The following is a 109,577-nucleotide window of genomic DNA, read 5'->3' on the forward strand; positions in this document are numbered from 1 at the left end:
GTATCCCAAGTTGCTGCTGCGTCTGGAGGGCTTTCAGCCGGGTCGAGGCTTCGTCCATATCGGCGTCGACAAGACGGCCGATGCCCTTGTCGATCGTGTCCATGAGGGTCTGCACGAAACTTTCCTGCATATCGACCCGCGTCTTGACGGCACCGAGCGTGCTTGCGCCTGAAATGACCTTTTGCAGCATGATATCGACGCCGGTCAGATAGTTGTCGAGATCATTGGCTGGGTCGGTGATATCCACGTCGAGGATGTCGAAATCCGGTACAGGACCGATATTGTCGGCAACGTTGCCGATGCTCATGAACGAGCGGGTACCGGCATTCGGATAAAGGGTCTTGTCGATGTCGAAGGTCACGGCCGTTCCGGTAGAACTGACATTCAACCCTCTCCCTGCAAGCTCCAGGCCAAGAAGCGTTGCCATGTCGGCGGCGGATGTGATTTTACCGTCCGATGTACCAAGCGCCAAATCCACCTTGTCGCGGGTGATGGTGAGGGTTATCGCCGGATCGCTTCCGACCTGAATGTCGAAGCTGAACTCCACGTCGCGATGGACCGACACAGGACCGGAAAAGCTAAAACTCCATTGCGGATACATGTTGGCCTGCTCGGCGACCGGTGGCAACTCCAGCCCGGCTCCAAAGTTCCCAGGGGCAACACTCGACGTGACGCCGGAAACGGCGATGCTGGAGCCGGGATGACCGGTCGTTTCATTGCTCCGAATAGAAAATGCGCTGCCGCCAGCCCATTGCGCTGTCGCTGGAACGCCGCCGGCGGCGAGAACATGCTGCAGCACTGCGGCATAAGCCTGGGCAGTCGAAACAAGGCCATCAGTCGTACCGAGAGCGGCATCTACCGCCGCCCTGTTGATGGTGATGGGGTAACTCGTGCCGGCCGCAAGCGGGCTGTCATCGACCAGAACGTCAAAGCTGATCGTGTCAGCAGCGTCCCATGTAAATGGACCGGAGAAACCATACTGCTGATAGCCAGCGCCCCCCGCCGCATCAATGTCTGTTGGCCTGAACCCGCCGATGTTTCCAAGCGCACGGATATCCTTCTGCAAGGCGGCACCGCCACCGGCATTGAACAGGCTGATATCGGCGGTATCGACTTCCGTTGTGCCGACGTGAACAGTGCCATCCGCAGAGCGCGTGAAGGCGGAGACGATGTTCGTGGGAAGCGAGGATAGATCCCAAAGATTTTGCGGTGCATCCGTCTTGAGCCAGTTGACGCCGTTAAAGCTCGCAGACGTGGCGATGGAGACGAATTGCTCCTTGAACTGTTCAAGTTCCTTCTGGATTTTGGCCTTGTCCACGCCTGGTTCTTTTGCGGCCACCAGCTTTGCCCGGAATTCGCTGAGAACATCTTTGGCGGCATCAAGGCCGGTATAGGTCGTATCGACCTTCGCCGCACCAAGCCCGATCGCATCAGCCACGGTGGAAATCGCCATATTGTCGGAGCGCATGGTGGTCGAAATCGACCAATAGGCTGCATTGTCTGCTGCGGTTTGAACGCTCAGGCCCGAGCTGATCTGAGACTGCGTTTCAGCCAGGCGGGAGCCTATGCCGCGCAATGTCTGGAGGGCAGCCATAGCGGCGGTGTTCGTCAGGATACTGGTCATGTTAAAAGCTCCTTGAGCATAGGCTAGCGCCCGGCGGTCAGAACCAGTCCGGTAAAAAGCTAGCAATGATGGGAACACTTTTAACGGTTAACCACGAGGGTGCCCGCCGTCATGGCGAGACCGTCACCCTAAAAAACGAGAACACTTGATATTTAGAGTTGCCCGACGAGAATCGAGCATATTTCATTAACCTTACTGCATTAAGATAGGTTAACAAAAAGTTAACGCCGCGCGAGCGCCTCTCTGACACGCAAGAACTGCGGTATGACGCGTGCGACCAATTCGAACTCCGGTTCGAAGTCAGCCATAAGCTGCACGATTTTACTCTCCACACCGTCCGTGTCGCTCATATCTTTCACAGCGGCGGAGTTTTTCCGCAGGAAACGTGAATAAAGTCCCCGTTCGTCAACGGCACCCGGCGGGAACTGGATGCGTTCCAGCCCTTCGGCAGATGCTGCCATCCGGATCGCCTCGATAATCCCCTTGCGGGTCTTATGGTCTGAAATGGGACCGACTTCCGCATTCAGCTTGAGGACCCCTGTGATTCCATCATCGCCAGCCCGTATCTCCACCCAGGCAATAAACGGATAGCCGGCCCACCAGTTCTCGCAGCCAGGCCACCTGCCCTTCGTCTTGTCCAACTCCTCGTGCCATCGTGCAGGCAGAAAACTTACGAGGTTTTTCTGAATCCCAGGACATACGACCGTGCTGTTGCCTATCCTGACGGGCTTCTCCCGCTCAGGTTTGTCACCAAACAACCGCTGGGCGGCGAGCTCAAAGCCCGTACCGGAACTGCGCTCCGCAAGCAGGCCCAGCACCTTTTTATGGTCGCGGTAAAGCTGACGTGCCAGGTTTTCCATCTCGGAGCGTTCTTTACCCATACCGGTCATTTCCTCAACAATTTGGAGGTGTTGGACAAGGCACGTAGCCGCATGGAGGGAAAAAAGAAAGATGCCTTGTCATTCCGCCGACACGCAGACGAAAAGTTCAACATCGAAGGCCTAGATTGTCGAAACCAAGGTATCGAGAATGGCAATCGGCTCTGCGCTCATGAAAAACCTCGGAATTCTAAAGGCGTAGTCTTGCAATCTTTGCAGGCTGCTCCTGCTCGCCATCGTGGCCTGCCGTTGAAGCTGCCTGATGCGCAGCAGCCTCAACGAAGCGACGTCGCTGGAATCACTCGAAGCAATTTTCACCACGGAGGCCGCAGCTTTCACTGCATCCTTCAACCGATCGGCATGCACCAAATAGTCTCGCTTCCTCCGATAGAGCTCAACGCTGTTTGGGAGTGAAGAAATGCCGTTGTCCAAGGTCGATATCGCGGCGGGCAAATCGCGAACCCGCATATTGAGGTGTGCAAGGTGAAGGATGTCTGCGGTATTGCGCGGAGCAAGGGAGACCACGCGCGCGGCAGCTTCGCGAGCCTCATAATTGCGCGCCAGAGCGTCGAGGCAATCCCGCCGGCGCCGCAACGCAAGAAGGCTTGCATTGTTGTCGATTGCGGCATCGATATGCTGAAGTGCACCAGAATAATTCTTTAGCGCGCCCTGCCGCAAAACTGCGTAACAACGTCCGCAAAATCTTGGAGACTTAGGTCACGGTACCAGTTATCGGCGCGCTTCTTGACGGCGATAACGCTGCAACCGCTTTTTTCAAGAAATTGCTGGCCAAAACCAGGCAACAATGGATCGTTTTCTCCAAACGACGAAAAGGTAATCACGAGCCTCTGGGCCGAGATAGGCGCATGACCGGCTTCGATGACAGTCATGCCATTGTCAAATAGAACAGCCCTCATTATTAGAACTCACTACAATAGTATAATCTAAAATTAAATAAAAATGTCCAGAATTCGCGAAATCAACACCTCGGATTCAGAAGCTCAATGCACTTGAATCGATCGGCTTTGGCAGTATTTAATGTTTGATCAACCTAAAAAGCCAGAGAATTTTGCTCCGGAGTCCTGCCGAAACAGCTCATAATAGTCAACTCAATATTGCAAGGACCCGACTAGCAGCTCTTGCTATGCTGAAAGCCAGCGTTCAGCCTGGACGATTTCTCGTTCCGGGCGGCTGTAAAAGTGCAGATGGATTGTTTTAGCCGCTGCGAGCTCAAACCTCGACGGCGTTACGCTGCAACAATGCCAGCGTTAAAACTGCGCGAATAGGTTCGAGCGAGCCTAACGCGGCCAATGAATGAAGGGGTGTACAAATGTACCGGAATGGCACCAGCAAGATTTTTTCAATAGTAGAGGTGGATTCTTCAATACTACTCTTGTTGAAGAGCAGTGGTAGCGGGAGAGGGACTCGAACCCCCGACACGCGGATTATGATTCCGCTGCTCTAACCACCTGAGCTACCCCGCCATCAGGCTGCGACTTGGGCTCTTGGCCGCTGTCGTCGCCGTCAGTGGGGCGGCTTATAAGGTGCGGTTCATGCTGGTGTCAAGCCGAGGTGTTTCAAAAAACGGGAAGTTTTTCAAGGGACGGTGGACAACGGCCGGAGACGGCATGTTATGGACCGTCCCCTGCCCTCAATCAGGCCGCAACCACGCCCTGCAGCAGATCCTTGAGCGCGGCCTCGGCCGCTGCCTCACGTTCGGAACGCAGGATGAAGCCGCCGCCGTAGACGCGGGCATCTTCGCCGATACCGGAATAGAGCGCGCAAGCCTGGCCGGGGGCAACGCCCGCCTCACCTTCCAGAAGCTCGACCGAGACGCCATTCTCGTCGGCACGCAGGATCGCAGGTGCCGGTTGGCGGGTGGATCGAACCTTGGCGAAACAGGCAAAACCATCGGCCGCCACATCGAAAACATCGCCGTCGCCCAGCCAGTTGATGTCGCGCAGATAGACGCGGCGTGTTTCCAGCGCCTCCTTCGGGCCGACGATGACGCGGCGCGAACGGGCATCGAGATGCACGACATAAAGCGGCTCGCCGGTAGCGACGCCGATGCCGCGGCGCTGGCCGATCGTATAGTGCAGGATACCATCGTGGCTACCGAGCACGCGGCCGTCGAGGTGGACGATATCACCCGCCAGCGACGCATTCGGCTTCAGCTTGTTGATGATATCGGCATATTTGCCCTGCGGCACGAAACAGATGTCCTGGCTGTCGGCCTTCTTGGCAACGACGAGGCCCATCTCTTCGGCAAGCTGCCGTGTTTCAGCCTTGGTGAGATTGCCGAGCGGGAACCGCAGATAATCGATCTGCTCCTGCGTGGTGGCAAAGAGGAAATAGCTCTGGTCGCGATCAGCATCCGTCGGACGAAACAGCGCGCGACGGCCCGGCGCACCCGGCTGCGGATTGGCCTTGGAGCGAATGTAGTGGCCGGTCGCCAGCGCATCGGCGCCGAGATCGCGCGCGGTTGCCAGAAGGTCGGCGAATTTGACGGTCTGGTTGCAGGCAACGCAAGGGATCGGCGTTTCGCCGGCAACATAGCTCTCGGCGAAAGGATTGATCACCGTTTCGCGAAAACGCTGCTCGTAATCGAGCACATAATGCGGAATGCCCAGCACCTCGCAGACACGGCGGGCATCGTCGATATCCTGTCCGGCACAGCAGGAGCCGGCGCGGTGGACGGCAGCGCCATGATCGTAGAGTTGCAGCGTGATGCCGAGGACGTCGTAACCTTGCCGTTTCAGGATGCCGGCCACCACGGAACTGTCGACGCCGCCGGACATGGCAACGACGACGCGCGTATCTTCGGGCTTGCGATCAAAATCGAGACTGTTCACGGCATCCAATCCGGCATTCCGGTCCATCGGCGGGTTGTTCGGCATTTTCGCGCGACCATACCCTGTTTCCTGCAAACGGCCAACGCCGCAGCGAAGCGGTCGCCGGGCAGACCGGCCATACCGCAAGCCGCTATATAGAAAGTCGGGAAGAATTGAACAAGGGCAAGGGCTCTGCCGCGTTCAGATCAGCTTCATTCGCATGGCGCGCGCGATCGCCTGCATGCGATTGACGGAATCGAGCTTGCGGGTAGCGGTCTTGAAATAACTGGAGACCGTATAGGCGGAAATGCCGAGAATGATCGCGATCTCATCGCTGCTCTTGCCGGCTGCAGCCCAGCGAAGACATTCAATCTCGCGCGTCGACAGCTTGTCGCGCGCCGAGGCGCCGACCTCGAAGGTGCGCTCGAGAGTTTCGAACAGTTGCAGCAATGTCAGATAGAGGTCAGCCGTCTCGGCCCTGTCAGGTTCACCACGCGGCCCGCAGAGCAGGACGGCAAACGCTTCCCCGTGGGTGGTGTGCAGCGTAACGGCAAATGTGTTGCTCATCGCCTGCCCGCCAAACAGCGCATCGACATGTTCACGTGCCGCAGGTCCTTGCGCATTGAGCAGGGATTGTGTTGCGCCGAAAACTGGCAGCTTCGTATGGCGCAGCTGCTCGATCAGCGCACTGGCCTGGAAAACCGTAGCGGCGTCATATTCCCGCACAAGCTCCGATGGCCAGCTGCTCAAAACGAGACGCTCGGCGAAGCGCTGCTGCTCGCCGAACGGAACGCGCGCGATCATGAAATGGCTAAAACCGAACTGCGCCGTACACTGGCGCATCAGGTGGAGCACTTCATACTCCGTCTGGACTGCGGAACTGTTCATACCGGAAAGGAAATCAGCATAAGCCTCGCTTCGCAAGGTCAGCTTGTCAGGGTCTCTCATATTTTTAATCACCAAACTGCCGGCCATACCACCAGCTCTCCAAAAAATTCTCGTTCCGGAATTTTTTCGGCAGCACGCTATAAATCCAACACCGACAAAACCCCGAGAGGCCCCAAGGGACACAATCGAAGCGAAAGGAACGGTATTTTGAAATAAAATGGTGCATCGAGAGCATTCCAGAGCAACAAAATGCTGCATATGCTCAATTACTGGCCGTTACTATCAACAATTTTATGCAAATTGAACCATTATATTTGCATAGCTCCCATGCAGACCTTGAAGACACGAATACAAAACTTCAACACCTTATAATAGAGCCACGCACCCGGGAAAACTCATGATGTATGTGCACGGGGTTTTCGAGATCTGCAATTGGTCGAAGAGCACGCTGGAAGTCTCTAAAATTATTAGCAAATTGTTACCACTCGCTTAGGCAAATGTTAAATGTGGCAGGGTAAGTTGAGCCTATATGGTCTTGAGTATGTGTAGAGAGTCCAATGACCGAAATGATACGACCCCGCGTGAAATATGTCATCGGACCCGATGGCAGCCCTTTGACAATTGCTGACCTTCCTCCGGCCAATACGCGCCGTTGGGTGATCCGCAGAAAGGCAGAAGTCGTCGCCGCCGTGCGTGGCGGACTGCTGAGCCTGGAAGAAGCCTGCGACCGCTATACCCTGACCGTTGAAGAATTCCTGTCCTGGCAGTCCTCGATCAGCGACCACGGCCTTGCCGGCCTGCGTACGACGCGAATCCAGCAGTATCGCCACTAGCCAGATACTTAATTTGCAAGAGCTCAAGCGGCCGCATTCAGTGCGGCCGCAGCCGCATTTGAACGAGCCCCGTCAGCACCGCCGATCCGGCATAGAACCATAGACCGGGTTGAGTGAAAGCCTCGGCCATTCCACTGGTCTTGGCTGCAAAGATGACGAGCGCCACAAGCATCACATCCATCATCGACCATTTGCCGAGGATCGGCAGAAGGCGGGCAACCACGCCCGCAGCCTTGCCGTCCGCCGACGCTGTCGCCTCGAAAGTCATGCCGACCAGCTTCGCCAACGGGAACACGACGGAAAAAAGCGCCACAATGACGGCAAGCATCTGATTGCCCTCATCCCAGAGTGACGACACGATTCCGAGAAGCGACGGCGTTTCGTTGAAAATACCAGTTTTTCAAACCTGACCAGCGGCAACACAAGCCCGAGAGCCAGAAAAAAGGCTGAAAGGACAAGGAAAAGCGGTGTGATAAGACGCATGATTCTTGTCTTCTGTTGCGCGGACAGGATTACATATCATCTTTGGCGATGCTGAACAGCGAGGTCCTTGGTGGTGCGCCGGGGACCTTGGCCTGAACATGTGCGGCAATGAACCAACCACGCAACGGAAACGGTCCCGGCTCAGCCGGAAAAAAGGGAGAGATGTCATGGATATCATCAGTGAGGAAACCGGCTCGCATGGCCGCTACAGCACAACGGTCGAGGGCCATACCGGAGAAATGACCTATTCCCGGTCATCGTCGCATCTGATCATCATCGATCATACCGCCGTTCCGGACGCGTTGCGCGGCAAAGGCGTCGGCCAGGCGCTGGCGGCGCACGCAATCGCCGAGGCGCGAAAAGGTGGCTGGAAGATCATTCCGCTCTGCCCTTTCATGCGTGCCCAGACGCAACGCCATCCCGAATGGCAGGATGTGATCCAGGCTTAGGAAGTGCTGCTAAAAACAGCTGGGAAATACACAAGGCCCTTCTCACGAACTTGAGACAAGTCCGTGAGAAGGGCCTTTTGGCCTTGAGCAAAAGCTCGAGCGCGCCTTAAGCGCGCATGCGAGCACCGCTATCACGTTCTTCAAGCGCTGCGGCCTTGGCGAATTCCGCCTGAACCTCTTCCAGCGCGAGTTCCGCCGCATCCTGCTGCACCTTCAGCTCCCGAACCGAGACCTGGAGATTGTCTGCCCGCTGCCGCGCAGCCTTGGCAAATGTCGGATAGGCGAAATGGGTGGGATCAGTGATCCCGGACTTCTTTTCCTCGAACGTGATCTGGTTTTCCAATTCCTTGGTCATCCGCTCAAATTCGGACATCATCAGCTGCAACTGGCTCAACTGACGCTGTTTCTCCTTCACCTGAAATTCCTTCAGGCGAACAAGGCTCTCACGTGACTTCATACGCAATACTCCCGTGATGCGAGACCCCGGTTACTGGATTTGACCCGTCCAACCGACCTTACGGTGTCGGAAACAAAAAAAATTACAGCGATCTTAACAAAATCCTACCGCTGGTAACCTTTCGTTTACGGGCATCGTTAATCATAGGGACGATCATTTAAGGGTCAGTAAATGCTAAGCGCAAAATTTGGTGTTTGGCATAGATTGAGTCAGATGAGTCAGATAGCCGATTTCCTTAATGTTACGCATTAAGGATGTCATTCTAGATTCACATGCAAAATCAGGGGACTGCAAAAAATATTTAACATTTTCGGTACACCTTGCCAGAGTGAATCAGAATTTGTTAACCATTTGCTGGCAGCCTCCAAATCAGGCAACGACTGGATCCGTATCGCGTAAGGGGGCCATCAACACCTTTCGGCGGCGGAAAAGGGGACAATTATGCGGGTTCTACTCATCGAAGACGACAGCGCGACAGCGCAGAGCATCGAACTGATGCTCAAGTCGGAAAGTTTTAACGTTTACACCACCGATCTTGGTGAAGAGGGTGTCGATCTCGGCAAGCTCTATGATTACGACATCATTCTGCTCGATCTTAACCTGCCGGACATGTCCGGTTACGAGGTTTTGAGAACGCTGCGCCTATCCAAGGTCAAGACACCTATTCTTATCCTGTCCGGCATGGCCGGCATCGAAGACAAGGTTCGCGGTCTCGGCTTTGGTGCCGACGACTACATGACCAAGCCGTTCCACAAGGACGAACTGGTCGCACGCATCCATGCGATCGTGCGCCGTTCCAAGGGGCATGCACAGTCGGTCATCTCGACCGGCGAACTGATCGTCAACCTGGATGCCAAGACTGTTGAAGTCGGCGGCCAGCGCGTTCACCTGACGGGCAAGGAATACCAGATGCTGGAGCTGCTTTCGCTCCGCAAGGGTACGACGCTGACCAAGGAAATGTTCCTCAACCACCTTTATGGCGGTATGGACGAGCCTGAACTGAAGATCATCGACGTGTTCATCTGCAAGCTGCGCAAGAAGCTCGCAAATGCTGCCGGCGGCGCAAACTACATCGAAACCGTCTGGGGCCGCGGCTATGTGCTGCGCGAGCCTGAAGGCGAACTCGCAGAAAGCGCCTGATCGGCGCTTGAAAGACAATACGGGCAGCCGGTTGGCGCTCAGCATCCCGCATATGCGCGGGCGCCATGACGGCATATGCCCCGAAGTTTCAGAAACCCGCCAGAAATGGCGGGTTTTTCGTTGCCACCTGCCAGGATAACCGGCACAGGGACTGAAAACAGAGACGAAAAAGCCGCGACCAAAGGGGCGCGGCTTCAAAGAAACTGGAAACTTGGCGAAGGGATCAGGCGGCGATCGACAGGCTGCCGAAGACGCTCGTCAGGATCTTCCGGTCGAATGGCTTGAGAAGAAAATCATCGGCACCGGCGCGTTTGCCAGCCATCATCTTCTTCAGGTCCGCCTCGACGACGCAGTAATAGATGCGCACGGTCTTGCCTTCAGGCAGATTGCGGATGTTGGCAATCAGATCCAGCGCGCCATCAAGACCGGCATCGACGATGATGATGTTGGGCAGTTCCGCTTCGCAGCGCACGAGTGCTTCGAGACCATTGGCAGCTTCGGAGACGAGGAAATTCAGGCCGGAGAGAATGCGCTTTCCGACCTTGCGTACGACGTCCGAATCATCGGCAATCATCAAGCGTTGCATCTCAAGCTCCCTCTCTGCGCTACAGCGGGAATTTAATCCCTATCAACAACCGTAGGCCGCTTTGGCAAAGAATCAGTTACCGCGACGCCTAAAAGCAGATTTATCTCCGCCTCAGGCTGCAACCATCTTCGCGGAAAACACGATTTCTTCCGCGTTCGAGTTGACCTCGATTTCCATGCCGGCCTCCTCGGCAAGCAGAACCGTGTAATAGGGCTGGATCGTATGGGCATCGACGGCTTCTTCGAGTGTGCCCGAAAGAAGCTCGACCAGTTTTGGCGGTACACGCATCATCCGCCCCTTGCAGATCAGCTTGAAAGCCGCGTCATATTCAGGGTTTTCCAGGATGACATCGATCGAACCACCGCGCGGAATGGCGCCGTAAGCGATCAGGAACAGGTTGAGCAGCAGCTTGACGCGGTTCTTGGCGATGATCACGCGCGGGCCGGTCCAGGTGACTTCCGTCTTCTTTTCGACGGAAGCGAAATCCTTGGCTGCTTTTTCCGCTTCACCGGTATCGATCGATGCGCCGACCGAGCCCGAGGCGCCGAACGCCAGCCGGGCGAATTTCAACCGGACGGAAGCATTGAGCGCGCTGGTGCGGATCAGGTCCATGGCATCGGCATCCGCCCCGCCCTCGTCGAGCAGTTCAAGGCCGTTGTTGATCGCGCCGACCGGCGAGATGATGTCGTGGCAGACACGGCTGCACAGAAGCGCTGCGAGATCGGGACCGGTCAAGGTCAGGTTCGGGTTCTTTCCCATGGTCGTATCCTCAATAGCCTTCGAGCGGCTCACAAGCGAGATCAGGCGGCCTTCCGCGATCCTTTTGCCCCATCGTCTAACCCACGAACATTGTGCGGGCATAGCCTCGGGACGAAGATCATAAAGACACCACATTTGGTAAACCGATTGTTAAGATCATCGGTTCAAATTGCTGACGATCAGCCCGAAGCCCGTCACCAAGTGAGACGGGACAGGACAGCGGCCCGCGCATGACGTCGCAGGCAGGCCTGAGTTTACGGAGAAGAACATGCAGCGGATCGTCAATGCCGTGAAATTCCCACTCTTGCGCACATTCGTGGCGTTGATGGCTGCGTTCAGCCTCATGCCGGCGGCGTTTGCGCAGAGCAACAACGGCGGCCAGTATACGATGCAGGAAATCGTCGATGCCGGCCACGGCTTCTTCGGCTCCACCTCTGGCGGACTTGCCAAGGTGGTCGAGAACGCATTTTCGAAATACGGCCTGCCGAATGGTTATATTCTCGGCCAGGAGGGATCCGGCGCATTCGTGGCTGGCCTGACCTATGGCGAAGGCGACCTCTATACCAAGAACGCCGGCCAACATAACGTGTTCTGGCAGGGGCCGTCCCTTGGCCTCGACTGGGGTGGCCAGGGCAGCCGGACGATGATGCTGGTCTACAACCTGCCGGCCGTTCCTTCACTCTACAAGCGCTTCGGCGGCGTCTCCGGCTCGGCCTATGTGGTTGCCGGGGTTGGCATGACCGTGCTGACGGACGAAAACATCGTCCTGGTTCCCATCCGCACCGGCCTTGGTGCACGCCTCGGCATCAATGTCGGCTATCTGAAGCTGACCCAACAGCCGACCTGGAACCCCTTCTAAACGCTCCGCCTTTTCCAAAAGTCTTTCCAGTCGCCGAGGCGGCTGGAAAAAAATGCGCGTTCGCGAACACTTGAAGTGATATTGTCGTTCGTCTTTAGTGCGAATGAAACGAAAACCATGGATTATGGCGTATCGCCGCGTGTTCAGAACTGAAATGGCCAGCCCGTGATTGAATTCGCACTCCTGTTTGCCCTGGGTTTTCTGACCGCGGCTCTCCTCGGCCTGCTGGCGGCACCGGTCGTTCACAGGCGTATCGTGCGCTTTGCAGAAGACCGGCTGACAGCAACGATGCCGCTATCGCCACAGGAAGTTCGCGCCCAGAAAGACGCGGCCCGCGCCGGTTATGCAGCCGAAAATGCCCGGACAAGCCAGATGCTGAAACGCGAGCGCGACAAGAACGTCGCGCTGCTGCTCCAGAATGGAGCGACGCTAAAAGAAACCCAGCGCCTCGCTGGTGAAAATGCCGACCTGCATGCGCAACTTGCCGACATGAATGTGGAAGCCGCGGACCTGCGCTCGGCAGCCCGCCAGCTCGAGCAGAACATCGAGCGGCTGAAAGCGACGCTTGCCAATGTCGAACGGGACAGTGTCAAAAAGAACGTCGATATCAAAACCCTGAACAGACAGGTGGACCATCTGACCGGCGACATGGACAGCCTGAAGATCGACGTCGCCGCCCATGATGCAGAGGCCGAGAACCTGAAAAGCCGTATTGCCGGCCTGAAGGATGAGCGCGAGATCATGCGCAACGAGTTGAAAGCCGAAAGCACCAAGGCGCGGGAACTGGAAGTACGGCTTGCCCGCGACGAAACCCGCCTGAAGCAGTTCGAAGTCAAGCTCGCCCGGGAAATGGCCGCCAATGCCGATAAGGACAATTTTCTTGAACGCAGGGGCAGTGAGATCGAACGCTTGAAGGCCAAGGTCAGGGATACGGGCACGGACCTGCGCGATGCCTCCAAGGCGCTGCGGGCCGCCGGCCTGACCATGCCCGTGCGCCGCGAAAAGAAAACCACAGCAGCCGGCCCGGCAACAGGCGGCACTTTGGAAACACAGGACAACACCGATGCACAGAACACCATGTCACCCGTAGCAGCCATCGATCTGACCGTACCGGCCGACTATGCCCGCAACCGGGCTGCAGCACTTTCGGAGCAGCTGACACACTCGACGTCTTCAGCGCATGACGATGCCTTGCGCGAGGAGATTGCCGATATCGCGGCAACTATGGTGGCTTTGACAGCGGCCAAGGAAGGTCCGGCGTCACCGATCCCTTCCCTCCTCTCGACAGCAAGCACGCAACCCAACGCCCCAGACAAGAGCCTCGCTGCCCGCGCCCGCGACATGCTACCGCCGGAACAGAACTAATCTTTGCCGTCAGATAAAGCCGTTGATCATCGCCACCTGATGCAGAGCGATGCCGGTGGCGGTAGCGACATTCAGACTGTCCAGTCCCGGCCGCTGGCGGATACGGGCGGTCTGGATCGATGCCATGATGTTTTCAGGCAACCCCTCGCCTTCCGTCCCGGCGAGAAGCACGGTGCGCGGCGACGGAGGAATATCGTGCAGGTCGGTCTTTCCGCGCGGCGACAGACCCCAGATCGCAAAGCCTTCAGCCTGCAGACGCCCGATCAGCGCCGTCACTGATCCTTCGCGGGCGAAGGGGACACTCAGCACCGAGCCGACAGAGACCCGGATCGCCTTGCGGTACATTGGATCGCAGCTGCTTTCGTCCATCAGGATGGTATCGACGCCAAAGGCAGCGGCGTTGCGGAACATCGATCCCATATTGTCGTGGTTGGAGATTCCGCAAGCGGCAAGAACCAGGCTTTTGGCGGGAAGACCATTTACCAGCGCATCCAGACCAGGCGCCGTTTGGCGCTTACCGAGCGCCAGCACACCACGGTGCATGTTGAAACCGGCTATGGCGTCGAACACGGGAGCACTGGCGACATAGACCGGAATGTCCGCCGGGAATTCGGCGAGAATGCCGCTGACACCATCGACGCGGTTTTCGAGAAGAAGAATGGCTTCAGCCTCGATACCACGGCCCGCTTTATGCGCCACCGCCAGCATGCGCAGCACGACCGTGCCCTCGGCGATAAAGCGGCCATGCCGGCCCGTCAGGTCGCGCTCCCTAATCGAGACGAAACCGGCAATACGCGGATCGGCCGGATCATCGATGCGGAGCGGTGTCACAGCTCAGCCTTCTCAGTTGGTCTTGACGGAGACATCCGCAACGACGCGGCCAGCGGCGATATCGAAAACGATCGCCTTGCGCTCTCCACCAGCAACCGCGCCGTAGAACAGGATCTGCCCGCCCGACAAGGCAACATTCGAAACTTCAAACCCGGCGGGCAGTGCTGCGATTGCCGTGATCGGCGCATCGCCCGGCACCGAGACTGAGGCGCTTTGCTCCACATCGGCCTTGCCCGGACGCGTAAGCTTATAGACAATCGCTGCAAGCACGACCATAAGCATCACCAACATGATACCACCCGAGACCAGCTGCAGCTTGATCATCTTGCGGCGCACGTTCTCCATCACCGGATCGAGCGGCTTGTCTTCCTGTTCGACTGGTTTCTGATTGGACATGGCTGGCCTTACCTGCGGAATGGAACGAGAATGAACGACCCCTTTAAACAAGCCCCGGCAATTAGGAAAGTCCTGACGGCAAATGAAGACGCGGCTGGGCGTTTGGACGCATACCTGACGGAAGCGCTGGGCGGCGAGTTTTCCCGCAACCGCATCAAGGCCCTGATCGAACAGGGTGAGGTCTCCGTCAACGGCAAGACCGTCAAGGAAGCCAAGAAGAAGGTGCAGCCCGGCGACGTCTTCGAGATCGGCCTGCCGGAAGCGGAAGACCCCGAGCCGAAGGGCGAGGATATCCCGCTCAACGTGCTCTATGAGGACGACGATCTGATCGTGCTGGTCAAGCCCCCGGGTCTGGTCGTCCATCCCGGCGCCGGCAACTGGACCGGCACGCTGGTCAACGCCCTGATCCACCACTGCGGCGCAAGTCTTTCGGGTATTGGCGGGGTCAAGCGGCCCGGCATCGTCCATCGGCTCGACAAGGATACCAGCGGCGTCATGGTGGTCGCCAAAAACGATATCGCTCATCGCCACCTCTCAGACCAGTTTGCCGACCATGGCCGCACCGGTCCACTGGAACGCGCCTACATGGCCATCGTCTGGGGCCGCCCGCGAGGGCTGAAGGGCACGATCGATGCACCGCTCGGCCGCGCCGGCGACCGCGTGAAGCGCGCGGTCAAGCAAGAAGGGTCAGATGATGCGCGCGAGGCGATCACCCACTATGAGGTGATGGAGCGCTATCACGAAAAACCGGATGCGACCGCCCTTGCCGCGATGATCAAGTGCAATCTCGAAACCGGGCGCACCCACCAGATTCGCGTCCACATGGCCCATATCGGCCACCCACTGATCGGCGATCCCGATTACGGCGCGGCCTTCAAGACCAAGGCCAACCTTCTGCCGGATGAAGCAAAGGCGGTAGTCAACCGTTTCCCCCGGCAGGCGCTGCACGCCTTCATGCTGGCCTTCGAGCACCCCACCACCGGGGAAACCATGCATTTTGAATCGCCGGTCCCGGATGACATGCAGGAACTGGTCGAAGCCTTGCGGGGCTAACGCTGGGACTTGGCGATCCGGCCATTCGAGGCGTATAAAGACCCTTGGAACCCGGAGCGCTCATGAGCCAGTTTGCGGCCAGGAAAATTCTCGATACCGAGATGGTCAGCGTCCATGACGTGCTGTGCACCGGTGAATGCCGGCACAGGAGCGACGTGGAATGTTCGCACGTCACCAGTCTGGTGTTTCCCTATCGGGGTGTCTTCCTTCGCCATGTCGGCAGCGATGACGTTGTTGCCGAAGCCAATCAGGTCTTGTTCTTCAATCGCGACGAGGACTATCGCATCACCCATCCCGTGGAAGGCGGCGATGCATGCCTGAGCCTGGCCGTGCACGAAGCGGCGCTTGAGGAACTGGTCCCAAAAGTTCACAGTGCCGCAAGAAGTCCCTTCGCCTTCAACAAGCAGCGCCTGCGCATAGACGCCCGCGCACAGGCGCTCGTCGCCCTTTTGCGCCACAGCCTGCTCAGGGGCACGGCGGAAACCCTGGAAGCAGAAACGCTGGCAATGACGCTGGTGCGCCGCGCAGTCGGCGAACGCACGGCCCGTGCGGCGACCGCCAGCATCGGCCGGCAGAAACTGGTGGACCGGGCCAAGCTTATCCTCTCCTCCGATCTCGCCCGGCGCTGGACACTGGCGGAGATTGCAAGGGAAGCCGGTGTCTCGCCGGTCTACCTGACGCAAGTTTTCCAGCAGGTGGAAGGCACGCCGCTCTATCGCTATCATTTACGGCTGAGATTGGCCAAGGCGCTCGACTTGCTCGGCAGCTATGACGACCTGACGGGGCTTGGCCTCGATCTCGGCTTTTCGAGCCATAGCCATTTCTCGTCGTCATTCCGCCAGGCTTATGGCCGCACTCCGGCCGAATTCCAGCGCTTCGCCGGCCTGCGCTGATCGATAGGCAAGATCGCTAAAGAATCTGACAGCGCTGTCCTGGCCAAAATGGTCTTCTCTCCTGGTCGAAACACATCAACCGGAGGAATGATCATGCAGGACAATACATGCGCCGCCTGTGACTGCGAACTTGATGCCAGCCGTATCGCCGTCAAGATCGGTGGCAAGACCGTCGAAGTCTGCTGCGAGGAATGTGCGCAGGCGCTGCGCGAGGCCGACGCGGCAATCCACCCCACCCAACTATCGAAGGGATAGGACCGAAACCGGTCCCCTGCCCCGACCCGCCGGCCTGATGATGGGCCGGCATTTCCCGGAGAGATATCGATGAAAAACGAACCTCATGTGATTGGTGATCGCGTGCCGCACGAACACGCCCTGATCGCCGGATTGAAGCTTGTTGTGCAAGGGTCCGGCGATCAGGCGTCGGCGGACATCACCCACCCCGCAGGCTTTGCGCGTCTACGTGCATTTCTCGGATCGATCGGCAGGCTGGTGCGGCAGCGCCGCAACCGGCTGGCCCTATTGGAACTCAACGATGACCAGTTGAAGGATATCGGCATCTCGCGATGCCAGGCCTATGGCGACGGATACAGCCGCTATCGCCGGGCCAGAACGGGTAACGGCGGCGCTTCGATTTGACGGCCCATGGGCTGGATTGAGGGCGGGCGGATTTCTAAGGCCGGTATGCATCCTTTCCCGCCGTCGTGCGTTTTGGCATGACAATAAGGAGAAACCCGATGATTGATGCCACACAGATCAGAGAACATGCCGAAATCATCAGCGCCGACGGTCTTCATATCGGCACGGTCGATCGCGTCGAAGGCGATCGCATCAAGCTGACCAAGAAGGACAGCGGCTTCGGCCACGAAGACCACCACCACTTCATCGCCCTTGAACTGGTGGCAAGCGTCGATGACAATCGCGTCCGTCTCAGCGCCAATGGCGATGTCGCCGTCATGTTTGAGGAAGAACAGGACAACTCGCCGATCCATTGACCGGCACGCGCCGGAAATTCTACAAAATGTTACAAATGACCGGTTCCGCCCTTGATATTTCGAGGGCGGACACAATTTACAGGCTGTAACCCAACTGGAGCATGCGCTTCTCTGGCTTCACATCTCTGTGAAACCGGAGTTCTTGAATCATGCTTTCGCCGCACTTATCTATGAGCATGTGGGGTCGGATAGACCCACATGCCCGGCCTGCCAAGAGGAGGCTGGAACGCGAAAGGGGGGTGCATCATGGCCCGCAGTACGTTACCGTCCATTACCGCTGGAGAAGGCGGTCTCAACCGTTATCTCGATGAAATCCGCAAATTTCCCATGCTTGAACCGCAGGAAGAGTACATGCTCGCCAAGCGGTATCAGGAGCATGACGACCGCAAGGCTGCCCATCAGCTCGTAACCAGCCATCTGCGCCTCGTGGCGAAGATCGCCATGGGTTATCGCGGCTACGGCCTGCCAATCGGTGAAGTCGTTTCAGAAGGCAATGTCGGCCTGATGCAGGCGGTCAAGAAGTTCGATCCGGAACGCGGCTTCCGCTTGGCCACCTACGCCATGTGGTGGATCAAGGCTTCGATCCAGGAATATATCCTGCGTTCGTGGTCGCTGGTGAAAATGGGTACGACCGCCAACCAGAAGCGGCTGTTCTTCAACCTGCGCCGCCTCAAGGGCAAGATTCAGGCCCTTGACGAGGGCGACCTGAAGCCCGATCAGGTCGCGCATATCGCCACGACCCTGAAAGTGTCGGAAGCGGAAGTGATTTCGATGAACCAGCGTCTCTCCGGCGACGCTTCGCTCAACGCGCCGATCAAGGCCGGTGAAGGCGAATCCGGCCAGTGGCAGGATTGGCTTGTCGATGATCACGACAACCAGGAAGACATCCTGATCGAACAGGACGAACTGGAAAGCCGCCGTAGCCTTCTGTCGAGCGCGATGAACGTGTTGAACGACCGGGAACGCCGCATCTTCGAGGCGCGCCGCCTGACGGAAGATCCGGTGACGCTGGAAGATCTGTCGACAGAGTTCGACATCAGCCGCGAGCGCGTCCGTCAGATCGAGGTCCGCGCCTTTGAAAAGGTCCAGGACGCCGTCCGCAAGGCGGCTCAGGATCGCCAGAACGCGCTGCGGGTCGTTGAAGACGCCTGATACCGGCGCTGACTGAACAAACAAAAACCCGGCTGGATCGCTCCAGCCGGGTTTCTTTTTGTGCGTATGGACGAATTACTGACCGGCCGGATCAGGCTTTGCGGCCAGGCTCCAGGCCTGCATGGCCTTGGTGAAGGCTTCGGTGCCAGCAGCACCCTTCTCCAGCGTCAGCAGCGCGCGGCGGCCGTTGCGGTAGGTCAACGGAATATCCATCCAGCCACGCGTGCGTAGAAGTTCGGTGTTTGTCGCAACGGCTTCCGGGAAGTCGTTGAGCGCGATCATGTGGAAATCCTCGGTGATCTTGGCCGGAACCGCGATCAGCGCATCGCCACGATCCTGTTCGTTGCGCTTCATCGAAACACGCTGAACGCTATCGATGCTGCCGCCTTCGAAGTTTTCCGGCAGTGAGAAGACGAATTCGATTACATGGCTGGCGGGCAGCGACGAGTCGGCATTGCGCTTGATCGTCATCAGTGCCGTCAGACCGCGTTCCGGAACATTGATTTGCGCCTGAACGACCGGCTCCGGTTTGGCGTCGCCACCCGGGGATTCTTCCTTCACAGACCAGGCAACATTGCCCTCGATCGCCGTTGGTGCGGACTGCCCCAGCCGTTCCTCGTAAAGGAACATCTTCTGGGCTCCGGCCGGCACCTGTTGCGTCGCCGGATTGGGTGTCGTCTGCTGACCGGGCACCGGTTGGGCAGGTTGCGCGTCAGTTGCCGTCTGGCCTGCAGGCGTGGTTGCCGTTGCCTGAGCGGTATCGACCGGCTTGCCCGCTTCCGTCTGCGCAGCCACAGACTTGCCTTCCTCGGTGGCAGCAGAACCTGCAGGCGCGGGCGCCGGGCCCTCGTCGATCTCGGTGCCATCCTGCTGCAGGCGCTGCGTGAATTTGGTGCTGCCTTCGACTGCCGCGACCTCGGCATTCGGAGGCGTCTGCGTCTGGTTGTTCGTCTCCGGCGCGGTCAGATCCTTGCTGCCCTCTTCAGGCGCAGATGCTTCCGGCGTCGTCTGTCCCGGGATGCTGGCGGTGATAGAAGCCAGTACGCCGGAAACCCAGGAATTCACCGTGGTCTGATTTTGCCAATAGGCGTAACCGCCACCGCCCAGGATCAGCGCAAGCACTGCCGTGAGCCCGATCGCCTTGACATTCAATCGCGAGCGCTTCGGCTCCACCCGGTAGGAAACCGGACGCGCCGGCACTTCGACATCTTCATCGACGGCGGAGGAAGCCTTGCCGGCCTGTGACGCTGCTGCAGCGCCAACGGCTGCAGCCGTACCGCCATGCGCCAGAAGCTCATCGATATCATTCCAGCTGTCATTGGCAGCCTTGCGCTGCTCAGGCTCAGCAGCATCCGTTTTCTCGACCGGCCAAGACCAATCGGCGATGGCGGGTTCCGATGTTTCGGCGGCCGCAGCGGCCGGGGCCTGGGTAAACGGATCGTTATCGTCCCAAGCCCAGGCAGCCGCAGCTTTATCCTTGGCGCCGCTGTCGTCATTCAGCGGCGTTACCGTCTCGACAGGCTCGTATTGCGTGAGGTCGGGGATTTCATCGGCAACAGGTGCTTGCTCCGCAGCCTCTGTCCAGACCGGCTCGCTATGGGCGGTTGCCGGAACCGGATCGTTCCATTCCGGCAATTCCCATTCCGTGGAGGCCGAAGGCGCGGGTTTTTCAACGACCGGCTCTACAGCCGGCTCTGCAAAGGTGTCCGATTGGACCGCGGCTTCCAGAATATCGGCCGTTTCATCAACCGTTGCGCCGTAACGGCTCTGAGGCTCGAACGTCGCGGCGGCCGGATGCTCCGGCTCTGCGACAACCTCGTGGCGATCATCTTCCGGTTCTTCCGAATAGGCCGCCTCGACGGGGATATTTTCCTCTATAGCATCGGCTGTGTTGCCAGCCTCGACCACTTCGGGTTCCGGCTGAGCATCAACATGATCGTCCTCCACCGTCGGCTCAACGACCGCAATCGGTGCAACGTCCGCGACGGGTTCCGGCTGTTCCACCGGTTCAGGTGCGACCTGCGACTCCGCTACAGGCTCCGCGCGTTCCTCTTCCTCGACGTCAGCCTCGGGCTCACGCGCTTCCACCACCGGCGGCTCTGCAACGTGATCCTCGACTTCGGCCGCTTCCGGCACCACGTCCGCGGGCTGATCGTCCAGCGGAGGTAGCGCCTCGGCGTGATCGTCCTCGACCTCGTTGATCGCCGCCTCGAGCTTGACCATCTGGCGTTCGATCATCTCGTCCGAGGGACGAGGTTTCATGCTTTCAAGCTGACGGCGGACAGCACCGCGGGCCTTGTCATAGACCTTGGCCCGCATTTCAGGAACATTGTCCGACAGACCATCGACGGTCCTTCGAATAACTGCAACAAAATCCGCCATCAGAACTTTCTCATACCATCGGCGTATTTACGCCAAATTCTTCCCTAGCCGTCAACGTCAGACTAGTCCTCAAACGGGTCCGTCACAAGTATGGTGTCGTCACGTTCGGGGCTGGTGGAAAGCAGCGCCACCGGCGCACCGATCAATTCCTCGACCTGACGCACATATTTGATCGCCTGAGCCGGAAGCTGCGCCCAGCTGCGGGCACCGACAGTCGATTCTTTCCAGCCTTCCAGCGTGATATAGCGCGGTTTTGCCTGGGCCTGCTGTGCCTGGCTGGCTGGCAGGTGATCGATATCGACGCCATCGAGCGTATAGCCAACGCAGATCTTCAGTTCATCGAGGCCGTCGAGCACGTCGAGCTTGGTCAACGCGATGCCGGTGATGCCATTGGTGGCAACCGACTGGCGCACGAGCGCCGCATCGAACCAGCCGCAGCGGCGCTTACGGCCAGTGACAGTGCCGAACTCATGGCCTTTTTCACCGAGAAACTGGCCGATTTCATCGTGCAGTTCGGTCGGGAACGGACCTTCGCCGACGCGGGTCGTGTAGGCCTTGGTGATGCCGAGGATATAGCCGAGCGCACCCGGGCCCATGCCGGAACCGGCAGCCGCCTGACCAGAAACCGTGTTGGACGAGGTAACGAAAGGATAGGTACCGTGATCGATATCCAGCAGCGTGCCCTGCGCGCCTTCAAACAGGATGCGGGCACCCTTGCGGCGATGACGATCCAGCAGCAGCCAGACGGTTTCCATGAACGGCAGGACGCGAGCAGCAACCGAGGAAAGCTCGGTCATGATCGTCTCATGGCTCACTTCGGCTTCGCCAAGACCACGGCGCAGCGCATTGTGATGGGTGAGCAGCCGATCAACCTTGGCCGGCAGTGTGTCGAGATCAGCGAGATCCATAACGCGGATGGCGCGGCGGCCAACCTTATCTTCGTAGGCCGGGCCGATACCGCGGCGTGTCGTGCCGATCTTGGTGCCGCTGTTGGACGCCGCATCCTCGCGGATGCCGTCCAGTTCGCGATGCAGCGACAGGATCAGCGTGGCATTGTCGGCGATGCGCAGGTTTTCCGGGGTAATGGCCACGCCCTGCTTGTCGAGCTTCTCGATTTCCGCGATCAGCGCGTGCGGGTCGATGACCACGCCATTACCGATGACGGCGAGCTTGCCCGGACGAACGACGCCCGACGGCAGAAGGGAAAGCTTGTAGCTGGTACCGTCGATGACCAAGGTATGGCCGGCATTGTGCCCGCCCTGAAAGCGCACAACCACGTCGGCACGCTCGGAGAGCCAGTCGACAATCTTGCCTTTGCCTTCATCACCCCATTGCGATCCGACCACCACGACATTCGTCATTTCAGTTTTCCTGTTTCCACGCGCCTGTGATTGCGCTGTCTTCAAACCCGCGCATCTATACTGTTTTGTTTTTTGGAAAGCGACCCTGTTTAACCGGGGATTCGGGGTTTTTGCATGGCAAAGACCGCATTTCGCTTCCCTTCATCGATAACAACACCAGCGACGGCCAATAATGCGGGGTTGCCATATCCGTTCTGGATTGATTCAATACAACCGAGAATGAGGTGTTCTGCAAGATCGATACGACCGCTTCATTCTATCCGCTGCCATCGTTTGCTTCCCCGACTTGCCAGGAACACCGTGCCCGTCAATCTGCAAGCCTATATCATCCTTTGTATCACCACCTTGATCTGGGGTGGAAATTCCGTGGCCGGGAAAATGGCGGTCGGCCATGTCAGCCCGATGATGCTGACCGGCATGCGCTGGGTCATTGCCTGTATCGTGCTGTTGATTTTCGCGGCCCCGCAGGTACGCCGCGATTTTCCGGCCATCCGCAAAAACTGGCTGCTTCTTTTAGGCTATGGCACCGTCGGGTTCACCGCTTTCAACGCCTTTCTCTATTCGGCATTGCAATTCACCAGCGCCATCAATGCCGTCATCGAGCAGGCTGGCATCCCGATGGTGATCTTCGTGATGAATTACGTGCTGTTTCGCACCGCCTTTTCCATGGCGCAGATTGCCGGTTTCACATTGACCCTGTTCGGTGTTGCATTGACCGCATCGCATGGCGACCTCACCACGCTGCTCTCGCTGGATCTCAACCAGGGCGACGCCATGATGATGGCGGCGGTCCTGCTCTATGCCGGCTACACGGTGGCGTTGCGCTGGAAACCGGACATCCACTGGAAAAGCCTGATCGCGATCTCCGCCTTCGGCGCGCTGGTCAGCAGCATTCCGCTGGTCATCTGGGAATTCTCCACCGGCCGGATGATCTGGCCCGATACGCAAGGCTGGATCATCGTCGCCTATGCCGGCCTACTGCCCTCTCTCGTCTCGCAGATCCTGTACGTGCGAGGCGTCGAGTTGATCGGCCCCAACCGGGCCGGCCTGTTCATCAACACCATTCCGATCTTCGGCACCCTGCTGTCGATCGCCCTGATCGGCGAAGCCCTGCAGATGTTCCATATTATCGCGCTCGCACTGGTGTTGGGCGGCATCGCGGTGGCGGAACGCGGCCGTCCGCGCCTGCTTGAAGACACGAGAAAAAACTAACTGAAATCTGCGCTGTTGAGATCGCGCTCCATGTAGACGGCCTCGCTGCCATAGCCGGACAGCTTGGCGGCAAGCATTTCGTGCCTATGCACCGCAAAACTCTGCCGTTCCCAGAAACCTTGCGATCCGTTGACGGAGACGAGTGCGACGGTTCGGTATCCGGCCTGACGGGCCTGTTCGGCAAGCAGCCCTGCGACCTTGGCCCCTGCCCCGGAACCACGTGTCCCCGGCAGCAAGGCCAGATCGTGAAGATACCAGCTATCCGCCTCCCCCGGGATCTCGCCCAGCTTTCTATCGAGTTGCGGCGGTGAAAACCGGCGCCATGGGTGGCTGAGAAGATATCCCGAGATTGTACCGCGCTTTCCAAACACAAAGCATCCCTGCGGGCACAGTTCAAGCCGCTCGAGCAGGACATCACGCGCTTCGGGATGATCGGCATGCGCGATGCACTGGATGTCGTAGATGGCGGCAATGTCCACCAGGGCAGCCGGGCGCCAATCGGCGGAGCGGTCAATCATGTTCATTTCATTCACTTTCATCAACGGCAAACGCGCCGGAGGTCATCCGGCGCGTTTGTGTCAATCCTTCGGAGCCCAAAGTGCTCCGGCGTATCAGTCGACGTTGAAGACCAGTGGCTTGGCAGCCCGGATGGCCGGGTTGGCGCGCAGCTTGTCAAGAACGTCTTCAGACACGGCACCATCGACATAGAGCAACGCAATCGCATCGGCACCGGCATTGTGGCGGCCGAGCTGGAAGTTGGCGATATTGACGCCCGCGTCACCCAGCGTCATGCCGATGAAGCCGATCATGCCGGGAACGTCGGTGTTGGTGATGTAGACCATGTGGTTACCGACATCGGCGTCAAGGTTGATGTCCTTGATCTGGATGAAGCGCGGCTTTCCATCCGAGAACACCGTACCGGCAACCGAACGTGTCTGGTTCGCCGTCGTCACCGTCAGCTTGATATAGCCATCGAAGACACCCGACTTGTCACGCTTCACCTCGGACAGGATGATACCCTTTTCCTTGATCATGACCGGCGCCGAAACCATGTTGACGTCGGAAACCTGACTACGGATGAGACCGGCAAGGGCTGCACTCGTCAGCGCCTTGGTATTCATCCCGGCAGTCGATCCGTCAAACAGGATCTCGATTTCCTTGATGGCGCTTTCCGTCACCTGACCGACAAAAGCGCCGAGGACATCGGCGAGCCGGATGAACGGCTTCAGGATCGGTGCTTCTTCCGCGGTGATCGACGGCATGTTGATGGCGTTGGAGACGGCACCCTTGACGAGGTAGTCCGACATCTGCTCGGCAACCTGCAGGGCAACGTTCTCCTGCGCTTCCGTGGTGGACGCGCCGAGGTGCGGAGTGCAGACGACATTCGGCAGGCCGAACAGCGGGCTTTCCGTTGCAGGCTCGACCTCAAACACGTCGAAGCCGGCACCAGCGACATGACCGGACTTGATGGCATCGGCAAGCGCATGCTCATCGACCAGACCACCACGGGCGCAGTTGATAATACGCACGCCAGGCTTGGTCTTGGCCAGCGCTTCGCGGTTGAGGATGCCGCGCGTCTTGTCGGTCATCGGCACGTGCAAGGTGATGAAATCGGCCTGAGCGAGCAGTTCGTCCAGTTCCACCTTGGTGACGCCCATTTCCTCGGCCCGTTCCTTCGACAGGAATGGGTCATAGGCCAGAACATGCATCTTCAGGCCAATGGCGCGCGAGCAGACAATACCGCCGATATTGCCGGCGCCGATGACACCGAGCGTCTTGCCGGTGATTTCGACGCCCATGAACTTCGACTTTTCCCATTTGCCGGCCTGGGTGGAGCTATCGGCCTGCGGCAACTGACGGGCAACGGCAAACATCAGCGCAATGGCGTGTTCGGCCGTCGTGATCGAGTTGCCGAACGGCGTGTTCATGACGATGATACCGCGACGCGACGCGGCCGGGATATCGACATTGTCGACGCCGATACCGGCGCGCCCGATCACCTTGAGGTTGGTCGCAGCCGCAATCAGCTTTTCCGTCGCCTTGGTGGCGGAACGGATAGCGAGACCATCGTAATTGCCGATGATCGCGGCAAGCTTTTCCTTGTCCTTGCCGAGCTGCGGCTGGAAATCGACGTCTACGCCGCGATCCCGGAAAATCTGGACGGCGGTTTCCGACAGTTCATCGGATACGAGTACGCGAGGTGCCATGAGAGGCCTCCATTGGTTTCGTCAAAAAATCTGATTGGTGAGGAGGACCGCGCCCTGTTGGCGCGGTCTAAGCCGGTTAGGCGGCCGCCTGAGACAGCGTCGCCTTCTGGGTCGCAAACGCCCAGTCGAACCAGGGCATCAATGCCTTGATGTCCGAAGTCTCGATCGTCGCACCGGCCCAGATACGGAAACCGGACGGCGCATCACGGTAAGCGCCGATGTCATGGGCGACAGCCTGCTTTTCAAGCAGTGCCACCATGCCCTTGGCAAAGGCCTCCTGACCAGCGGCATCAAGTGCTGCAACGTCCTTGTCGACGATCTTCAAGCAGACCGAGGTGTTGGACTGCGTTGCAGGATCGACCGCCAGATTGGCGATCCAGTCCGTCTTCGCAACGAAGTCATGGATGGCCTGCGCATTGGCATCAGCCCGGGCGATCAGCGCCTTGAGGCCGCCGAGCGACTTTGCCCAGTTGAGCGCATCGATATAGTCCTCGACGCACAGCATCGACGGGGTGTTGATCGTCTCGCCCTGGAAGATACCCTCGATGATCTTGCCGCCCTTGGTCATGCGGAAGATCTTCGGCAGCGGCCAGGAAGGCTCATAGCTTTCCAACCGTTCGACAGCGCGCGGCGACAGGATCAGAATGCCATGCGCACCCTCACCGCCCAGCACCTTCTGCCAGGAGAAGGTGACGACATCGAGTTTGGCAAAGTCCAGATCCTGCGCAAACGCGGCAGACGTCGCGTCGCAGATCGTCAGCCCCTTGCGGTCCGCCGGGATGAAATCGGCATTGGCAACGCGGACACCCGAGGTCGTACCATTCCAGGTAAAGACGACATCACGGTCGAAATCGACCTGGGCAAAGTCGACGAGCTTGCCGTAGTCGGCAACGAATTTGCGGGTATCAGGGAGCTTCAGCTCCTTGACGACATCGGAAACCCAGCCGGAGCCGAAGCTCTCCCAGGCGACCATGTCAACGCCGCGCGGACCGAGCAGTGACCAGAGCGCCATCTCGACTGCACCGGTGTCGGAGGCAGGCACGATGCCGATGCGGTAGTCCGCCGGCACCTGAAGAATTTCACGGGTGAGATCGATCGCCTGCTTCAGCTTGCTCTTGCCAACCTTGGCACGGTGCGAACGCCCGAGGGCCGCATCAGAGAGCGCATCAAGCGACCAACCGGGGCGCTTGGAGCAGGGACCAGAAGAAAAATGAGTATTTGCCGGACGCAATTCCGGTGTCGCAGGGATCGTCATCGAAGCTATCCTTCCAGATAGAAAGCCTCTCGTTAGGGAGAGGTGGCCTGCCGCCGTGAATATGGCGGACAGGCCTGGAAGTCAAGAATGATGTGTCGTTTCCGGAAAGATTTTTGGCGCTCGAAGCATCGCTGAATGCGGATGCTCTTTCAGCTACCAGATTGACAGGCGCAAACCGGCGCGGATTTCGTGGCGGCCGAGACCGTCGTCGAGGCCGTCGATATCGCTGCCATTGAACATATCGCCGTCGGTGATCTGCGAATAGCGATAGCCGACGTCAAGCTTCAGCTGCTCGGTCATGTTGTAGGAAACGCCGGCCATCAGCGCGTAGGTCAGACGCCAGCTGCTTTCGCCGTCAAAGGTCTGGTTGACCGGCCCGGCACCGGAGCAGCCTGCCGCTCCCGGCACGCAGCTGGTGCGCAGTGCGACGTCGTTCCAACGAAGCTGCGTCACCCCGAGACCAGCACCGACATAAGGCGTCAAGCCAGCCACCGTTGCCAGATCGACATAGCCGTTCGCCATGAGGCCAATTGCCTTGTAGTCGGCATTTAGCCGGCCGCCGCAAGACGTTCCAGCGGCTTCGCCAGCGCAGGGAATGTTGGCCTGGCCGCTTCCGCGGACGTCGCCTTCGAAATAATCGCCAGTCAAATCCGCCCGAAACATGTCGTTGAACTGATAGCCAACGCCGAGGGTCCCGGAAAAGGGTTGGTCGAAATCATTGTCGAACGACGCGGAGTTGGTAGCGCCGGTGCCGGCATCGAACAGCCGCAGTGACGGGTCGCCACCGCGCGTCCATCCGGCGTAGCCAAGATCACCACGCAGGTAGAAACCCTGGCCGCTTGTCTCCAGCGGCGAGATGCTGACTTCCGGCGCTTCGAGAAGATCAGCAGCCATCGCCTGCCCCGCGGCAAACAGCAGGATCAGTGCAGATGCATTGAGGAGAGTGTGCCGCAACTTCATTTTGCTGTCCTTGGAAAATCGTAACGGCGACAGAAACGCCCGTCGCCCGTGTTAATATGTCCCCATCATCGCATCCACGGGTTAACCTCAGGTTAAGCATGCTTCTTAACCAAACAGGCCGGCAAAAACCGAAAAGGCCGCCCGGAAACCGGACGGCCTTTTGAAACGAAGAGCGCGATGCGCTTACTTGTAGACGATCGGCTCAGCCGGTGGGACGTAGGCTTCGGCGCAACCACCGAAGGAATAACGCAGACCTGCACGGGCTTCATGCAGATACATGCCCTTGTCGGATCCAGGACCGCTATTGGCGTTGTAGCCGAACATGTCGCCACCAAGCACGTGGCGGAAACGATAGCCTACGTCTGCCTTGAGGTTACAGGTCAGGTCGATCGCCGTACCGGCCATCAGGCCATAGGTGAAGCGCCACTTGCTACGGCCATCATGTTCGAAGCTCGGGTCGCAATTGGTGGGGTCGCCGATTTCGCAGCTGGTATTGCGCAAATTGTCCCACTTGACCTGCGTACCACCGATACCAGCACCCACGTAAGGCGTGAACGAACCGTAGGTGCCGATATCAACATAGGCGTTGGCCATCAGGCTCCATGCGGCAATTGCCGAAACATCGCGCGAAGTGCAGGCGACGGCGACGCCGCAACCTCCGGTCGTCGAGCCTTCAAAATCGGCGTTGCCGAGATAATCGAGCGTCACGTCCGTGCGCAGATAGTTGTTGATCTGGTAACCGACACCGACGCCGGCGGTCCAGCTGTCATCGAGATCAGCATCGTCGAAATCGCGGACAAAGCGGCCTGGGCCTTGATAGAAATTGGCGCCACGCAGATTGGTGAAGGCATAACCGACATCACCACGCAGATACCAGCCACTGGCCTCCGTGAGCTGGACCGGTTCTGCAATTGGCGGCTCGATGGGCGGCTCGTAAAGATCCGCGGCGAAGGTCGCGGTGCTGCCCAGCATAGCTGCAACAACGCCAATCAAAATAGTCTTCATGGCCACACTCCAATACTTCTCGTTGCCTGGTCAGCCGACAAACCGGCCTCCAACAAATTGTGTTGGTGTGGATCATGGATAAGAAAGGTTAAGGTCCAATTAACTACAAAAATTTACCGTAACTGTTAATGAGTTGGCTACAGCGCCAAGCAACGTGCGCAAATACTTAAATAACACACAAAAAAAGACCGGGCAAAACCCGGCCTTTTCAAGTCTCATCGCGGCAGACAGATCAGGCGACATTGCGCACACCGCCGATCACGCCTATCAGTTCATCCACGATACGCTCCACCTGGGCGCGGTCATCGCCTTCCGCCATGACGCGGATCAGCGGTTCGGTGCCGGACGGACGGATCAGCAAACGGCCGTTCTTGGCAAGCTCCGATTCCGCATCGGCGATAGCCTGGCGCACGGCAGCGTTTTCAAGCGGCATGCCGGCAGACACCCGGACGTTCTTCAAAACTTGAGGCACAGGGTCGAACCGATTGCAAACTTCGCTGACGGTTTTGCCCTGCCGCTTGACGCAGGCAAGGATCTGGAGTGCAGCAACGAGACCATCACCGGTGGTGCCGAAGTCGGAGAGAACCAGATGGCCGGACTGCTCGCCGCCGACGTTGAAACCGTGTTGGCGCATGTGCTCGACCACGTAGCGGTCACCGACCTTGGTACGGTGCAGATCCAGCCCGCGGCCGTTGAGATAGCGCTCCAGGCCGAGATTGGACATGACAGTCGCAACAATACCATTGCCCTTGAGCACGCCATCGTCCGCCCAGCTATTGGCGATAACAGCCATCAACTGATCACCATCGATAACCGTGCCGTTCTCATCGACGATCAGGACCCGGTCGGCATCGCCGTCAAGCGCAATACCGATATCGGCCCGCACTTCATGCACTTTCCGTGATAGCGCAGCAGGGTGTGTAGAGCCGCAGTCGAGGTTGATATTGACGCCGTTCGGCTCATTGCCGATGGTCACCACCTCGGCCCCAAGCTCCCAAAGGGCCAAAGGCGCGACCTTATAGGCAGCACCGTTCGCGCAATCGATAGCAACCCTCAAGCCCTGCAGTGTCACATCGCGCGGTAACGTGCGCTTGGCATGTTCGATATAACGGTAGATGTCGCCCTCGACGCGCTTGGCCCGGCCGATTTCCTGCGACTTGGCAAGCTGTGCCGTCATGTCCTTGTCGAGCAATTCCTCGATCTGGCCTTCAAGATCGTCGGACAACTTGTAGCCGTCCGGACCAAACAGCTTGATGCCGTTGTCTTCGAACGGATTGTGAGAGGCCGAGATCATCACGCCAACGTCGGCGCGAAGCGAGCGCGTCAGCATCGCCACGCCGGGGGTTGGAATAGGACCGAGCAGGAACACGTCGAGCCCCGCGGCGGTAAAGCCGGCCACCATCGCGTTCTCCAGCATATAGCCGGACAGGCGCGTGTCCTTACCGATCACCACGCGGTGGCGGTGCCCGCCGTTGCGAAAGATCGTACCGACCGCAATGCCGACCCGCATCGCCAGATCCGGCGTCATTGGAAACACATTGGACTGGCCGCGGATCCCGTCCGTGCCGAAATATTTGCGCTTCATAAAAACTCCAATTTCTATCTGGGGTGCCAGCGGCTCACCAGGAGAGCACGTCCGGCGACATCGCCCTGGATTCCATCTCAAACCCAACGGGTCACTTCAAGAAACCCGTCGCCGGGGCGCATCCTCAACGACCGCTCTCCCGCCGCGCTCAGGCTTGCAGTTATGCCTGCAGTTGCGCCAAAATCCGACGCATCCTTTTGGGCGACCTCGCTACCTCATGCCATAAATCTTCTGCAACAGCATCCCGTTGTATCATCAGAATTCATTACAGCGCGTTACCAAGCCGGAGCCAGTCGGTACAAACGAAAACCGCCGCGCATCAAGGCGCGGCGGTTTTCGGTTCGATTGCCTGCTTCACGCAAGACTATTGCGGTTGCGGCTCAAACCCGCCTTCGGCTTCATCACCCTTGCCGACCGAACCATCTTTCTTAGTGCCGGCCGACGGAACGGCCGAACCACGATGCGGCGTCGAGTCGTCGCCAAGGTCGCGAGCCGGCTTTTCGCCGCGGATCAACGCCTTGATTTCATCGCCAGTCAGGGTCTCGTATTCGAGCAGGCCTTCCGCGATGGCCACGAACTCGGCGTGCATCTCCGTGATGATACGCTTGGCTTCCTGATACGCTTCATCGATCAGGCGGCGCACCTCGTTGTCGATCTTCTGGGCTGTCGCCTCGGAAACGTTCTTTGATTGCGAAACAGAGTGACCGAGGAAGACTTCCTGCTGGTTCTCGCCATAGGCAACCTGGCCAAGCTCATCGGAAAAGCCCCATTGCGTCACCATCGCACGGGCAAGCTTGGTGGCCTGCTCGATATCGGACGACGCACCGGAGGTGATGTTTTCCTTGCCGAAGGTGATTTCCTCGGCAACACGGCCGCCCATCATGATGGCAAGGCGCGACACCATCCACTTGTAGCTCATCGAATAGCGGTCGCCTTCGGGGAGCTGCATCACCATGCCGAGTGCACGGCCGCGTGGAATGATCGTCGCCTTGTGCAACGGATCGGCGACCGGAACCTTCAGCGCCATGATGGCATGACCGGCTTCGTGATAGGCAGTCAGCTTCTTTTCGGCTTCGGTCATGGCGGACGAACGGCGTTCCGCGCCCATCATAATCTTGTCCTTGGCGTCTTCGAATTCCTGCATGGTGACAACACGCTTGTTGCGGCGTGCGGCCATTAGGGCAGCTTCGTTGACGAGGTTCATCAGGTCGGCACCGGAGAAACCAGGGGTACCACGGGCCAGAACCTTCAGATCGACATTCGGCGCCAGCGGCACATTGCGGATATGCACCTTGAGGATACGCTCGCGGCCATTGATATCCGGGTTCGGAACGACAACCTGGCGGTCGAAACGGCCTGGACGCAAAAGGGCCGGGTCGAGAACGTCGGGACGGTTGGTCGCAGCGATCAGGATAATGCCTTCATTAGCCTCAAAGCCGTCCATCTCGACCAGCAGCTGGTTGAGCGTCTGTTCGCGCTCGTCGTTGCCACCACCAAGACCGGCACCACGATGGCGGCCGACGGCGTCGATTTCGTCGATGAAGATGATACAGGGCGCGTTTTTCTTGGCCTGTTCGAACATGTCACGGACGCGGCTTGCACCGACACCGACGAACATTTCAACGAAGTCAGAACCGGAAATTGTGAAGAACGGTACATTGGCTTCACCGGCAACCGAGCGGGCAAGCAGCGTCTTACCGGTACCGGGAGGACCGACCAGCAGCACGCCGCGCGGAATGCGGCCGCCGAGGCGCTGGAATTTCTGCGGGTCGCGCAGGAATTCGACGATTTCCTCGAGGTCCTGCTTGGCTTCGTCCACACCTGCGACATCGTCAAACGTCACACGGCCATGGGCTTCGGTCAACAGCTTGGCCTTGGACTTGCCAAAACCCATCGCACCACGCGAACCACCCTGCATCTGGCGCATGAAGAACAGCCAGACACCGAGGATCAGCAGCATCGGCAGCAGCGTACCGACATAGCTGAGGAAGCCGGACGAACCATCGGTTTCGGGGCGAACCGTCACAGTTACGTTCTTGGCTTCCATACGCTCGGTCAGGGCCGTGTCGATCGCAGGCGCATAGGTCTGGAACGTCGCGCCGCTCTCGGCATACGAGCCGATCACCTTATTGCCGGTGATCACCACTTCCTTGACGCGACTTCCGTCAACATCCTTCAGGAATTGGGAAAAGGGAACTTCCTTCGAACCAGTACGCTCGGTCGGCTGCTGGAACATGCTGAACAGCGCGATCAAAAGCAGGGCAATGATTGCCCAAAGTGCAAAATTTCTGAAATTAGGGTTCATCGAACTCCCCGGAACCTCTGTCGCAACCCGCAATGATTTGTGGCTGCATTCTTGCGCCTAACATAGGGTTGCGTGACCAGCTTGCCAAGGCAAACTCAAGACTAACCTGACTTTTCCGTCAATACACCGTAAACCGGAGGAGCAGGATAGTTGTCACGGCCAAAGAGCGTGGCAATGCTGTTTGCCATCATCAGGTCGAAACACGGCAAAAAGGTGTCGTAAAGGCTGATATAGGTTTGCACACAAGGCGTTGGCACCAAAGCGACAGCAGCATCCGGACGATCTGATGCCTGCGTCGGCGCAGAAAACCCGATAGCCGATTTGACAGCGCGCTTGGCCACAGGTTCGGGCAGGCCTGCGGCAATCAGTCTCGCGCACAATCCGGCCGTTTCGCCACGGGCGTGAACCGCTACACGATGCGCCCCTTCGTTGGTGACCAGAAAGCGGCCATCCCAAAGCCCGCACTGAGCGGGGTGAAGTTCGATCTCCGGCAAGCCCCTCGCTTCGCGATAGAGATAGAGACCCGATTTGCGGCGATCGAAAACCACGCGCCCTGCAGTCATCCGCCCGCCACTTGCGTCTCCCAAAAACGCCGTAAGCCGCGCGGCCGTCTCGCGGCCAGGAAGATGAAGACGTCCGCCGATGACGGAGGCGATCGACAGAACCGCACGCATACAGTCGGGATCGGCCATACCGGCCGGAATTTCCGGATCGACCTTCGCCACAAGGCCTTCAAAACCGTGCACATACCGGTCAATCAGCCGCGCTGCACGCTCGCTTGACCCGAAACGGGCTCGCCCCGCGGCAAGTACATCCGCGGACGAAGATCCCTCGCCGGACAGCGCCTGGCGCACTCGCACGCGCTCAAAGCGGCGATTGCTGTTGCTCGGATCATCGAACCACCCCTCGCCCCGCTCCATTAGAAAAGAGCGGATATCGATCCGGCGCAGATGAAGAAACGGACGCCAGACCCAGGCTCTACCGCCGACCAGAACTCCCGCCGCCATGCCTGCCAAACCAGGCGCATCTGGCTCCGACCGGCCTAGGCGCATGGCAATCGTCTCGTTCTGGTCATCCGCAGTGTGGGCAGTGACAATGCAGATGGCAGCCATATCTCGCGCGGCATCGGCAAGCTGCCCGTAACGTGCTGCCCGCGCCGCCGCCTGAATACCGGCCACCGGCTTGTCGCCGTCCCATTGGCGAATGGTATGCGGAATGCCTTTTTCAGCGCAAAAAGCCGCGACCGCCCGCGCTTCCTCAGCGGATTCACGGCGCAGCGCATGATCGACAGTGCAGGCGGACAGGGAAAAGGCCGAAAAGCCACCAAGCGTGATCGCCTCATGCAGCGCCAGAAGCAGGCCTTTTGAATCACTGCCGCCGGAAACGGCGGCGAGGATCATGCCGGGTGTCTTGAATGAAGAGAGAAATTGTTTCGCCGCCTCTACGGCAGCAAGCGGCGCGGCGCGGTCCACCTCAGCAGGCAAGGCGGCCCTGTTCGCTGGCAACCTTGGTCTTCACCGCCTGCGAAGCCTTCGGATAGCGCTTGTTGACCTCACGCAGCGTGGCGCAGGCCGTGTCCTTGTTGTCGAGTGCAGCCAACGACATGCCGAGTTTCAAGAGCATCTCCGGCGCCTTCGGCGACTTGCTGTAGGCTTGGTGCGCATTCAGGAACGTCTTGGCGGAATCGTTGAACTTGCCTTGGGAGTATTGCGCTTCGCCCATCCAGAAGCTGGCATCCGCGGCTTTTTCGCCCTTCGGGAATGCTTCGAGATAGGAGCGGAATTCGTTTTCAGCCTTGCTGTAGTCGCCCGTCAGCACATGGCCATAGGCCGACTGATAGAGATCGCCGGGATTATCGAGAGCGGCCGTCTGCTGCTGGCTGTCCGGCGTCTGGTTGATGCCCTGATCGGTACCGGGGAGCGTTGATTCCAGACTCGATGTGTCCTGGTTTGCGGCGATAGGATTGCCGTTTTCGTCAAAGACGATCTGGCCCAGCGTCGAGGACGCCGCGCCGGTACCGGAAGCAGTATCCGATCCCAAACCTGCGTTGGGATCGGTTACAGTTGCCTGATCAGTCGGTGCAGGCGCAGTGCCAGCTGTCTGATTGGTGCGCGGTGTTTCCAGCTGGCTCTTCTTCGTCGAGCCCGACTTGCCGCCTTCCAGATCCTGGAAACGGAACTCGTTGTCTTCCTGGAATTTGCGGATCTGCTCCTGCATCTGCAGAAGCTGGAAACTCATTTCCTCGATACGCCCGTTGAGCGAGCGGATCTGTTCCTCGAGCTGCCCGATGCGTCCAACCTCGTTCGACTGGACCTTGAGCAGCGGCGCCTTGCCCGGTGACTGGGCCTCGCCGTGGATTGCGCGGTTGAACAGCGCGGATAGCGGCATGGCGGTCACTGTCTGTCCAAACCCCGCAAAGGCAGTCAGGCCGATCAATCCCGCCACGACAAAATGTTTCATGTCATGTGTCCTGTTTGTGTATCCACTCTCATCCGAACCGGTTCAAATCGGTTGATGGATGATTGCCGCACAGTTTTCCAATTGGCCTCAAAAAGCAACGGAGTTCGGTCAAAGTGTGACAAAAAAGAAAAGGCGGCCCGAATGGCCGCCTTTTCGAGAGACTGCTGAAGGTCCGGCAATTACATGCCGGCGCCACCCAGAACCGTGACAGCGCGACGGTTCTGCGACCAGCAGGAAATGTCGTCGCAGACGGCGACCGGCTTTTCCTTGCCGTAGGAGATCGTCTTGATCTTCGAGGCCGGGATACCGCGCGAGGAGAGATATTCCTTGGCCGCTGCGGCGCGGCGTGCGCCCAGTGCCAGGTTGTACTCGCGGGTGCCGCGTTCGTCGGCATGACCTTCGACCGTGATGGCATAGTTCGGATACTTGGCCAGCCACTGCGCCTGGCGATCAAGCGTTGCCTGGGCATCTGCACGGATCGAGGTGGAGTCTGTGTCGAAGAAGATGCGGTCGCCGACGTTGACCGTGAAGTCCTGGCTCGAGCCCGGGGTCGCCGCATTGGCGCCGAGGCCGAGATCACCAGCGCTGTTCATCGGCTTCTTGGCGCAAGCAGCAAGCGCCAGGCTGGCAAAGAGAGCGATCATGATCGGGTTGCGGGCGAAGGATTGCATGCGGCCTGCGGCCTGGGCGTGAATGCGGCTCATGGGCCGGTCTCCTTGGATGGTCTGTCTTAATTCAGGGTTGCCAGACTGTAACCGGAAGCGGTTAATCCCATTTCAACGGATATGGTTAGCAGACGGTTAAAATTCGCGTGGAGGCTTGCTAGATCAGTCCTTTGCGGCGAGAAAGCGGCAAATTCGCCATATTCCCCGCCGCATCGTCACAATGCTATTCAATGGGGCTATTCAAGTAGCGGCGACCATGCCGGGTCAGACGCAAAGCCCTTGGTCTGGACCAGCTGCTCGTTATAGCCGGTCAGGTCGATCGAATAGAGCTGCGGACCACCGGCACCGGAGTTCTGCCGGAAGAACATCAGGACACGGCCATTCGGAGCCCAGGTCGGGCCTTCGTTGTGGAAGCCGGTCGTCAGGATGCGTTCGCCCGAACCATCCGGCTTCATCACGCCGATCGAGAACTTGCCACCCGACTGCTTGGTAAAGGCGATCAGGTCTCCGCGTGGCGACCAGACCGGCGTGGAATAAGAGCCATCGCCGAACGAGATGCGGTTCTGTCCACCGCCGCCGGCGCTCATGACATACAGCTGCTGGCGGCCGCCGCGATCACTTTCAAACACGATCTGGCTACCATCCGGCGAATAGGACGGAGAGGTGTCGATCGCAGCGGTCGACGTCAGCCGCGTCGTGGTGCGCGAACGCAGGTCCATCGTGTAGATGTTGGCGTTGCCGTCCTGCTGCAAGCTCATGATCACCCGCTGGCCATCCGGCGAAAAGCGCGGAGCAAAGGTCATGCCGGGGAAATTGCCGACCACTTCGCGCTGTCCGGTTTCGAGCTGCAGCAGATAGACGCGCGGCTCGTTGCCTTCAAACGACATGTAGGTGATTTCCTGCTTGTTCGGCGAGAAACGCGGCGTCAGCACGATGTCGTTGGAATTGGTGATGCCACGGGCATTGAAACCATCCTGGTCCATGATGGCCAGTTGACGCTTGCGTGCCGTCTTCGGGCCGCTTTCGGCGACATAGACGATGCGGGTATCGAAATAGCCCTTTTCACCGGTGATCTGCTCATAGATAGCGTCGGCGATGATATGGGCGACACGGCGCCAGTTTTCCGGCTGGGTGAAGAACTGCTGCCCTGCCATCTGCTGGCCGGCAAAGCTATCCCACAGGCGGAATTCCGCCTTCAGGCGGCCATCGCCTTCCTGGGTGACCCGGCCGGTGACCAGCGCCTGCGCATTGATGACCTTCCAGTCTTCAAAACGCGGAGCGGCATCCGGATTGGTGATCTTCTCGATGAAGGCACTTTTGGCGATCGGCGCAAACAGGCCGGAACGCTTCAGGTCGGCTGCAACGACGTCGGAAATCTTCTGGCCCAGTTCACCTTGCAGGAAGTCGGTGACGGCGATGGGCAAAGGCTCGACATTGCCTTTGTTGATGTTGATTTCCACCCGCGCATGTGCAGGCGCGATCATCAGGGTGACCATCGTCGCGAGCGCGATCAGAAAACGGAAGGGATTGCGTTTCAACATTGTAACGGAGCCTTTCAGCCATTCATTCTATGATGTTCTAGAGCATGGAGCTTGGATCGAAATTGACGACCACTTCGCTCCAGGAATCGTATTTGTCTGCCGGCAGGTTATCGAACGGCGCCGATTTCAGGATGGCCCGCCGCACGCTGCCCTCGAAGGTTCGCCGTGCCGAATCCGTACCGCCCGAGGCGACCACTTCAGGCCGCCCGATGATCTCGCCATTCTTGTCGAGCTGCATCGTCACCGTGATCGTCAGCCCTTCGGCACCGGAAATACCGGCAACGACGGACCAATTGTTCTCGATGCGGCCCCTCAGCGCATCCATTTCGCTGGCCGACAGCGTGTTGCCGGTCGTCTTCTTTGCACCCAGCGAAGCTGTTTCGCTGGACCGCTTCTTGCCACCGCCGGAGGAATCCTGCTTGTTGAGAAGCGCCGCCACTTCATCGGCATCGAAGTCCGACTTCATGGCAGTCGATGTCTTCTTCTTCTCGGTCTTGTTTTCTTCGTTCTTGCGATCGGGCGTCTTGGCCGTCTGCGCCGGCTGTTCCACCTTGGGCTTTGTCATTGGCGTCGGAACTTTGTCCGGCAGCGCTTCTGCATCCGGATTTTCCGCAGGCTTTTCCTCGGCAGGCGTTTCCGCAGGCTTGGGGTCGGGCTGGACCTCCTGCTTCGGCTCGGGCAGAGCGGCAACTTCCGTTGCAGGCTCGGATGCCGGCTTGTCTTCCGTCACCTCGGGCTTGTCTTCCTTCACCGGCTCAGGTTTCGGCAGCGGAACGTCTTCAGACTTGATCGCGCCCGTCGATTCCTTTTCGATCGGCTTGGATTCCGGCTTTGGCGGTGTTTTCAGATCAACACTGTTGTCGCCGACGTTTTCACCATCATTGTTCTCAACTGGCTTCTTTGTCGGAACGGGCGAAGGCTTTTCGGATTTCGGAGCCTTTGCGTCCCCCATCTGCAACTGGGTCAGCTCTTCGACAGACACCATATCGACCGGGATGGACTCCATATTGGAGACCTCGAACGATTTGGGACTGCCGAGCGACACCAGCGCCCAGGTCAGAACCAGGCCATGCAGCACAGCGGATGTGATGAGACTGCTCTTCATCGTACGCGCTCTACTGGCCCTTCTGCGGCTGGGTGACGAGACCGATATTCTTGAAGCCTGCTTCCTGGATACGCGCCATGACATCGGCGATCACGCCGTAAGGCGACGTCGCATCACCCCGCACGAAAATACGCTCGCTATAGCCTGTCGTTGCGATCGCCTGCAGCTTTGCGGCAACCTCTTCGACCGGGATCGGCGTTTCCTGCAGGAAGACCTGGCCGTCGCTCTTGACCGAAATCGTGATCGGCTGGGTTTCGGCATTCAGCGCCTTCGCCTGCGTTTCCGGCAGATCGATCGGCACGCCGACCGTCATCATCGGGGCGGCAACCATGAAGATGATCAACAGCACCAGCATGACGTCGACGAACGGCGTCACGTTGATTTCGCTCATGACGCCCTTGCCGCCGCGGCCGCCACGGCCACCGCGGCGACGGCCGCCACCCTTCGATCCACCACCTGCTGCTGACATACCCATTGGTCTATCTCCGTCTTCGTGCCGCTCAGGCTTTACTGCGCGGCCTGGCGCGGCTGCAGCTTCTCATCGATCTGGCGCGAAAGAATGGCCGAGAACTCGTCGGCAAACCCTTCCATGCGCGCCGTCAGCTTGCCGGCATCGGCGGAGAACTTGTTGTAGGCGATAACCGCCGGGATAGCGGCGAGAAGGCCGATTGCGGTGGCGAGAAGTGCCTCGGCGATACCGGGCGCAACAACCGCAAGGTTTGTCGACTTCGAACCGGCGATGGCCTGGAACGAGGTCATGATACCGACAACGGTACCGAACAGACCGACGAACGGGCCGGCCGAACCGATGGTGGCGAGCGATCCGAGCCGCGATTCAAGCGCTTCGGCCTCACGGGCCAGCGTCACGTCCATCGCCCGGTCAATACGCATCTGCAGACCGATCGGCGAACGGGCGCCGCGTTCGAAGGACTTCTTCCATTCGCGCATGGCAGAGACGAAGATCGCCCCCATGCCGGAGGTCGTCCGGTCGGACAGTGTCCGGTAGAGTTCTTCCAGCGACTGGCCAGACCAGAACACCTGTTCGAACGCATCCAGCTGGCGGCGCACCTTGCCGAATTTAAGCGTCTTGTCGACGACGATCGCCCAGGTCCAGATTGAGGCGCCAATCAGTCCCAGCATGACGAGCTTCACCACGAAGCCCGCCTCCATGAATAGCGACCACAGCGTTACGTCTGTCGTCGCTGCAGCCAATCCAACCTGTTCCATCGTTCTCAAATCCCCGAATCCAAACGCCCGGCAAGAGCAATCTCATGCTCACAGCCAGGGTGCTTAAACGTCATTGTTGCAAGATTGACCCGGCAGCTGCCGATAACCGGCCTCATGCCGATCTTTAAGCTTCCTGTCTGCCTTCTTGCGTTCAATCTTGGTGAAAGGATGACGTGCAGTGCACAAAACCCTAATATGTGCATTAAGACATCATTATGGTTAAGAGAGTCTTACTTTGCCGCATTGCAATCTGATCTTTGCCATGAAGTACTGCGGGAACATTCAAGGCTTGGCCGCGTTCAGCGGACATGAGCACGATCACGCCAAAGACATCATCCAAACGTTCCTCCCGGCCGCATTTCGATCATCGCGACCGGTTGATCCTTGCGCTTTATGCGCAGCTGAGGGCGGAGCGTGAGACACGTGAAGCGCTGGAATGGGCCATCGAGAATGGCGCCGTTTCGCCTGAAGTGCTGCAGGCCATGGTGTCCGATCCGGTGCCGGTGATCACCAGCGAGGATGTGGCTGCGCTGGAGCGCCTGCTGGCCCGCGACACGAACACGGGGAATATTGCGCATTAAAACACCGGCCGACGGAGAAGGTGGAAACATGGTATCGCGTGCATTGTGGAAAGGACAGCTGCGTCTCTCCCTCGTTTCCATCCCTGTCGAAGTGTTCAGCGCCACTAAGACGGGCGCGCGCTTTGCCTTCCGCCAGATCCACGAACCATCCGGCAAGCCCGTCCACTACGACAAGGTCGTCGACGGCATCGGTCCTGTCGATACGGACGAGATCGTCAAGGGCTACGAGTATGAGAGTGGCAAGTATGTCCTGCTCGAACCGGAGGAAATAGACGCAGTCAAGCTTGAGACGAAAAAGACATTGGAACTCGTGCAGTTTGTCGATGCCTCCGAGATTTCACCGATCTACTATGACAAACCCTATTATGTCGTTCCCTCCGACGATCTGGCCGAAGACGCCTATCGGGTGGTCAGGGACGCCTTGCGCAAATCAGGCAAGGTGGGGCTTGGCCAGCTGACCCTGCGCGGACGCGAATACATCGCTGCGATCAAACCTTGCGGCGATGGTCTACTTCTCGAAACACTCCACTACGCCGACGAGTTGCGGAAAGCCGATCCGATGTTCCACGGACTTTCCGGCAAAACCTCCGACGATGATCTTCTGGAAGTGGCAACCGCGCTGATCGACAAGAAGACCGCCCCCTTCGACGCCACCACCTTCAAGGACAATTATTCGACGGCACTGAAAGAACTGGTCCAGAGAAAGCTCAAGGGCAAGAAGGCAAAGATCGAGGTCGAAGATGAGGACGACACCGGCAAGCGTGGCGACAATGTCGTCGATCTGATGTCGGCACTGAAGAAAAGTCTTGAGGGTAGCGGTGGGAAAGCTGCGCCCAAGAAAGCCGCTCCGAAGAAAAAATCCGCCTGAGGCACCGCTATGGCCGAGCATTACGATTCCCTCACCGAGTATAACCGCAAGCGCGATTTCACCAGGACCGCCGAACCCAAGGGGGCGTCGAAAAAGGGAAAGGCGGGCAAGCTCTTTCTGGTGCAGAAACATGATGCAACCCGGCTGCATTATGACTTCCGGCTGGAATGGAAAGGCGTACTCAAAAGCTGGGCGGTAACCCGCGGCCCAAGCATCAACCCGGACGACAAGCGGCTTGCCGTGCGCACCGAAGACCATCCCATGGCCTATGGCGATTTCGAAGGTACGATTCCGAAAAAGCAATATGGCGGCGGCACGGTGATGCTGTGGGACACCGGCTGGTGGGAGCCAGACAACGATCCCGACGAAGGCCTGAAGGAAGGCAAGCTGAAATTTCATCTCCACGGTCAGCGCATGCATGGCGGCTGGACCTTAGTGCGGATGAAGCCGCGCAACGGTGAAAAGCGCGAGAACTGGCTGCTGATCAAGGAGCATGACGGCGAGACCAGCGAAGACGGCGAAAGCCTGTTGACGGAAAATTTGACCAGCGTCAAAAGCGGCCGTTCGATGGGGGAGATCGCATCCGGCCAGGGGGAAAGGAAAGCCCATGTGTGGGAATCGGCGAAAAGCGCCGCCGCCAATGTCAAGGCTGGCGCCGTCGCCGAGGAAAAATCAGAGCCGCCAAAAGAACGGAAACGGTCGGGCAAGGCGCCCACCTTCGTCAAGGCGCAGCTGGCAACCCTCACCGCGGACGCGCCTGATGGCGACGACTGGCTGAACGAAGCCAAGTTTGACGGTTATCGTCTGATGGTTTCCATCGGCAAAGGTGGCGTCACCTGCTTCACGCGGACCGGACTGGACTGGACGGAAAAATTCCCCGATATCGCCAACGGATTGATGCCGCTGGATTGCGACACCGCTTTGATCGATGGCGAGGCGGTCGCCGCTTCTAACGAAGGCTCCAAGTTCTCCGCATTGCAGAAGGCAATCAAAACCGGGGGCGAAACGCGCTTCTATGCCTTCGATCTGCTGCACCTCGACGGCAAGGATTTGCGCAAAGCGCCACTGGTCGAACGCAAGGAGGCGCTGAAGGTGTTGCTGGACACGCTGGAACCTGGCCCTGCTATCCAGTACAGCGAACACGTCCGGGGCAATGGCCGAAAGGTGTTTCAGGCCATGTGTAAGGCCGGGCAGGAAGGCATCATCGCCAAAAAAGCCGATGCGTCCTATCGCGAAGGCCGCGCCGGCAACTGGCTGAAGATCAAATGCACCAAACGGCAGGAATTCGTCATCGGCGGCTATTCCCCCTCTGACAAGCGCGGGAGGGCTTTCGCCTCGCTGCTGGTCGGCGCGTATGACGGGAGGAAATTCGTCTATCAGGGCCGCGTCGGCACCGGGTTCGACGAAGAGACCATGGCAGATCTGGCCGCGCGTTTTCCCAAGCTGATACGCAAGACGTCACCATTCGATGCGGTCCCGAACCAGATCGCGCATGATGCGGTCTGGCTGACTCCGAATCTTGCGGCGGAAATTGATTTCGCCGAATTTACCGACGATGGTCACATCCGCCACGGCGCCTTTCAGGGCCTGCGCGAAGACAAGGAGGCTTCTGCCGTGACGCTAGAGACGAAGAAACCAGCACCAACGTCCAAAGCCGCCGTGGATAAACCGGAAGTGCCGGGCGCGGATAAGAAACGGCCACCGCACAAGGAAAAGGATGCAGACGGCGACGTGCTCGGTATCCGCATAACCCACGCCGACAGGCTGCTCTTTTCCGACCCCGCGATCACCAAGGTCGACCTTGCCCGATACTATGGCGTGATCGCGGTTCGCATGTTGCCCTTCGCCGCGGATCACCCTGCCTCAATCCTGCGCTGCCCGCAGGGGCCTGATCATCAGTGCTTTTACCAAAAACATGCCGGCGATGGCTTTCCCGATGAAATCCATCAGGTCCCGATCGAGGAATCCGATGGCGATACCGCCAACTATCTCTACGTCAACGATGCCAAGGGCCTCGTGGCCGCCGTGCAGATGGGCACGATCGAGTTGCACATCTGGGGCTCGACCATCGACCGGCTCGACGCTGCCGACCGGCTTGTCTTCGATCTCGATCCCGACCCGAGCGTCACCTTCGAAACCGTCAAACAGGCGGCCGTCTTGCTTCGCGACGCGTTGGAGGAGCTTGGCCTGAAATCGGTCGCCATGGTCTCTGGCGGCAAGGGCATCCATGTCATCGTGCCGCTGTCGCGCCGCGCGCCGTGGGAGGACGCCAAGACCTTCGCCAAGGGCCTTTCGGCCAAGATCGCCGACGAAGATCCCGAAAATTACATCGCCACCATGTCAAAAGCCAAGCGCAAGGGCCGCATCTTCATCGACTGGCTGCGCAATGAGCGCGGCTCCACCGCCGTCGCGCCCTATTCGGTGCGCGCCCGCTCCAATGGTCCGGTGGCAACGCCGGTCAGCTGGGATGAGCTTGGTGATCTCGGTGCTGCCAACGGTTTTCACATTCCCGATATTCTCGAGCGCCTGGAAAGCGGTATCGATCCCTGGGCGGAGGCGAAGGACTGGAAACAGAGCCTGACCAAGGCAATGCTGAAAGCGGTCGAAGCCGGGGACTGAAACTCAGCCCTGCCCGAGGAACTTCTTGCCCAGTGTCTCCGGCAATCGCCGCGGCCGCCCCTGCCCGTTGATGACGGCGATGATCACCTTGGCGGCGATCAGTAGCGTGCCCTCGCGGCGGATTTCCTGTTGCAAGACCATCTTGGCGCCACCGGCTTTTTCCGTCGCCGTGGTGATCGTCAGGATGTCGTCCATGCGTGCCGGTTGCTTGAAATCGATCTCCATCCGGTGGACGACGAAGACCAGACCTTCCGTGTCACCCTCGATCGCCAGCGTTGCCTGCTCGACGCCGAGAAGACGCAGATAATCGGTGCGTGCCCGCTCCATGAAATGCAGATAGCGGGCATGATAGACGACGCCGGAGAAATCCGTGTCCTCATAATAGACGCGCTGCACCAGCCGGTGTCCGGCATCCGTCAACTCGCCGGAAAGTGCAATCAAGGTCATGGGCATCCTCTGATTTTTGTTTTTCTGTGACGGAACAAATTGCTTTTGGCAAGCATTGTCGTCCTGTCACAATCCGCCCCTATCACCATCCATAGCGTTCCACCTGAAGGAGACGACGTGCATGAAAATTGCTGTCCTTGGCGGTGATGGTTTTGTCGGCTGGCCGACGGCCCTGCATTTGTCTGACGCCGGTCACGACATCCACATCCTCGACAACCTCTCCCGCCGCTGGATCGATACCGAACTCGGGGTTCAGTCTCTGACGCCGATGGATTCAATCCAGGAGCGCACGCGCATCTGGCACGCGGAGACCGGCCGGCGCATCCATTTCCACTTGATCGATCTGGCCCGCGATTACGAGCTCCTGAAAAATTGGCTTGCGGAAAACCGTCCGGATGCCGTGATCCATTTCGCCGAACAGCGCGCGGCGCCCTATTCGATGAAAAGTGACCGCCACAAGAATTACACGGTCAACAACAACGTCAACGCCACGCATAACCTCCTGAACGCCCTGGTTGAGATCGGCCTCGACGCGCATCTCGTCCATCTCGGCACGATGGGCGTCTACGGTTATTCGACCGTCGGCGCCGCCATTCCCGAAGGTTACCTATCGGTCGGCATCGAGGCCGAAAGCGGCGAGACGGCGAAGCAGGATATCCTCTACCCGGCCAATCCCGGCTCGATCTATCACATGACAAAATGCCTCGATCAGCTGCTGTTCCAGTTCTACGCCAAGAACGACGCGCTGCGGATCACCGACCTGCATCAGGGCATCGTCTGGGGTACACATACCGAGCAGACCCGCCGCCACGAACAGCTGATCAACCGCTTCGATTATGACGGCGATTACGGCACCGTGCTCAATCGCTTCCTGATCCAGGCGGCGATTGGCTATCCGCTGACCGTGCACAGCACCGGCGGCCAGACCCGCGCCTTCATCCATATTCAGGATTCGGTCCGCTGCATCGAACTGGCGCTGAAAAACCCGCCGCAGCGTGGCGCCCGCGTCGAGATCTTCAACCAGATGACCGAGACGCACCGGATCCGCGACCTCGCCGAAATGATCGCCGGGCTTACCGGCTCAGAGATCGCCTGGCTACCCAACCCTCGCAAGGAAGCAGCCGAAAACGATCTGATCGTCCGCAACGAAAAATTCCGCGCCCTTGGCTTGAATGCAATCACGCTGCAGGATGGCCTGCTTGCGGAAATCGTCGATGTCGGCAAGAAATACGCCTACCGCGTCGATCGCAGCCGAGTGCCCGCCGTTTCGGCCTGGACCAAGGACATCGCCGCCAAGATCAACCACGATCCGGAAGGAAGAAGGCTGAAATCGGTTTCATGATGGAGCAAGCGCTTGCTTCAAATGGTATCGCACCATCCGGCCCTGCCGGATCGCAGCACGCATTCGTGACGCTGGTGACGAATGCCGACTATGCGATGGGCGCAACCGCATTGGCGCGATCAATCCGCATAACGGGAACGAAAGCTGATATCGTCGTCCTCCACACCGGCGGCGTTGATCAATCCGCCCTGACGCCCCTCGCCGAATTTCGTTGCCGGCTTGTCCCCACCGACCTCCTGCCTCTGTCCAACGCCTTCAACGAGCGGCATGCCCGCAAGAGCATTCACAGCGCAGCCCCCTTCACCAAAGGGCGAAAACCGGACTTTCACTCGCCGCTCGACAATTTTTGCAAACTGCGGCTCTGGCAACTGACCGCGTATGATCGCTGCATCTTCATCGATGCCGATACGCTGGTCCTGAAAAACATCGACCGCTATTTCGGCTATCCCGAATTTTCGGCAGCGCCCAACGTCTATGAAAGCCTTGCCGATTTTCACCGGCTGAACTCAGGCGTCTTTGTCGCCACACCCTCCCCGCAGACATTCGAGGCCATGCTCACGCAATTGGACAGACCCGATGCTTTCTGGCCGCGCACCGACCAGACCTTTCTGCAGAATTTCTTCCCCGACTGGCATGGCCTGCCTGTCACGATGAACATGCTGCAATATGTCTGGTTCAACATGCCGGCTCTGTGGGATTGGCCATCCATCGGCGTGCTGCACTATCAATATGAAAAACCGTGGGAAAAGGACCATCCAAAAGCGGAAAGTCTGCGACCGCTGATCAATCTCTGGCATGCTTTCTTCAGCGGCGAGAACATTCCCGATATTGCCGGACTGCCAAATCCGGGCCTGGCAAACACGAACTGAAATCAGGAAGCTCATGACACGCGTTCTTGTTTCCGGCGGCACCGGCTATGCCGGCCGTTTCATCGTCGAACACCTGTTGGCCAACGGTTACAAGGTCACTGTCGGCGGCCGTGCTGCGCCGGGCCCGGGCTTTTTCTCCAAGGACGTTGCGTTCGTGCCTTTACGGCTTGATCCGGATGCCGACCAGATCGAGGCCTTCGATCACATCTATTATTTCGTCCATGCCGCCTTCGAGCACATACCCGGAAAATATCGCGGCGGCGAAGGCGATGATCCCGAGAATTTCCAGCGCGCCAATCTCGACGGCAGCGTGAGCCTTTTCGAAACTGCCCGCGATGCCGGCGTCCGCCGTTGCGTTTTTCTGTCCAGCCGCGCCGCCTATGGCCCGCAACCACCCGGCACGATCTTGCAAGAGGATATGCACGGCAAACCCGACACGCTGTATGGCGAAATCAAGTTGCAGGCAGAGCGGAGCCTGGCCGCCCTCTGCGGCCACGGCTTCGTCACCGCAAGCCTCAGAGCAACCGGCATCTACGGTGCTGCAGGACCCGGACAGCGGCATAAATGGGCGGGGCTTTTCGAGGATTATCTCGCAGGTAAGCCTATTGCCCCCCGCGCGAGCACCGAAGTGCATGGCACCAATGTCGCCCAGGCCGTGCGGCTGATGCTGGAATCGGACAGCCTGCGGATCAATGGCGAAACCTTCAACGTTTCGGATGTCCTGACCGATACCTACGACATCCTTTCCACCCTGCAGCGTGCCAGGCACTGTCCACATCCCTTGCCTGACGCCGGCGATAAAACAGGCTGCAACCCCATGAGCACCAGCAAGATCGAGGCGCTGGGCTGGAAGGCGGGCGGCTTGGAGCTACTCAGAGAGACTATAGAACACCTGGCTTAGCCTGGAAGGCTTCAGCCATGTTCGGGACGGTATGGTCTACCGGTCAAGATCGCCGTCATCCCAGATGATATGGACTGGCGTCAGCGGTAAGGTCTCGATCTGCTCGGCAATGAAATAGGGCGGGATATCGAGCGCTATCAGCGCCGCCTTGGTGGCTTTCACCCATTTGAACTCGAGATCATTCTTGCCGTCCCGCAAACGATGCACGATGTCGCTTGGATCAAACGGAAAATCCCCAGGGATTTCCATCTGGTAGTAGAAGCCGATCTCGTGATAGTCGCGCTCCTCGTAACGAAAGAAATTTTCCACGGTCCAGAGCAAGCGGCCGACGCTGACCTCGACGCCCAGTTCCTCGACCATCTCGCGCTTCAGCGTCTCCACCGATGTCTCGCCGATCTCGGCCCGCCCACCCGGAAACGTCCAGAAATCCTCGTGTGCTGCCCGGTGCACCAGAACATGCCCATCGCGAAACCCAAGGCCGGCAATACGAAAATTGAACCGCTGTCTCTGCGGCCCATCCATCCGGATCATCTTTCGTTTGGGCATGGTCTATCCAAGTTCGACAACGACGATTTCCGGCGGCGAACCGAAACGGATGGGCAGGATCGAGCAACCCAAGCCACCGGAAACGATCAGATTGCGATCATTCTCGACAATATGGCCGTAGACGTAACGATTGCTAAAGCGCGAGGGAACGAAGGGCGCATATCCAAACAGGCGGATCTGGCCGCCATGCGTATGCCCGGATAGCGTCAGGGACACCCGGTCTGGCACTTGCGGGAATACATCCGGCTCATGCGCCATCAGGATAACGGGCGCATCATCGGCGATCTGCGCCAGGGTGGCTGGCAGGTCATCGAGACCCGGCCAGGGACCGATCTGATCGGCCAGCCCGGCCAGCCAGAAGCCTTCGCCATCCTTCTCGAAACGGGTGGCATGGTTGTCATAGACGGGAACATTGATCGATGACAGCGCCGTGTGGACCAGCGTCGGCCCCTTCCCGGCCAGCATCGCACCAGGATCATCGAGCCAGTCATGGTTACCCATGACGGCATGAACGCCAAGTGGCGCGGACAGGGCGGCAAGCTCACGCACCCAGTCTTCCGGCGCCACATGCCCTGTCCTTATCCGCATGCCGGATAGAAAATCCCCCAAAAGCAGGATCATGTCACCGCCCAACACATTGGCCTGCCTGCAGATCTCGCCGATCCGCTTCGGTGACATCCAGGGATCACAGGCATGAATGTCGGCGAGGACAACAAGTTTCAGCTTCAAACCGGCGGGCCATTTGTCCGGAACGAGGCGATAGCGCTGTACGCGCGGCTGCCGGACCGGCTCGATACCGACGGCATAGGCGCCGGTCGCGATGCCCGTCAGCATCAGGCTTCCAACCGTCCTTAAAAAGCCGCGCCGGGAAATCAATCAATCATCCTCCTGAAACAGGCGGAACTGGGTGGCTTCCAGATCCTTCGGCACCTGCAATCCAAGGTGTTTCCATGCGTTTGCGGTCAAAATACGCCCGCGCGGTGTACGCTGGATGAATCCCTGCTGAATCATGTAGGGCTCGATAATGTCCTCGATCGCATCGCGAGGTTCAGACAGCCCTGCCGCAATGGTTTCAATGCCAACCGGACCGCCACCAAAATTCAGCGCAATCATGGTCAGATAACGTTTGTCGAGTTGATCGAGGCCCATATTGTCAACCAGCAACCGTGTCAGCGCCTCGTCGGCGATCTGCTTGGTCACAGCCTCAGCCTTGGCGACTTCGGCAAAATCACGCACCCGGCGCAGAAGCCGGCCCGCGATGCGCGGCGTGCCGCGCGCCCGGCGGGCGATTTCTCGGGCACCGTCATCCGTAATACCGAGACCCATCAGCCTAGCTCCACGCCTGACGATCAGTTCCAACTCCTCGACCGTATAGAAACTCAAGCGCACCGGAATACCAAACCGGTCGCGCAGCGGCGTGGTCAAAAGCCCGAGCCGCGTCGTCGCCGCCACCAGCGTGAATTTCGACAGGTCGATCTTCACCGAGCGCGCCGCCGGACCCTCGCCGATGATCAGATCGAGCTGAAAATCCTCCATCGCCGGATAGAGGATTTCCTCGACGGCTGGGTTCAGCCGGTGGATTTCGTCAATGAACAGCACGTCCCGGTCTTCGAGATTGGTCAGAAGGGCGGCAAGATCACCGGCCTTGGCGATCACGGGACCGGATGTCGAGCGGAAATTGACGCCGAGTTCCTTGGCCATGATCTGCGCCAGCGTCGTCTTGCCAAGGCCGGGCGGACCGACGAACAGAACATGGTCCAGCGCCTCGCCGCGGTTCTTTGCCGCCTCGATGAAAATTTTCAGATTGGCACGCGCTTCCGCCTGACCGGTAAACTCGTCCAGCGTCTGCGGCCGCAGCGTCGTATCGAGATCCTCGCCGCGCTTTTCCGGGGTGATCAGTCTCTGCTCTTCACTCATGTACACTCAATCTCATGCCTCGAACGCCAGGGCAACGCACTTAGCGCGCCAGCTCTTTCAGCCCCAACCGGATCAACTTGGCGCTATCCAGCCCCTCGCCACCATTCTTCAACGCAGCCGCCACCGCATTGGCTGCCTGATCGCGCGAATAGCCGAGATTGCTGAGCGCCGAGACCGCATCCGAGACCGGTGCGGAAGCAACGCCCTCCCCGAGTTCCTGCTTCAGTCCGATATTGGCGCTGGCTTCGCCGGCAAAGGCGGGCGCCTTGTTCTTCAGTTCGGTGACGATGCGCACCGCAACCTTTGGCCCGACGCCGGGCGCCCGCGAAACGGCGGTCTTGTCCTGCAACGCAATGGCATTGGCCAGTTCGCCGGGCGTCAGCACGGAAAGAACGGCAAGCGCCACCTTGGAGCCGACGCCCTGCACGCTCTGCAGCAGCCGGAACCATTCCCGCTCCAGCGCCGACAGGAAACCAAACAGCCGCAATTGGTCTTCGCGCACGTAGGTTTCGATAAACAGCACGATTGCTTCACCGGGCGAGCCGATCTTCGACAGCGTGCGCGACGAACAATGGGCGACATAGCCGACACCATGCACATCGACAACGACATGGTCGTCACCGATTTCGTCGATCGTTCCCTTCAGCTTGCCGATCATGGCGCAAAATCCTTCATGGGTGAGTGTCCGGCGTGATCAATTCGACGGAAGGGAAGTAGGAACTGTATCTGGCCCCGTCTCTCGTCAACAGACGGTGTCTGCGCCAGTCGGCATGGGCGCCGATGAGAAAATCCGGCAATGTCCGCTCCCGCTGACCACCGGCAAGCCGATAAGCACGATGCGCCTTGCCCGCTCGGAATGCCGCCTCGTACGGGATATTTTCACGTTTGGGATCGAGCCAGCTCAAGGCAGCAAGCAGCTCTCCTTCTGAAATGGGCGACGCCGCAAGTTCGGACCAAACAATCGGGCTGAGGACCAGAGTTCCGTCGCTGACGCATTGCCGCAAAGCTTTAAGCGACCATGGGCGAATGGGCGTTTCAGGCCCGAGAACATCAATGAAGATATTGGTATCAACGAGGGTCGAGATCGTCACGTTCACCTCTCAGCCAGACCATGAACTCGTCCGTGCTCTTGCCTCCGGTATCGAACGTCCCCTTCACGCTGGCGGCCCAGTCATCGAAGTCGCGGATCGCCGGCTCGTCTGCTGCAGCATCCACCCGCACCAGCAATGCGCCCTTGCTGGACGCAACGAAATCCACCTCTGACCCCGGCACAATGCCGAGACGGTCTCTGATTTCCTTCGGGATGGTCACCTGACCTTTTTCCGTCACACGCATGGTAATACCTCCAAGGTATTACTTAGATGCGAACCAGGAACAAGTCAAGAACAAATCAGCCTGCGAGTGCCGCCATGCGCATGCGGGCGCCACCGCGATTGTGGGCGTGGCAAATAGCGATCGCCAAGGCATCAGCCGCGTCATTGCCCTTGAATTCGGCCTTGGGCATCAGGATTTTCAGCATCATGTGGATTTGCTGCTTCTCACCGTGACCAACGCCGATGACGGATTTCTTCACCGCATTCGGCGCATATTCAGCGACCTGCAATCCCGCCCGTGCTGGCACAAGCATGGCAATGCCGCGGGCTTGGCCAAGCTTGAGGGTCGCCACCGCATCCTTGTTCACGAAAGTCTGCTCGACGGCCGCCTCATCCGGCTTGTGAACGTGAATGACATCGGCCAAACCATCGTGCAACTGGCAAAGCCGCGAAGCCAAATCCATATCGCCGTCGGACGTGACAGTGCCGGAGGCGACGAAACGCAGCGAGTTGCCGAGCGTATCGATAACGCCCCAACCGGTGCGCCGGAGGCCTGGATCGATACCGATGATGCGAATCGTGTTTTGCATGGTGGGAAGCTTAATACTCATCCCCGGACGCTGCCAGCAAAATGTGAACAAAACAAAAACATCCGCAACAATTCGGCCGTTCCACCCCTATCACATTTCCTCCTTAGGGTTGGATTTACGAAATTCGATCTTACATACGCTTCTATCAGTTCCATTCATCGAAGGCTTTTCCCATGGTGCCCTTTTCGATCCTTGACCTTTCGCCAATCACGCAAGGGTCAGATGCTTCGCAAGCCTTGCACAACTCGCGCAGGTTGGCACAGGAAGCGGAAGCATCCGGCTACAAGCGTTTCTGGCTGGCCGAACATCACGGCATGAAGGGCATCGCAAGTGCTGCAACATCGATCGTCATTTCGCATGTGGCAGCCGGCACCAAGACGATCCGCGTCGGCTCCGGCGGCATCATGCTGCCCAACCATTCGCCGCTGGTGATTGCCGAGCAGTTCGGAACGCTGGCCGCGCTCTATCCCGGCCGCATCGATCTTGGCCTCGGCCGCGCGCCGGGAACCGACATGCGCACCGCATCTGCACTTCGCCGCAACATGGAAGCCAGCGCCAACAATTTCCCCAATGACGTCGTCGAACTGCAGGCTTTGCTCGGGCCGATCAAGGACGGCCAGGATCTCATTGCCGTGCCCGGCGCCGATAGCAACGTGCCGCTCTGGCTGCTGGGCTCCAGCCATTTTAGCGCCCATCTGGCCGGAATGCTCGGCCTGCCCTTCGCCTTCGCGTCACATTTCGCGCCGGACATGCTCCTGTCAGCCCTGGAAATCTATCGCGAGCGTTTCGAGCCTTCACAATATCTCGACCAGCCCTATGCCATGGTCGGCATCATGGGCGTCGCTGCCGATACCGACGCCGAAGCCAACCATCTCTTCACCTCGATGCAGCAATCTTTCGTGGCGCTGCGCCGCAATGCGCGTGGCCAGTTTCCGCCGCCGGTGGATTCGATGGATGGTTTGTGGAGCGACAATGAAAAGATTTTCGTCGATCATGCCATGACCTATGCGGTCGTCGGCGGACCGGAGACGATCAGAACGAAGCTCGACCAATTCATCGGCCAGACAGAGGCCGATGAGGTGATTGTTTCCATGCCGATCTTCGACATGGACGCACGGTTAAAATCGGTGCGGCTGTTTGCAGATGCGCAGCAGCAACTGGCAAAAGCCGCATAAAAATACCCCGGAGAAACTCCGGGGTACCATCACACTCTCAAATCAGGCTTAAACCTTGAAATCGAAGTGCTTGCGCACCGTTTCGAGGATTTCCCAGGTGCCTTTGAAATCGGCCTCAACGACGAAGGCATCACCAGCAACGACCGTGACCGGCGTACCACCATCTGGCGTGATGATGATCTTGCCGGCAATCATGTGCACGAATTCATAGGCAGAGTAGGTTGCATGATAGGTGCCGGGTGTCGCTTCCCAATAACCTGAAACCATCGAGCCATCCGAAGACGTATGCAGCGCCCAGGTTTTCATCGAAGGATTTCCGGCGGCGACAACCCAACCATCCAGTGTTGCCGGATCGCCGGCGGCGGGAACGGGCGTCGCAAGTTTGGTCACAGTCTGCATGGGCCATATCCTCTCTGAAAGGAAGGAGCCTAATGCCCGGCTGCCGGAACTGACTTGCCAATCCCGACAGGCGGTGACGTGAACCGGCAGAAATCAGGCCGAAAGCTTGGCCATGACTTCGTCGGAAACTTCGAAGTTGGTGTAGACGTTCTGCACGTCGTCGTCGTCTTCGAGCGTATCGATCAGCTTCATCAGCGATTGTGCACGCTCTTCATCGACCGGCACCGTGTTCTGGGGCTTCCAGATCGCCTTGACGGTATCGGCTTCGCCAAGCGTCGCTTCAAGCGCCTTGGAAACGTCGCCGATGGCTTCGAAACCGCAGATGATGAAATGACCGTCCTCGTCGGTGGTGACGTCATCGGCACCGGCTTCGATCGCAGCTTCCATCACCGTGTCGGCATCGCCAGCCGAAAGCTTGTAGGAAATTTCACCGACGCGGTCGAACGAGAACGACACCGAACCGGTTTCGCCAAGTGCACCGCCGGCCTTTGTAAAGGTCGAGCGGACATTGGAGGCTGTGCGGTTGCGGTTATCGGTCAGTGCCTCGACGATGACGGCAACGCCGCCTGGACCATAGCCTTCGTAACGGACTTCTTCGTAATTTTCGCCGTCGGTACCGGAGCCCTTCTTGATGGCGCGCTCGATATTGTCCTTCGGCATCGACTGTGCCTTGGCGTTCTGGATCGCCAGGCGCAGGCGCGCATTCATCGTCGGGTCAGGCAGACCGCCCTTGACCGCAACGGTAATTTCGCGTGCGAGCTTGGAGAACATTTTCGACCGCACGGCATCCTGACGGCCCTTGCGGTGCATGATGTTTTTAAACTGTGAATGGCCAGCCATGGCGCCCTCTTCTCATGCTAATCATGTTTGGAATTGGGCGCCTTATAGTTTCATTGACGCTTTGCGTCCAGAAGGGCCGGCTTTTTTTCAGTTGGCAGCAAGGCGCTTGCGGCTAAGAAAGAACGAATGACCATCGTTGCGCTCGCAGGCGAGGCCCGTGCGGGTCGAAAGGCAGGAGAACGGGCCAGCAGTCCACGTCTGGCCATAGTCGAGCACCGGGCCTGCCGAACAGCAACTGGGATCACCAACATCCTTGGCGAGCCTGGCCCCGCCCTTGCGGGACAATGTCGCCCGGACATAGCTTGGCTCGACACGGTCGCAGGAGAGTTCGGGCCCGCCGTCCGCAGGTTGATAGACCTCTGTCCCGCCTTCAGGCGTGTAGATGCAGCCAATATTACCGGAGGGTAGAACGAATTCTTGCTGCTGCCCGGGCGTTTTCATCTCCGGCACCGTCACGGGCGTCCTGTCGCCTTCCGCGCTCGGCAACCGCGGCGGTGGCGCGCCATCGGCCAGAACCTGATGTGTCATGGAAAGAACGGCAAGAAGGCAGGCAGCGAAAAACTTCATTCCATGGTTCCCAGGTCAGACGCCCTGAAGGATATAAATCAGCGGCTTCTTTGGCAAGGAACGCATCGATACCGTCACGCTCGGTTGCGCGGCAAAGCTTTTGTCGAATTCATCGCCGAACATCTGTAGGAAACTGGTGACCGGCGGGCCGCGCCGGTGCATCGGCAGGATCAGCGACGAGCGCAGCCGCGTCACCACCCGGCTCATGCTTTCCGCGCCCATCGTCAAGCCGCCATCGACCGGTACCATCAGAACATCGAGACGGCCGATCCCGGCATAGTCGGTATCGTCGAGTTCATGATGCAGATGCCCGAGATGGCCAATGCAGAGACCCGCGACCTCGAAGATGAAGATCGAATTGCCGTCCGGCTCCATCGTCGCGCCGCCGGCGCGGATATCCGTCGTGACATTGCGAATATAGGCGTCGCCGACCACGACATCGTGATCGGCTGGCTCTCCACTATCGCCCCATCCATGCAGCACATGCTTGATCGCCGGGTCCGGCGTCAGCGTGTAGTGACTGGAATGCGCCTTGTTCATCGTAACGACGTCCGGGACCTTCGGTGGTACATACCAGCCGCTATAATCCGTGGCGATCGAAACGCCGCCGGGCGTTTCGATCAGAAATGTCGAATGGCCGACATAGGTGATAACAACCGCTTCGTCAGCAGTCGCCTGAACGTTAAGGGCAAGCGACGGTTTAAAACTTGCGAAAGTGACGTCGGGAACAGACTGCGCGATCGCCTGGCATTGGCTCACAGGCGGGCGGGCGCTCTGCGCATGGGCGGGCATCGGCCACAGGGCATGCAGGAGAACGATGGCGGCAAATGCAAGCAGGATCAATCGCGGCATCATGCGCCTCACGAAACCAAGGTTGGCATGGGTGCAGAGGATAGGCAGGCAGGACGCCAGGTCCAGCCCGGATTGCCGGGCCACCGCTCACGATTACGTCATCGCGGAATCGTTAGGATCAGAGTTTTGCCTGCTTCAAAATCTCGTTGACGCGCGCCTGCCAGCCCTTGCCGGTCGCCTTGAACTTGGCAATCACATCCGGATCCAGCCGCAATGAAACCTGCTGCTTGCGCACTTCAACGACCGGCCGTCCGCGCGAGCGGCGGATGCTTTCCGCAAGTTCGGGGAAAACCTCCGCGAAGGGACGCGCCCGCTTGAAGTCTTCTTCCGTCCATTCTGGATTGTCAGGATCAGCCGCAATACCGGCCTGAATTCGGGCCTCTTCTTCATCAGTAAGCGGAGCAGTATGGGACTTGAAACTCTTAGCACTGGTCATAAAGCTTCCTTTCCATTCGGCTTGCAGCCCGCATTGAGATGATAGATATGCCTTCGCTACCTAGCCTGAAAAATACGACAGATATCTTTCCATCGTTGAAAAGGCCGATGGCCTTCAGCCGGTTCAACTTGGTCTCGACAATGAGTGCGCTGCCGAAAAATTCCATGTCGAGCGCCAAAAAATCAAGCCCATGCTTCTCTAAATTGAGCCTTCGCTTGATTTCATCATAGACGATTTTCATAATTTTTGTATCACTTTTAATGGCGTGAAATTATGAAATGGAGATCCTACCCCCAGAACGCCGGGATCGCTTCCGCCAACCGCGGTCCGATCCTGAGCGGCGCAATGTTTTCCGCCAATCCCGTGCGATCGGAAATTTCAACGCCGACGCCGCAGAGGGTTGCAGGGCCGGAGGCAGCCTCGAAGCGGCCCTTCGGCATCTTGGAGATGAAACGGTTGAGGGGCTCTTCCTTTTCCATGCCAAGCGACGAGTCGTAATCGCCGCACATGCCTGCATCCGACATATAGGCGGTGCCGCCATTCAGAATCTGCGCGTCAGCGGTCGGTACATGGGTATGCGTTCCGACGACAAAGCTGGCGCGGCCATCGACGAAATGACCAAAACACTGCTTCTCGCTGGTCGCCTCCGCATGGAAATCAAAGATGATCGCGTCTGCCTGCTCCTTCAGCGGGCAGGCCGCGAGAATACTTTCCGCCGCCTTGAAGGGATCGTCGAGTTCCGGGTGCATGAAGACGCGCCCCATCACGTTGGCAACGAGGACGCGGGCACCGTTGCGGGCGAAATAGAGGTTGGAGCCGCGCCCGGGGGTACCGGCTGGATAATTGGCGGGCCGCAGGAACTGGTCGTGACGCTGGCAGAAGGAGACTGCTTCCTTCTGATCCCAGACATGGTTGCCGGTGGTGACGACATCGGCGCCGGCATTGATGGTCTCAAGAAAAATATCTTCGGTGATGCCGAAGCCGCCGGCGGCATTCTCGCCATTGACGATGACGAAATCGAGTTTCAGGTCGCTGATCAGGCCGGGAAGCTTTTCCCAGACCGCCGTCCGGCCAGTCTTGCCAACCATGTCACCCAGAAACAAAAGTCTCATATTTGCTTATTCCTAGCCCGAAAATCCGGAACCCGCTTTCGGTCAGCAAGGCATCCAGCGCCACGTCATGCGGCTCCGCCGGCACTGATGCCACTTCCTGGCAGTCAAATGCAATCCCGATCAGCCTAGGCATATGGCCTTTCAGGCGCAAACGTTCGATGGCACGGTCGTAATATCCAGCCCCATAACCGATCCGGTGGCCCGTCCGGTCGAAGGCAGCCAAGGGCACAAGCATGATATCCGGATCGAGAACCGGCGCGTCCCCGGCCGGGCCAGCCGTGCCAAATCCGGTCTCCACGATCGGAGCGCCGGGGACGAGTTCACGAAAAACGATCGTCTGCTTGTCGAGAATGGCAGGCAGGCAAAGCCGGGCGCCACGCTCGCGCAGCCGCGCCATCAACGGCCGGACATCGACCTCAGAGCGGATCGGCCAGAAGCCGGAGATCACCTGCCCTGGATCAAAATCGATCACATCACCGGCGTGGTCGAGCATCCGTAAACCTGCTTCGATGCGGGCCTCCGGCGTCATCGAATCGCGCAGTGCCAGACGTTCCAGACGCAGCGCAGCTTTCAGTTCCCTTGGTGTCATGGGCATGCTTCTCCCGTCTGCCAGTGTTCATGTCTATTGCATCAAACCGGGCAAAGGAAACCGCGCAACCACCACATCGACCATTTTTTGCCACACAACCGCGCACCTTTCCCAAACTGGCACGGTTTTAGAGGTCTGTTCATCATGCAAACGGGTTCCACTTTCACGTTGTCTTTTCACCGTGCAAGAGAGGGCCGCAATCAACATCAGAAAAACAGTTCGGTGCCCGCTTCCGGCGATGCGGGGAACTGTTCAGCTTTTAGACGGAGCCGGATATGTCCATGAAGGACAAGATGCTGCAGGAACTCGACCCTTTGGAATTGCGCTGCCTGTCATTGGCCGCACGTGGGCGCACCCGGGAAGACATCACCCGCGAAACAGATATCTCTCATGAAAGAATCGAGCAGGCCTTCACCTCTGCGATGGAGAAGCTGCAGGCGGGCAATGTCGCGGAAGCGGTGTTTCGAGCAGCGCGGATGGATTTGATTTCATAACATCCAGAAGCGGTGCCGCGCGGCGTCATCAATCGGGCCGGGAGAGGTATCCGCTTCGTTCATGCCGATATCCTCAAGCAGATGCGCACTCTTGCGCCGTGATATCTCTGCGAATGCCAGCCGCGCTAGGCGCTGCTGCCGCCATTGTGCCAGCATGCGGCAAACCCCTCCCCTGAGCCTGGCCGGCCACCGTCGCGTTCTGTAATCGTGCTTCATCTGGAAACTCCGGCATGTCACCGGCAGTATCGGACGTCCGTTGACATCAATCCAACGAATTGCAAAAATGGCTATCATTAGAAAAGATGATGGCTGAAACAATGTTTCCTCTCCTCGAAAGCGATCTGCTGCGAACCTTCGTTGCCGTGGCGGACAGCGGCAATTTTACCAAGGCTGGCGAGACGGTCGGCCGCACGCAATCTGCCGTCAGCATGCAGATCAAGAAGCTCGAGGATATTCTCGGCGAGACCCTGTTCGAGCGTGGGTCGCGTGGCGTCAACATGACAGGCCAGGGCATACGGCTGCTGGACAATGCCCGCCGCATCGTCACCCTGCTGGATGATACCGCAGCCTCTATCCGCCTGCCCGCGCTGGATGGCTCCGTCAAGATCGGCATCTCGGAGGAATACATCAACTCGACCCTGCCAAAGGCACTCGGCGCGTTTGCCGCCGTTCATCCCGGCGTCGAGGTCACCGTGCAGCAAGGCGTCTCGATGTCCAATCTGGCAGCGCTCGATGCCGGCGAGATCGACATCGCCGTTGTCTTCGAGCCGGGCGGCCCGACGCGCAACGAGGTCCTGATGGTCGACCCGACGGTGTGGGTAACCTCCGACCAGCATTGCGCCCACCAACGCTATCCGCTGCCGATCGCCACCTATACCTACTTGAAAAACGGATGGTGCGATGAACTGGCCCTGCGCAGCCTGACCAAACGCGGCCTGGAAAGCCGTGTCGCCTATGTCAGCCGTACCAGCAGCGGTCTGATTGCCGCCGTCACCTCAGGCCTCGCCATCGCGCCGCTGACCCGCTCAAGCATCCCCGTCGGATGCCGGGAACTGACCAATACCGACGGCTACGACGTCATCGACTTTTCCAACGTGGTGATGAAGACCCGGCCCCGGGGCAACAAACGCATCGTCGAAACCATGTCCGACGCCATCCGGGAAGCGTTTAGGCCAGGGGCGCAGGGATAAGTGTTTCAGAAAGAGGAAAAGCGCGATCGGCACCGACAGCACTGAGCTAAGGTGATCTTTTAGCTGCTTTTGAAGCTGCCGGCTGGGCAAGGACTGCCCGAGCCTGCCTGCAATGGTACACACCCGAAATTGCCGGGACAATCGCGCAGGTTTCCACGATCAAAGCCCCGCGGTGGCCGTTTGGCCCGCGGATGGTGGCCGCGGCACCCCGAAGAGGGCCAAGACCTCGTCAAGAAGACCGTTGGCGCTGTCTTCATCAATCTCAATGCATGACTGGCCTTGCTCCGTCTCCAGTGTCAGCAGCCCGCGTAGCGGTTCCTTGGACAGCACCATCAAATTTGTCTTGATCAGCTTCGGATGATTGACGTCGATTATCATTGAATGACATCCATTGAATTCAGATGTTGAAAACAGATCGTTATATTAGCAATTAATAACTTAATTGTCATATCTGATGGCAACGCCACAAAAGAGATAAATCTTCAAGCAGCCCAAATCGCAACCATTATGCGCTTCAAACAACTCCAGAATGTCGCTTGGGTAATGATAAACTAATGCCTAATATGACTGAAAACAATCTGCGAACGATCCGCGAACATTTTCGAATTTTTGGAGAAAATTGGCAATATGCGACCCGAGTCCGTCGCATCTAGTGACATTTTTTCATTGAGACGTGCCTTGTGTTTGCAGAAATCTGATCTTGCTAGAAGCACTTGCTCACCATAACGAGACTTTTCCAGTCAAGAATAAGCAACGATACACAAGACCAGGCTTTGTTTGCTTGCCGCCTTTGCTTCAATCGGATCTCGAGTATCGGCCTTCGTATGTCCTCACTCGAAAGCACTCGCTTTTCGCCTACCTACCTCTCCTGATTTCGCTTCCATCGAAGGTGCCAGGCTTGTCATGCAAGCCCGATCCGGCGAGGCCCGCGAGCACGTGCGCTATAAACGATGAAAATGGCCGCTCGGGTGAAGATCGAGACTATATTCCTATCACGCAATTCGACCGATCACTTTTGACACCGGTGCGAAATAGGTGCCAAAAAGTTACGCTACAAATCATTGAAAATAAAAGGAAAAAGTGCGATCCACACAACCGATGAACTGTTTACGATCCTGGGTGCCTACAAACGTAGGTGGGCGCCATGTGACCTAGCCCACGGGCCAGGTCAGGGACAGCTCCCTTTGGATCGAGTATGGCCCCAGGGATTGTGGTGTCCTGTCGGGAAGCGCAGACCGCAACTGGAATATAGAGTGCATTGATGGCTTGCGCCAGTGGCACCCTTCCAACTTGTCAAAATTCAGTGAGAAGCAGGTGCAGCCTTGCCGCTGAGCTTGGCCGCAAGCTCATGAATCTGTGACGTCACCTCAGACAGGGTCGACGCGAGCACTTCCTCGCTTTTCTGCTGATCGGACAGGGCGGCGACCCGGCCCTGTTTCAAGCCATCGGCCTCAGTCTGCAGATTTTTCAGCTTGCGGTCCACTTCGCTGAGCTCGTCCATCACCATGATCCCGGCCATCACGGTCAGGCGCAGATCGCCGATCTCGCCGAACTGGCTCTTCAGGTGACTGACATACTGGTCGAAGCGGGTGGCGAGTTCGGTCAGATGATCTTCCTGGCCCTCCTCGCATGCCATGCGATAGGCCTTGCCGTCGATCATCACCGTTACTTGTGCCATACGTCACCTGACCCGCAGGCTGACCACGCCTTAGCGGTCCAGCACTGCCCTTATCGTTTCCATGGCCGTCACCAGACGGCGCGAGACTTCGCGGTTGACTTCCTCAAGGCGGTTTGCCCGGAATTGCGATTGGTCGAGTTCCTGGGCGAGCCGCGACCGGTCGGTGTTGACACGCCGCACTTCGCCTTCAATCTCACCACGGTCCCGCTCCCGGTCGAAGCGTCCATCAATGGCATTCTCGAGGCTGCTTAATGCGCTTTGCAACTCATCGATCGCCGCCTTGACTGTCTTTCCTGCCGCCATCACGCTTTCCTGATACGCGCCAGACCGCGTCGAATCGCCGCCCGGAGCCTGTATTTCAAGCCAATCACACTAATAAACCCATTCGGCAAGTGTTCACAACGTCAACCGCTTGCAGCGGCTGCGTAACCTGTGGATCACGAATTTTAAATCGATTAGTATCGACCGGTCCGTTTGCAGAGAATAAGCGGGAAAGACGCTCAAAAAGCGTCCTTCAGCCCTGCCAAAAGGCCCGTATTTGTTGACTCCGTCGAAGCAGGTGCTATGTGTCAGCCGCTTCTCATACGGTCTTTGGAGGATAGAGACCGTCCCCTGTCCACCGAACTCAAGCGGAACAGACAATGATCTCTCGCGAAAAACACGACCGGATGGCAAATGCAATCCGATTCCTCTCCATGGATGCCGTCGAAAAGGCCAATTCCGGCCATCCCGGCCTGCCCATGGGTGCTGCCGACGTGGCAACGGTGCTATTCTCCCGTTACCTGAAATTCGATCCGAAGGCGCCGCTTTGGGCTGACCGCGATCGTTTCGTGCTGTCGGCCGGCCATGGCTCCATGCTCATCTATTCGCTGCTCTATCTGACGGGCTACGAAGACATGACGATGGAGGACCTCAAGCAGTTCCGCCAGCTTGGCTCCAAGACCGCCGGTCATCCGGAATACGGTCATGCTTCCGGTATTGAAACGACCACCGGTCCGCTCGGCCAGGGCATTGCCAATGCCGTCGGCATGGCGATTGCCGAACGCAAGCTCGAAGAAGAGTTCGGCAGCGACCTGCAGAACCACTTCACCTATGTGCTGTGCGGCGACGGCTGCCTGATGGAAGGCATCAGCCACGAAGCCATCGCGCTTGCCGGTCACCTCAAACTCAACAAGCTGGTGCTGTTCTGGGACGATAACAACATCACCATCGACGGCGCCGTCTCCTTGTCGGACTCGACCGACCAGATCGCCCGTTTCCAGGCCGTTCACTGGAACACGATCCGCGTCGACGGCCATGATCCCGAACAGATCGCAGCAGCCATCGAAGCAGCTCAGAAGTCGGACCGCCCGACCTTCATCGCCTGCAAGACGGTCATCGGCTTCGGCGCACCGAACAAGCAGGGTACCCACAAGGTCCACGGTTCACCGCTCGGCGCCGAGGAAATTGCAGCGACCCGCAAGGCACTGAACTGGGAAGCTGAAGCCTTCACCGTTCCGGCCGACGTTCTCGACGCCTGGCGCACGGCCGGTGGCCGCTCGGCAGACGCCCACAAGGCCTGGGAAGGCCGCCTGGCATCGACCGAAGCAGCCAAGAAGTCCGAATTTACCCGCCGCTTTGCCGGCGCGCTTCCGGGCAATCTCGATGCCGCCATCGACACCTACAAGAAGAAGCTGGCCGACGCTCCACCGGCGATTGCCACCCGCAAGGCATCCGAGGATGCGCTCGAAGTCATCAACGGCATCGTGCCGGAAATGCTCGGCGGTTCGGCTGACCTGACGCCGTCCAACAACACCAAGACCAGCCAGATGAAGTCAATCACCCCGACCGATTTCTCCGGCCGCTATATGCACTGGGGCATCCGCGAGCACGGCATGGCCGCTGCCATGAACGGCATCACGCTGCACGGCGGCCTGATTCCCTATTCCGGTGGCTTCATGATCTTCTCGGACTACTGCCGTCCGTCGATCCGCCTCGCCGCCCTGATGGGCATCCGCGTCATCCACGTTCTGACGCACGATTCGATCGGCGTCGGCGAAGATGGCCCGACCCATGAGCCGGTCGAGCACATGGCAGCGTTGCGCGCGATCCCGAACCTGTTGATGTTCCGTCCGGCCGATGCGGTGGAAACCGCCGAATGCTGGCAGCAGGCGCTGAAGGAACAGCATCGCCCGTCGGGCCTGGCGCTGACACGCCAAAATTTGGCACCGTCGCGTCTGACCTATTCGGCCGAAAACCTCTGCGCCAAGGGTGCCTACGAGCTGATCGCCGCTGATAATGCCAAGGTCTCGATCTTCGCATCCGGCTCGGAAGTCGAACTGGCCGTCAAGGCCGCAGCCGAACTGAACGGCAAGGGCATTGCGACCCGCGTCGTCTCCGTTCCCTGCTTCGAACTGTTCCAGGAACAGCCGGCCGACTACCGCAAGGCCGTCATCGGCAATGCTCCGGTCAAGATCGCCGCAGAAGCCGCAGTCCGTCAGGGCTGGGACTACTTCATCGGCAACGATGGCGATTTCGTCGGCATGCACTCGTTCGGTGCATCTGCTCCGGCCAAGGACCTCTTCAAGCATTTCGGCATCACCTCCGACGCAATCGTCGCGGCTGCCGAAAAGAAGCTTGCCTGATTTTCCTCTTCGGAGCGCGTCTGAGCGCGCTCCGGTTTCCACATCGAGATCTTAAGACAGGGAGAGACCTGAAATGACTGTAAAAGTTGCCATCAACGGCTTTGGCCGCATCGGCCGCAACGTCCTTCGCGCCATCGTCGAATCCGGCCGCACCGATATTGAAGTCGTTGCGATCAACGATCTCGGCCCTGTCGAGACCAATGCACATCTGCTGCGCTACGATTCCGTCCACGGCCGGTTCCCGGCTGAGGTTAAGGTCGAAGGCGACACCATCTCGGTTGCCGGCGGCAAGCCGATCAAGGTCACTGCGATCAAGGACCCGGCAACCCTGCCGCACGCTGCCATGGGCGTCGATATCGCTCTGGAATGCACCGGCATCTTCACCTCGCGCGACAAGGCTGCCCTGCACCTTCAGGCTGGCGCTAAGCGCGTTATCGTTTCGGCTCCTGCCGATGGTGCTGACCTGACCGTCGTCTTCGGCGTCAACCACAACGAACTGACCAAGGAACACCTGGTCATTTCCAACGCCTCCTGCACCACCAACTGCCTGGTTCCGGTCGTCAAGACCCTGGACGACGCCGTCGGCATCGATCATGGCTTCATGACAACGATCCACGCTTACACCGGCGATCAGCCGACGCTCGACACGATGCACAAGGACCTGTACCGCGCCCGCGCTGCAGCCCTGTCGATGATCCCGACCTCGACCGGCGCCGCCAAGGCCGTTGGTCTCGTCCTGCCGCACCTCAAGGGCAAGCTCGACGGCACCTCGATCCGTGTTCCGACCCCGAACGTTTCGGTCGTCGACTTCAAGTTTGTCGCCAAGCGCGACACGACGGTTGCCGAAATCAACGGTGCCATCAAGGCCGCTGCCAATGGCGCTCTCAAGGGTATCCTTGGCTACACCGACGAGCCGCTGGTATCGCGCGACTTCAACCATGACAGCCATTCGTCGATCTTCGCCAACGACCAGACCAAGGTTCTGGAAGGCAAGTTCGTCCGTATCCTGTCCTGGTACGACAATGAATGGGGCTTCTCCAACCGCATGGCCGACACGGCCGTTGCGATGGCAAAGCTGATCTAAAGCTATGTTTCGGCGGCGCCTAGGCGCCGCCTTTCTTTTGCCGGAAGGCACCGTTCCGCTCTGTCATCCAGGTCTTGCCGGAACTTCAGCAGCTTCAGGCGGTACGGTGCTTTGGAGCCGATCTGAAAATCAAGACGCAGAGTGCCGCCTTCGGTAACGTTGTTATCTGGCCGGGAGCCGCGCGAAATGGAGTTGAACCGAAGCGTCCGCTGGCGAGGCTTAGAGGTCGAGACGGTGGAGCATTGCGAAATAATCACCAACGGAGCGGGTCGACGCATCCGTGGCGCTATTGTCGCACCAACCTACGGTCTCCTCTATAGGATCGAACTTGACGAGACACTCGTATTGCGAAGCGCTGCTGTCGAACGAACAGATGGAAAGACACTTGCACTTTTTGCCGACGGCTCCGGCAACTGGACCGATGAAAATGCAGCCCCTTGCCCGGACCTTGCCGGTTGCATCGATGTCGATATCTGGCCGACGCCCTTCACCAACTCTCTGCCCGTGTGGCGCAATCGCTGGGTTGAAGGAGAATCTCAGCGTTTTGCGATGGCCTGGATTAACGGCGACGAGATGACCGTGCGCCGCGATGACCAGTTTTATACCAAGCTCGACTCACGACATTTCCGCTTCCAGAATACCAACGGCTTCGAGCAAGTGCTTGAACTTGATGATGACGGACTGGTGGCAGACTATCCCACCCTTTTCATGAGACTTTGACCGGAGACTATCCATGACTTTCAAGACCCTCGACGACCTCACCGACATCGCTGGCAAGCGCGTGCTTGTGCGCGTCGATCTCAACGTGCCGGTCAAGGATGGCCAGGTGACGGATGCGACCCGCATCGAACGCGTGGTGCCGACCATCCGCGAACTCTCCGAAAAAGGCGCGAAGGTCATCCTGCTTGCGCATTTCGGCCGCCCGAAGGGCGAACCAGTCGCTGACATGTCGCTGTCGCTGATCGCGCCTGCGGTTGAAGACATCCTTGACCAACGCGTCCATTTTGCCGCCGATTGCATTGGCGACAAGGCCGCAGCAGCGATTGCCGGGATGAATGATGGCGACGTGCTGCTCCTTGAAAACACCCGCTTCCACAAGGGTGAGGAAAAGAACGACGCCGAATTTACCAAGGCGCTGGCTGCCAATGGCGACATCTATGTCAATGACGCCTTCTCCGCCGCGCACCGTGCCCATGCCTCGACTGAAGGCCTTGCGCGCCTGCTGCCGGCCTATGCCGGCCGCACCATGCAGGCTGAGCTTGAGGCGCTGGAAAAGGGCCTCGGCAATCCGAAGCGCCCGGTCGTCGCCATCGTCGGCGGCGCGAAGGTTTCGACCAAGATCGACCTGCTGATGAACCTCGTGAAGAAGGTCGACGCCCTCGTCATCGGCGGCGGCATGGCCAACACCTTCATTGCGGCCCGCGGCACCAATGTCGGCAAGTCGCTCTGCGAGCACGACCTTGCCGACACGGCCAAGCAGATCATGATCGAGGCAGCCACAGCCGGTTGCGCCATCGTTCTGCCGGTTGACGGCGTCGTTGCCCGCGAGTTCAAGGCTGGCGCCGACAATGAAGTCGTCGATATCGAAGCGATCCCGGCCGATGCCATGGTTCTCGATGTCGGCCCGAAGTCGATCGCCGCCGTCAACGATTGGGTGAGCAAAGCCGAAACACTCGTCTGGAACGGCCCGCTCGGCGCATTTGAGATCGCCCCGTTCGACAAGGCCACCGTCGCGGTTGCCAAGCATGCCGCCGCCCGCACCAAAAGCGGTGCACTCGTCTCCGTTGCCGGTGGCGGCGATACGGTTTCGGCGATGAACCACGCCGGCGTTGCCGAGGACCTGACTTACGTCTCGACCGCTGGCGGCGCGTTCCTCGAATGGATGGAAGGCAAGCCGCTTCCCGGCGTCGATATCCTGCACCAGCAGAAATAAACACAGGCGCTCAAACGAGCGTGAATCACGACCTTCAGCCCCGGCCTTGCGCCGGGGCTTTTCGTTGCGCCGCACCGAATTTTTGATGCATCGCAAAAATAATCCCAATATTTCAATCGATTAAAATAATTTCAATCGTTTAAACCAATTTAACTTCCATTTTCGTTGCCGTATTCTTCTGTTATCGGCGAGCCATCGCAACAACAGGAGAACGCATATGAGCGAAAGACTGGAAGACATTGCAGCGGCTATGGTCGCCACCGGCAAAGGCTTGCTGGCAGCCGACGAATCCACCGCAACGATCGGCAAGCGCTTCGAGACGATCAGCCTGACGTCGACGGAAACATCGCGCCGCGATTACCGCGAAATGCTGTTTCGCGCCGATGACGCAATGAAAGCCTACATTTCCGGTGTTATCCTCTATGAAGAAACACTCTTCCAGAAGGCAGCCGATGGCACGCCACTCGTTGACGTTATCCGTGCCGCAGGCGCCGTTCCCGGTATCAAGGTCGATACCGGCGCCAAGCCGATGGCAAAGTTTCCGGGCGAGACGATCACCGAAGGCCTCGATGGCCTCGCCGCCCGCCTGAAGACCTATTACGACGCCGGCGCCCGTTTCGCCAAATGGCGCGGCGTGATCTCCGTTTCCGACACATTGCCGAGCTTCGGCGCCATCAAGGCCAACGCGCAGGCTCTTGCCCGCTACGCTGCACTTTGCCAGGAAGCCGGCATCGTGCCGATCGTCGAGCCGGAAGTGCTGATGGATGGCGCGCCAGGAACGCATTCGATCGAGCGCTCGGAAGACGTCACCGAAGAAACGCTGCGCATCGTGTTTGAAGAACTGACCGATGCCCGCGTCAGCCTCGAAGGCATGATCCTCAAGCCAAGCATGGTCATCGATGGCAAGAAGGCACGCAAAGCCTCCGTCGCCGAAGTCGCCGAGCGCACCGTCAAGGTGCTGAAGCGCACCGTTCCATCGGCGGTGCCGGGCATCGCCTTCCTGTCGGGTGGCCAGTCCACCGAGGAAGCGACCGCGCATCTCTCTGCCATGAACGCCGGCTACGACCTGCCCTGGGGCATGACCTTCTCCTACGGCCGGGCGCTTCAGACCGAGGCACTCAACGCCTGGGCTGGCAAGCCGGAAAACGTCGCCGCCGGCCAGCGCGCCTTCAGCCATCGCGCCGAGATGTGCAGCCTTGCTGCCAAGGGCGGCTGGAAGAAAGAGCTCGAAAAAGCCGCGTAACACCACGGTTACGGAGGGGGAGAAGCCCGGTTCGCGCAAGCGGCCGGGCTTTTTCTATGACAAAGAACCCACGACATGCTTTCGATTGTCAGGGTGACAAGAACCTTGTTCGCATGATCTCCGGCGCACGTTATCCCTGACATACGGCTCCACGTAGCGAAGGGAAAAATCATCATGAACAGCGTTGCCTATGTCACCGTCGATGTCTTCACCAGCGAACGGTTTTCCGGCAACCAGCAAGCCGTCATTCCCGACGCACGCGGCCTCACGGACGCGCAGATGCAGAACATCGCCGCCGAATTTCGCTATTCTGAAGTCACCTTTGTGCTGCCGCCAGAAGACCCCGCCAATACGGCGCATGTGAGGATCTTCACGCCGACCATGGAAATTCCGTTTGCCGGTCATCCCAATGTCGGCACGGCCTTCGTTCTTGGCCGACAGGACGGAATATTCGGCAGACCAGCCGGCGATGTGCTCCGGTTCGAGGAGAAAGCCGGAATTGTCGAGGCGGCATTGACGCGCGATGTTGAGGGACACGTGATTGGCGCGGGCATTTTCGCACCGCAGCCGCTGTCGCTTGGGCCGCAGGTCGATAGCGAAACCATCGCCCGCTGCGCCTCGATCGGTGCCCAGTCGATATCGCTTACCACTCACGCCCCCGTCATTGCCTCCGTCGGCCTGCCTTTCGCGGTCGCCGAACTGGCTGATCTCGACGCGCTTGGCAACGCCTGCCCCAACACCGCAGCCTTTGCCGAAGCCGGGCGGCAGTATTCGCCGGAAGACGATCAGTTTGCCCTGTTTCTCTACACCCGACAGCCGGAAAATCCGTGGGCCCTGCGCGCCCGCATGTTTGCCCCTCTCGACAATGTCATCGAAGACCCGGCGACCGGCAGCGCCTCGGGTGCGCTTGGTGCGTTATTGACCTCGCTGCTGCCGGACATGGAGGCCACCGTTGAGATCACCATCGAACAAGGCGTCAAGATGGGCCGCAGAAGCGTGATCGGCGTCACTGCTGTAAAATCGAAGGGGCAAATTGAGAGCGTCCGGATAGCGGGGCAATGCGCCCCGGTCATGACGGGCTCCATTCTTCTCTAGGGCGGATCGGCCCAGTCGCCACGATCAGCAGGATCATAAATCTGAGAAACCTTACGGCACCACTTGCTGCATCGCCTTTTCCAGATCGTTGCGATCGAAAGGCTTTTGCAGCACCCGGACCTGCTCGAAGCCCTCCGCCAGCCCCGCAGTCCCATAGCCACTGGCGAAGAGGAACAAAATCCCGCGCTGGCGCAGAATTTCGGCAATGGGAAAGGATTGCTTTCCGGCGAGATTGATGTCGAGGACGGCAAAGTCGATATCCGCCGTCTGGGCCAATAGTAGTCCCGGCTCCAACCGCATCGCGGGGCCAACGACGTCAAAACCGAGATCAGTCAGATAATCTTCCACAAGCATTGCAACAAGGGCTTCATCCTCCACGAGAAGAACGCGTTTTTTAGCCTGTTCAATCACCGGGAACACTTTCCTCGATGGCTTGCATCGTCGTTTCCAGCGTGAAGATCAGCCCATCGGGGCCGTAGTTGACCTGGGCAGTACCCCCAAGTTCCATCGGCAGCACCCGCAAGATCAGCCGTGACCCAAAGCCCTTGCGGTCCGACGCTGGCATGGGCGGTCCACCAGTCTCGCACCACCTCAGCGTGAAGGCGCTGCTATCTGCCTTCCTGATCACCGACCAGTCGATTGTCACAAACCCCGCCTCATTGGAAAGCGCGCCGTACTTGACGGCATTGGTTGCCAGTTCGTGCAGAGCAAGCGACATCGACAGCGCCGCGCGGGGACCCAATCGGACGTGAGGGCCGCGGATCCGGAAGCGGTTCCCGTCAAGGCCATCGAAGGCTTCCAGCGAAGACGTCACGATCACCGCAAGGTCGGCGCCATCCCAATTCTCATTGGTCAGGATATTGTGTGCAGCTGACAACGCCAGAATACGCGCACTGATGGCACCGCTTGCCTCCTCCACGGAGTTTGCGCCGCGTAGCGTTTGCGTGGCAATCGATTGCACGGATGCGAGGGTGTTTTTCACACGGTGGTTCAGTTCGTTCACCAGAAGCCTCTGGTGATTTTCCGCCCGTACACGCAGCGTCACGTCCGATCCCTGGACGAAGATATGAGTCACATCGCCATCATCATTCTTGATCGGCTGATAAACGAAATCGAGATATCGTTCCTCGACACCTTCGCCCGGCTTTTGCAAGAGTACCTTTTCGGCGGTGCGGTTGACAGCCTGGCCGGTCTCGAAAACCTTGTCCAGCAGTTCGACGAAACCTTGGCTGGTGATCTCCGGGAGCGCCTCGCCGACCGGCTTTCCCAGAACATCGCGCTCGCCGATCAGTTTGCGATATTCCGGGTTGACGAGCTCGAAACGATGCTGCGACCCTTGCAGCATGGCCATGAAGGACGGCGCCTGCTCGAACAATTGCTGAAGCCGCTCATGCTCGGCCGCGTTGCGCCGGTCCGCAAGAACACGTTCGGTGGTTTCCACGACGATCGCAATCACACCTGCAGGCTTTCCGCTTTCATCAAGCACCGGCGAATAGTCGAGGTCCATCCAGACCTGCTCCGGATAGCCCTTGCGATGCAGTGTCAGCTCCTGATCGCGATAGGCAAGCGTTCCGCCGGCAAGCCCGACTTTCATGACATTGTCGTTGAAGTCGGCGACCTCCGCCCAGCCTTCGCGCACATTCGAGCCTAGAAGGTGCGGATGCCGCTTACCGGCAAAAACCGAATAGGCATCATTATAGATCATCACCCCCTGCTCTCCCCACAACATGACGATGGGCACAGGCGATTGCAGCAAAAGAGACGTGGCAGTCTTCAGACAGCCTGGCCATTCACTGACGGGGCCGAGAGGGGTTAAAGCCCAGTCGCGGTCTCGGATGAGCGCACCCATCTCGCCGCCATTCCCCAGAAACGCGAAGCCGTCTTCGCCGTTTCGGGATTCACTTAGCCCAAGGCTCATGGTTGCCAAGCCCTTTCACGTCGCGGACTGCAAAGCAGATCAAATGACCGATTGATCCTTAATGAGCAGGACTTAACGCTTGTTTCGAAAACGGCAAGGCTGATGAGGACCGGTTCAAGTCAAAGTTTTTTCGCGCGCCTAAGGCCGGATCAACACCGTCACCATCATCACCGCGATAGCAAACACGGCGATCTTCCAGAAATCGCGCCGATGGCGCAGCCCCGGCAAGTTGAGCGGTTTCAGCACCTGGATCAGCATCGCCAAAAGCAGCAGGACCGTTAACGCTTTGGACATTGTTTTCTCATTTGTTGAAAAGAGCTTAGGGCGCTTCCTGTCCGTCACACGCGCGTCACTTTTGCGCGCGATCTGGGTTAGAGCGTCTTTTGCAGTTTCACTCAATAAGAAATTCCGGCTGGCAATTGTGGCGGCATGGCCCTACCTTTCGGTGCAGCCCGGAACCAGCGGAATTCACATGCGAAAAAACCTTCTTCCCGTCGCCGCGCTCCTGCTTGGAACGCTGTTTCTCTTTCTCGGAAACGGCCTGCACAGCCTGCTTTTGCCTGTGCGCGGCACGACTGAAGGTTATTCGACGACATTGCTTGGTCTGCTTGGCACCTCCTGGGCCAGCGGCTTCGTGCTCGGCTGCTTGCTCGCCCCGACCATCGTCAAACGCGCTGGCCATGTCCGCGCCTTCAGCGGCTTTGCGGCACTGCTCGCCATCATCGCCCTTCTGACCGGCCTGCTCGTCGATCCGATCTGGTGGGTGGTCTTACGCGCTTTCACCGGTTTCTCCACCGCCGGCACCTCGATGATCATCGAAAGCTGGCTGAACGAACGCGCCACCAATGAAAGCCGTGGCGCAATCTTCTCGCTCTATATCGCCATCACGCTGATGGGCGTTGTCGGTGGCCAGCTGATGATCCCGTTCGGCAACACCGGGACGACGACATTCTTCATGATTTGCGGCATCGTCTATTGCCTGGCCATGCTGCCGACACTGTTGTCGACCGCCGCCTCGCCGCAGCCGCTGAAACAGGTGAGCCTTGACCTGCGCGGCCTCTACCGCAATTCGCCGATCTCCTTCCTCGGCATCCTGCTGGTCGGCATCGCCAACGGTGCTTATGGTACGCTCGGCGCCGTCTTCGGCCGCCAGGTCGGGCTGACGGACAGCAATGTCGCGTTGATGATGAGTACGACGATCTTTGCCGGTGCGGTCATGCAGTTTCCTGCCGGCCGCCTTTCCGACATGATCGACCGCCGTTATGTGCTCGCAGCCCTCGCCGCCGTTGCCGCCGTTGCCGGCACGCTGATTTTCCTGATCGAGCCCACGCATGTGATCATGCTGATCACGCTTGTCGGCATCTATGGCGCGACGGCCAACGCCCTTTATCCAATCGCCGTTTCGCACGCCAACGACTTCGCGACGCCCGAGGATTTCGTCAAGATCTCTGGCGGACTGCTGTTGCTCTACGGTATCGGCACGATCATCGGCCCGACCATTGGCGGCCCGATCATGACCGTCACCGGACCCTATGGCCTGTTCATGATCACCGCCTGCGCCCATGTCCTGATCACCGCTTACGCGATCTTCCGCAGCCGCATGCGTGCGGCCGTTCCAGCGGCCGAGCGCGACTCCTACTCGACAATCAATCCCGGCACGCTGACAACACCCGAGAGCCTGCAACTGTCGCCGCGAGCTGCTCCCTTCGAGGAGGAGCCGAATGGTGAAGAAGGGCTGGAAAGGAAACCGCAATGAGCCTGTTTGACGATGACCGCCCGAAGAAGCAGCCCGCCCATGAGATCGGCGCCGATCTCGCGTTGCTGTCGGCCGACGAGCTTTCCCTGCGCATTGATGTGCTGAAACAGGAAATCGAGCGGCTAGAAGCCGAACGGGCAAGAAAGTCGGCCAGCAAATCGGCAGCCGAAAGCTTCTTCCGTTAATATTCTTAACTTTCGAAGGACGATCGCGACGGCCGGCCATTGAAAACAATGGCAACATTTCGCCACGGCTTTGGCCGCCGAAACGCATCATTAAGCATTATAAGGTATTACTGAGGCATCCGGATCGCTCTGGACTCAGACATTTCACCATCGGCGAATGGTCTGATTTTTCTCCCTGTTTTACCTTGAGAGCCGCTTTATCGCGGCTCTTTTTTTGTCTTTTTTTCCACAATTTGCAGAGAATTGTGGAGATTAACCCTTTCTTAAGAATAGACTTGCGCGGAATGCGCTATGGGATCATGTTCAAGCTATCAGATGGACGGCAGGAAACTTTTTGTTAACCCGTTCGTTACCTGCCCAAGTCGATGCGTTTAACCAGGGAATCCGACCATGTCCGAACGTGGATTGAATACAGTGAGCTTTGCCGGTCACGCCGCTTCTTCGGCGCAGTTCAAAGTGCTGTACTCGGAAGGCATGGGCCTGGTTGAAGAAACGGCAAGCTATCTCGACGGTCCCGGCCGCACCGCCTCCAAGGTGCTGCCGCGCATGGCATCCGTGCTCTACGCCGCAGAGTCGATGCGCCTGACCACTCGCCTGATGCAGATGGCTTCCTGGCTTCTGCTGCAGCGCGCCGTCAACAATGGCGAGATGAACCGCGAACAGGTCCTGTCGGAAAAGAACAAGGTCCGCCTCGACAGCTTCAACGTTGACCGCACCGCACCCGGCTGGAACGACCTGCCGGAAGGCTTTCGCGATCTGATCGACCGTTCGCTGCGCCTGCAAAACCGCGTCGCCCTACTCGACCGCGAAATCTACCGGCCGCAGGAAGCCCAGAACTTCCTTCCGGACAACCAGAACGGCGTCAAGGCCCAGCTCAACCTACTGCAGACCGCCTTTGGCACCAACTGATCGGCGCCAAGCAGATAGCCTGACATGACAAACCCGGCCCATAGAGCCGGGCTTTTTGTTGTTGTGCCAATGCCCTCGAAACTATCGGTTCCCGGCCTGTTTCAGGCGAAGCACCAATGTCCGGCCCCGGCGAATTGCGGTCAACGCTGCTCCCGCCGCAACAACCCACAGCGCCACCATCAGCACCTGATTGTGGCCGTCCCACAGCGGCTCCAGGATGGAGATGGCTGCCGCCGCCGTGATGGCGGCCATCCGATGCTGCTTGGCCATCGGGCCGGAGAAGTCGCTCGGTTGCCCGGTGGCTCGGCCGAGTTCCCGGACGTAAGCTGTCGAGACGGCAAAGGCACCCGCCGCCCAGCCAAGGCCCGGCATGCCGATGCCATAGCCGACGCTGGCAAAGATCAAAAGGTCGGCGACCCGATCGGGAAACTCATTCCAGAACGGCCCATCCGGCGCGCCCTTGCCACCCTCCACGGCGACCATGCCGTCGAACAGATTGCAGAGCAGGCGCAACTGGCAAAACAGGATCGCCAGCAGCAGGCAGGCGATCCGCAACCCGCCGGTGTTTTGCCCCGCCAGCACAAATGCGCCACCGGCCAGCGCTGCCGCCAGCATACTCGCTTGTGAGATCTGGTTCGGCGTGATGGCGCGTGCCGCCAGCCACCGCGCAATAGCGCCGGCCCATTGCGTATTGCGGCTTGCCAGGGGCCTCCGGTCGCCTGTCTCCGTCATGATCCCGCACCTCTTCTTCTGGAAATCGAGTAATTGTAGATCGCCGCGTAAGTGGTCGACACCAGCAGCGGCACCGCGATAGTGCTGGCGATTTCGGGCGTGCCGATCAGAGCGTGCAGCGCGGTGAGCAAACTTGCCGAGCCCAGACAGGCGATCAGTGGTGGCGCCCAAAACCTCGCCATACCGAGAAAGCGTCTGGATAGGGTGTCGATCACGGATTTCAGAAACAATGTCAGGCAGGCAGACACGGCCCCCTGCAGAAATCCCGAATAGAGCGGTTGCGGCATGGCATGGCCGCGATTGGCAAATACAGCCCAGCCGCCCATGGCCAAAAAGGCGAACAGGACATGCACCGCGCCGCTGCCTGCCAATCGCCTGAGCGTTGCCGTCACGACAGCGACCACCAATAACGCACGATGTGGAAGAAGATCGGTGCCGAGAAGACCACGGAATCCAGCCGGTCAATCAACCCGCCATGACCTTCGATCAGATTGCCCCAGTCCTTGACGCCACGATCGCGTTTGATCGCTGACATGACCAGCCCGCCGAAGAAACCCATGAGGGTGATGATAAAGGCCAGAACGCCCGCCTGGAACGGCGTAAACGGTGTGATCCACGATAGCGATGCACCGATCAGCGTAGCGCTGATCACGCCACCGACAAACCCCTCAACCGTCTTCGACGGCGACAGGTTCGGCGCGATCTTGGTGCGTCCGAACAGCTTGCCCCAGACATATTGCAGCACATCGCTCAACTGCACGACGATCACCAGAAAGGCGATCAGAAGCACATTGCGCCCCTCATAGCCGGGGATAGAGAGGGTGAGCAGCGCTGGCACGTGCGACACGCAGAAGACACAGATCATCAATGCCCATTGCACCTCTGCAATGCGAAGGAGGAAACGCTCGGTGTCGCCCCTGAGCACGGAAATGATCGGCATTAACAGAAAAGCATAGACCGGAATGAAGATCGCGAAGATGCCGTACTGCTTTGTCCAAAGAAGGTAATACTGGATCGGCAGAACGATAAAGAAGGCCGAAGCCAGCGCCCAGTGATCGGCACGCCGGGTGTTGATCAGGGTGATGAACTCCCGCAAGGCGGCAAAGGAGCAGAACGCGAAGAGTATCAGAACGCCGACGCGCCCTGCGATGAAGGCGATGCCGATCAGGATGACCATCACCCACCAGGCCTTGATACGGGCATTGAGGTTCTCTACCGCCGCATTCGGCCCATTGGCGGAAAAGCGCTGTTGCAACACGTAGCCAATTGTCGAGGCGAAAATCAGCACGCCGAAAATACCGAGAACCAAAGTCAGAAGGTCGGAGCTTGCCGTGTTCATTCGCCGGTTCCCAGTGGTTTTGGAGCCAGGGCCAGAAGGGCCGACTGCATGCGTTCGAGGAAGGCGTCCTTGTCCTCGTTCACCATAATCCGCATTGCGTCGCCGAAGGTGACGGTGCAGATCAGGGGGATCGGCACGATCTCGCCCTTCGGCATGACGCGATTGAGATTGTTGATCCACACGGGCACGAGTTCGACGTCAGGCCGAGCCGAAACGAGATGGAAAAGCCCGCTCTTGAAAGGCAATAGCCGCGCATCCGTCAGGTTGCGCGTGCCCTCCGGAAAGAGGATCAGCGACGAGCCATCATCGATCGCAGACGTCATCAACGCGATCGGATCCTGCGTCCGCTTCTCCCGCTCACGCTCGATCAGTACCGCGTTGAAGACGTCGCGGCCGATGAAGGTACTGATCTTGGATTTGAGCCAATACTCGGCGCCCGCCACCGGCCGCGCCAGCTTGCGTAGCCTTGGTGGCAGCACCGCCCAGACCAGCACGAAATCGCCATGGCTGGAATGATTGGCAAAATAGACGCAAGGCCGCGACGGCAATCCATGCTCCGGCCAGATGGCGCGAACCGCGGTTATCGCGCGGGCAAACAGAACGAAGGCCGCAGCAGCGAACTCCGCAATTATGATCTTCATGCTTATCCCATCCCCGTCAGCACAGTGACGCCGGTGGGAACTCTAGCGGCGGTTGCGCCGTGAGGGAAGCGCCATTGACGCTTCCAGTGCAAAGCGGACGCGTTATCCCTATGCAGGCGGCATCCTGTCGAATTTCGGCAGGTTCGGATCGAGATGGTCCCAGCCGTAGCCACGCACATGGTAAGTCACGGCTTGCGGCTTGAACCGGCCGGGATCGTCCAGGCTTGCCGCATGCACCGTGAAGAAATCCGGCATGGCTGCGAAGGTCAGATAGACCGGCGACCCGCAAGCCGGGCAAAAGGCGTGCCGCTTGATCCCGCCGCTATCACCAGTGACCTCCCACTCTCTCGCCTCCCCTTCAAGCCTGACGTCCTTGCGGTCAGCAAATGTCAGGTAAGAGCCATGCCCCGTGCCACTTCGATGCTGGCAATCCCGGCACTGGCACTCGTTCATGAAAATCGGTTCTGCGGAGATTTCATAACGGATCGCGCCGCAGGCACATCCACCCTTGAAAGCCTTGCTCATCTCTCTTCTCCTCAAGATGCTGTTGAAAGCGAATATTGTTTGCGCACGGGTTCGCCGGCGCTGCTTGCGGGCAGCGCCCCAAGCGTCGTTCGGCAAGCGGTGTTATGATTTCAGCAGCGACGCAAAAAGAGCCCCGCCTCCCGCGACGAGCCGCCACTCACAGTCGTCGGACAGCTTCGGCAGTCAGATCTGCTGTAGGCATCGTCAATGCAGGGACGTCGTCCCATCCTGTTCGGCCACCACCGCATCCAGGTTGCGCACGACTTTTTTCCAACCATTGCTCATGTTCTGATAGGCCGTGTCATTCCTCGGCAGCACGAAGCCCGAATGGACAAGCCGGATACGTGTGCCACCTTCGACTTTGGTCAGCATCCAAGTCACAACGGTATCAAGCGGCGAGCCATAACCGGCATTACCCGCGTGCCCGCCCTTCCAGGCATAGGCCAGACGCTGGCTGGGGATCACCTGCAACACCTGGCAACGAATGATCCCGTCCCACTCCCCCGCCGGTGTCGTCTTGAACGTAAAATACGTACCCTCGACCGCCTCGAACCCGGTTGGGGCCATCATCCACCGGGCAATCAGGTCGCCCGTTGTCAGGGCTTTCCAGATCGTCTCGGGCGCATGCGGAAACACCTCCTCAAGCACGATATCCTGCGTTTCAGCCTTCAATACAGCGTCATTCATGGATCGATCTCCTTAAGCAGGGTTCTGAGATTGGCAAAGCGGTCACGCCAGAACGCACCATAGTGGCCCATCCAGTCGGCCAGGGGCTCAAGGCCTTCCGGCCTGGCGCGGTAGTAGACATTGCGGCCTTCCGGCCGCTCGACGACCAGGCCCGCCAGCTTCAATGACTTGAGATGCTGCGAGATCGCACCTTGAGTCACGCCGCTGCCGCGCGTCAGCTCCACCACGGTTATCTCGTCAGCACCTGCGACGCGCTCAAAAACAGCGCGCCGCGTCGGGTCGGCCAGTGTTCGCAGGACAGTGGTGATATCAGTGGCTTCGATCATGGAAAATCAAATAGCAAACACTAATTGATTAGTCAATACTATTGTTTTTTTGACCGGCTGCGATCACGCTGCTGGCTTGCGAAGGATGCCCGGTTCAGAGCCTGACGCAAAGGGTAATCCTTCATCGTCCCATCCGGTGATGCCACCGATCATAATCTTCACCGGCCGCCCGAGGCGCGCAAGCTTGAGCGCAGCCTGATCCGCGCCGTTGCAATGCGGGCCGGCACAATAGGCAACGAACAGCGTATCCTCCGGCCACTCCGCCATGCGTTCATGCGATATTTCCCGGTGCGGCAGATGCAGCGCGCCTGGAACATGCCGGCGCGCGTAGGCATCAGTCGAGCCGACGGCGTGAAGAAGGACAAAGTCCTGCTCGCCGGACATCAAGGCCGATGCCACATCGGCACAATCGGTCTCCACCGAAAGCCGCTTCAGAAAATGATCAATGGCGGCACTAGAGGATGCAGCGGGATAGTCGGTTACGAAACTCATTTTGATCTCCGTTGTCATGATGGAGAAATTCCTAGATCATATCCGCCCGGAGTTGCAGATGGCATTATCGCCATATATCATCAAGATCATGCCAAATACATCTCCAGCCTCGCCCAACCGCAATCCCCTCGTCGTTGCAATCGCCTATGATGGCCTGTGCACGTTCGAATTCGGCGTTGCGGTAGAGGTTTTCGGCCTTTCAAGACCCGAGATGGGGCCTGACTGGTATCGCTTTGCCGTTGCCGGGATCGACGATGGCGAAATGCGCGCAACAGGGGGCGTGCGGTTTGTCGTCGATGGCGGGCTGGAGCTTCTGTCACAGGCCGGCACGATCATCGTGCCGGGTTGGCGCGGAGTCGAGACGCCAGTGCCTTCCAGCCTCTGTGGCGCACTGAGGAATGCGCACGATCGCGGTGCCCGCATACTGTCGATCTGCTCCGGCGTCTTCGTCCTTGCCGCTGCCGGGCTTCTGTCCGGCAAACACGCAACGACACACTGGCGCTACACGGATATCCTGAAGCAGCGATATCCTGACATTCTGGTCACGCCCGATGTACTTTACGTCGATGAAGGAAGTGTTTTGACATCGGCGGGCAGCGCCGCGGGTCTGGATCTCTGCCTGCACCTCATCCGCCGTGACTTCGGCACGGCGGCCGCCAACATGGTCGCGCGGCGGCTGGTCGTTCCTCCCCACCGCGATGGCGGACAGGCGCAGTTCATTGCACAAGCGGTTCCCAAGCCACACGAGAGCAGCCGGCTCGGGCCGCTGCTCGACCACATGCGCGCCCATCTGGGTGGCGACCATTCCGTCGAGGTCCTGGCTGCGCGAGCCGGCATGAGCACGCGCACCTTTTTGCGGCGCTTTGAAGCCGCCACAGGCCTGACGCCGGCGCGGTGGCTTCTCGCCGAGCGCCTGTCACGCGCCCGTGACCTGCTGGAGACTTCGCAAGCATCTATCGAAACGGTGGCAGAGATCGCCGGCTTCGGAACGACCGCGACATTGCGCCATCACTTCCGCAAGCATCTGTCCACCACGCCTGCCGCCTACAAGGAGGCATTCGGCAAGGCATTTTGAAAAGTGCGAAAGATCGCACGATCCGCAACGCAAAAAAGCCCGGACGAACCGGGCCTTCTCGAAACTGTCTTCCAGCAGGAAAGGCTTAGAGGCCGAGGCCTTCGAAGCGCTTCTTGAACTTGGAAACGCGGCCGCCGCGGTCCAGCATCTGCTGATTGCCGCCGGTCCATGCCGGATGCGACTTCGGGTCGATTTCGAGGTTCATGGTCTGGCCTTCCGAACCCCAGGTCGAGCGGGTTTCGTAGGACGTGCCGTCCGTCATGACGACTTTGATCATGTGGTAAGCGGGATGGATATCAGCCTTCATAACAATCTTCCTGCAAGTTCCAGGGTCCAATTGTCGCAAGCCATTTGCGGGCCATTGCGGCATGGGGACCGAACACGTAAATGAAGCCGCAGACCACTGAAGGGACCACGGCTTCCCAATTTGATGCCGTGCCTATACATGATGGTCATTAGGATAACAAGTACCGCCGGAGAAGACTCGTACGAGTTTTGCAGCTTCTTCCGGTATTGGAGGTCATGTGTCGAATGAGGTCGTTCAACCGGCGGGACGAAAGTCAGTCCGCCCGCTGGTCAAGCTGCTGCCGTATATCCAGCGCTATCGCAATCTCGTCATAGGAGCCGGTATTTCACTGGTCGCCGCTGCCGTGACGACCTTGACGCTGCCGATGGCCGTGCGCCGGATGATCGACCACGGGTTCTCCAATTCCGATTCCGGCTTCATCAACACCTACTTCTCGATGCTGATGATCCTGGCGATCATCCTGGCCTTGGCGAGTGCCTGCCGTTATTATTTCGTCATCACACTCGGCGAGCGCATCGTGTCCGATCTGCGCCGCGATGTGTTCGATCATATCACCCGGCTTTCCCCCTCCTTCTTCGACGTCAACCAGTCCGGCGAAATCGTTTCGCGGCTGACCGCCGACACGACGCAGATCAAGTCTGCCGTCGGTGCGACTGCGTCCGTTGCGCTGCGCAATATCATCCTGTGTCTCGGGGCCATCGGCATGATGGTCTATACCAGCCCGAAACTGTCGAGCCTGGTGATTGCCGCGATCCCCGTCATCGTCTTTCCGCTGGTCGGATTCGGTCGCTCCGTCCGGCGCCGCTCGCGCGAAGCGCAGGATACGCTGGCCGCGGCATCGGCTTATGCCGGTGAAGCGATTTCCGCCGCCCGCACCGTCCAGGCCTTCAATGGCGAGGCTGCAGCTCAGGCTCGGTACGGCAGCGCCGTCGAAGGCGCCTATGAGGCCGCGCGCTCCGCCATCAGGGCCCGCTCCATCCTCACCGCCTTTGCCATCACCATGATCTTCGGCAGCGTCGTTGCCGTCCTATGGTTCGGCGCGCAGGACGTCTTGTCCGGCACGCTTTCGGCCGGCACGCTCGGCCAGTTCCTGCTCTACTCGGTCTTTGCTGCCGGTAGCCTCGGCGCACTTTCGGAAGTCTGGGGTGAACTTTCCCAGGCGGCGGGCGCCGCCGAGCGCCTGAGCGAACTGCTGGCTGAGCAGCCTGAGATTATCGCGCCAGCCGATCCGCTTGTCATGCCGGAACCGGCACAGGGTGCCGTAAGCTTTGACGACGTGCATTTCGCTTACCCCTCACGCCCGGGCTACAAGAGCGTCAAGGGCCTGAGCTTTGCGGTCAAGCCGGGCGAGACGGTTGCGATCGTCGGCCCGTCGGGTGCAGGTAAAAGTACCGTTTTCTCCCTGCTTCTGAGGTTCTATGATCCGGTGAAAGGCGCGATCAGCGTCGATGGCGCCGATATCCGTGCCGTCGATCCGGAGGCGCTGCGCCATCGCATCGCCATCGTGCCGCAGGACGTGACGATCTTTGCCGCCTCGATCCACGATAACATCGCCTTCGGCATGCCATCGGCATCGCGCGATCTGGTGAAGGCGGCGGCCGTCGCCGCGCAGGCCGACGAATTCATCGCCCGGCTCGATCAGGGCTACGACACGCAGGTTGGCGAACGTGGCATTACGCTCTCGGGCGGCCAGCGGCAGCGCATTGCCATTGCCCGCGCCATCCTCAAGAACGCACCGGTACTTCTCCTCGACGAGGCAACCTCTGCACTCGATGCCGAGAGCGAAACCCTCGTCCAGAAAGCGCTGGACGGGCTGATGCGTGAACGCACCACGCTGGTCATCGCCCACCGGCTGGCGACGGTACTCAAGGCTGACCGCATCCTGGTCATGGATCAGGGCAAGATCGTCGAAGAAGGCACGCACGCTTCCCTCGTCCGCCAAGGCGGCCTTTATGCCAAGCTTGCCCGGCTGCAGTTCGACTATGATGCGCCGGAAGCCAGCAATGTCGTGACGCTCGGCTGACACGCTTAACGGTTAATCTCATCCCCAAGGTTGCCCTGCAGGTCTCCAGCGCTATTGTTGGAGGCAGAAACGGTTTGAGCCGTTTTGCGGACAGCAACGTCTTTGGGAGGAGATTTGAATGGCTTTGTCTTTGTTGAAGCGGCGGACGGCGCTTGGCCTTGCAATGGTGGCGGCATCGGCGCTTGCGCTTGGCACTGCGGCGCAAGCACAGGAATTCCCCGATCGTCCGGTAACCCTCGTGGTACCCTTTGCAGCCGGCGGCTCGACCGACGTGGTCGCTCGCATCATCGGTCAGAAAATGGCTGACGATCTTGGCCAGCAGGTCGTGGTTGAGAACGTCGCAGGCGCCGGCGGCAATCTCGGCGCCGACCGGGTGGCACGCGCCGAGGCCGATGGTTACACGATCCTGATGGGAACGGTCGCGACCCACGCGCTCAACCCGTTGATCCTGAAGACCAAGCCTTATGATCCGGAAAAGGATTTCGCCCCTGTCTCGCTGCTGGTGCTGGTCCCCAACGTGTTGGTGGTCAATCCGGAACTCCCCGCCAAGAATGTTGCGGAACTCGTCGCTCTGCTGAAGGCAGCCCCGGAGCAATATTCCTATGCCTCGTCCGGCAACGGCACGCCGCTGCATCTCTCCGGCGAATTGTTCAAGAAGATGGCCGATGTCAGCATGCAACATGTTCCCTACAAGGGATCAGGCCCGGCGTTGAATGACGTCATCGGCAATCAGGTGCCGATCATGTTCGATAATCTGCCGTCCTCCTCCGGCCATATCAAGTCCGGCACCCTGCGGGCGCTGGCCGTCACCACCAAGGAGCGCGCGCCGTCCTTCCCGGACGTGCCGACGATCGCCGAGACCATCCCCGGCTATGAGACCTATACGTGGAACGCTCTGTTTGCTCCGGCAGGGACGCCGAAGGAAGCCATCGACCGGCTGAATGCTGCGGCAAAGAAAGCTCTGGCCGACCCGACAGTGGCCGAGAAGATGAAAGAGTTCAGCGCCACGATCGTTGCCTCGACGCCGGAAGAACTCGCCACCCATGTAACGGCGGAACTGGCGAAATGGGGTCCGGTCGTCAAGGACGCCAACGTCCAGCTGGATTGATGCTGTTCCGCTCCCCGGTCAATCCGGGGAGCATTTCCCGCGTCCGCTTAGACGCCGACGCTGCGTCCGGCGATGCGGCCAGAAAACAGGCAGCCGCCAAGAAACGTGCCTTCCAGCGCATTATAGCCATGCATGCCGCCGCCGCCGAAACCGGCGACTTCACCGGCAGCATAGAACCCCGGAACCGGTTCACCCGACAGCTCCAGCACCCGGCCATTCAGGTCCGTCTGCAGGCCACCCAGCGTTTTCCGCGTCAGGATATTCAGCCGCACGGCGATCAGCGGCCCGGCCTTGGGATCGAGCAGCCGGTGCGGTTTGGCAGTCCGCATCAGCCTGTCGCCGAGATAGTTGCGCGCACCCCGGATGGCGGTAATCTGCGCGTCCTTGGAGAAGGTGTTATCAATCTCCCGGTCGCGCGCTTCAATCTGGCCGCGCAGATGGTCCAGCGACAGCCGCCCCTCGCCGCTCAGGGCATTCATCGCCTCGACCAGATCCTCCAGCCTGTCGCGAACAATAAAATCCTCGCCCTTGTCCATGAAAGCCTGCACGGGGTTCGGCGGATTCTTGCCGAGCCTTTTCAGGAGCAGCGGAATATCCTTGTTGGTCAGATCCGGGTTTTGCTCGGAACCGGATAGCGCGAACTCCTTCTTGATGATCGCCTTGGTCAGGATAAACCAGCTATAGTCGGCCCCGGTCCTGCGGATGGCTTTCAGTGTGCCGAGCGTATCGAAGCCCGGCATGGCGGGCGCTGCAAACCGGTTGCCATCGGCATCGCACCAGAACGAGGATGGCCCGGGCAGGATGCGAATGCCGTGGTTCGACCAGACCGGATCAAAGTTTTTCAAGCCCTCGGTGTAGTGCCACATGCGGTCCTTGTTGATCACCGATCCGCGCGCATGCTCGGCAATTTCGATCATCCGCCCATCGACATAATCCGGCACGCCGCTGACCATGAAGCTCGGCGGCGGACCCAACCGATCGACCGGCCATTGGCGGCGAACCATATCGTGATTGCCGCCGATGCCGCCGGACGAGACGACGACGGCGCCAGCCTCGAACCAGAACTCGTCAACCACCTCGCGCGAACTGCGCTGGCCGCGCGGCACGCCGTCATTTCTCAACACTGAACCGCGCGCACCGGTGACAGTGCCATTGCTCATGATCAATTCATCGACCTGATGACGGAAGCGAAAGCGAATGCGGCCCCGCGCCTCCAATGCCCGTGCCCGGGCGATGAACGGCGCCAGAACGCCCGGACCAGTCCCCCAGGTCACATGGAAGCGCGGCACCGAATTTCCGTGACCATTGGCCAATCCTCCGCCGCGCTCGGCCCAGCCGACCACCGGGAACCAGCGCATGCCCTGACTGTGCAGCCAGGACCGTTTTTCGTTCGCTGCAAAATCGAGATAGGCCTCCGCCCAGCGGCGCGGCCAATAGTCTTCGGGGCGGTCGAACTGCGCCGATCCCATCCAGTCCTGCCGCGCCAGATCGAGCGCGTCGTGGATGCGCATGCGGCGCTGCTCCGGGCTGTCGATAAACAGAAGGCCCCCGAGCGACCAGAACGCCTGCCCGCCGAGATTCTGTTCGCCTTCCTGATCAAGAACGATGACGCGCAGCCCGCGATCGGCAGCCTCCACGGCGGTCACCAGACCGGCAAGCCCCGCCCCGATCACCAGCACATCGCAATCCATCGGTATCCTCCTGCAACTTCACCCTTACCGGACATTACGCACACGTAAACGTCAGGGCAACGGGAACACGACCGGAAAATCCATGGCAAAGAATGATGGACCGCCGCGCCAAACCGCGGCGGCATCCGCTACTTCTCGGTGAGCTTCAACTCGATACGGCGGTTCTGTGACCGAGCTTCGGGCGTGTCGCCCTCGGCAATCGGCTGAAACTCGCCAAAGCCCGCAGCAACCAGCCGATCGGCCGGAACACCCTTGGAAATCAGGAATTTGACGACCGATGTCGCGCGCGCCGAGGAAAGCTCCCAGTTGTCGGCATAGCGCCCGGAGCCGGACAGCGGCACATTGTCGGTATGGCCATCGACGCGAAGCACCCAGTTGATCTCGGAGGGAATTTCCTTGGCGAGATCAAGCAGCGCTGAGGCAAGCTTGGCCATCTCCTCCTGTCCAGCCGGGTTCAACTCATTGCCGCCGGACGGAAACAGAACCTCCGACTGGAAGACGAAACGGTCGCCGACAATACGGATATTTTCGCGGTCGGAGAGGATTTCGCGCAGACGGCCGAAGAAATCGGAACGATAACGGTTGAGTTCCTGCACGCGCTGCGCCAGCGCCACGTTCAGGCGGCGGCCGAGATCGGCGATCTTTGTCTGCGAGGCATTGTCCTTGGCTTCTGAGGCCTGCAGCGCGCCTTCGATGGCAGCGATCTGACTGCGCAACGCGGCGATCTGCTGGTTCAGCAGGTCGATCTGGTTCATCGCCCTTGTGCTCACCTGCTTTTCAGCATCGAGCTTGCCCGTCAGGTCGCCAATCTGCTGGTTTGCGCTGTCGGAACTGCCTGCCCCCTGTTGCAGCAGCGCCTGCAGCCGCGAGCGCTCGCCCTCGGACGTCGCCAGCGAAGCCTGCAGATTGGCCAGTGAATCCTCAAGATCCTGCTTGCCGCCCTTTTCCAGCGCCAGAAGCTGGGTTAGTTCGTTGATCTGGCTGTTCAACCGGTTGAGCACATCATCCTTGCCGCTGATTTCGCGGCTGAGCAGAAACTGCCCGAGCACGAAGACGCAGAGCAGGAACATGATGGACAAGAGCAGCGTCGACAAAGCATCGACAAAACCAGGCCAGTAATCGACAGTCCTCTGGCTGCGGCCCTTACGCGCCAATGCCATCAGTCATTACCTCCGCCGTCTTCAACGCGGGCAAGCTTGGACGGTGCTCTGTCTGGATGCGCCGGGATCCTGTCTGCCTGGCCGATGCGGGCCGAGAGCTTGTCGAGCGTCTTGCGCATCGACTTGGCTTCCTCCTGCTGTGCCTCGATCCAGTCGCGCAGCATCTGCTGCTCGCCGCGCATATTCTTGACCAACCCTTGAATGCCCTCTGCAAGGCTGGCCATCGCAGCCGTCGTGCGCTGGTTCATGCCGCCATCCTGGTTCAGCCGGGCCAGTTGCTCGGTCAGTTGACGCAGTTCGTCCACCGGCGCAGCCGTCTGCCTGCCGGGCGCAACCATCTGATCGGAACTGACGTCCGTCACGGAGGACAGCCAGTTTTCAAGTTCGGTATAAAACCGGTTCTGCGCCCTACCCGCCTGCAGATCGAGAAAGCCAAGGATAAGAGAACCCGACAGACCGAAGAGCGATGTCGAAAATGCCGTACCCATGCCGGTCAAAGGTGCGGACAGGCCGGTCTTCAGTGCGGCCAGGACGTCTTCTGTACTTCCTGTTCCTGCATCCAGAGACTGGATGACGGTGTTGATCGAACCGATTGTGCCGAGCAGGCCCCAGAAGGTCCCGAGCAGGCCGAGGAAGACCAGAAGCCCGATCAGGTAGCGCGAGGTATCGCGCGATTCGTCCAGCCGGGTCGCAATCGAATCGAGGATGGAGCGCAGCGCGGTTGTCGAGATCGACATCGAATGGCGCTGGCCGATCAATGCCCGCATCGGCGCCAGAAGCACCGGATCGCGGCCCACCTTCTCGGCGCTGCCGGCTGCGCGGAACGAATTGAACCAGCGAACTTCCGGCCGCAGGCTGAAAACGTGATTGAAAACCAGCAGGATACCGATCAGGAGAACGCCGAAAATCAGACCATTCAAGCCGGGATTGCTGAGAAAAGCCGCCTGTGCCTGGCGAAACAGGATAGCCCCAAGGAAGCCCACAATGATCAGGAAGATCACCATGGTCCAGAAGAAGACCATCGGGCTCGACAGCTTGTTGGGATTATACCCCTCGTTCAAATCTCCGCCGGCATCCCATCCCGACAGTTCCAATTTCGCCATGGGGCTCTACTCTCCGGTTTGCCAGTGCTGCGGCCTTGCCATTATCCAACAGGTAGGGCGGCGCTGGGCGGAGACTACTGCATAATTCCTCAAATCGGAATCGATTTAAGGAAAAATTAGGCTGCAAATTTAAAGCACTACAGTGGCCTTCGCGCGTCACGAATGACGCGCGTTGCCGTGGCCGGACTTTTCGCCAAGCCGAAAGGGAACAACGGGCAACATCAACGGGACGAAAACAGCCGCCCGCTCAGGTTATTGCTGGCTTACTTGCCCGGAATGGGGCGGTGCAGCACATCGTGCAGCGCCTTGCGGATATATTCGTTGCCCGCAACGATCGAGCCATCATCCATCGGCTTGTTGCCGCCGTCGATATCGGCGACCCAGCCGCCGGCTTCACGAATCAACAGGATGCCCGCGGCCAGATCCCACGGCATCAGGCCGCGTTCCCAGAAACCATCGAACCGGCCAGCCGCGACGTAAGCGAGGTCAAGCGCAGCGGCTCCCATGCGGCGCACGCCGGCAACTTCGCCCATGACATGGCGCAGCTCGACCAGATAGGTGCCGTGATTGGCCACGCCCAGATGCGGGGTGCCGGTGCCGATGACGGCATCCGAGAGGTTCTTGCGGGCGGAAACGCGCAGACGGCGGTCGTTGAGGAAGGCTCCGCCGCCACGTTCAGCCGTGTAAAGTTCGTCGGTCGCCGGATTGAGGACGACAGCCGCGACAACTTCCCCCTGGCGCTCCAATGCCACCGAAATGGCGAAATGCGGAATGCCGTGCAGGAAATTGGTCGTTCCATCCAGCGGATCGACGATCCAGCGATGCGCGCCATCGGTGCCGGCGATTTCTTCGCTTTCCTCGCCGAGGAAACCATAGGTCGGGCGAGCCTTCAAAAGCTCTTCGCGGAGCAGCTTTTCCGCCTTGCGGTCGGCCTGCGAAACGTAATCGCCTGGGCCTTTCAGCGAGACCTGCAGGTTCTGCACTTCGCCGAAATCGCGCGCCAGGGACTTGCCGGCCTTGAACGCGGCCTGAACCATGACATTGAGAAGAGCTGAGCGTGCCATTTTGGCTTTCCTTCGAAACAGAAAACCGGCCGCAGGAACGGCCGGAAAAATTCAGATATGCCGCTGCGGATCAGTCCGCGCGGCGGAGATAGGTAATTTCATTGGTATCGACCAGAATGCGCTCTCCGGTCTCGACGAACGGCGGAACCATGACGCGAACGCCATTTTCCATGATCGCCGGCTTGTAGGAGGACGCCGCCGTCTGTCCCTTCACCACCGGATCCGCTTCCGCGATCGTCAGGACCACCTGGTCCGGCAGCGAGATACCGATCGGCTTCTCGTCGTAAAGCTTCACCGTCACCATCATGCCGTCCTGCAGGAAGGTGGCGCGATCGCCGACAAAATCCTTCTGCAATTCCAGCTGTTCATAGCTCTCATTGTCCATGAACACCAGCGCATCACCCTGCTCATAGAGGAACTGGAAGTCTTTCAGTTCAAGAGTGACCAGTTCAACGGTTTCCGACGAGCGAAAACGCTCGTTGAGCTTGGTGCCATCGATCAGGTTCTTCAGTTCCACCTGATTGAAAGCGCCACCCTTGCCGGGCTTGACGGTGTTGCACTTCACGGCAGCCCAGAGGCCACCATTGTGCTCGACCACGCTGCCGGGGCGAATTTCATTACCATTGATTTTCATGGGGAGCATTCCCTAAAGAACTGAAAGCCGCCCCTACGGCCAGCCAATCCGGCGCTTCAAGACCACAAAACCCCCGAAAGTTCAAGTCTTGGCGCAAAAACAGGATCAGGACGACCGGTATTTGTTGGCAGCGCTCAGCGCCGCCTTCTGCTGCTCGTCCGTGAGCCCCAGGTAGAAATCCTCAAGAGCAGCGTCTTTCAACCCTGCCCGGCGCGACAAGACATACCATTTCGCAGCCTCGACCGGGTTGGGCCGCGTGCCGATCGCATTGATATAGAGATGCGACAGCTTGTTCTGCGCCACGACGTTGCCGCCTCCGGCGGCGCGCGACATCCACTTGAAGCCTTCCTCGAGGTTGCGGTCGCCGCCGATGCCATCGACCATCCAGATGGCAAGATCGAGCTGGGCGGTATCGAACCCGGCCTTCGCGGCCCTGAGCAACCAGTCGCGTGCCGTCGCCCGCTTGTTGTCATCGATGCCATCGACATTGAGATAGATCTGCGACAGCGCATATTGCGCATCGGCAATGCCCTGTTCGGCCGACTTCTCATAATACGGTAACGCGGCCTTCAGGCCCTTTTCGCCGGGCATGTCGGCGACAAGCAACTGGCCATAGTTGAACTGTGCCGAAGAATTGCCGAGATCGGCCGCCTTCTTCATCAGCTCTTCCGACCTCTTCTTGTCGCGCGTCACATCGCGGCCTTCCATCAACAGCAGCGCGTATTTGAACATCGCCGCCGGATCGCCGGAGTTAGCCGCCTGGCCATACCAGAACGCCGCGTCCTTTTTGTTGCGGGCAACGCCGAGCCCTTGCGAGAAAATTTCCGCGACCAACGTCTGCGCCGCCGCATCGCCAAGCTGGGCGCGCGGCAGAGCCATTTCCATCGCCGTCAGGTAATAGCCGCGCTGGAAGGCGCCATAGGCATCGTCGGCCTTGCCCTCGAACGGCTTTTCCTGCGGCAGGGCCGGCAGTTCGGCGCCCATCCGCTCCAGCACGTTGACACCGGAAGAAGGCTCAAGCTTTTGCGCATCGTCCTTTTTCGCCGCATCATCGGCCTTTTTGGCTTCCTCGGGAGATTGCAAGGCGGGGATTTCGCCCTCCGGCAACGCAGCCCCATTGAACGGCGTGATGCGGCCGCGCTTGGCAACCACACCCTCGTCATTTTCGTCTTGCGCGACAACAGGCGCAGCATCGTTGACACCCGGCAGCGCGTCGTCGGCACGAAGGCCGGACGGCGCAGCCAGAAGGGCAACTCCCAGCAAAAAGAGAGGAATTCGGCGCAGCGATGGAGAACGACGGATCAACATGCAAATGTCTTAAGCTTCAAACCGTGGCGCTTTTTCGTCAAGAAGCGCATTGACGCTTGCAACGATGGCCCGGGCCTGTTCGGGCGCCGCAAACACGGCCAGCCGCAAGGCGACGAATTCGGCGCCGCTTTCGGCAACGGCCAGCACCGATTCCGGATCCGTGCCGCCCATGACGATGCAGGGAATTTCGATCATCGAGGCCCACCATTCGGCCAGCGCCACATTCTTCGGATGCGCTTCCGGCTTGATATCGCCATCGATCTTGCCGAAGAACACATAGTCTGGGCGAATTTCACCCATTTCCAGTGCATGGTGCCGATCGGCGGCATTGCCGCCGCCGACGATCAGCTTGGGTGTGAATTTTTCCACTGTCTCCGCCAGTTCCGCGGCATTGCCTGTCACATGCAGGCCGTCAGCCTTGGCACGGCCAGCAACGCGTGTATCGCCCGCAATCAACGCTGCCGCGCCCGCTTTCTGGATGACAGGAACCAGCACTTCGGCGTGCTTCTGGAACGTATGATCGTCCAGGCCGTATTGTGGCACGATCACGGAGCCGACATCGCCACCGCGCAGCGCATCGCCCAAAATGTGCGCCCGGCTGTCGATATCGGCGATATCCGGCACGATGAGGACGAGGCGGCAGCGATTATCTGTATTGCTCATAATATCTCTATTCCCGGTGAAATACGCACCCGCGCGTCACCCCTACTCGATTTCAATCTGCAAAAGCGATAGACCCTAGCGGCAAAAGGATCAACCGATACCCATGCTTCCTGATTTCCAATTCTATGCCATTGCCATTCCCGCAGTGCTGCTCGTCGGCTTCAGCAAGGGCGGCATGGGAGAAGCACTTTCGCTGATGGGCGTGCCGCTTCTATCGCTGGCCGTCTCGCCGGTACAGGCGGCGGCACTTCTTTTGCCGATCCTGATTGCCATGGACCTGGTAGCGCTCTGGACATGGCGAAAGCATGGCGACATGACGACGCTCAAGATCCTCCTGCCGGGCGCCCTCGTCGGCATCGTCATCGGCTGGGCCACAGCCGCGTATGTTCCGCGCGATGCGCTCAGGCTGATCATCGGGGTGATTACCGTTCTTTTCGTCTTGCGCTACGTCTACAATCTCTGGCGCGCGCGACGCGGCATCATCACGCCCGCCAAGCCGCAAAGACCGGTTCAGGCTACGTTTTTTGGCGGCCTCGCCGGTTACGGCAGCTTCGTCGCCCATGCAGGCGGCCCACCGTTCCAGATCTACACCCTGCCGCTGAAACTGCCGCCGCGCGTGTATACCGGCACGATCGTCCGGTTCTTTGCCATCCTCAACGCCGTCAAGCTCATTCCCTATTTCGCGCTCGGGCAGCTCGATCTCAGCAATCTGACCACGTCGCTGACGCTGTTTCCGCTGGCCATGCTGGCCACCATGGCGGGCGCCTGGGTTGTCCGGCGGATGCAGCCGCAGGTATTTTATCCGTTCATGTACACGATGGCATTTCTGGCCGGCTCCAAGCTCGTCTACGACGGAATTATCGCGCTTGTTGCAGGGTCCTGAACGCCCGGCGGCACCGGCCCCGGCATGTCGGAGGCAACTGCCCGGGTTCGGCACGCGGCGATTGCATACCGCAAGGCAAAATTTCTCTACCGCACCGCACAATTTACTTGCCGGGCGTCCTGATTTCTCCTAGCTTTTGCTTATGTCACAGGCTGATCCCTTCGATGCGATCTCGGACCCCAACCGGCGGTATCTGCTGGAGGAATTGCGGCGCGCGCCGCGGACCGTGAACGAATTGGCCGAAGGATTGCCGATCAGCCGCCCCGCCGTATCGCAGCATCTGAAGGCACTTTTGGATTCAAATCTGGTTTCCGTATCGGCCAGCGGTACGAAGCGGATTTATGCGATCAACAAGCCGGGCTTTGACCGGGTCAATCTCTGGCTGGATCAGTTCTGGTCGTGAGAGGTTTCGGCCGCCAAAGGCCAGTCATCGGGAAACTCAATACTTGCGGGCTTTTGGGGAACGTCATGTCCGCATCAACAAGTCCACGTATCAACAGCGCTTGAAGCCGGTCCTCAAAGTTGGCTTTCCGGGGTTCAACATATGCGCTGGAACAAGAGTCTCCCGATGAATGAGATTGCTAAATATAATCAGTGAGTTGAAGAACGAATCTTCTCAATTTCGTCCTTCAAGCGCAGCTTCCGACGCTTGATGTCAGCAATGTGCTGATCCTGGACAGACGGCTGTGTCAGGGCCGAATGGAGCTCCTGCTCCAAAACACCATGTTTTTTCTCAAGCGTTGCAAGATGAGCCTCAATGGTCATGTGGCAGTCCCTTCCTTTTGCTTGCACCCGATCGGTAGATGCCGGGTGTTCCACGTATTAACCGAGATAGTGTGCCATGCTATTTTTCATTTGTCGAAGGCGAAATCGTGGCGAAGGATAACTTCCCGTTACCAACAATTCTGTGCTAGAGCGACGCTCGATTTATGGGGAACATTGCATGCCAGATCAGGATCAGGCCGAACTCAGACTGAGCGTAGCGCGGCTGAGGCAGGAACATGAGGATTATGATGTTGCTATCAACGCCATGATCCAGACGGGCTGTGATGCCCTGCGCATCCAGCGGATGAAGAAGAAGAAACTGGTCATCAAGGACAAGATCACCAAGATCGAAGACCTGATCATTCCTGATATCATCGCGTAAAGCCGTGCGTGTCCGGCCAGGATACGCTGCAAACGCTCCGGCCAGACCTTCGGCCCTGTAACAAAGCGGAACGAACAACGTGACGAAAGCTGCAACTCCGCCCGTCGCCATTATCATGGGCAGCCAGTCCGACTGGGAAACCATGAAGAATGCCGCCGACACGCTTGACGCCCTCGACATCGCCTATGATGCCCGCATCGTTTCGGCACATCGCACGGTCGACAGGCTGATCAACTTCGCCAGAGGCGCGCGCGACGAAGGCTTCAAGGTCATCATCGCCGGCGCCGGCGGTGCTGCCCACCTGCCCGGCATGACCGCAGCAATGACGCCCCTTCCCGTCTTCGGCGTTCCCGTCCAGTCCAAGGCGCTTTCCGGCCAGGACAGCCTGCTCTCCATCGTCCAGATGCCGGCCGGCATTCCCGTCGGCACACTGGCGATCGGCCGCGCCGGCGCCGTCAATGCCGCCCTTCTTGCCGCCGCGGTTCTGGCGCTGAGCGACCCCGACCTTGCCGACCGGCTGGATGACTGGCGCGAACAACAGAGCGCTTCCGTCGCCGAATACCCTGTGGACCAGGCATGAAGACGGTCGGCATCATCGGCGGCGGCCAGCTCGGCCGCATGCTGGCCATGGCCGCGGCCCGGCTGAATTTCCGCACCATCATTCTGGAGCCCCAGATCGACTGTCCGGCCGCGCAGGTCGCCAATGGCCAGATTGTCGCGGCCTATGACGACCCGGCAGCACTGAAACAGCTGGCAGCTGAATGTAACGTCGTCACCTACGAATTCGAGAACGTTCCCGTCGGCGCCGCCGAAATGCTGGCGCAGACGCTTCCGGTCTATCCGCCGCCGAAGGCTCTGGCCGTTTCCCAGGACCGTGTCAGCGAAAAACAGTTCCTCAATGGTTGCGGCATCGAGACCGCCCGATTCCACGCCATCGACAGCCAGGAACAGCTCGAGCAGGCGCTCGCCGATTTCTCCGGCCAGGGCGTCCTCAAAACCCGCCGTCTCGGTTATGACGGCAAGGGCCAGCGTGTCTTTAAGGGCGCCAGCGACGACGCCACGGGCGCTTACGCCGCACTGGGCGACGTTCCAATGATTCTGGAGAGCTTCGTTGCGTTCCAGCGGGAAATCTCGATCATCGCCGCCCGCGGCACCGATGGCACCATCGCCTGCTACGACCCGGCCGAAAACATCCACCGCAACGGCATTCTGCATACATCGACCGTTCCTGCCTCGATCAACGAGACAACGGCAGAGGCTGCCCGCCTTGCAGCCGCGGCTATCCTCACCGCCCTCGGTTATGTCGGCGTCATCGGCGTCGAGTTCTTCGTGCTGGCGGATGGCAGCCTGATCGTCAACGAGATTGCCCCACGCGTTCACAATTCCGGCCATTGGACGGAGGCTGCCTGCGTGGTTTCGCAGTTCGAGCAACATATCCGTGCAGTCACCGGGCTGGCCCTGTCGGACGGCGCCCGCCACTCCGATTGCGTGATGCAGAATCTGATCGGTGACGATATCAACGACCTGCCGGCCTGGCTTGCCAAGCCCAACACACTCGTCCACCTCTATGGCAAGACAGAGGCGCGGCCGGGGCGCAAGATGGGGCACGTCACCTGGCTTGCCTGAGGGTTTAACCCACAGAAAAGCCGCCAACCGCTGCGAAAACAGGCTCTCTGCGGTTGACACTTTTACGATGCCGGGTTATTTGCCTGCCACCCTAAGAGCGCGCTCGGCCTTAACGGTCTGCAAGCGCGCTTTTGATTGTTAAAGACCGGCGCACTCAAAACCGCCGAAACTGCGGATCAGAAAAATGAAGATCAAAAATTCGCTTAAGTCGCTGAAGGCCCGTCACCGCGAAAACCGTCTGGTTCGCCGCAAGGGTCGCGTCTACATCATCAACAAGCTGAACCCGCGCTTCAAGGCCCGTCAGGGCTGATCCATCGTGCGCGCCGGAAGTTTGTGCTTTCGGAACGGCCACGCATGGATTGAGTGCGCTCGGGTACGCTTGCTTTCAACAAAGTTGGCGTCCCAGGCGGTTCATCAGTTTGATGTCTCAAATTTGATTTGATCTTCGGCCATGGCGGACTACCTTATCTGCCATGGTTAAACTCATGTCTTCATTTTTGATTCTCGGTAGCATTCTGGCGGCAACAGCCACCAGTCCCCTGCCCGCCTTTGCAGCTGACGCGGCACAGGCCTCGGTGACGTCTGAACTGGCGACACCCAAGCAGCGGATCGACACCCTTTTTGCAGAACTGAAGCGGGAACGCGATCAGGACAAGGCGCGCGAGATTTCCAACCGGATTCGCGTGGAGTGGCAGGATTCCGGCAGCGCCACCATCAACCTCCTGATGCAATGGGCTTCCAAAGCCGTCGAAACCAACCGGCAGGCAACGGCGCTGGATATTTTCGACCAGGTCATTACCCTCTCTCCGAACTATGTCGAAGGCTGGAACCAGCGGGCTACGCTGCATTACCAGATGGGCAATTACCGTAAGTCGATGTCCGACATCAATCGGGTTCTGGCAATCGAACCTCGTCATTTCGGCGCGCTGGCCGGCATGGCCGCCATCCTGACATCGTCCGGACAGGATGAACTGGCGCTGCGTGCCTGGGAACAGTTCCTCGATATCTACCCGGCCGACCGCAAGGCGCAGGAACAGCTTGGCGAACTGGAAGAAAAACTTGCCGGCAACCGCACATAATTCCGCCCGCCCAGCGAAACCGTAGCGCCCCCTTCCTCGTATCGGACAATAACCGGCCCATCCTGCCGATTGGCCAGCACGCGGAAGAGTGATTGATGAATTTCGTCTTCAGGAAAGTCATGCTGTTCATCGCATCCCTGTTCCTAGCCGCCCTCGCCACCGGGTTCGGCTTCAGTTCCTATCAGGCTTCAGCCTTCGAACGCGATAATCCGAATACCGGCGAGCGTATCGATGTCGGCGGCTACCGGATGAACAGCGTCTACATACCGCGCCCGAAAAACGCGGATTTGCCCACCCTCGTGTTCATCCATGGGGCAAGCGCCAATCTGCGCGACCCGATGGTCGCGTTCCGCAGCAAGCTGGAAGGTCGCGCCGGCATGCTGTTTCTCGATCGCCCTGGCCTCGGCTTTTCCGACCGCGGCGGGCCACAGAACGCCCATCCCGATGGTCAGGCCGATGCCATCGCTGCCCTGATGAAAAAGCGCGGCATCAAGAAGGCCATCATCGTCAGCCATTCCTTCGGCGGCGCGATTGCCGCGACCTTTGCCTTGAACCACAAGGACATGGTGGCGGGCCTTCTGTTTCTATCCCCGGCGACTCACCCGTGGCCCGGCGGTATCGAATGGTATTACAACGTCACTAGAACGCCGGTGCTCGGCTGGCTGTTCGCCACCCTCGTAGCGCCCCCAATCGGTCTTGCTTCGATCGACAAGGCGACCAAATATGTCTTTGCACCCAATCCGCGTCCCGACAGCTACATCAAGGATACCGCCGCCTATCTGGCAATCAGACCGGCCGCCTTTCGCAACAATGCCATCGATGTCGCCAATCTGCTGGAGTACGTGAAGCGGGTTTCGCCACGCTACAAGGAAATCAAGGCCCCAACCGTGATCATCACTGGCGATGCCGACCGTGTCGTCCTGCCCGAAATCCACTCCCGGCAACTGCACGCGGACATCGCCGGCTCGACACTGCTGCGTATCCACAATCTCGGCCACAAGCCGGACTACATCGTCACGGACCTGGCGATCGCCGCGATCGAATCCCTGGCGGGCAAGAAGCGTGACCTGAACGCACTCGCCACACAGGCAGAGGCCAGGATTACCGTGGTAAACTAGCTTCCTTTCAGCAACTTACCGCTTACGCGAAAGCCCCATGCAAGTTGCCGATTGCAACGTGCGGCCTCAATCTGGAGGTCAATCTTATGCAGATCGGCGGCATTGCCACAACCTATCCCCTTCGAAATACGACAGCAGCGGCAAACGCCACGTCGGTCGGGGTGACGGCCGATGCTCAAAGCCCGCGGGACCGGGCACTTGAGATGCTGAAAGACACGGCCGAAACGGATGCGGCCGACATAAAGGCGCGGGCCAAGCAAAGGCTGGAGGACGCCAAGAAGCAGCTGGAATTTCTGCGCCGCTGGAATTTCGATCCGGAAGTCCTGGCCCGGCAGGCGGGCCATCTGGCCCGCGAAGTCGGCGCTGCAGCCAAGGACTTTGCATCCGCTGTTTCCGGCAATTCCGCCGGGGGAGCGGCTACGGCCAACACGACAGAAGCAGCGGTAGGACTGAAAGCACAGCCTGAAACGGCAGAGACGGACGGTGACGGCGTATCCTTTGCCCAGAAGGCCTACCAGGACACGATGAAGGACGCCACGGAGCAGAAGACCACCTCGGCCGCCGATCGTAAGACGCTTGAGGAATTCAAGGCGGCGGCGCAGGAGATCAAGGCTTTGCTGGAAGAAGCCGTGAGCCGCATGCGTGAGCAGAAGAATGCTGATCAGAATGCCATAAGCGAAGCGCAAAAATCCGGCGCACACCTGGACCAGGCCATTCAGGGATTGAGCGCCGCACTCGGCGGCGGCTCGGCGGCCGGAACACCGGGCATGGTGGTCGCGATCCCCGCCAGCATCACCATCTGAGCCGATAGTCCAAGGAAAGCCATCGGCTTGCTTCCCGGCAGCTGAACCGCATGGGGAAGACTTGCTTTTATAAAAGCCGGTTTTCGCCGAAGGCAAGACAGACCCTGATCCGCTCGTTCCGCGAGGCGTTCCCACCGCCCGACTGGAGGGCGAGAATGCGTGCTTTGCACCATCAGGATATGTTGACAACGCGCGAACCAACCCATCGTTTCCACCGGCTCGATAGGCTGCAGCCTAACCCTTCATTCAACTTTTTATTGTATTCAGTGGGTTGCCGCACGTCGACTTTCCGAAGGTGGGGCAATGAATGATTGCGAGTGGGGGCAGCATGCCGGATACCGTCTGGGTCAGTAGCGTCATGACCGACTACAGCATCGGAGACAAGCAAGGCATCCGTGAAAAATTCTATGGCGGAGATTGGGCGCCTCCGACATTTAAACTCGGTGTCGAACCGGAGCATGTGTATAAAGCCCACCGGCGCCACATCGCAGGTGGTGCGCTCGAGCGCACCGACTTTCCCGAGGCAATGTATGTATTTGCCGAAAACAACTGGAAGCGGGTGGGCGATCTGTTCTGTGCTGGGACCTTCTATGCGGTGAAGGGCAGACTTGCTGACGTGTTGAAAGATTTCGACCTCGGCAGCGGCGGATTGATCGAATTTCCAATCTACCAAGCCGATAAGACAACCCGGCTTCCTGGCCCTTTCTATCTGCTCAACTTTGGTGCGGTGAAGGACAATTTCGTGACGAGCGAAAGCCGCAAGCTGTATTCCCTCCGGACTGTAGCGGAAAATGGATACGAGCTCTGGGCGACGGATGATCTCGAGGACGGCGATATCGCGCTGACAGCAGCGGCTTTCGAGGGGGCGGACCTGTGGCATGAGCGCAAGCTTGAAAGGAGGCTCTTTATGAGCGGGCGGCTTCACGACGCCGTCCTGGCGGCAAAGATAAAGGTCAAGTTTCGCTTCGCGAAGGTACGGATCATCGCTTAGTGGTGCCGCCGGATGCGGTACCCACTTCAAACTTCGCCGCTGCCGTATCGTTTGACGGATTGAAGTGTCCGCCTTAGGCATCGGCCCACCATACACTTTATGGCGCTTAACCTCGTCCCGATCTGTTTTCTGCACACAGGATGAAACTATCTTCTCAAAAAAAACCGCCTGCAACGTCAACGCTGCAAGCGGTTCAGCTCTCCCAGATGCTTCAACCCCGAATTCAGTCAGGGGATGGGCTCCGGGGCCATTCAATCGTTCAAAGCCCGTCTCAGACGCCGCTAAGGCCGTCGGAGCCGATATAGGCGATGCGCAGCATGTTGGTCGCGCCCGGTGTTCCAAGCGGCACACCGGCCGAGATGATCACTCGGTCGCCCGGCTTGCCGAAACCTTCCGTCGCAACGATACGGCAGGCGCGGTTGACCATGTCGTCCAGATCGGTCGCATCGGACGTGACGACGCAATGCAGGCCCCAGACGACGGACAGACGGCGGGCCGTCTGGATAACCGGCGAAAGCGCCAGGATCGGAACCTGCGGACGCTCACGCGCCGCGCGCAGGCCGGTCGTGCCGGAGGACGTGTAACAGACGATAGCCGAAAGATTCAGGGTCTCGGCGATCTGGTGGGCAGCCAGCGAAATCGCGTCGGCGCCAGTGGCTTCCGGCGGGGTGCGCTGGGCATAGATGATGCCCGGATAATGCGGATCGGTTTCGATCTTGCTGGCAATCGAGGCCATCGTCGCAACCGCTTCCACCGGATAGTCACCGGATGCCGATTCCGCCGACAGCATGATCGCATCGGCGCCCTCGAACACGGCGGTCGCAACGTCGGACACTTCAGCGCGGGTCGGGACCGGAGCCGAAATCATCGATTCCAGCATCTGGGTGGCGACGACGACCGGCTTGCCGGCGCGGCGGGCGGCCCGGATCAGCTGCTTCTGCAGGCCGGGAACGGCCTCGAGCGGCATTTCCACGCCCAGGTCACCACGGGCAACCATCAGCGCATCGGACAGTTCGATGATCTCATCGATCCGTTCGATCGCCTGCGGCTTTTCGATCTTCGACATCAGGCCAACGCGGCCGCGCGAGACCTTGCGCACTTCCGACAGGTCTTCCGGGCGCTGGATGAACGACAGGGCTACCCAGTCGACATCATCAGTTTCTAGCACAGCGTCAAGGTCGGCACGGTCCTTTTCGGTCAAGGCGCCGACGCTCAGCAGCGTATCGGGAAGGCTGACGCCCTTACGGTCGGAAATCTTGGTGCCGGCGATAACGGTGCAGACAATGCTCTTACCATCGGACTTGTCGGCGCGCAGATGCAGCTTGCCGTCGTCGATCAGCAGGCGGTGACCCGCCTTGACCGATTCAAGGATTTCCGGGTGCGGAAGGTAGACGCGGGTTGCGTCGCCCAACTCATCCTTGTTGTCGAGCGTAAACGTCTGGCCGGGAACCAGATCGACCTTGCCGGCAGCGAACTTGCCGACGCGCAGCTTCGGTCCCTGGAGATCGGCCAGAATGCCGATCGGACGACCACAGCGCGCCTCGACATTGCGGATGCGCTTGATCAGCGTGCGCATCATGTCGTGGCTGGCATGGCTCATGTTGATCCGGAAAAGATCAGCCCCCGCCTCATGCAGCTTCTGGATCATCTCTTCTTCGCTCGATGCCGGTCCGAGCGTTGCAAGGATTTTGACTTTTCTATTCCGCTTCATCAGTTATGGCTTTCTTGAGTCCCTGGGGTATCGGACAACTGAACCATCCAGCTTCCCTGACGCCCCGTGTCGTATTCCTTGAATCCCATTCGCTGGAAACCCCGCGCAAAGCAGTCCTGCACGCCGGTTACTTTGAACTCGTTTTCGGCAACGCACATATTGACGTCACCCGTCCAGCGTCCACCGCGAGCTGCATCTTCAGCATAGAGATAATAGTAGCGTGATTCGAGTTCGCCCTCGATCAGGGTGGCGCAGGTGGTCGCGGGAACCTGCCACCAGCCCTCTGTGATCCAGCCTTCCTTGGCACGGTAGCCGATCGCCACGCCGACCAGATTTTGGGTACCATTGCAGACACGGAACTCGGCGCGGGCTTCACTTGCGATGAGGGCCGGCGAAAACGCGGTCAGAACGAAGAGGAGAATGGTGCTTAAGGACCAGTTCCGCAGAGTAAGCCTGGAAAAAGGATATCTGGACACGGTTTCCACTGGGTCTCCGTTGGGATTAGTCGAGAGACTTTCTTGCGACGATGGGGCTCGAATGTCAACGTAAGTCTAATCGATTACATCCGGGTTTTTATTGTCGGAAACATCGCAAATCCGCCATTGTCTTGCGATTGCCAGCACAGCGTGTCATCAAATTCCGTCAAGAGCCAAACGAGTTGATACTGTATGCCGGAAACATCGCCCTTCGAGATCATTGCAGGAAACAATGCGGCCGGGTTGGTGCTGCTCGCCGATCACGCCACCAACCTCTTGCCAGCCGAATATGGCAGGCTCGGCCTTCCCGAAAGCGCCTTTGCGCGTCATATCGCCTATGATATCGGTGTCGAGGCTTTGGTCCGGCGGCTGGCAGCGCGGCTTGGCGTTCCCGCCGTGCTCAGCCGATTTTCACGGCTGCTGATCGATCCGAACCGGGGCGAAGACGATCCAACACTGATCATGAAAATTTCCGATGGCGCCATCATTCCCGGCAATCACCCGATAACACCGGAGGAATGGGAAAACCGCCTCAACCGTTTCCACCGTCCCTATCACCGCGCCGTCTCGCAGACGATCGCGGATGTCAGTGCAGCAAGCGGCAAGGCACCGCTGGTCATTTCCATCCATTCCTATACCCCGGCATGGAAGGGCGTAGCCCGCCCATGGCATGCCGCCGTCCTTTGGGACAGCGACCCGCGCGCAGTCACGCCGCTGATCGAAGCGCTGGAGGTTTCCGGTGACATTGTTGTCGGCGACAACGAGCCTTATGATGGCGCGCTGCGCGGCGACACGATGTTTCGTCACTGCATGGAAACCGGCCTCGCCCACGCCTTGATCGAGGTGCGGCAGGACCTGATCGGCGACGATAGCGGCGTTGCCGAATGGGACGTTCGTCTTGGGCCTGTCCTTGAAAATTTGAATGCCCGCCCCGAATTGCACGAAATCAGGCGCTATCCGTCACGGACGGGACCCTACGCATTCTGATAACTGAAAGAGACCGACGATGATCGACCTCACAGCACAACAACAGCTCGAATTCGAAGCCGCTGCTTTTCGCCGCCTCCTTTCCCATTTGCGCGAACGCAGCGATGTCCAGAATATCGATATGATGAACCTGGCCGGGTTTTGCCGCAACTGCCTGTCCAACTGGTATCGCGATGCCGCCAACGCTGCCGGCATCGATATGGACAAGGAACAATCCCGAGAGATCGTCTATGGCATGCCTTACGAGGAATGGCGGGCGCTCAACCAGCGGGAAGCGTCGAGCGAACAAAAGGCTGCCTTTGAAGCGAGCAAGCCAAAGGAATAACGGTCCTCATCGCCCGCTCAGGCCGGAAATCCGCCACATGTTACGCAATGTCACTTGACCTTAGCCGCACTTCGCGGCAGGTCACACCCTCACAAATTCAGTCCACCCTCATTGATATCCCCCAACAAGGAGAACACCATGTCGGATGCCCACGGCGTCGCACGCGACCAGCTTCGTTCGTTCATCGAGCGCATCGAACGGCTGGAAGAAGAAAAGAAGACCATCGCCGACGACATCAAGGATGTGTACGGCGAGGCAAAGGGCACGGGCTTCGACACGAAGATCCTGAAAAAGGTCATTGCCATCCGCAAGCAGGACAAGGACGAGCGCGCCGAACAGGAAGCCATCCTCGACACCTACCTCGCCGCACTGGGCATGATCGAAGCTCCAGACGCCGAGTAAAGCCGTCGGGGAAAATGGATGCCGCTGCAATCGAAACCGTTGCAGCATAAACACCGAAAAGGCCGGTCTCGACCGGCCTTTTGTCATTTTTGAACGCTCTATGAATTGAGCGACGAGAATCGTCTCACGCGGCTACTTCGCTGCCCTTGTCCCGGCGCGGCAGTTTCCAGCCAGGACGGATGAAATGGCAGGTATAGCCGTTCGGAATCCGCTCCAGATAATCCTGGTGCTCGGGCTCAGCCTCCCAGAAATCGCTGACAGGTTCCACTTCCGTTACCACCTTGCCCGGCCACAGGCCTGAAGCGTCGACATCGGCAATCGTTTCAGCCGCGACGCGCTTCTGCTCCTCGCTGGTGTAATAGATGGCCGAGCGATAGCTGGTGCCTCTATCATTCCCCTGCCGGTTTTCTGTCGACGGATCATGAATCTGGAAGAAGAATTCCAGGAGATCGCGATAGCTGATCCGCGCCAGATCGAAGGTGATTTCTATCCCTTCGGCGTGACTGCCATGATTGCGATAGGTCGCATTGCGGACATCGCCACCCGTGTAACCCACCCGGGTATCGATGACGCCGTCATAACGGCGAATGAGGTCCTGCATGCCCCAGAAGCAGCCACCGGCCAATACTGCGCGTTCGGTTGTCATCAGATATCCTCCACCTGTGCGAGATAGTCGCCATAGCCTTCCGCTTCCATCTCGTCACGCGGGACAAAACGAAGCGAGGCCGAATTGATGCAGTAGCGCAGTCCACCACGATCGCGCGGACCGTCGGTAAAGACATGGCCGAGATGGCTGTCGCCGTGGGCCGAACGGACTTCCACACGCACCATGCCATGCGATACATCGCGGAGTTCAGCGACATGGGCCGGTTCGATCGGCTTGGTAAAACTTGGCCAGCCGCAGCCGGATTCATACTTGTCGGACGACGCAAACAATGGCTCGCCCGAGACGATATCGACATAAATTCCCGGCTTCTTGTTATCATTGTATTGCCCGGTGCCCGGCCGCTCCGTGCCGTTCTCCTGCGTGACGCGATACTGTTCCGGAGACAGTTTCGCAATCGCTTCCGGGGATTTGCTGTACTTCGGCATTCGCACACTCCTTGTCCGTTTCAAACGGGATCATCTTTCCGGCCTTCCAGTGCATGCGTACCACGTCACGCAGAAAACTACAGCGAGCGGGGAAACGCGCAGCCAGCAAAAGAGATGACGGGGATATAGGAACGCAGGTGGGCTTTCGCCACAGGCGCAGGCGACAGAAACTCTTCCTCAGCCGCACATTTCCGTGATGCCGGCGGACCGATGCTACGGGGTCAAAATGCAAAAAGCCCGCTGTCGCCAGCGGGCTTTTCCTGATGTTTCACCAGTTGTTTCAGTTGGTGCTGAATTTCTTCACTTCCAGGAAGTTGACGGCGTTGCCGCTGAACCGGGCCGTGTCGGCGGAAACCGCTTCGTTCGAGAAGCCCGCCGAATAGACCGTCGTCGGCGAAGCGCGCAGCGCCTTGCTGACAAAGCGCGGTGCCTTGACCGGCTTGGACAAGGTCGCCATCCGGCCGTTGGTCAGAGCCCAGGAGGAAATGATCTGCTGCGTCAGCTTCGGCTCGGTCCGCACGGACGAACGGGTCGCTGCATCGGCCTCCTGTTTCTTCGGACGCTTGCCCTTGGCGGGCGCTTCGACATTGCCTTCAAAAGCGTCATCAAAGACTGTGGCGCGCGCTGCGGCACCCGATTGCGGCACGAACGCAGCCATTTCGACAGGCTGTTCCTTCTGCGTCGGCTGCGCCAGCGCAACGCGTGTCTGCGCTTCGGCTGCAGCTTCCACCGGCTGCTGTGCAAGAGCGACCGCCTGCGGCTGTACCCGTTCGGCAAACGACGGGATGGCAACATTGGCGTCGGCGACAGCCATCAGCGCTTCTTCGCCCGCAGGCCGCGCACCGGGAACCGGGACGAAGCCGAGAGCTGCGACATCTTCCGGCAACACCGCTGCATTCGGGTCGGTGGATGCCATCAGCGTATCGCTGCCTGCATCACCGTTCGCACCACGCTTGCCGAGCATCTGCGGCACTGGAATCTTGTAGGCGGTCAGATCCGCATATTCGCTCTCGGCCGTCACCGCCGGCGTCGGCAAAGCGGCAGCCCAGGCTTCCTGCGAGGTTTCCTTGGTCGGTGCAACCAGCGCCGTCTGAATGCCGGCATCGGCATCCCTGAAGGCCGGCCTTACACCGGGAACGGGAGCAGCGACAGCCTTCTGCTGGGCCTCTGTCTGTGCAACGGAATTCTCGACGCCAGGCAGAGCCTGTTCTGCCGCAGCAACCTGCGTGACCTTCGGCTTCGCAGCCGGCTGCTCGTCAGAGCCTTCGAGATCGGCATTGGCAATTGCGTTGGGTTCTTCATCCTCGTCGCCACCACCGCCAAACAGCATGGCAAACAGATTGCCCTTGCGCTTGGTGGTATCCTTATCGCCGGCACCCTTGGCGCCGCCGCCCGCGACTTCGATGCCGCTGGCGCCAACACGGCGCTTATAATCTGCAACAGCCAGTTCATAGCCCGGCAACGGCTTGCCGTCGGCCGGGACATGCAGGGTCTTGCCGTCGGGGAACAGCCGCACGAGTTCGTTGCGGTTCATGCGCGGCCAGGCGCGAACGCCGCCGACGTCCATGTGAATGAAGGGCGAGCCGGATGTCGGGTAATAGCCGACGCCGCCAACCTGGAACTTCATGCCGATTTCACGCACGGTCTTGAGCTTGACGTCAGGCAGATAGAAATCCATCGCCTTGCCGAGCATATGCTGGCTCTTCTTGGCCACACCCTTGGAGCGCGACCGCAGCATGCCGTTGGTGGCTGGCGAACGATAGGCCGAAACCACGTGAATATAATCGCGCGAACCGCTCTTCTGGTAAACTTCCCAGACAAGGTCGAGAAGACGCGGATCCATCTTCGTCGGCTCGTTGCGGCGCCAGTCGCGCAGGAAGCGGTTGATCTCCTGCAGACCCTTGGCGTCGTAGCGGCCATTGCGCTTGAAGGTGATCGACGCCTTTTCCTGGGTATGGATGAAATAGAGTTTGAGCGTCCGCGTCTGGCCCGCAGCCTCTACAGGAGGCGCAAAGCCAGGCGTGACCATGGAGGCTGCGATCAGAAGCGATGCGAGAACACGCGGCGCCTTACGGGCCGCCGCGGCGCAAAAGCGGGCTATCACGGAGCCGCTAGGCTTCTTGAATCCGAACAAATTTTGCAAACTCAATCCCCGTCCGACGGACAAAGCGTCCCGTGGCTGCTCAGATGACTGTCAATTGCGGTGACAGCATGGCAAATATGCCACAGTCATCGGTTATCCTTATAATATAGTGAATGGTTCACTAACAAGGTCTAAACGACAACAGCCAAATGCGACGGATCGTTACGGGTTGTTATCCCTGGTTTTACGCGGCCTCGCTGAACGGATCGTCCGGATTAATGCCATAATCCTTGAGTTTACGGTACAAAGTCGAGCGGCCAATGCCGAGTTTGCGGGCCACCTGGCTCATCTGCCCCCGGTAGAACTTCAACGCAAACCGAATCAGTTCCTCTTCCACATCGGCCAGCTTCCGCACATTTCCGCCATCATCGATGCTGGCGATCGCATTGTCTGGATGCTGATCCGGCGCCGAGTTGCGCAAATCCACCTTCTCGGCAGCGCTGAAATGCGGGTAGACCGGCGGCAGATAATTGGCCTCAGGGACTGTTCCCTTTGCCGGTCCGGTTTCCTCCCAGGTAAAGCCCGACTTCTCCGCGACGACATAGCCAGGAATCTGCGTAGCGATCTGCGGGAAGTCCTTCACCGTCAGTTCGGCACCCTCAGCAAGCACCACGGCCCGGAAAATCGCATTTTCCAGCTGGCGGATATTGCCCGGCCAGTCATAGGCGGTCAGAAGCGCCATCGCCCCACTCGACACCGAGAGCGGTGACGCCAGCCGCTGCTCCACTGCGAAGCGTTCAACGAACGTGCGCACCAGAACCGGAATGTCTTCCTTGCGCTTGCGCAGCGCCGGCATGGCAATCGGGAAAACGTTCAGCCGGTAATAGAGATCTTCGCGGAAGCGGCCTTCGCGCACCTCGTTGATCAGGTCCTTGTTGGTGGCCGAGATCAGCCGGACATTGACCTTCTGCGGATGACGGGCGCCGATGGTTTCGATCTCGCCCTGCTGGACAGCCCGGAGCAGCTTGACCTGGACGTCGAGCGGCAGATCGCCGATTTCGTCAAGGAACAGCGTGCCACCGTCGGCATCGGCAAACTTGCCGATATGCTTTTCGGTAGCGCCGGTGAAGGCACCCTTCTCATGACCAAAGAGAATGCTCTCGACCAGATTATGCGGAATGGCGCCGCAATTGACCGTGATGAACGGCTTGCCGGCCCGCTCGCTGGCATGCTGGATAGCCCGGGCGACCATTTCCTTGCCAACGCCGGATTCCCCTTCAAGCACGATCGGAATGTTCGACTGTGCAGCACGGCGCGCAAGATCCAGCACACGGATCATCGCCGGGCTTGCCGAGACGATATCGTCGAACCCGACCGTGCCGCTGCGCGACCGTTTTGCCGCGCGGCCGCTCTTGCCTTCGCGATGGTCCATCTTCAGCGCATTGGCGATCGCGACGGAAAGCCGTTCGGGCGATACGGGCTTGACGACGAAATCGAAGGCACCGGCCTGCATGGCGAGCACCACCGTCTCGATGCCGCCCTGCCCGGTCTGTACGATGACAGGTGTATCGATGCCGCGCTCGGCGATCGCCTCGAGAAAACCATGACCGTTCATTTCCGGCATCATCAGGTCGAGAAGGATAACACTGATCAGCCCGCGCTTGCGCTCCAGCAGTTCAAGACCGCTGCGGCCATTGTCGGCGAGATGGGCAATATGACCGAGACGCTCGATCATGTTCGTCAGCAGCCGGCGCTGAACCGGATCGTCATCGATGACGAGAATTTGGGATGTCATGAAGGCCTCCTGCTTTCCGCGTAGAACCCGATCGCCACATCATGTGCCGCATCGTGAGAAGCATTCCTGTCAGAAAGGCCTGAAAATCCTCTTTTGAGAAATGCTTGCATTTTATCCATTGCCGACGTTAGGTCATGGCCCCATATCCGATCTCTGCTTCGCCGCCCAAATCCGGGCCGGCATCGACAAAAAGAGTGACCGTCCATGCATCATTTCTTCGACTTCCAGACATCGTCGCGCATCGCGCTCGCCGCCTCGTCCAGCGGCGCACAGGCTGCCGAACTCGGTGACCTGCCCTCCTGGAAGCTGGAAGATCTCTACCCCTCGGCAACGTCGGCCGAATATCTTGGCGACCTCGAGAAGGCCGACACGTTGTCCAAGGCATTCGAGACCAAATGGAAGGGCAAGCTGGCCAATGCCGCAACGCTTTCCGGTGACGGCGGCATCGGCACTGCCGTGCGCGAATATGAAGTGCTGGAAGATCTGATGGGCAAGATCGGTTCCTTTGCCGGACTTACCTATTTCTCCGACACATCCAATCCGGCCAATGGCAAGCTGTATGGCGATGCCCAGGCCAAGCTCACCGACATGGCAAGCCATCTTCTGTTTTTTGCGCTGGAACTCAACCGGATCGACGACGCCGTCATCGACGCCGCGCTGGAGAACGATAAGCTGGCCGCCCACTACAAGCCCTGGATTGTCGATCTGCGCATGGACAAGCCCTATCAGCTCGACGACAAGATCGAGCAGCTGTTCCTTGAAAAGTCGATGACCGGTGCCAGCGCCTTCAACCGCCTGTTCGACGAAACCATGGCGTCACTGACCTTCGAGGTCGATGGCGAGACGCTGCCGCTCGAAGTGACGCTCAGCATGCTGCAGGAAGCCGATCCGGAGATCCGCAAGAAGGCGGCGGCAGCGCTTGCCAAGACCTTCAAGGACAATATCCGCACCTTCACGCTGATCACCAATACGCTCGCCAAGGACAAGGAAATCTCCGATCGCTGGCGCGGCTTTACCGATATCGCCGATAGCCGTCATCTGGCCAATCGCGTTGAACGCGACGTGGTCGATGCGCTCGCCGCCGCCGTTAAGGATGCCTATCCGCGTCTGTCGCACCGCTATTATGCGATGAAGGCAAAATGGCTCGGCATGGAACAGATGGAATTCTGGGACCGCAACGCGCCGCTGCCGGAAGCGCCGACGACGCTGATTCCCTGGAGCGAAGCCAAGGAGACCGTGCTGTCGGCCTATGGTGGCTTCGAGCCGGAAATGGCCGATATCGCCCGCCGCTTCTTCGATGGCGGCTGGATCGACGCGCCGGTTCGCCCCGGCAAGGCGCCGGGCGCCTTCGCCCACCCGACCGTGCCTTCGGCACATCCCTATGTGCTGGTCAACTATATGGGCAAGCCGCGCGATGTGATGACGCTCGCCCACGAGCTTGGCCATGGCGTGCATCAGGTTCTGGCCGGCGGCCAAGGCGCGCTGATGGCCTCGACACCGCTGACGCTGGCAGAAACCGCCTCCGTCTTCGGCGAGATGCTGACCTTCCGCGCCCTGCTCGACAAGACCAAGGACAAGCGCGAACGCAAGGCCATGCTTGCCCAGAAGGTCGAGGACATGATCAACACGGTCGTGCGCCAGATCGCCTTCTATGAATTTGAGCGCAAGGTTCACACCGCCCGCAAGAACGGCGAGTTGACCGCCGACGATATCGGCCAGCTTTGGCTGTCGATACAGGAGGAAAGCCTCGGCCCGGCCATCCGCATTTCAGAAGGCTACGAGACCTATTGGGCCTATATCCCCCACTTCATTCATTCGCCGTTCTACGTTTACGCCTATGCCTTCGGCGATTGCCTGGTGAACTCGCTCTACGCCGTCTACCAGAAGGCCGAAACCGGCTTCCAGCAGAAATATTTCGAACTTCTGAAGGCCGGTGGCACCAAGCATCACTCCGAGCTTCTCGCTCCGTTCGGGCTGGACGCCACCGATCCGTCGTTCTGGGCACAGGGCCTGTCGATGCTGGAAGGGCTGATCGATGAGCTTGAGGCGCTTGATAGGCAGGCATAATTCTTGAGCGGGAACTGGCGATGACAGGGTGCTTTGCGGATGCCGGCGTGGATCCTCGGGTCAAGCCCGAGGATGACGTTCCGTGCGCTTGGCTGATTGGAACCATGTTGCCGGAACTCCATAGGCACCCCCATTCTCCGTCATCCTCGGGCTTGACCCGAGGATCCACGCCGACACAAGCGTGAGCAGCATGACCGGCACCGGCCCCTATGTCCTTTTCCGGGACGACAGCGAAGACAGGACGACTGTCTTTGCCGAGCCCTCACGCGTCATCACCGCCCATACGAAGGCGGAGTTCTG

The 109,577-nt window shown here is 59.2% G+C and carries 121 protein-coding genes, 1 tRNA gene, 1 other RNA gene and 1 pseudogene (2 of these 124 cut by a window edge); 48 read left to right on the forward strand and 76 right to left on the reverse strand.

Annotation, left to right across the window (positions count from 1 at the left end; genetic code table 11):
- From ASC96_RS28530 to ASC96_RS28560, 7 genes are all read right to left on the reverse strand, one after another.
- Window positions 1-1,624 carry the 5' portion of a flagellin gene (locus tag ASC96_RS28530; RefSeq protein ID WP_060506439.1) on the reverse strand. Its footprint begins 56 nt before the window's first position, so 1,624 of the gene's 1,680 nt are visible here — the first part of the coding sequence; it begins with the start codon at window positions 1,622-1,624; its stop codon lies beyond the left edge, outside the window.
- A 221-nt stretch (window positions 1,625-1,845) separates the two neighbouring features.
- A complete protein-coding gene (locus tag ASC96_RS28535; RefSeq protein ID WP_060506440.1) occupies window positions 1,846-2,505 on the reverse strand; it encodes a hypothetical protein in 660 nt (219 codons plus the stop codon).
- Window positions 2,506-2,625: 120 nt separating this feature from the next.
- Complete coding sequence (locus ASC96_RS28540) at window positions 2,626-3,180, reverse strand: hypothetical protein (protein ID WP_060506441.1); 555 nt, start codon at window positions 3,178-3,180, stop codon at window positions 2,626-2,628.
- Entirely contained in the window at window positions 3,162-3,392 is a 231-nt protein-coding gene (locus ASC96_RS28545) for a hypothetical protein (RefSeq protein WP_156393906.1), read from the reverse strand. Before ASC96_RS28545 ends, ASC96_RS28540 begins: the two co-directional genes overlap by 19 nt.
- A 517-nt stretch (window positions 3,393-3,909) precedes the next feature.
- Window positions 3,910-3,986, reverse strand: a tRNA-Met gene (locus ASC96_RS28550).
- A 171-nt stretch (window positions 3,987-4,157) separates the two neighbouring features.
- A complete protein-coding gene (mnmA, locus tag ASC96_RS28555) occupies window positions 4,158-5,354 on the reverse strand; it encodes a tRNA 2-thiouridine(34) synthase MnmA (protein WP_112834522.1) in 1,197 nt (398 codons plus the stop codon).
- A 180-nt stretch (window positions 5,355-5,534) separates the two neighbouring features.
- The gene (locus ASC96_RS28560) at window positions 5,535-6,281 is read right to left on the reverse strand and encodes a LuxR C-terminal-related transcriptional regulator (RefSeq protein WP_060506596.1); all 747 of its coding nucleotides are present in this window, start codon (window positions 6,279-6,281) and stop codon (window positions 5,535-5,537) included.
- Window positions 6,282-6,778: 497 nt separating this feature from the next.
- Between ASC96_RS28560 and ASC96_RS28565 the strand changes: the two genes are divergently transcribed.
- Complete coding sequence (locus ASC96_RS28565; RefSeq protein WP_037099805.1) at window positions 6,779-7,054, forward strand: DUF1153 domain-containing protein; 276 nt, start codon at window positions 6,779-6,781, stop codon at window positions 7,052-7,054.
- A gap of 37 nt (window positions 7,055-7,091) precedes the next feature.
- Here ASC96_RS28565 and ASC96_RS28570 read toward each other — a convergent pair.
- A pseudogene (locus ASC96_RS28570) lies at window positions 7,092-7,537 on the reverse strand (paraquat-inducible protein A).
- 167 nt (window positions 7,538-7,704) lie between these two features.
- Between ASC96_RS28570 and ASC96_RS28575 the strand changes: the two are divergent.
- Window positions 7,705-7,986 (forward strand): GNAT family N-acetyltransferase, encoded by a 282-nt coding sequence (locus tag ASC96_RS28575; RefSeq protein WP_060506443.1) that lies wholly within the window; start codon window positions 7,705-7,707, stop codon window positions 7,984-7,986.
- 106 nt (window positions 7,987-8,092) lie between these two features.
- Here the strand turns inward: ASC96_RS28575 and ASC96_RS28580 are convergent, their stop codons facing one another.
- Entirely contained in the window at window positions 8,093-8,443 is a 351-nt protein-coding gene (locus tag ASC96_RS28580; RefSeq protein WP_037099811.1) for a hypothetical protein, read from the reverse strand.
- Window positions 8,444-8,884: 441 nt separating this feature from the next.
- Between ASC96_RS28580 and ctrA the strand changes: the two genes are divergently transcribed.
- The gene (gene ctrA, locus ASC96_RS28585; RefSeq protein WP_037099813.1) at window positions 8,885-9,583 is read left to right on the forward strand and encodes a cell cycle two-component system response regulator CtrA; all 699 of its coding nucleotides are present in this window, start codon (window positions 8,885-8,887) and stop codon (window positions 9,581-9,583) included.
- A gap of 223 nt (window positions 9,584-9,806) precedes the next feature.
- On the opposite strand, the gene ASC96_RS28590 is transcribed toward ctrA, so the two are convergent.
- Window positions 9,807-10,169 (reverse strand): response regulator, encoded by a 363-nt coding sequence (locus ASC96_RS28590; RefSeq protein WP_060506444.1) that lies wholly within the window; start codon window positions 10,167-10,169, stop codon window positions 9,807-9,809.
- A 111-nt stretch (window positions 10,170-10,280) separates the two neighbouring features.
- A complete protein-coding gene (locus tag ASC96_RS28595; RefSeq protein ID WP_060506445.1) occupies window positions 10,281-10,928 on the reverse strand; it encodes a histidine phosphotransferase family protein in 648 nt (215 codons plus the stop codon).
- 268 nt (window positions 10,929-11,196) lie between these two features.
- On the opposite strand from ASC96_RS28595, the gene ASC96_RS28600 reads away from it, so the two are divergent.
- Together ASC96_RS28600 and ASC96_RS28605 are read left to right on the forward strand one after the other, a co-directional pair.
- Window positions 11,197-11,787 carry an EipA family protein gene (locus ASC96_RS28600; RefSeq protein ID WP_060506446.1) on the forward strand — a complete coding sequence of 197 codons (591 nt, stop codon included), beginning with the start codon at window positions 11,197-11,199 and terminating at the stop codon, window positions 11,785-11,787.
- Window positions 11,788-11,952: 165 nt separating this feature from the next.
- Window positions 11,953-13,152 (forward strand): hypothetical protein, encoded by a 1,200-nt coding sequence (locus ASC96_RS28605; protein ID WP_060506447.1) that lies wholly within the window; start codon window positions 11,953-11,955, stop codon window positions 13,150-13,152.
- Between the two features lie 9 nt (window positions 13,153-13,161).
- Here ASC96_RS28605 and ASC96_RS28610 read toward each other — a convergent pair whose 3' ends face one another.
- A complete protein-coding gene (locus ASC96_RS28610; RefSeq protein ID WP_060506448.1) occupies window positions 13,162-13,983 on the reverse strand; it encodes an RNA methyltransferase in 822 nt (273 codons plus the stop codon).
- 12 nt (window positions 13,984-13,995) lie between these two features.
- Window positions 13,996-14,379 carry a hypothetical protein gene (locus tag ASC96_RS28615; RefSeq protein ID WP_060506449.1) on the reverse strand — a complete coding sequence of 128 codons (384 nt, stop codon included), beginning with the start codon at window positions 14,377-14,379 and terminating at the stop codon, window positions 13,996-13,998.
- A gap of 30 nt (window positions 14,380-14,409) precedes the next feature.
- On the opposite strand from ASC96_RS28615, the gene ASC96_RS28620 reads away from it, so the two are divergent.
- The 6 genes from ASC96_RS28620 to rpoH all read left to right on the forward strand — a co-directional run bounded on the left by ASC96_RS28620 (window position 14,410) and on the right by rpoH (window position 18,472).
- A complete protein-coding gene (locus ASC96_RS28620; protein WP_060506450.1) occupies window positions 14,410-15,432 on the forward strand; it encodes an RluA family pseudouridine synthase in 1,023 nt (340 codons plus the stop codon).
- Window positions 15,433-15,494: 62 nt separating this feature from the next.
- The gene (locus ASC96_RS28625) at window positions 15,495-16,325 is read left to right on the forward strand and encodes a helix-turn-helix domain-containing protein (RefSeq protein ID WP_060506451.1); all 831 of its coding nucleotides are present in this window, start codon (window positions 15,495-15,497) and stop codon (window positions 16,323-16,325) included.
- A 93-nt stretch (window positions 16,326-16,418) separates the two neighbouring features.
- Entirely contained in the window at window positions 16,419-16,580 is a 162-nt protein-coding gene (locus tag ASC96_RS33495) for a hypothetical protein (RefSeq protein ID WP_164491972.1), read from the forward strand.
- A gap of 69 nt (window positions 16,581-16,649) precedes the next feature.
- Window positions 16,650-16,964, forward strand: a complete 315-nt coding sequence (locus tag ASC96_RS28630; protein WP_082512301.1) for a DUF1127 domain-containing protein — start codon at window positions 16,650-16,652, stop codon at window positions 16,962-16,964.
- A 98-nt stretch (window positions 16,965-17,062) separates the two neighbouring features.
- Window positions 17,063-17,320: a DUF2171 domain-containing protein gene (locus ASC96_RS28635; RefSeq protein ID WP_060506452.1), complete on the forward strand. Its 258-nt coding sequence runs from the start codon at window positions 17,063-17,065 to the stop codon at window positions 17,318-17,320.
- A 246-nt stretch (window positions 17,321-17,566) separates the two neighbouring features.
- Window positions 17,567-18,472: an RNA polymerase sigma factor RpoH gene (gene rpoH / locus ASC96_RS28640; protein WP_060506453.1), complete on the forward strand. Its 906-nt coding sequence runs from the start codon at window positions 17,567-17,569 to the stop codon at window positions 18,470-18,472.
- Between the two features lie 75 nt (window positions 18,473-18,547).
- Here the strand turns inward: rpoH and ASC96_RS28645 are convergent, their stop codons facing one another.
- Window positions 18,548-20,854 (reverse strand): hypothetical protein, encoded by a 2,307-nt coding sequence (locus ASC96_RS28645; RefSeq protein ID WP_060506454.1) that lies wholly within the window; start codon window positions 20,852-20,854, stop codon window positions 18,548-18,550.
- 62 nt (window positions 20,855-20,916) lie between these two features.
- On the reverse strand, window positions 20,917-22,215 hold the full coding sequence (locus ASC96_RS28650; protein ID WP_060506455.1) for an adenylosuccinate synthase: 1,299 nt from the start codon (window positions 22,213-22,215) through the stop codon (window positions 20,917-20,919).
- A gap of 300 nt (window positions 22,216-22,515) precedes the next feature.
- Here ASC96_RS28650 and ASC96_RS28655 point away from each other — a divergent pair, with 300 nt between their 5' ends.
- Window positions 22,516-23,427, forward strand: a complete 912-nt coding sequence (locus ASC96_RS28655) for a DMT family transporter (protein WP_060506456.1) — start codon at window positions 22,516-22,518, stop codon at window positions 23,425-23,427.
- Here ASC96_RS28655 and ASC96_RS28660 read toward each other — a convergent pair.
- From ASC96_RS28660 to tolQ, 14 genes are all read right to left on the reverse strand, one after another.
- A complete protein-coding gene (locus tag ASC96_RS28660) occupies window positions 23,424-23,945 on the reverse strand; it encodes a GNAT family N-acetyltransferase (RefSeq protein WP_162246400.1) in 522 nt (173 codons plus the stop codon). The two genes, ASC96_RS28655 and ASC96_RS28660, sit on opposite strands and share 4 nt — an antisense overlap.
- A 93-nt stretch (window positions 23,946-24,038) precedes the next feature.
- Window positions 24,039-25,634, reverse strand: a complete 1,596-nt coding sequence (gene serA, locus ASC96_RS28665; RefSeq protein ID WP_060506458.1) for a phosphoglycerate dehydrogenase — start codon at window positions 25,632-25,634, stop codon at window positions 24,039-24,041.
- A gap of 76 nt (window positions 25,635-25,710) precedes the next feature.
- Window positions 25,711-26,889: a phosphoserine transaminase gene (locus tag ASC96_RS28670; RefSeq protein WP_060506459.1), complete on the reverse strand. Its 1,179-nt coding sequence runs from the start codon at window positions 26,887-26,889 to the stop codon at window positions 25,711-25,713.
- Between the two features lie 153 nt (window positions 26,890-27,042).
- A complete protein-coding gene (locus tag ASC96_RS28675; RefSeq protein ID WP_060506460.1) occupies window positions 27,043-27,849 on the reverse strand; it encodes an outer membrane protein in 807 nt (268 codons plus the stop codon).
- Between the two features lie 183 nt (window positions 27,850-28,032).
- Window positions 28,033-28,854 (reverse strand): outer membrane protein, encoded by an 822-nt coding sequence (locus ASC96_RS28680; RefSeq protein WP_060506461.1) that lies wholly within the window; start codon window positions 28,852-28,854, stop codon window positions 28,033-28,035.
- A gap of 232 nt (window positions 28,855-29,086) precedes the next feature.
- Window positions 29,087-30,439 carry a phosphoglucosamine mutase gene (glmM, locus tag ASC96_RS28685; protein ID WP_060506462.1) on the reverse strand — a complete coding sequence of 451 codons (1,353 nt, stop codon included), beginning with the start codon at window positions 30,437-30,439 and terminating at the stop codon, window positions 29,087-29,089.
- Between the two features lie 364 nt (window positions 30,440-30,803).
- Window positions 30,804-32,744 carry an ATP-dependent zinc metalloprotease FtsH gene (gene ftsH / locus ASC96_RS28690; protein ID WP_060506463.1) on the reverse strand — a complete coding sequence of 647 codons (1,941 nt, stop codon included), beginning with the start codon at window positions 32,742-32,744 and terminating at the stop codon, window positions 30,804-30,806.
- A 101-nt stretch (window positions 32,745-32,845) separates the two neighbouring features.
- A complete protein-coding gene (gene tilS, locus ASC96_RS28695; protein ID WP_060506598.1) occupies window positions 32,846-34,144 on the reverse strand; it encodes a tRNA lysidine(34) synthetase TilS in 1,299 nt (432 codons plus the stop codon).
- Window positions 34,145-34,217: 73 nt separating this feature from the next.
- Window positions 34,218-35,204: a tol-pal system protein YbgF gene (ybgF, locus tag ASC96_RS28700; RefSeq protein ID WP_060506464.1), complete on the reverse strand. Its 987-nt coding sequence runs from the start codon at window positions 35,202-35,204 to the stop codon at window positions 34,218-34,220.
- Between the two features lie 179 nt (window positions 35,205-35,383).
- Window positions 35,384-35,908 carry a peptidoglycan-associated lipoprotein Pal gene (pal, locus tag ASC96_RS28705; RefSeq protein ID WP_060506465.1) on the reverse strand — a complete coding sequence of 175 codons (525 nt, stop codon included), beginning with the start codon at window positions 35,906-35,908 and terminating at the stop codon, window positions 35,384-35,386.
- Between the two features lie 197 nt (window positions 35,909-36,105).
- Window positions 36,106-37,410, reverse strand: a complete 1,305-nt coding sequence (tolB, locus tag ASC96_RS28710; RefSeq protein WP_060506466.1) for a Tol-Pal system beta propeller repeat protein TolB — start codon at window positions 37,408-37,410, stop codon at window positions 36,106-36,108.
- Window positions 37,411-37,447: 37 nt separating this feature from the next.
- The gene (locus ASC96_RS28715) at window positions 37,448-38,515 is read right to left on the reverse strand and encodes a TonB C-terminal domain-containing protein (RefSeq protein ID WP_060506467.1); all 1,068 of its coding nucleotides are present in this window, start codon (window positions 38,513-38,515) and stop codon (window positions 37,448-37,450) included.
- Window positions 38,516-38,525: 10 nt separating this feature from the next.
- On the reverse strand, window positions 38,526-38,990 hold the full coding sequence (tolR, locus tag ASC96_RS28720) for a protein TolR (protein WP_037099870.1): 465 nt from the start codon (window positions 38,988-38,990) through the stop codon (window positions 38,526-38,528).
- A 32-nt stretch (window positions 38,991-39,022) separates the two neighbouring features.
- Window positions 39,023-39,742, reverse strand: a complete 720-nt coding sequence (gene tolQ / locus ASC96_RS28725; protein WP_060506468.1) for a protein TolQ — start codon at window positions 39,740-39,742, stop codon at window positions 39,023-39,025.
- A gap of 308 nt (window positions 39,743-40,050) precedes the next feature.
- On the opposite strand from tolQ, the gene ASC96_RS28730 reads away from it, so the two are divergent.
- The 3 genes from ASC96_RS28730 to ligD are packed head-to-tail and all read left to right on the forward strand — an operon-like array spanning window position 40,051 to window position 43,810.
- Entirely contained in the window at window positions 40,051-40,323 is a 273-nt protein-coding gene (locus ASC96_RS28730; protein ID WP_060506469.1) for a hypothetical protein, read from the forward strand.
- Between the two features lie 28 nt (window positions 40,324-40,351).
- Window positions 40,352-41,191, forward strand: coding sequence for a Ku protein (locus ASC96_RS28735; protein WP_060506470.1), 840 nt, complete (start codon window positions 40,352-40,354; stop codon window positions 41,189-41,191).
- Window positions 41,192-41,200: 9 nt separating this feature from the next.
- The gene (gene ligD, locus ASC96_RS28740; RefSeq protein WP_060506471.1) at window positions 41,201-43,810 is read left to right on the forward strand and encodes a DNA ligase D; all 2,610 of its coding nucleotides are present in this window, start codon (window positions 41,201-41,203) and stop codon (window positions 43,808-43,810) included.
- 3 nt (window positions 43,811-43,813) lie between these two features.
- Here the strand turns inward: ligD and ybgC are convergent, their stop codons facing one another.
- Window positions 43,814-44,257 (reverse strand): tol-pal system-associated acyl-CoA thioesterase, encoded by a 444-nt coding sequence (ybgC, locus tag ASC96_RS28745; RefSeq protein ID WP_112834513.1) that lies wholly within the window; start codon window positions 44,255-44,257, stop codon window positions 43,814-43,816.
- A gap of 121 nt (window positions 44,258-44,378) precedes the next feature.
- Here ybgC and ASC96_RS28750 point away from each other — a divergent pair, with 121 nt between their 5' ends.
- Genes ASC96_RS28750 through ASC96_RS28760 form a run of 3 tightly spaced genes read left to right on the forward strand, consistent with a single transcriptional unit; the run spans window position 44,379 to window position 47,369 of the window.
- Window positions 44,379-45,599: an NAD-dependent epimerase/dehydratase family protein gene (locus tag ASC96_RS28750; protein WP_060506472.1), complete on the forward strand. Its 1,221-nt coding sequence runs from the start codon at window positions 44,379-44,381 to the stop codon at window positions 45,597-45,599.
- Window positions 45,599-46,468 carry a glycosyltransferase gene (locus ASC96_RS28755; RefSeq protein ID WP_060506599.1) on the forward strand — a complete coding sequence of 290 codons (870 nt, stop codon included), beginning with the start codon at window positions 45,599-45,601 and terminating at the stop codon, window positions 46,466-46,468. Before ASC96_RS28750 ends, ASC96_RS28755 begins: the two co-directional genes overlap by 1 nt.
- A gap of 13 nt (window positions 46,469-46,481) precedes the next feature.
- The gene (locus tag ASC96_RS28760; RefSeq protein WP_060506473.1) at window positions 46,482-47,369 is read left to right on the forward strand and encodes an NAD(P)-dependent oxidoreductase; all 888 of its coding nucleotides are present in this window, start codon (window positions 46,482-46,484) and stop codon (window positions 47,367-47,369) included.
- A gap of 36 nt (window positions 47,370-47,405) precedes the next feature.
- On the opposite strand, the gene ASC96_RS28765 is transcribed toward ASC96_RS28760, so the two are convergent.
- Genes ASC96_RS28765 through ruvC form a run of 7 tightly spaced genes read right to left on the reverse strand, consistent with a single transcriptional unit; the run spans window position 47,406 to window position 51,735 of the window.
- The gene (locus tag ASC96_RS28765; RefSeq protein WP_060506474.1) at window positions 47,406-47,915 is read right to left on the reverse strand and encodes an NUDIX hydrolase; all 510 of its coding nucleotides are present in this window, start codon (window positions 47,913-47,915) and stop codon (window positions 47,406-47,408) included.
- Window positions 47,916-47,918: 3 nt separating this feature from the next.
- Window positions 47,919-48,791 (reverse strand): metallophosphoesterase, encoded by an 873-nt coding sequence (locus tag ASC96_RS28770; RefSeq protein WP_060506475.1) that lies wholly within the window; start codon window positions 48,789-48,791, stop codon window positions 47,919-47,921.
- Window positions 48,792-49,832, reverse strand: coding sequence for a Holliday junction branch migration DNA helicase RuvB (gene ruvB / locus ASC96_RS28775; protein ID WP_060506476.1), 1,041 nt, complete (start codon window positions 49,830-49,832; stop codon window positions 48,792-48,794).
- 40 nt (window positions 49,833-49,872) lie between these two features.
- The gene (gene ruvA, locus ASC96_RS28780; RefSeq protein ID WP_060506477.1) at window positions 49,873-50,490 is read right to left on the reverse strand and encodes a Holliday junction branch migration protein RuvA; all 618 of its coding nucleotides are present in this window, start codon (window positions 50,488-50,490) and stop codon (window positions 49,873-49,875) included.
- Between the two features lie 13 nt (window positions 50,491-50,503).
- Entirely contained in the window at window positions 50,504-50,923 is a 420-nt protein-coding gene (locus ASC96_RS32315; protein WP_081927832.1) for a type II toxin-antitoxin system VapC family toxin, read from the reverse strand.
- The gene (locus tag ASC96_RS28785; protein WP_060506478.1) at window positions 50,901-51,167 is read right to left on the reverse strand and encodes an AbrB/MazE/SpoVT family DNA-binding domain-containing protein; all 267 of its coding nucleotides are present in this window, start codon (window positions 51,165-51,167) and stop codon (window positions 50,901-50,903) included. Before ASC96_RS28785 ends, ASC96_RS32315 begins: the two co-directional genes overlap by 23 nt.
- A gap of 55 nt (window positions 51,168-51,222) precedes the next feature.
- Window positions 51,223-51,735, reverse strand: a complete 513-nt coding sequence (gene ruvC, locus ASC96_RS28790) for a crossover junction endodeoxyribonuclease RuvC (RefSeq protein WP_060506479.1) — start codon at window positions 51,733-51,735, stop codon at window positions 51,223-51,225.
- Between the two features lie 173 nt (window positions 51,736-51,908).
- Here ruvC and ASC96_RS28795 point away from each other — a divergent pair, with 173 nt between their 5' ends.
- Entirely contained in the window at window positions 51,909-52,910 is a 1,002-nt protein-coding gene (locus tag ASC96_RS28795; RefSeq protein ID WP_060506480.1) for an LLM class flavin-dependent oxidoreductase, read from the forward strand.
- Between the two features lie 48 nt (window positions 52,911-52,958).
- Here the strand turns inward: ASC96_RS28795 and ASC96_RS28800 are convergent, their stop codons facing one another.
- The 8 genes from ASC96_RS28800 to ASC96_RS28835 form a co-directional block, all read right to left on the reverse strand.
- The gene (locus tag ASC96_RS28800) at window positions 52,959-53,309 is read right to left on the reverse strand and encodes a cupin domain-containing protein (RefSeq protein WP_060506481.1); all 351 of its coding nucleotides are present in this window, start codon (window positions 53,307-53,309) and stop codon (window positions 52,959-52,961) included.
- A 93-nt stretch (window positions 53,310-53,402) separates the two neighbouring features.
- Entirely contained in the window at window positions 53,403-54,149 is a 747-nt protein-coding gene (locus ASC96_RS28805) for a YebC/PmpR family DNA-binding transcriptional regulator (protein ID WP_060506482.1), read from the reverse strand.
- Between the two features lie 87 nt (window positions 54,150-54,236).
- Window positions 54,237-54,716, reverse strand: coding sequence for a hypothetical protein (locus ASC96_RS28810; RefSeq protein ID WP_060506483.1), 480 nt, complete (start codon window positions 54,714-54,716; stop codon window positions 54,237-54,239).
- A gap of 15 nt (window positions 54,717-54,731) precedes the next feature.
- Window positions 54,732-55,571, reverse strand: a complete 840-nt coding sequence (locus tag ASC96_RS28815) for an MBL fold metallo-hydrolase (RefSeq protein WP_060506484.1) — start codon at window positions 55,569-55,571, stop codon at window positions 54,732-54,734.
- A 115-nt stretch (window positions 55,572-55,686) separates the two neighbouring features.
- A complete protein-coding gene (locus ASC96_RS28820) occupies window positions 55,687-56,004 on the reverse strand; it encodes a BrnA antitoxin family protein (protein ID WP_060506485.1) in 318 nt (105 codons plus the stop codon).
- On the reverse strand, window positions 55,991-56,245 hold the full coding sequence (locus tag ASC96_RS28825) for a BrnT family toxin (RefSeq protein WP_060506486.1): 255 nt from the start codon (window positions 56,243-56,245) through the stop codon (window positions 55,991-55,993). Before ASC96_RS28825 ends, ASC96_RS28820 begins: the two co-directional genes overlap by 14 nt.
- Window positions 56,246-56,291: 46 nt before the next feature.
- Window positions 56,292-57,116 carry a TIGR00282 family metallophosphoesterase gene (locus tag ASC96_RS28830; RefSeq protein WP_060506487.1) on the reverse strand — a complete coding sequence of 275 codons (825 nt, stop codon included), beginning with the start codon at window positions 57,114-57,116 and terminating at the stop codon, window positions 56,292-56,294.
- Window positions 57,094-57,705 carry a 5-formyltetrahydrofolate cyclo-ligase gene (locus tag ASC96_RS28835; protein ID WP_060506488.1) on the reverse strand — a complete coding sequence of 204 codons (612 nt, stop codon included), beginning with the start codon at window positions 57,703-57,705 and terminating at the stop codon, window positions 57,094-57,096. The genes ASC96_RS28830 and ASC96_RS28835 overlap by 23 nt, the downstream gene beginning before the upstream one ends.
- Window positions 57,706-57,986: 281 nt before the next feature.
- On the opposite strand from ASC96_RS28835, the gene ASC96_RS28840 reads away from it, so the two are divergent.
- Window positions 57,987-58,199, forward strand: a complete 213-nt coding sequence (locus tag ASC96_RS28840) for a LuxR C-terminal-related transcriptional regulator (protein ID WP_060506600.1) — start codon at window positions 57,987-57,989, stop codon at window positions 58,197-58,199.
- Here the strand turns inward: ASC96_RS28840 and ASC96_RS33095 are convergent.
- Window positions 58,194-58,355, reverse strand: coding sequence for a hypothetical protein (locus ASC96_RS33095; RefSeq protein WP_156393907.1), 162 nt, complete (start codon window positions 58,353-58,355; stop codon window positions 58,194-58,196). The two genes, ASC96_RS28840 and ASC96_RS33095, sit on opposite strands and share 6 nt — an antisense overlap.
- A 149-nt stretch (window positions 58,356-58,504) precedes the next feature.
- On the opposite strand from ASC96_RS33095, the gene ASC96_RS28845 reads away from it, so the two are divergent.
- The gene (locus ASC96_RS28845; RefSeq protein ID WP_060506601.1) at window positions 58,505-59,389 is read left to right on the forward strand and encodes a LysR family transcriptional regulator; all 885 of its coding nucleotides are present in this window, start codon (window positions 58,505-58,507) and stop codon (window positions 59,387-59,389) included.
- 159 nt (window positions 59,390-59,548) lie between these two features.
- Here the strand turns inward: ASC96_RS28845 and ASC96_RS28850 are convergent, their stop codons facing one another.
- The 4 genes from ASC96_RS28850 to ASC96_RS28865 all read right to left on the reverse strand — a co-directional run bounded on the left by ASC96_RS28850 (window position 59,549) and on the right by ASC96_RS28865 (window position 61,370).
- Window positions 59,549-59,767: a hypothetical protein gene (locus tag ASC96_RS28850; RefSeq protein WP_037099921.1), complete on the reverse strand. Its 219-nt coding sequence runs from the start codon at window positions 59,765-59,767 to the stop codon at window positions 59,549-59,551.
- A gap of 702 nt (window positions 59,768-60,469) precedes the next feature.
- Window positions 60,470-60,629: non-coding RNA, 6S RNA (gene ssrS, locus ASC96_RS28855), on the reverse strand.
- A gap of 60 nt (window positions 60,630-60,689) precedes the next feature.
- Complete coding sequence (locus ASC96_RS28860; protein ID WP_037099923.1) at window positions 60,690-61,067, reverse strand: cell division protein ZapA; 378 nt, start codon at window positions 61,065-61,067, stop codon at window positions 60,690-60,692.
- Between the two features lie 30 nt (window positions 61,068-61,097).
- On the reverse strand, window positions 61,098-61,370 hold the full coding sequence (locus tag ASC96_RS28865) for a DUF4164 domain-containing protein (protein ID WP_037099924.1): 273 nt from the start codon (window positions 61,368-61,370) through the stop codon (window positions 61,098-61,100).
- 338 nt (window positions 61,371-61,708) lie between these two features.
- On the opposite strand from ASC96_RS28865, the gene tkt reads away from it, so the two are divergent.
- The 6 genes from tkt (at window position 61,709) to ASC96_RS28895 (ending at window position 69,046) form a co-directional block, all read left to right on the forward strand.
- Window positions 61,709-63,691 carry a transketolase gene (tkt, locus tag ASC96_RS28870; protein WP_037099926.1) on the forward strand — a complete coding sequence of 661 codons (1,983 nt, stop codon included), beginning with the start codon at window positions 61,709-61,711 and terminating at the stop codon, window positions 63,689-63,691.
- A gap of 73 nt (window positions 63,692-63,764) precedes the next feature.
- Window positions 63,765-64,775, forward strand: a complete 1,011-nt coding sequence (gene gap, locus ASC96_RS28875) for a type I glyceraldehyde-3-phosphate dehydrogenase (RefSeq protein ID WP_037099929.1) — start codon at window positions 63,765-63,767, stop codon at window positions 64,773-64,775.
- A 186-nt stretch (window positions 64,776-64,961) separates the two neighbouring features.
- Window positions 64,962-65,495: a putative glycolipid-binding domain-containing protein gene (locus ASC96_RS28880; protein WP_060506489.1), complete on the forward strand. Its 534-nt coding sequence runs from the start codon at window positions 64,962-64,964 to the stop codon at window positions 65,493-65,495.
- A gap of 13 nt (window positions 65,496-65,508) precedes the next feature.
- Complete coding sequence (locus tag ASC96_RS28885) at window positions 65,509-66,708, forward strand: phosphoglycerate kinase (RefSeq protein WP_060506490.1); 1,200 nt, start codon at window positions 65,509-65,511, stop codon at window positions 66,706-66,708.
- A 217-nt stretch (window positions 66,709-66,925) separates the two neighbouring features.
- Window positions 66,926-67,951 carry a class I fructose-bisphosphate aldolase gene (locus tag ASC96_RS28890; protein ID WP_060506491.1) on the forward strand — a complete coding sequence of 342 codons (1,026 nt, stop codon included), beginning with the start codon at window positions 66,926-66,928 and terminating at the stop codon, window positions 67,949-67,951.
- Window positions 67,952-68,125: 174 nt separating this feature from the next.
- Window positions 68,126-69,046, forward strand: coding sequence for a PhzF family phenazine biosynthesis protein (locus ASC96_RS28895; protein ID WP_060506492.1), 921 nt, complete (start codon window positions 68,126-68,128; stop codon window positions 69,044-69,046).
- A 51-nt stretch (window positions 69,047-69,097) separates the two neighbouring features.
- Here ASC96_RS28895 and ASC96_RS28900 read toward each other — a convergent pair whose 3' ends face one another.
- From ASC96_RS28900 to ASC96_RS33245, 3 genes are all read right to left on the reverse strand, one after another.
- On the reverse strand, window positions 69,098-69,457 hold the full coding sequence (locus tag ASC96_RS28900) for a response regulator (RefSeq protein ID WP_082512304.1): 360 nt from the start codon (window positions 69,455-69,457) through the stop codon (window positions 69,098-69,100).
- Window positions 69,450-70,964 (reverse strand): HWE histidine kinase domain-containing protein, encoded by a 1,515-nt coding sequence (locus ASC96_RS28905; RefSeq protein ID WP_082512305.1) that lies wholly within the window; start codon window positions 70,962-70,964, stop codon window positions 69,450-69,452. The genes ASC96_RS28900 and ASC96_RS28905 overlap by 8 nt, the downstream gene beginning before the upstream one ends.
- Before the next feature lie 138 nt (window positions 70,965-71,102).
- The gene (locus ASC96_RS33245; protein ID WP_162246399.1) at window positions 71,103-71,363 is read right to left on the reverse strand and encodes a hypothetical protein; all 261 of its coding nucleotides are present in this window, start codon (window positions 71,361-71,363) and stop codon (window positions 71,103-71,105) included.
- A gap of 73 nt (window positions 71,364-71,436) precedes the next feature.
- Between ASC96_RS33245 and ASC96_RS28910 the strand changes: the two genes are divergently transcribed.
- From ASC96_RS28910 to ASC96_RS28920, 3 genes are all read left to right on the forward strand, one after another.
- Window positions 71,437-72,720 carry an MFS transporter gene (locus ASC96_RS28910; RefSeq protein ID WP_060506494.1) on the forward strand — a complete coding sequence of 428 codons (1,284 nt, stop codon included), beginning with the start codon at window positions 71,437-71,439 and terminating at the stop codon, window positions 72,718-72,720.
- On the forward strand, window positions 72,717-72,905 hold the full coding sequence (locus ASC96_RS28915; protein ID WP_060506495.1) for a DUF1192 domain-containing protein: 189 nt from the start codon (window positions 72,717-72,719) through the stop codon (window positions 72,903-72,905). The genes ASC96_RS28910 and ASC96_RS28915 overlap by 4 nt, the downstream gene beginning before the upstream one ends.
- A gap of 390 nt (window positions 72,906-73,295) precedes the next feature.
- On the forward strand, window positions 73,296-73,814 hold the full coding sequence (locus ASC96_RS28920) for a DUF1465 family protein (RefSeq protein ID WP_060506496.1): 519 nt from the start codon (window positions 73,296-73,298) through the stop codon (window positions 73,812-73,814).
- An 81-nt stretch (window positions 73,815-73,895) separates the two neighbouring features.
- On the opposite strand, the gene ASC96_RS28925 is transcribed toward ASC96_RS28920, so the two are convergent.
- The 8 genes from ASC96_RS28925 to ASC96_RS28960 all read right to left on the reverse strand — a co-directional run bounded on the left by ASC96_RS28925 (window position 73,896) and on the right by ASC96_RS28960 (window position 78,556).
- Window positions 73,896-74,546 carry a CDP-alcohol phosphatidyltransferase family protein gene (locus tag ASC96_RS28925; RefSeq protein WP_060506497.1) on the reverse strand — a complete coding sequence of 217 codons (651 nt, stop codon included), beginning with the start codon at window positions 74,544-74,546 and terminating at the stop codon, window positions 73,896-73,898.
- Window positions 74,543-74,938 (reverse strand): hypothetical protein, encoded by a 396-nt coding sequence (locus ASC96_RS28930; RefSeq protein ID WP_112834523.1) that lies wholly within the window; start codon window positions 74,936-74,938, stop codon window positions 74,543-74,545. The genes ASC96_RS28925 and ASC96_RS28930 overlap by 4 nt, the downstream gene beginning before the upstream one ends.
- Window positions 74,935-75,885 (reverse strand): phosphatidate cytidylyltransferase, encoded by a 951-nt coding sequence (locus ASC96_RS28935; protein ID WP_060506499.1) that lies wholly within the window; start codon window positions 75,883-75,885, stop codon window positions 74,935-74,937. Before ASC96_RS28935 ends, ASC96_RS28930 begins: the two co-directional genes overlap by 4 nt.
- Entirely contained in the window at window positions 75,882-76,526 is a 645-nt protein-coding gene (locus ASC96_RS28940; protein WP_060506500.1) for a lysophospholipid acyltransferase family protein, read from the reverse strand. The genes ASC96_RS28935 and ASC96_RS28940 overlap by 4 nt, the downstream gene beginning before the upstream one ends.
- 108 nt (window positions 76,527-76,634) lie before the next feature.
- Entirely contained in the window at window positions 76,635-77,051 is a 417-nt protein-coding gene (locus ASC96_RS28945) for a GFA family protein (protein WP_060506501.1), read from the reverse strand.
- A gap of 204 nt (window positions 77,052-77,255) precedes the next feature.
- Entirely contained in the window at window positions 77,256-77,738 is a 483-nt protein-coding gene (locus ASC96_RS28950) for an SRPBCC domain-containing protein (RefSeq protein ID WP_060506502.1), read from the reverse strand.
- On the reverse strand, window positions 77,735-78,064 hold the full coding sequence (locus ASC96_RS28955; RefSeq protein WP_060506503.1) for a metalloregulator ArsR/SmtB family transcription factor: 330 nt from the start codon (window positions 78,062-78,064) through the stop codon (window positions 77,735-77,737). Before ASC96_RS28955 ends, ASC96_RS28950 begins: the two co-directional genes overlap by 4 nt.
- A gap of 63 nt (window positions 78,065-78,127) precedes the next feature.
- Entirely contained in the window at window positions 78,128-78,556 is a 429-nt protein-coding gene (locus tag ASC96_RS28960; protein WP_060506504.1) for a rhodanese-like domain-containing protein, read from the reverse strand.
- Between the two features lie 88 nt (window positions 78,557-78,644).
- Here ASC96_RS28960 and ftrA point away from each other — a divergent pair, with 88 nt between their 5' ends.
- Window positions 78,645-79,631 (forward strand): transcriptional regulator FtrA, encoded by a 987-nt coding sequence (gene ftrA, locus ASC96_RS28965; protein WP_060506603.1) that lies wholly within the window; start codon window positions 78,645-78,647, stop codon window positions 79,629-79,631.
- Window positions 79,632-79,716: 85 nt separating this feature from the next.
- Here ftrA and rpmE read toward each other — a convergent pair whose 3' ends face one another.
- Entirely contained in the window at window positions 79,717-79,938 is a 222-nt protein-coding gene (rpmE, locus tag ASC96_RS28970; protein WP_037099961.1) for a 50S ribosomal protein L31, read from the reverse strand.
- 217 nt (window positions 79,939-80,155) lie between these two features.
- Here rpmE and ASC96_RS28975 point away from each other — a divergent pair, with 217 nt between their 5' ends.
- Both ASC96_RS28975 and ASC96_RS28980 read left to right on the forward strand, forming a co-directional pair.
- Complete coding sequence (locus ASC96_RS28975; protein ID WP_082512306.1) at window positions 80,156-81,961, forward strand: ABC transporter transmembrane domain-containing protein; 1,806 nt, start codon at window positions 80,156-80,158, stop codon at window positions 81,959-81,961.
- A gap of 118 nt (window positions 81,962-82,079) precedes the next feature.
- Window positions 82,080-83,069 (forward strand): tripartite tricarboxylate transporter substrate binding protein, encoded by a 990-nt coding sequence (locus ASC96_RS28980; protein WP_060506505.1) that lies wholly within the window; start codon window positions 82,080-82,082, stop codon window positions 83,067-83,069.
- Window positions 83,070-83,116: 47 nt separating this feature from the next.
- Here the strand turns inward: ASC96_RS28980 and ASC96_RS28985 are convergent, their stop codons facing one another.
- From ASC96_RS28985 to ASC96_RS29015, 7 genes are all read right to left on the reverse strand, one after another.
- Window positions 83,117-84,760 carry an FAD-binding dehydrogenase gene (locus ASC96_RS28985; RefSeq protein ID WP_060506506.1) on the reverse strand — a complete coding sequence of 548 codons (1,644 nt, stop codon included), beginning with the start codon at window positions 84,758-84,760 and terminating at the stop codon, window positions 83,117-83,119.
- A 128-nt stretch (window positions 84,761-84,888) separates the two neighbouring features.
- Window positions 84,889-85,920 (reverse strand): peptidoglycan -binding protein, encoded by a 1,032-nt coding sequence (locus tag ASC96_RS28990; protein WP_060506507.1) that lies wholly within the window; start codon window positions 85,918-85,920, stop codon window positions 84,889-84,891.
- Entirely contained in the window at window positions 85,920-87,023 is a 1,104-nt protein-coding gene (locus tag ASC96_RS28995) for a MotA/TolQ/ExbB proton channel family protein (protein ID WP_060506508.1), read from the reverse strand. Before ASC96_RS28995 ends, ASC96_RS28990 begins: the two co-directional genes overlap by 1 nt.
- Window positions 87,024-87,286: 263 nt before the next feature.
- On the reverse strand, window positions 87,287-88,087 hold the full coding sequence (locus ASC96_RS29000) for an inositol monophosphatase family protein (RefSeq protein WP_060506509.1): 801 nt from the start codon (window positions 88,085-88,087) through the stop codon (window positions 87,287-87,289).
- A gap of 70 nt (window positions 88,088-88,157) precedes the next feature.
- The gene (efp, locus tag ASC96_RS29005; RefSeq protein WP_037099974.1) at window positions 88,158-88,721 is read right to left on the reverse strand and encodes an elongation factor P; all 564 of its coding nucleotides are present in this window, start codon (window positions 88,719-88,721) and stop codon (window positions 88,158-88,160) included.
- A 105-nt stretch (window positions 88,722-88,826) separates the two neighbouring features.
- Window positions 88,827-90,029, reverse strand: coding sequence for a tetratricopeptide repeat protein (locus ASC96_RS29010; protein ID WP_082512307.1), 1,203 nt, complete (start codon window positions 90,027-90,029; stop codon window positions 88,827-88,829).
- A 9-nt stretch (window positions 90,030-90,038) separates the two neighbouring features.
- The gene (locus ASC96_RS29015; protein ID WP_060506510.1) at window positions 90,039-90,692 is read right to left on the reverse strand and encodes a thiamine phosphate synthase; all 654 of its coding nucleotides are present in this window, start codon (window positions 90,690-90,692) and stop codon (window positions 90,039-90,041) included.
- Window positions 90,693-90,795: 103 nt separating this feature from the next.
- Here ASC96_RS29015 and ASC96_RS29020 point away from each other — a divergent pair, with 103 nt between their 5' ends.
- Both ASC96_RS29020 and ASC96_RS29025 read left to right on the forward strand, forming a co-directional pair.
- Window positions 90,796-91,575, forward strand: a complete 780-nt coding sequence (locus tag ASC96_RS29020) for a sulfite exporter TauE/SafE family protein (RefSeq protein WP_060506511.1) — start codon at window positions 90,796-90,798, stop codon at window positions 91,573-91,575.
- Window positions 91,576-91,717: 142 nt separating this feature from the next.
- Window positions 91,718-91,978 carry a metalloregulator ArsR/SmtB family transcription factor gene (locus ASC96_RS29025; protein WP_060506512.1) on the forward strand — a complete coding sequence of 87 codons (261 nt, stop codon included), beginning with the start codon at window positions 91,718-91,720 and terminating at the stop codon, window positions 91,976-91,978.
- Window positions 91,979-92,166: 188 nt separating this feature from the next.
- Here ASC96_RS29025 and ASC96_RS32320 read toward each other — a convergent pair whose 3' ends face one another.
- Window positions 92,167-92,340: a DUF465 domain-containing protein gene (locus ASC96_RS32320; RefSeq protein WP_037099985.1), complete on the reverse strand. Its 174-nt coding sequence runs from the start codon at window positions 92,338-92,340 to the stop codon at window positions 92,167-92,169.
- A 178-nt stretch (window positions 92,341-92,518) separates the two neighbouring features.
- On the opposite strand from ASC96_RS32320, the gene ASC96_RS29030 reads away from it, so the two are divergent.
- The 8 genes from ASC96_RS29030 to ASC96_RS29065 all read left to right on the forward strand — a co-directional run bounded on the left by ASC96_RS29030 (window position 92,519) and on the right by ASC96_RS29065 (window position 98,339).
- Window positions 92,519-92,722 carry a YdcH family protein gene (locus ASC96_RS29030; protein ID WP_037099988.1) on the forward strand — a complete coding sequence of 68 codons (204 nt, stop codon included), beginning with the start codon at window positions 92,519-92,521 and terminating at the stop codon, window positions 92,720-92,722.
- A 115-nt stretch (window positions 92,723-92,837) separates the two neighbouring features.
- The gene (gene purE, locus ASC96_RS29035; RefSeq protein WP_060506513.1) at window positions 92,838-93,302 is read left to right on the forward strand and encodes a 5-(carboxyamino)imidazole ribonucleotide mutase; all 465 of its coding nucleotides are present in this window, start codon (window positions 92,838-92,840) and stop codon (window positions 93,300-93,302) included.
- A complete protein-coding gene (locus ASC96_RS29040) occupies window positions 93,299-94,348 on the forward strand; it encodes a 5-(carboxyamino)imidazole ribonucleotide synthase (protein ID WP_060506514.1) in 1,050 nt (349 codons plus the stop codon). Before purE ends, ASC96_RS29040 begins: the two co-directional genes overlap by 4 nt.
- Window positions 94,349-94,532: 184 nt before the next feature.
- Window positions 94,533-94,658: a type B 50S ribosomal protein L36 gene (ykgO, locus tag ASC96_RS29045; protein WP_034855034.1), complete on the forward strand. Its 126-nt coding sequence runs from the start codon at window positions 94,533-94,535 to the stop codon at window positions 94,656-94,658.
- Between the two features lie 175 nt (window positions 94,659-94,833).
- Window positions 94,834-95,427 (forward strand): hypothetical protein, encoded by a 594-nt coding sequence (locus ASC96_RS29050; RefSeq protein WP_112834516.1) that lies wholly within the window; start codon window positions 94,834-94,836, stop codon window positions 95,425-95,427.
- Between the two features lie 119 nt (window positions 95,428-95,546).
- Window positions 95,547-96,545 carry an alpha/beta hydrolase gene (locus ASC96_RS29055; RefSeq protein WP_060506606.1) on the forward strand — a complete coding sequence of 333 codons (999 nt, stop codon included), beginning with the start codon at window positions 95,547-95,549 and terminating at the stop codon, window positions 96,543-96,545.
- Between the two features lie 86 nt (window positions 96,546-96,631).
- Entirely contained in the window at window positions 96,632-97,348 is a 717-nt protein-coding gene (locus tag ASC96_RS29060) for a hypothetical protein (RefSeq protein WP_060506516.1), read from the forward strand.
- Between the two features lie 328 nt (window positions 97,349-97,676).
- Window positions 97,677-98,339 (forward strand): hypothetical protein, encoded by a 663-nt coding sequence (locus ASC96_RS29065; protein WP_060506517.1) that lies wholly within the window; start codon window positions 97,677-97,679, stop codon window positions 98,337-98,339.
- Window positions 98,340-98,610: 271 nt separating this feature from the next.
- On the opposite strand, the gene pyk is transcribed toward ASC96_RS29065, so the two are convergent.
- Window positions 98,611-100,050 carry a pyruvate kinase gene (gene pyk / locus ASC96_RS29070; RefSeq protein ID WP_060506518.1) on the reverse strand — a complete coding sequence of 480 codons (1,440 nt, stop codon included), beginning with the start codon at window positions 100,048-100,050 and terminating at the stop codon, window positions 98,611-98,613.
- Entirely contained in the window at window positions 100,050-100,472 is a 423-nt protein-coding gene (locus tag ASC96_RS29075; protein WP_244482369.1) for a DUF1036 domain-containing protein, read from the reverse strand. The genes pyk and ASC96_RS29075 overlap by 1 nt, the downstream gene beginning before the upstream one ends.
- A 246-nt stretch (window positions 100,473-100,718) precedes the next feature.
- Between ASC96_RS29075 and ASC96_RS29080 the strand changes: the two genes are divergently transcribed.
- From ASC96_RS29080 to ASC96_RS29090, 3 genes are all read left to right on the forward strand, one after another.
- Window positions 100,719-101,513: an N-formylglutamate amidohydrolase gene (locus tag ASC96_RS29080; protein WP_060506519.1), complete on the forward strand. Its 795-nt coding sequence runs from the start codon at window positions 100,719-100,721 to the stop codon at window positions 101,511-101,513.
- 19 nt (window positions 101,514-101,532) lie between these two features.
- Window positions 101,533-101,838, forward strand: a complete 306-nt coding sequence (locus ASC96_RS29085; protein WP_060506520.1) for a DUF1244 domain-containing protein — start codon at window positions 101,533-101,535, stop codon at window positions 101,836-101,838.
- 138 nt (window positions 101,839-101,976) lie between these two features.
- Entirely contained in the window at window positions 101,977-102,240 is a 264-nt protein-coding gene (locus ASC96_RS29090) for a DUF2312 domain-containing protein (RefSeq protein ID WP_037100007.1), read from the forward strand.
- Window positions 102,241-102,364: 124 nt separating this feature from the next.
- Here ASC96_RS29090 and msrA read toward each other — a convergent pair whose 3' ends face one another.
- From msrA to ASC96_RS29110, 4 genes are all read right to left on the reverse strand, one after another.
- A complete protein-coding gene (gene msrA / locus ASC96_RS29095; RefSeq protein ID WP_060506521.1) occupies window positions 102,365-102,886 on the reverse strand; it encodes a peptide-methionine (S)-S-oxide reductase MsrA in 522 nt (173 codons plus the stop codon).
- A complete protein-coding gene (gene msrB, locus ASC96_RS29100; protein WP_060506522.1) occupies window positions 102,886-103,332 on the reverse strand; it encodes a peptide-methionine (R)-S-oxide reductase MsrB in 447 nt (148 codons plus the stop codon). Before msrB ends, msrA begins: the two co-directional genes overlap by 1 nt.
- A 280-nt stretch (window positions 103,333-103,612) precedes the next feature.
- Window positions 103,613-105,475: a DUF882 domain-containing protein gene (locus ASC96_RS29105; RefSeq protein WP_060506608.1), complete on the reverse strand. Its 1,863-nt coding sequence runs from the start codon at window positions 105,473-105,475 to the stop codon at window positions 103,613-103,615.
- 184 nt (window positions 105,476-105,659) lie between these two features.
- On the reverse strand, window positions 105,660-107,210 hold the full coding sequence (locus ASC96_RS29110; protein ID WP_060506523.1) for a sigma-54 dependent transcriptional regulator: 1,551 nt from the start codon (window positions 107,208-107,210) through the stop codon (window positions 105,660-105,662).
- 204 nt (window positions 107,211-107,414) lie between these two features.
- Between ASC96_RS29110 and ASC96_RS29115 the strand changes: the two genes are divergently transcribed.
- Both ASC96_RS29115 and ASC96_RS29120 read left to right on the forward strand, forming a co-directional pair.
- On the forward strand, window positions 107,415-109,277 hold the full coding sequence (locus ASC96_RS29115) for a M3 family oligoendopeptidase (protein WP_060506524.1): 1,863 nt from the start codon (window positions 107,415-107,417) through the stop codon (window positions 109,275-109,277).
- Between the two features lie 190 nt (window positions 109,278-109,467).
- On the forward strand, window positions 109,468-109,577 hold the start of the coding sequence (locus tag ASC96_RS29120; protein ID WP_060506525.1) for an aminodeoxychorismate synthase component I. Its footprint extends 1,048 nt past the window's final position; the window shows 110 of its 1,158 coding nt (coding positions 1-110); the start codon lies at window positions 109,468-109,470; the stop codon falls past the right edge of the window.

Source organism: Rhizobium sp. Root1204, from assembly GCF_001424965.1.
Classification (GTDB): domain Bacteria; phylum Pseudomonadota; class Alphaproteobacteria; order Rhizobiales; family Rhizobiaceae; genus Pararhizobium.

What these genes read in the sequence shown, in the direction of transcription:
- ASC96_RS29030 (WP_037099988.1), top strand. Translation starts at nt 92,519, where the DNA reads ATGCCAGATCAGGATCAGGCCGAACTCAGACTGAGCGTAGCGCGGCTG.
- pal (WP_060506465.1), bottom strand. Translation starts at nt 35,908, where the DNA reads ATGAGCCGCATTCACGCCCAGGCCGCAGGCCGCATGCAATCCTTCGCC.
- ASC96_RS28880 (WP_060506489.1), top strand. Translation starts at nt 64,962, where the DNA reads ATGGAGTTGAACCGAAGCGTCCGCTGGCGAGGCTTAGAGGTCGAGACG.
- ASC96_RS28650 (WP_060506455.1), bottom strand. Translation starts at nt 22,215, where the DNA reads ATGACGAATGTCGTGGTGGTCGGATCGCAATGGGGTGATGAAGGCAAA.
- ASC96_RS28560 (WP_060506596.1), bottom strand. Translation starts at nt 6,281, where the DNA reads ATGAGAGACCCTGACAAGCTGACCTTGCGAAGCGAGGCTTATGCTGAT.
- ASC96_RS28785 (WP_060506478.1), bottom strand. Translation starts at nt 51,167, where the DNA reads ATGCGTGTGACGGAAAAAGGTCAGGTGACCATCCCGAAGGAAATCAGA.
- efp (WP_037099974.1), bottom strand. Translation starts at nt 88,721, where the DNA reads ATGAAAATCAATGGTAATGAAATTCGCCCCGGCAGCGTGGTCGAGCAC.
- tolB (WP_060506466.1), bottom strand. Translation starts at nt 37,410, where the DNA reads ATGTTGAAACGCAATCCCTTCCGTTTTCTGATCGCGCTCGCGACGATG.
- ftrA (WP_060506603.1), top strand. Translation starts at nt 78,645, where the DNA reads ATGCCAAATACATCTCCAGCCTCGCCCAACCGCAATCCCCTCGTCGTT.
- ASC96_RS32320 (WP_037099985.1), bottom strand. Translation starts at nt 92,340, where the DNA reads ATGACCATTGAGGCTCATCTTGCAACGCTTGAGAAAAAACATGGTGTT.
- tilS (WP_060506598.1), bottom strand. Translation starts at nt 34,144, where the DNA reads ATGATCCTCGCCGCCGTTTCCGGCGGCAGTGATTCAAAAGGCCTGCTT.
- ctrA (WP_037099813.1), top strand. Translation starts at nt 8,885, where the DNA reads ATGCGGGTTCTACTCATCGAAGACGACAGCGCGACAGCGCAGAGCATC.
- ykgO (WP_034855034.1), top strand. Translation starts at nt 94,533, where the DNA reads ATGAAGATCAAAAATTCGCTTAAGTCGCTGAAGGCCCGTCACCGCGAA.
- ruvA (WP_060506477.1), bottom strand. Translation starts at nt 50,490, where the DNA reads ATGATCGGCAAGCTGAAGGGAACGATCGACGAAATCGGTGACGACCAT.
- ASC96_RS28675 (WP_060506460.1), bottom strand. Translation starts at nt 27,849, where the DNA reads ATGAAGTTGCGGCACACTCTCCTCAATGCATCTGCACTGATCCTGCTG.
- ASC96_RS29055 (WP_060506606.1), top strand. Translation starts at nt 95,547, where the DNA reads ATGCTGTTCATCGCATCCCTGTTCCTAGCCGCCCTCGCCACCGGGTTC.
- rpmE (WP_037099961.1), bottom strand. Translation starts at nt 79,938, where the DNA reads ATGAAGGCTGATATCCATCCCGCTTACCACATGATCAAAGTCGTCATG.
- ligD (WP_060506471.1), top strand. Translation starts at nt 41,201, where the DNA reads ATGGCCGAGCATTACGATTCCCTCACCGAGTATAACCGCAAGCGCGAT.
- ASC96_RS28615 (WP_060506449.1), bottom strand. Translation starts at nt 14,379, where the DNA reads ATGTCCAATCAGAAACCAGTCGAACAGGAAGACAAGCCGCTCGATCCG.
- pyk (WP_060506518.1), bottom strand. Translation starts at nt 100,050, where the DNA reads ATGAAGCGGAATAGAAAAGTCAAAATCCTTGCAACGCTCGGACCGGCA.
- gap (WP_037099929.1), top strand. Translation starts at nt 63,765, where the DNA reads ATGACTGTAAAAGTTGCCATCAACGGCTTTGGCCGCATCGGCCGCAAC.
- ASC96_RS28955 (WP_060506503.1), bottom strand. Translation starts at nt 78,064, where the DNA reads ATGATCGAAGCCACTGATATCACCACTGTCCTGCGAACACTGGCCGAC.
- ASC96_RS28905 (WP_082512305.1), bottom strand. Translation starts at nt 70,964, where the DNA reads ATGAGCCTTGGGCTAAGTGAATCCCGAAACGGCGAAGACGGCTTCGCG.
- ASC96_RS29110 (WP_060506523.1), bottom strand. Translation starts at nt 107,210, where the DNA reads ATGACATCCCAAATTCTCGTCATCGATGACGATCCGGTTCAGCGCCGG.
- ASC96_RS28820 (WP_060506485.1), bottom strand. Translation starts at nt 56,004, where the DNA reads ATGACCAGTGCTAAGAGTTTCAAGTCCCATACTGCTCCGCTTACTGAT.
- ASC96_RS29000 (WP_060506509.1), bottom strand. Translation starts at nt 88,087, where the DNA reads ATGGCACGCTCAGCTCTTCTCAATGTCATGGTTCAGGCCGCGTTCAAG.
- ASC96_RS29015 (WP_060506510.1), bottom strand. Translation starts at nt 90,692, where the DNA reads ATGAGCAATACAGATAATCGCTGCCGCCTCGTCCTCATCGTGCCGGAT.
- ASC96_RS29085 (WP_060506520.1), top strand. Translation starts at nt 101,533, where the DNA reads ATGATCGACCTCACAGCACAACAACAGCTCGAATTCGAAGCCGCTGCT.
- rpoH (WP_060506453.1), top strand. Translation starts at nt 17,567, where the DNA reads ATGGCCCGCAGTACGTTACCGTCCATTACCGCTGGAGAAGGCGGTCTC.
- ASC96_RS28920 (WP_060506496.1), top strand. Translation starts at nt 73,296, where the DNA reads ATGTCCGAACGTGGATTGAATACAGTGAGCTTTGCCGGTCACGCCGCT.
- tkt (WP_037099926.1), top strand. Translation starts at nt 61,709, where the DNA reads ATGATCTCTCGCGAAAAACACGACCGGATGGCAAATGCAATCCGATTC.
- ASC96_RS28575 (WP_060506443.1), top strand. Translation starts at nt 7,705, where the DNA reads ATGGATATCATCAGTGAGGAAACCGGCTCGCATGGCCGCTACAGCACA.
- ASC96_RS28860 (WP_037099923.1), bottom strand. Translation starts at nt 61,067, where the DNA reads ATGGCACAAGTAACGGTGATGATCGACGGCAAGGCCTATCGCATGGCA.
- ASC96_RS28755 (WP_060506599.1), top strand. Translation starts at nt 45,599, where the DNA reads ATGGAGCAAGCGCTTGCTTCAAATGGTATCGCACCATCCGGCCCTGCC.
- ASC96_RS28910 (WP_060506494.1), top strand. Translation starts at nt 71,437, where the DNA reads ATGCGAAAAAACCTTCTTCCCGTCGCCGCGCTCCTGCTTGGAACGCTG.
- ASC96_RS29090 (WP_037100007.1), top strand. Translation starts at nt 101,977, where the DNA reads ATGTCGGATGCCCACGGCGTCGCACGCGACCAGCTTCGTTCGTTCATC.
- ASC96_RS28645 (WP_060506454.1), bottom strand. Translation starts at nt 20,854, where the DNA reads ATGGCGGATTTTGTTGCAGTTATTCGAAGGACCGTCGATGGTCTGTCG.
- ASC96_RS28995 (WP_060506508.1), bottom strand. Translation starts at nt 87,023, where the DNA reads ATGGCGAAATTGGAACTGTCGGGATGGGATGCCGGCGGAGATTTGAAC.
- ASC96_RS28670 (WP_060506459.1), bottom strand. Translation starts at nt 26,889, where the DNA reads ATGACGATCCCTGCGACACCGGAATTGCGTCCGGCAAATACTCATTTT.
- tolQ (WP_060506468.1), bottom strand. Translation starts at nt 39,742, where the DNA reads ATGGAACAGGTTGGATTGGCTGCAGCGACGACAGACGTAACGCTGTGG.
- ASC96_RS29115 (WP_060506524.1), top strand. Translation starts at nt 107,415, where the DNA reads ATGCATCATTTCTTCGACTTCCAGACATCGTCGCGCATCGCGCTCGCC.
- ASC96_RS28760 (WP_060506473.1), top strand. Translation starts at nt 46,482, where the DNA reads ATGACACGCGTTCTTGTTTCCGGCGGCACCGGCTATGCCGGCCGTTTC.
- ruvC (WP_060506479.1), bottom strand. Translation starts at nt 51,735, where the DNA reads ATGCAAAACACGATTCGCATCATCGGTATCGATCCAGGCCTCCGGCGC.
- glmM (WP_060506462.1), bottom strand. Translation starts at nt 30,439, where the DNA reads ATGAAGCGCAAATATTTCGGCACGGACGGGATCCGCGGCCAGTCCAAT.
- ftsH (WP_060506463.1), bottom strand. Translation starts at nt 32,744, where the DNA reads ATGAACCCTAATTTCAGAAATTTTGCACTTTGGGCAATCATTGCCCTG.
- tolR (WP_037099870.1), bottom strand. Translation starts at nt 38,990, where the DNA reads ATGGGTATGTCAGCAGCAGGTGGTGGATCGAAGGGTGGCGGCCGTCGC.
- ASC96_RS28635 (WP_060506452.1), top strand. Translation starts at nt 17,063, where the DNA reads ATGATTGATGCCACACAGATCAGAGAACATGCCGAAATCATCAGCGCC.
- ASC96_RS28750 (WP_060506472.1), top strand. Translation starts at nt 44,379, where the DNA reads ATGAAAATTGCTGTCCTTGGCGGTGATGGTTTTGTCGGCTGGCCGACG.
- serA (WP_060506458.1), bottom strand. Translation starts at nt 25,634, where the DNA reads ATGGCACCTCGCGTACTCGTATCCGATGAACTGTCGGAAACCGCCGTC.
- ASC96_RS28915 (WP_060506495.1), top strand. Translation starts at nt 72,717, where the DNA reads ATGAGCCTGTTTGACGATGACCGCCCGAAGAAGCAGCCCGCCCATGAG.
- ybgC (WP_112834513.1), bottom strand. Translation starts at nt 44,257, where the DNA reads ATGACCTTGATTGCACTTTCCGGCGAGTTGACGGATGCCGGACACCGG.
- ASC96_RS28845 (WP_060506601.1), top strand. Translation starts at nt 58,505, where the DNA reads ATGGCTGAAACAATGTTTCCTCTCCTCGAAAGCGATCTGCTGCGAACC.
- ASC96_RS28795 (WP_060506480.1), top strand. Translation starts at nt 51,909, where the DNA reads ATGGTGCCCTTTTCGATCCTTGACCTTTCGCCAATCACGCAAGGGTCA.
- ASC96_RS28660 (WP_162246400.1), bottom strand. Translation starts at nt 23,945, where the DNA reads ATGATTGACCGCTCCGCCGATTGGCGCCCGGCTGCCCTGGTGGACATT.
- ASC96_RS28990 (WP_060506507.1), bottom strand. Translation starts at nt 85,920, where the DNA reads ATGGCATTGGCGCGTAAGGGCCGCAGCCAGAGGACTGTCGATTACTGG.
- ruvB (WP_060506476.1), bottom strand. Translation starts at nt 49,832, where the DNA reads ATGAGTGAAGAGCAGAGACTGATCACCCCGGAAAAGCGCGGCGAGGAT.
- ASC96_RS28980 (WP_060506505.1), top strand. Translation starts at nt 82,080, where the DNA reads ATGGCTTTGTCTTTGTTGAAGCGGCGGACGGCGCTTGGCCTTGCAATG.
- ASC96_RS28985 (WP_060506506.1), bottom strand. Translation starts at nt 84,760, where the DNA reads ATGGATTGCGATGTGCTGGTGATCGGGGCGGGGCTTGCCGGTCTGGTG.
- ASC96_RS28830 (WP_060506487.1), bottom strand. Translation starts at nt 57,116, where the DNA reads ATGAGACTTTTGTTTCTGGGTGACATGGTTGGCAAGACTGGCCGGACG.
- ASC96_RS29025 (WP_060506512.1), top strand. Translation starts at nt 91,718, where the DNA reads ATGTCACAGGCTGATCCCTTCGATGCGATCTCGGACCCCAACCGGCGG.
- ASC96_RS28630 (WP_082512301.1), top strand. Translation starts at nt 16,650, where the DNA reads ATGAAAAACGAACCTCATGTGATTGGTGATCGCGTGCCGCACGAACAC.
- ASC96_RS29050 (WP_112834516.1), top strand. Translation starts at nt 94,834, where the DNA reads ATGTCTTCATTTTTGATTCTCGGTAGCATTCTGGCGGCAACAGCCACC.
- ASC96_RS28805 (WP_060506482.1), bottom strand. Translation starts at nt 54,149, where the DNA reads ATGGCTGGCCATTCACAGTTTAAAAACATCATGCACCGCAAGGGCCGT.
- ASC96_RS28715 (WP_060506467.1), bottom strand. Translation starts at nt 38,515, where the DNA reads ATGAAGAGCAGTCTCATCACATCCGCTGTGCTGCATGGCCTGGTTCTG.
- ASC96_RS33095 (WP_156393907.1), bottom strand. Translation starts at nt 58,355, where the DNA reads ATGCTGGCACAATGGCGGCAGCAGCGCCTAGCGCGGCTGGCATTCGCA.
- ASC96_RS28545 (WP_156393906.1), bottom strand. Translation starts at nt 3,392, where the DNA reads ATGACTGTCATCGAAGCCGGTCATGCGCCTATCTCGGCCCAGAGGCTC.
- ASC96_RS29040 (WP_060506514.1), top strand. Translation starts at nt 93,299, where the DNA reads ATGAAGACGGTCGGCATCATCGGCGGCGGCCAGCTCGGCCGCATGCTG.
- ASC96_RS28600 (WP_060506446.1), top strand. Translation starts at nt 11,197, where the DNA reads ATGCAGCGGATCGTCAATGCCGTGAAATTCCCACTCTTGCGCACATTC.
- ASC96_RS28940 (WP_060506500.1), bottom strand. Translation starts at nt 76,526, where the DNA reads ATGAAGATCATAATTGCGGAGTTCGCTGCTGCGGCCTTCGTTCTGTTT.
- ASC96_RS28890 (WP_060506491.1), top strand. Translation starts at nt 66,926, where the DNA reads ATGAGCGAAAGACTGGAAGACATTGCAGCGGCTATGGTCGCCACCGGC.
- ASC96_RS28595 (WP_060506445.1), bottom strand. Translation starts at nt 10,928, where the DNA reads ATGGGAAAGAACCCGAACCTGACCTTGACCGGTCCCGATCTCGCAGCG.
- ASC96_RS33495 (WP_164491972.1), top strand. Translation starts at nt 16,419, where the DNA reads ATGCAGGACAATACATGCGCCGCCTGTGACTGCGAACTTGATGCCAGC.
- ASC96_RS28730 (WP_060506469.1), top strand. Translation starts at nt 40,051, where the DNA reads ATGAGCACGATCACGCCAAAGACATCATCCAAACGTTCCTCCCGGCCG.
- ASC96_RS28680 (WP_060506461.1), bottom strand. Translation starts at nt 28,854, where the DNA reads ATGAAGACTATTTTGATTGGCGTTGTTGCAGCTATGCTGGGCAGCACC.
- msrA (WP_060506521.1), bottom strand. Translation starts at nt 102,886, where the DNA reads ATGACAACCGAACGCGCAGTATTGGCCGGTGGCTGCTTCTGGGGCATG.
- ASC96_RS28735 (WP_060506470.1), top strand. Translation starts at nt 40,352, where the DNA reads ATGGTATCGCGTGCATTGTGGAAAGGACAGCTGCGTCTCTCCCTCGTT.
- ASC96_RS28810 (WP_060506483.1), bottom strand. Translation starts at nt 54,716, where the DNA reads ATGAAGTTTTTCGCTGCCTGCCTTCTTGCCGTTCTTTCCATGACACAT.
- purE (WP_060506513.1), top strand. Translation starts at nt 92,838, where the DNA reads ATGGGCAGCCAGTCCGACTGGGAAACCATGAAGAATGCCGCCGACACG.
- ASC96_RS29010 (WP_082512307.1), bottom strand. Translation starts at nt 90,029, where the DNA reads ATGTTGATCCGTCGTTCTCCATCGCTGCGCCGAATTCCTCTCTTTTTG.
- ASC96_RS29060 (WP_060506516.1), top strand. Translation starts at nt 96,632, where the DNA reads ATGCAGATCGGCGGCATTGCCACAACCTATCCCCTTCGAAATACGACA.
- ASC96_RS28960 (WP_060506504.1), bottom strand. Translation starts at nt 78,556, where the DNA reads ATGAGTTTCGTAACCGACTATCCCGCTGCATCCTCTAGTGCCGCCATT.
- ASC96_RS28765 (WP_060506474.1), bottom strand. Translation starts at nt 47,915, where the DNA reads ATGCCCAAACGAAAGATGATCCGGATGGATGGGCCGCAGAGACAGCGG.
- ASC96_RS28895 (WP_060506492.1), top strand. Translation starts at nt 68,126, where the DNA reads ATGAACAGCGTTGCCTATGTCACCGTCGATGTCTTCACCAGCGAACGG.
- ASC96_RS28935 (WP_060506499.1), bottom strand. Translation starts at nt 75,885, where the DNA reads ATGAACACGGCAAGCTCCGACCTTCTGACTTTGGTTCTCGGTATTTTC.
- ASC96_RS28800 (WP_060506481.1), bottom strand. Translation starts at nt 53,309, where the DNA reads ATGCAGACTGTGACCAAACTTGCGACGCCCGTTCCCGCCGCCGGCGAT.
- ASC96_RS28835 (WP_060506488.1), bottom strand. Translation starts at nt 57,705, where the DNA reads ATGACACCAAGGGAACTGAAAGCTGCGCTGCGTCTGGAACGTCTGGCA.
- ASC96_RS29065 (WP_060506517.1), top strand. Translation starts at nt 97,677, where the DNA reads ATGCCGGATACCGTCTGGGTCAGTAGCGTCATGACCGACTACAGCATC.
- ASC96_RS28825 (WP_060506486.1), bottom strand. Translation starts at nt 56,245, where the DNA reads ATGAAAATCGTCTATGATGAAATCAAGCGAAGGCTCAATTTAGAGAAG.
- ASC96_RS28535 (WP_060506440.1), bottom strand. Translation starts at nt 2,505, where the DNA reads ATGGGTAAAGAACGCTCCGAGATGGAAAACCTGGCACGTCAGCTTTAC.
- msrB (WP_060506522.1), bottom strand. Translation starts at nt 103,332, where the DNA reads ATGCCGAAGTACAGCAAATCCCCGGAAGCGATTGCGAAACTGTCTCCG.
- ASC96_RS29080 (WP_060506519.1), top strand. Translation starts at nt 100,719, where the DNA reads ATGCCGGAAACATCGCCCTTCGAGATCATTGCAGGAAACAATGCGGCC.
- ASC96_RS28815 (WP_060506484.1), bottom strand. Translation starts at nt 55,571, where the DNA reads ATGATGCCGCGATTGATCCTGCTTGCATTTGCCGCCATCGTTCTCCTG.
- ASC96_RS28625 (WP_060506451.1), top strand. Translation starts at nt 15,495, where the DNA reads ATGAGCCAGTTTGCGGCCAGGAAAATTCTCGATACCGAGATGGTCAGC.
- ASC96_RS28925 (WP_060506497.1), bottom strand. Translation starts at nt 74,546, where the DNA reads ATGACGGAGACAGGCGACCGGAGGCCCCTGGCAAGCCGCAATACGCAA.
- ASC96_RS28590 (WP_060506444.1), bottom strand. Translation starts at nt 10,169, where the DNA reads ATGCAACGCTTGATGATTGCCGATGATTCGGACGTCGTACGCAAGGTC.
- ASC96_RS28945 (WP_060506501.1), bottom strand. Translation starts at nt 77,051, where the DNA reads ATGAGCAAGGCTTTCAAGGGTGGATGTGCCTGCGGCGCGATCCGTTAT.
- ASC96_RS28850 (WP_037099921.1), bottom strand. Translation starts at nt 59,767, where the DNA reads ATGATAATCGACGTCAATCATCCGAAGCTGATCAAGACAAATTTGATG.
- ASC96_RS28565 (WP_037099805.1), top strand. Translation starts at nt 6,779, where the DNA reads ATGACCGAAATGATACGACCCCGCGTGAAATATGTCATCGGACCCGAT.
- ASC96_RS29020 (WP_060506511.1), top strand. Translation starts at nt 90,796, where the DNA reads ATGCTTCCTGATTTCCAATTCTATGCCATTGCCATTCCCGCAGTGCTG.
- ASC96_RS28865 (WP_037099924.1), bottom strand. Translation starts at nt 61,370, where the DNA reads ATGGCGGCAGGAAAGACAGTCAAGGCGGCGATCGATGAGTTGCAAAGC.
- ybgF (WP_060506464.1), bottom strand. Translation starts at nt 35,204, where the DNA reads ATGAAACATTTTGTCGTGGCGGGATTGATCGGCCTGACTGCCTTTGCG.
- ASC96_RS28950 (WP_060506502.1), bottom strand. Translation starts at nt 77,738, where the DNA reads ATGAATGACGCTGTATTGAAGGCTGAAACGCAGGATATCGTGCTTGAG.
- ASC96_RS28580 (WP_037099811.1), bottom strand. Translation starts at nt 8,443, where the DNA reads ATGAAGTCACGTGAGAGCCTTGTTCGCCTGAAGGAATTTCAGGTGAAG.
- ASC96_RS28885 (WP_060506490.1), top strand. Translation starts at nt 65,509, where the DNA reads ATGACTTTCAAGACCCTCGACGACCTCACCGACATCGCTGGCAAGCGC.
- ASC96_RS28840 (WP_060506600.1), top strand. Translation starts at nt 57,987, where the DNA reads ATGAAGGACAAGATGCTGCAGGAACTCGACCCTTTGGAATTGCGCTGC.
- ASC96_RS28620 (WP_060506450.1), top strand. Translation starts at nt 14,410, where the DNA reads ATGAACGACCCCTTTAAACAAGCCCCGGCAATTAGGAAAGTCCTGACG.